The organism is Streptomyces sp. NPDC028928 (assembly GCF_055564915.1).
Genome location: NZ_JBVHVI010000003.1, coordinates 144,378 through 255,685, shown reverse-complemented (window position 1 = coordinate 255,685; position 111,308 = coordinate 144,378). Strand labels below are relative to the sequence as shown.

The 111,308-nt window shown below is 72.3% G+C and carries 101 protein-coding genes and 2 pseudogenes (2 of these 103 cut by a window edge); 44 read left to right on the top strand and 59 right to left on the bottom strand.

Going from position 1 to position 111,308, the window contains the following annotated elements; translation table 11 throughout:
* Together ACZ4U1_RS10240 and ACZ4U1_RS10235 are read right to left on the bottom strand one after the other, a co-directional pair.
* Positions 1 to 186, bottom strand: the 5' portion of a protein-coding gene (locus tag ACZ4U1_RS10240; RefSeq protein WP_467901855.1) for a Zn-ribbon domain-containing OB-fold protein. The gene continues 273 nt to the left of window position 1, outside the view; only the first 186 of its 459 coding nucleotides appear in the window; it begins with the start codon at positions 184 to 186; the stop codon falls past the left edge of the window.
* Positions 186 to 635, bottom strand: a complete 450-nt coding sequence (locus ACZ4U1_RS10235; protein WP_467901853.1) for a DoxX family protein — start codon at positions 633 to 635, stop codon at positions 186 to 188. Before ACZ4U1_RS10235 ends, ACZ4U1_RS10240 begins: the two co-directional genes overlap by 1 nt.
* A gap of 190 nt (positions 636 to 825) precedes the next feature.
* Between ACZ4U1_RS10235 and ACZ4U1_RS10230 the strand changes: the two genes are divergently transcribed.
* The 5 genes from ACZ4U1_RS10230 (at position 826) to ACZ4U1_RS10210 (ending at position 7,522) form a co-directional block, all read left to right on the top strand.
* On the top strand, positions 826 to 2,433 hold the full coding sequence (locus tag ACZ4U1_RS10230; RefSeq protein WP_467901851.1) for a subtype B tannase: 1,608 nt from the start codon (positions 826 to 828) through the stop codon (positions 2,431 to 2,433).
* Positions 2,434 to 2,559: 126 nt separating this feature from the next.
* Positions 2,560 to 3,753 carry a flavin-containing monooxygenase gene (locus ACZ4U1_RS10225; protein ID WP_467901849.1) on the top strand — a complete coding sequence of 398 codons (1,194 nt, stop codon included), beginning with the start codon at positions 2,560 to 2,562 and terminating at the stop codon, positions 3,751 to 3,753.
* A 151-nt stretch (positions 3,754 to 3,904) separates the two neighbouring features.
* Complete coding sequence (locus tag ACZ4U1_RS10220) at positions 3,905 to 6,124, top strand: acetate--CoA ligase family protein (protein WP_467901847.1); 2,220 nt, start codon at positions 3,905 to 3,907, stop codon at positions 6,122 to 6,124.
* Positions 6,115 to 6,906 carry an enoyl-CoA hydratase/isomerase family protein gene (locus ACZ4U1_RS10215; protein ID WP_467901845.1) on the top strand — a complete coding sequence of 264 codons (792 nt, stop codon included), beginning with the start codon at positions 6,115 to 6,117 and terminating at the stop codon, positions 6,904 to 6,906. The genes ACZ4U1_RS10220 and ACZ4U1_RS10215 overlap by 10 nt, the downstream gene beginning before the upstream one ends.
* 19 nt (positions 6,907 to 6,925) lie before the next feature.
* Positions 6,926 to 7,522 carry a flavin reductase family protein gene (locus tag ACZ4U1_RS10210; RefSeq protein WP_467901843.1) on the top strand — a complete coding sequence of 199 codons (597 nt, stop codon included), beginning with the start codon at positions 6,926 to 6,928 and terminating at the stop codon, positions 7,520 to 7,522.
* A 45-nt stretch (positions 7,523 to 7,567) separates the two neighbouring features.
* Here ACZ4U1_RS10210 and ACZ4U1_RS10205 read toward each other — a convergent pair whose 3' ends face one another.
* Positions 7,568 to 8,875, bottom strand: coding sequence for an MFS transporter (locus ACZ4U1_RS10205; RefSeq protein ID WP_467901841.1), 1,308 nt, complete (start codon positions 8,873 to 8,875; stop codon positions 7,568 to 7,570).
* Between the two features lie 71 nt (positions 8,876 to 8,946).
* Here ACZ4U1_RS10205 and ACZ4U1_RS10200 point away from each other — a divergent pair, with 71 nt between their 5' ends.
* A complete protein-coding gene (locus tag ACZ4U1_RS10200) occupies positions 8,947 to 9,972 on the top strand; it encodes a GlxA family transcriptional regulator (RefSeq protein WP_467901839.1) in 1,026 nt (341 codons plus the stop codon).
* Here ACZ4U1_RS10200 and ACZ4U1_RS10195 read toward each other — a convergent pair.
* The 4 genes from ACZ4U1_RS10195 to ACZ4U1_RS10180 form a co-directional block, all read right to left on the bottom strand.
* A complete protein-coding gene (locus ACZ4U1_RS10195) occupies positions 9,874 to 11,148 on the bottom strand; it encodes an MFS transporter (protein WP_467901837.1) in 1,275 nt (424 codons plus the stop codon). The two genes, ACZ4U1_RS10200 and ACZ4U1_RS10195, sit on opposite strands and share 99 nt — an antisense overlap.
* A gap of 102 nt (positions 11,149 to 11,250) precedes the next feature.
* A complete protein-coding gene (locus ACZ4U1_RS10190) occupies positions 11,251 to 12,306 on the bottom strand; it encodes a Zn-dependent alcohol dehydrogenase (protein WP_467901835.1) in 1,056 nt (351 codons plus the stop codon).
* A complete protein-coding gene (locus ACZ4U1_RS10185; protein WP_467901834.1) occupies positions 12,306 to 13,463 on the bottom strand; it encodes an acyl-CoA dehydrogenase family protein in 1,158 nt (385 codons plus the stop codon). The genes ACZ4U1_RS10190 and ACZ4U1_RS10185 overlap by 1 nt, the downstream gene beginning before the upstream one ends.
* A 94-nt stretch (positions 13,464 to 13,557) precedes the next feature.
* A complete protein-coding gene (locus ACZ4U1_RS10180; protein WP_467901832.1) occupies positions 13,558 to 14,469 on the bottom strand; it encodes an SDR family oxidoreductase in 912 nt (303 codons plus the stop codon).
* A gap of 99 nt (positions 14,470 to 14,568) precedes the next feature.
* Between ACZ4U1_RS10180 and ACZ4U1_RS10175 the strand changes: the two genes are divergently transcribed.
* Positions 14,569 to 15,495, top strand: coding sequence for a cyclase family protein (locus tag ACZ4U1_RS10175; RefSeq protein ID WP_467901830.1), 927 nt, complete (start codon positions 14,569 to 14,571; stop codon positions 15,493 to 15,495).
* A gap of 241 nt (positions 15,496 to 15,736) precedes the next feature.
* Here ACZ4U1_RS10175 and ACZ4U1_RS10170 read toward each other — a convergent pair whose 3' ends face one another.
* From ACZ4U1_RS10170 to ACZ4U1_RS10150, 5 genes are all read right to left on the bottom strand, one after another.
* Positions 15,737 to 16,210: an ATP-binding protein gene (locus tag ACZ4U1_RS10170; RefSeq protein WP_467902264.1), complete on the bottom strand. Its 474-nt coding sequence runs from the start codon at positions 16,208 to 16,210 to the stop codon at positions 15,737 to 15,739.
* An 18-nt stretch (positions 16,211 to 16,228) separates the two neighbouring features.
* Positions 16,229 to 16,366, bottom strand: coding sequence for a hypothetical protein (locus tag ACZ4U1_RS10165; RefSeq protein ID WP_467901829.1), 138 nt, complete (start codon positions 16,364 to 16,366; stop codon positions 16,229 to 16,231).
* 397 nt (positions 16,367 to 16,763) lie between these two features.
* Positions 16,764 to 17,666, bottom strand: coding sequence for an acyl-CoA dehydrogenase family protein (locus ACZ4U1_RS10160; RefSeq protein ID WP_467901827.1), 903 nt, complete (start codon positions 17,664 to 17,666; stop codon positions 16,764 to 16,766).
* A gap of 2 nt (positions 17,667 to 17,668) precedes the next feature.
* The gene (locus tag ACZ4U1_RS10155; protein ID WP_467901825.1) at positions 17,669 to 18,802 is read right to left on the bottom strand and encodes an acyl-CoA dehydrogenase family protein; all 1,134 of its coding nucleotides are present in this window, start codon (positions 18,800 to 18,802) and stop codon (positions 17,669 to 17,671) included.
* Positions 18,802 to 19,998, bottom strand: coding sequence for an amidohydrolase family protein (locus tag ACZ4U1_RS10150; RefSeq protein ID WP_467901823.1), 1,197 nt, complete (start codon positions 19,996 to 19,998; stop codon positions 18,802 to 18,804). Before ACZ4U1_RS10150 ends, ACZ4U1_RS10155 begins: the two co-directional genes overlap by 1 nt.
* Positions 19,999 to 20,068: 70 nt before the next feature.
* Between ACZ4U1_RS10150 and ACZ4U1_RS10145 the strand changes: the two genes are divergently transcribed.
* On the top strand, positions 20,069 to 21,616 hold the full coding sequence (locus ACZ4U1_RS10145) for a class I adenylate-forming enzyme family protein (protein ID WP_467901822.1): 1,548 nt from the start codon (positions 20,069 to 20,071) through the stop codon (positions 21,614 to 21,616).
* A 298-nt stretch (positions 21,617 to 21,914) separates the two neighbouring features.
* Here the strand turns inward: ACZ4U1_RS10145 and ACZ4U1_RS10140 are convergent, their stop codons facing one another.
* Both ACZ4U1_RS10140 and ACZ4U1_RS10135 read right to left on the bottom strand, forming a co-directional pair.
* Positions 21,915 to 22,292: a hypothetical protein gene (locus tag ACZ4U1_RS10140; protein WP_467901820.1), complete on the bottom strand. Its 378-nt coding sequence runs from the start codon at positions 22,290 to 22,292 to the stop codon at positions 21,915 to 21,917.
* A gap of 26 nt (positions 22,293 to 22,318) precedes the next feature.
* Positions 22,319 to 22,714, bottom strand: coding sequence for a copper chaperone PCu(A)C (locus tag ACZ4U1_RS10135; RefSeq protein WP_467901818.1), 396 nt, complete (start codon positions 22,712 to 22,714; stop codon positions 22,319 to 22,321).
* Between the two features lie 333 nt (positions 22,715 to 23,047).
* Between ACZ4U1_RS10135 and ACZ4U1_RS10130 the strand changes: the two genes are divergently transcribed.
* From ACZ4U1_RS10130 to ACZ4U1_RS10115, 4 genes and pseudogenes are all read left to right on the top strand, one after another.
* Positions 23,048 to 24,277, top strand: coding sequence for a helix-turn-helix domain-containing protein (locus ACZ4U1_RS10130; protein ID WP_467901816.1), 1,230 nt, complete (start codon positions 23,048 to 23,050; stop codon positions 24,275 to 24,277).
* Between the two features lie 55 nt (positions 24,278 to 24,332).
* Positions 24,333 to 24,773 carry a hypothetical protein gene (locus tag ACZ4U1_RS10125; RefSeq protein WP_467901814.1) on the top strand — a complete coding sequence of 147 codons (441 nt, stop codon included), beginning with the start codon at positions 24,333 to 24,335 and terminating at the stop codon, positions 24,771 to 24,773.
* Positions 24,774 to 25,380: 607 nt separating this feature from the next.
* Positions 25,381 to 26,493, top strand: a pseudogene (locus tag ACZ4U1_RS10120) (adenosylhomocysteinase); the annotation flags it as partial.
* 20 nt (positions 26,494 to 26,513) lie between these two features.
* Entirely contained in the window at positions 26,514 to 27,065 is a 552-nt protein-coding gene (locus ACZ4U1_RS10115; protein ID WP_467901812.1) for an NUDIX hydrolase, read from the top strand.
* A gap of 775 nt (positions 27,066 to 27,840) precedes the next feature.
* Here the strand turns inward: ACZ4U1_RS10115 and ACZ4U1_RS10110 are convergent.
* From ACZ4U1_RS10110 to ACZ4U1_RS10095, 4 genes are all read right to left on the bottom strand, one after another.
* Entirely contained in the window at positions 27,841 to 29,304 is a 1,464-nt protein-coding gene (locus tag ACZ4U1_RS10110; protein ID WP_467901810.1) for a hypothetical protein, read from the bottom strand.
* A 168-nt stretch (positions 29,305 to 29,472) separates the two neighbouring features.
* Positions 29,473 to 30,627: a Kelch repeat-containing protein gene (locus ACZ4U1_RS10105; RefSeq protein WP_467901808.1), complete on the bottom strand. Its 1,155-nt coding sequence runs from the start codon at positions 30,625 to 30,627 to the stop codon at positions 29,473 to 29,475.
* A 285-nt stretch (positions 30,628 to 30,912) separates the two neighbouring features.
* Positions 30,913 to 32,124, bottom strand: coding sequence for a zf-HC2 domain-containing protein (locus tag ACZ4U1_RS10100; RefSeq protein WP_467902262.1), 1,212 nt, complete (start codon positions 32,122 to 32,124; stop codon positions 30,913 to 30,915).
* Positions 32,125 to 32,255: 131 nt separating this feature from the next.
* The gene (locus ACZ4U1_RS10095) at positions 32,256 to 32,813 is read right to left on the bottom strand and encodes a sigma-70 family RNA polymerase sigma factor (protein ID WP_467901806.1); all 558 of its coding nucleotides are present in this window, start codon (positions 32,811 to 32,813) and stop codon (positions 32,256 to 32,258) included.
* A 341-nt stretch (positions 32,814 to 33,154) separates the two neighbouring features.
* Here ACZ4U1_RS10095 and ACZ4U1_RS10090 point away from each other — a divergent pair, with 341 nt between their 5' ends.
* Both ACZ4U1_RS10090 and ACZ4U1_RS10085 read left to right on the top strand, forming a co-directional pair.
* On the top strand, positions 33,155 to 33,529 hold the full coding sequence (locus ACZ4U1_RS10090) for an STAS domain-containing protein (protein ID WP_467901804.1): 375 nt from the start codon (positions 33,155 to 33,157) through the stop codon (positions 33,527 to 33,529).
* 149 nt (positions 33,530 to 33,678) lie between these two features.
* Positions 33,679 to 34,191, top strand: coding sequence for an EF-hand domain-containing protein (locus tag ACZ4U1_RS10085; protein ID WP_467901802.1), 513 nt, complete (start codon positions 33,679 to 33,681; stop codon positions 34,189 to 34,191).
* A 27-nt stretch (positions 34,192 to 34,218) separates the two neighbouring features.
* Here the strand turns inward: ACZ4U1_RS10085 and purU are convergent, their stop codons facing one another.
* On the bottom strand, positions 34,219 to 35,103 hold the full coding sequence (gene purU, locus ACZ4U1_RS10080; RefSeq protein ID WP_467901800.1) for a formyltetrahydrofolate deformylase: 885 nt from the start codon (positions 35,101 to 35,103) through the stop codon (positions 34,219 to 34,221).
* Positions 35,104 to 35,150: 47 nt separating this feature from the next.
* The gene (locus tag ACZ4U1_RS10075) at positions 35,151 to 35,651 is read right to left on the bottom strand and encodes an SCO4402 family protein (RefSeq protein ID WP_467901799.1); all 501 of its coding nucleotides are present in this window, start codon (positions 35,649 to 35,651) and stop codon (positions 35,151 to 35,153) included.
* Positions 35,652 to 35,768: 117 nt separating this feature from the next.
* Here ACZ4U1_RS10075 and ACZ4U1_RS10070 point away from each other — a divergent pair, with 117 nt between their 5' ends.
* Entirely contained in the window at positions 35,769 to 37,094 is a 1,326-nt protein-coding gene (locus ACZ4U1_RS10070) for an ABC transporter substrate-binding protein (RefSeq protein WP_467901797.1), read from the top strand.
* A gap of 10 nt (positions 37,095 to 37,104) precedes the next feature.
* On the opposite strand, the gene ACZ4U1_RS10065 is transcribed toward ACZ4U1_RS10070, so the two are convergent.
* Positions 37,105 to 38,706: a hypothetical protein gene (locus ACZ4U1_RS10065; protein ID WP_467901796.1), complete on the bottom strand. Its 1,602-nt coding sequence runs from the start codon at positions 38,704 to 38,706 to the stop codon at positions 37,105 to 37,107.
* Positions 38,707 to 38,918: 212 nt separating this feature from the next.
* Positions 38,919 to 40,304: a transcriptional regulator gene (locus ACZ4U1_RS10060; protein ID WP_467901794.1), complete on the bottom strand. Its 1,386-nt coding sequence runs from the start codon at positions 40,302 to 40,304 to the stop codon at positions 38,919 to 38,921.
* 284 nt (positions 40,305 to 40,588) lie between these two features.
* Between ACZ4U1_RS10060 and ACZ4U1_RS10055 the strand changes: the two genes are divergently transcribed.
* On the top strand, positions 40,589 to 41,254 hold the full coding sequence (locus ACZ4U1_RS10055; RefSeq protein ID WP_467901792.1) for a bifunctional DNA primase/polymerase: 666 nt from the start codon (positions 40,589 to 40,591) through the stop codon (positions 41,252 to 41,254).
* Between the two features lie 191 nt (positions 41,255 to 41,445).
* On the opposite strand, the gene ACZ4U1_RS10050 is transcribed toward ACZ4U1_RS10055, so the two are convergent.
* On the bottom strand, positions 41,446 to 42,306 hold the full coding sequence (locus ACZ4U1_RS10050; RefSeq protein ID WP_467901791.1) for an alpha/beta fold hydrolase: 861 nt from the start codon (positions 42,304 to 42,306) through the stop codon (positions 41,446 to 41,448).
* A gap of 304 nt (positions 42,307 to 42,610) precedes the next feature.
* Positions 42,611 to 43,303 carry a metal-dependent transcriptional regulator gene (locus ACZ4U1_RS10045; protein ID WP_059250541.1) on the bottom strand — a complete coding sequence of 231 codons (693 nt, stop codon included), beginning with the start codon at positions 43,301 to 43,303 and terminating at the stop codon, positions 42,611 to 42,613.
* Positions 43,304 to 43,505: 202 nt separating this feature from the next.
* On the opposite strand from ACZ4U1_RS10045, the gene ACZ4U1_RS10040 reads away from it, so the two are divergent.
* Positions 43,506 to 44,261 (top strand): SIS domain-containing protein, encoded by a 756-nt coding sequence (locus tag ACZ4U1_RS10040; protein ID WP_467901789.1) that lies wholly within the window; start codon positions 43,506 to 43,508, stop codon positions 44,259 to 44,261.
* A gap of 31 nt (positions 44,262 to 44,292) precedes the next feature.
* On the opposite strand, the gene ACZ4U1_RS10035 is transcribed toward ACZ4U1_RS10040, so the two are convergent.
* Both ACZ4U1_RS10035 and pdxH read right to left on the bottom strand, forming a co-directional pair.
* On the bottom strand, positions 44,293 to 45,690 hold the full coding sequence (locus tag ACZ4U1_RS10035) for a PAS domain-containing protein (protein ID WP_467901787.1): 1,398 nt from the start codon (positions 45,688 to 45,690) through the stop codon (positions 44,293 to 44,295).
* 408 nt (positions 45,691 to 46,098) lie between these two features.
* The gene (pdxH, locus tag ACZ4U1_RS10030) at positions 46,099 to 46,785 is read right to left on the bottom strand and encodes a pyridoxamine 5'-phosphate oxidase (RefSeq protein WP_467901785.1); all 687 of its coding nucleotides are present in this window, start codon (positions 46,783 to 46,785) and stop codon (positions 46,099 to 46,101) included.
* Positions 46,786 to 46,961: 176 nt separating this feature from the next.
* Here pdxH and ACZ4U1_RS10025 point away from each other — a divergent pair, with 176 nt between their 5' ends.
* Complete coding sequence (locus tag ACZ4U1_RS10025) at positions 46,962 to 48,062, top strand: citrate synthase 2 (protein WP_467901783.1); 1,101 nt, start codon at positions 46,962 to 46,964, stop codon at positions 48,060 to 48,062.
* Positions 48,063 to 48,111: 49 nt separating this feature from the next.
* On the opposite strand, the gene ACZ4U1_RS10020 is transcribed toward ACZ4U1_RS10025, so the two are convergent.
* The 9 genes from ACZ4U1_RS10020 to ACZ4U1_RS09980 form a co-directional block, all read right to left on the bottom strand.
* A complete protein-coding gene (locus tag ACZ4U1_RS10020; RefSeq protein WP_467901781.1) occupies positions 48,112 to 49,146 on the bottom strand; it encodes an isopenicillin N synthase family dioxygenase in 1,035 nt (344 codons plus the stop codon).
* 241 nt (positions 49,147 to 49,387) lie between these two features.
* Positions 49,388 to 49,993, bottom strand: a complete 606-nt coding sequence (locus tag ACZ4U1_RS10015; protein WP_467901779.1) for a TetR/AcrR family transcriptional regulator — start codon at positions 49,991 to 49,993, stop codon at positions 49,388 to 49,390.
* Positions 49,981 to 50,718 carry an enoyl-CoA hydratase family protein gene (locus tag ACZ4U1_RS10010; RefSeq protein ID WP_467901777.1) on the bottom strand — a complete coding sequence of 246 codons (738 nt, stop codon included), beginning with the start codon at positions 50,716 to 50,718 and terminating at the stop codon, positions 49,981 to 49,983. Before ACZ4U1_RS10010 ends, ACZ4U1_RS10015 begins: the two co-directional genes overlap by 13 nt.
* Positions 50,715 to 52,283 (bottom strand): 4-coumarate--CoA ligase family protein, encoded by a 1,569-nt coding sequence (locus ACZ4U1_RS10005; RefSeq protein ID WP_467901776.1) that lies wholly within the window; start codon positions 52,281 to 52,283, stop codon positions 50,715 to 50,717. Before ACZ4U1_RS10005 ends, ACZ4U1_RS10010 begins: the two co-directional genes overlap by 4 nt.
* A 23-nt stretch (positions 52,284 to 52,306) precedes the next feature.
* On the bottom strand, positions 52,307 to 53,467 hold the full coding sequence (locus tag ACZ4U1_RS10000; RefSeq protein WP_467901774.1) for an acyl-CoA dehydrogenase family protein: 1,161 nt from the start codon (positions 53,465 to 53,467) through the stop codon (positions 52,307 to 52,309).
* Between the two features lie 7 nt (positions 53,468 to 53,474).
* Positions 53,475 to 55,331: an acetyl/propionyl/methylcrotonyl-CoA carboxylase subunit alpha gene (locus ACZ4U1_RS09995; RefSeq protein WP_467901773.1), complete on the bottom strand. Its 1,857-nt coding sequence runs from the start codon at positions 55,329 to 55,331 to the stop codon at positions 53,475 to 53,477.
* Positions 55,332 to 55,339: 8 nt separating this feature from the next.
* Entirely contained in the window at positions 55,340 to 56,938 is a 1,599-nt protein-coding gene (locus ACZ4U1_RS09990; RefSeq protein ID WP_467901771.1) for an acyl-CoA carboxylase subunit beta, read from the bottom strand.
* Complete coding sequence (locus tag ACZ4U1_RS09985) at positions 56,935 to 58,653, bottom strand: acyclic terpene utilization AtuA family protein (protein ID WP_467901769.1); 1,719 nt, start codon at positions 58,651 to 58,653, stop codon at positions 56,935 to 56,937. Before ACZ4U1_RS09985 ends, ACZ4U1_RS09990 begins: the two co-directional genes overlap by 4 nt.
* On the bottom strand, positions 58,650 to 59,456 hold the full coding sequence (locus ACZ4U1_RS09980; RefSeq protein ID WP_467901767.1) for a TIGR03084 family metal-binding protein: 807 nt from the start codon (positions 59,454 to 59,456) through the stop codon (positions 58,650 to 58,652). The genes ACZ4U1_RS09985 and ACZ4U1_RS09980 overlap by 4 nt, the downstream gene beginning before the upstream one ends.
* 680 nt (positions 59,457 to 60,136) lie before the next feature.
* Between ACZ4U1_RS09980 and ACZ4U1_RS09975 the strand changes: the two genes are divergently transcribed.
* From ACZ4U1_RS09975 to ACZ4U1_RS09960, 4 genes are all read left to right on the top strand, one after another.
* Positions 60,137 to 60,601 (top strand): hypothetical protein, encoded by a 465-nt coding sequence (locus ACZ4U1_RS09975; RefSeq protein WP_467901765.1) that lies wholly within the window; start codon positions 60,137 to 60,139, stop codon positions 60,599 to 60,601.
* 13 nt (positions 60,602 to 60,614) lie between these two features.
* On the top strand, positions 60,615 to 61,274 hold the full coding sequence (locus ACZ4U1_RS09970; protein WP_467901763.1) for a hypothetical protein: 660 nt from the start codon (positions 60,615 to 60,617) through the stop codon (positions 61,272 to 61,274).
* A gap of 52 nt (positions 61,275 to 61,326) precedes the next feature.
* Complete coding sequence (locus ACZ4U1_RS09965; protein WP_467901762.1) at positions 61,327 to 61,941, top strand: hypothetical protein; 615 nt, start codon at positions 61,327 to 61,329, stop codon at positions 61,939 to 61,941.
* A gap of 197 nt (positions 61,942 to 62,138) precedes the next feature.
* Entirely contained in the window at positions 62,139 to 62,498 is a 360-nt protein-coding gene (locus ACZ4U1_RS09960; protein ID WP_467901760.1) for a hypothetical protein, read from the top strand.
* 22 nt (positions 62,499 to 62,520) lie between these two features.
* Here the strand turns inward: ACZ4U1_RS09960 and ACZ4U1_RS09955 are convergent, their stop codons facing one another.
* From ACZ4U1_RS09955 to ACZ4U1_RS09940, 4 genes are all read right to left on the bottom strand, one after another.
* Positions 62,521 to 63,498, bottom strand: coding sequence for an EamA family transporter (locus ACZ4U1_RS09955; protein ID WP_467901759.1), 978 nt, complete (start codon positions 63,496 to 63,498; stop codon positions 62,521 to 62,523).
* Between the two features lie 87 nt (positions 63,499 to 63,585).
* Positions 63,586 to 65,583 carry an ABC transporter ATP-binding protein gene (locus ACZ4U1_RS09950; RefSeq protein ID WP_467901757.1) on the bottom strand — a complete coding sequence of 666 codons (1,998 nt, stop codon included), beginning with the start codon at positions 65,581 to 65,583 and terminating at the stop codon, positions 63,586 to 63,588.
* An 86-nt stretch (positions 65,584 to 65,669) separates the two neighbouring features.
* Positions 65,670 to 65,801, bottom strand: a complete 132-nt coding sequence (locus ACZ4U1_RS09945) for a hypothetical protein (protein WP_467901755.1) — start codon at positions 65,799 to 65,801, stop codon at positions 65,670 to 65,672.
* A 198-nt stretch (positions 65,802 to 65,999) separates the two neighbouring features.
* Positions 66,000 to 68,861 (bottom strand): FAD-binding and (Fe-S)-binding domain-containing protein, encoded by a 2,862-nt coding sequence (locus tag ACZ4U1_RS09940; protein ID WP_467901753.1) that lies wholly within the window; start codon positions 68,859 to 68,861, stop codon positions 66,000 to 66,002.
* A gap of 155 nt (positions 68,862 to 69,016) precedes the next feature.
* On the opposite strand from ACZ4U1_RS09940, the gene serC reads away from it, so the two are divergent.
* Positions 69,017 to 70,135: a phosphoserine transaminase gene (gene serC / locus ACZ4U1_RS09935; protein WP_467901751.1), complete on the top strand. Its 1,119-nt coding sequence runs from the start codon at positions 69,017 to 69,019 to the stop codon at positions 70,133 to 70,135.
* Between the two features lie 80 nt (positions 70,136 to 70,215).
* Here serC and ACZ4U1_RS09930 read toward each other — a convergent pair whose 3' ends face one another.
* Together ACZ4U1_RS09930 and ACZ4U1_RS09925 are read right to left on the bottom strand one after the other, a co-directional pair.
* Complete coding sequence (locus ACZ4U1_RS09930) at positions 70,216 to 71,778, bottom strand: alpha/beta fold hydrolase (protein ID WP_467901749.1); 1,563 nt, start codon at positions 71,776 to 71,778, stop codon at positions 70,216 to 70,218.
* A gap of 165 nt (positions 71,779 to 71,943) precedes the next feature.
* Positions 71,944 to 72,936, bottom strand: coding sequence for a WD40 repeat domain-containing protein (locus ACZ4U1_RS09925; protein WP_467901747.1), 993 nt, complete (start codon positions 72,934 to 72,936; stop codon positions 71,944 to 71,946).
* Positions 72,937 to 73,080: 144 nt separating this feature from the next.
* Between ACZ4U1_RS09925 and ACZ4U1_RS09920 the strand changes: the two genes are divergently transcribed.
* Both ACZ4U1_RS09920 and ACZ4U1_RS09915 read left to right on the top strand, forming a co-directional pair.
* Positions 73,081 to 73,764 carry a GDSL-type esterase/lipase family protein gene (locus tag ACZ4U1_RS09920; RefSeq protein WP_467901745.1) on the top strand — a complete coding sequence of 228 codons (684 nt, stop codon included), beginning with the start codon at positions 73,081 to 73,083 and terminating at the stop codon, positions 73,762 to 73,764.
* 87 nt (positions 73,765 to 73,851) lie between these two features.
* On the top strand, positions 73,852 to 74,445 hold the full coding sequence (locus tag ACZ4U1_RS09915; RefSeq protein ID WP_467901744.1) for a Uma2 family endonuclease: 594 nt from the start codon (positions 73,852 to 73,854) through the stop codon (positions 74,443 to 74,445).
* On the opposite strand, the gene ACZ4U1_RS09910 is transcribed toward ACZ4U1_RS09915, so the two are convergent.
* The gene (locus tag ACZ4U1_RS09910; protein WP_467901742.1) at positions 74,370 to 75,551 is read right to left on the bottom strand and encodes a hypothetical protein; all 1,182 of its coding nucleotides are present in this window, start codon (positions 75,549 to 75,551) and stop codon (positions 74,370 to 74,372) included. The genes ACZ4U1_RS09915 and ACZ4U1_RS09910 overlap by 76 nt on opposite strands.
* 123 nt (positions 75,552 to 75,674) lie before the next feature.
* Between ACZ4U1_RS09910 and ACZ4U1_RS09905 the strand changes: the two genes are divergently transcribed.
* Positions 75,675 to 76,670 (top strand): aldo/keto reductase, encoded by a 996-nt coding sequence (locus tag ACZ4U1_RS09905; protein WP_467901740.1) that lies wholly within the window; start codon positions 75,675 to 75,677, stop codon positions 76,668 to 76,670.
* Positions 76,671 to 76,849: 179 nt separating this feature from the next.
* On the opposite strand, the gene thpR is transcribed toward ACZ4U1_RS09905, so the two are convergent.
* Positions 76,850 to 77,422, bottom strand: a complete 573-nt coding sequence (thpR, locus tag ACZ4U1_RS09900) for an RNA 2',3'-cyclic phosphodiesterase (protein ID WP_467901738.1) — start codon at positions 77,420 to 77,422, stop codon at positions 76,850 to 76,852.
* A gap of 53 nt (positions 77,423 to 77,475) precedes the next feature.
* On the opposite strand from thpR, the gene ACZ4U1_RS09895 reads away from it, so the two are divergent.
* Complete coding sequence (locus tag ACZ4U1_RS09895; protein ID WP_467901736.1) at positions 77,476 to 78,000, top strand: GNAT family N-acetyltransferase; 525 nt, start codon at positions 77,476 to 77,478, stop codon at positions 77,998 to 78,000.
* A 140-nt stretch (positions 78,001 to 78,140) separates the two neighbouring features.
* Here the strand turns inward: ACZ4U1_RS09895 and ACZ4U1_RS09890 are convergent, their stop codons facing one another.
* Together ACZ4U1_RS09890 and ACZ4U1_RS09885 are read right to left on the bottom strand one after the other, a co-directional pair.
* A complete protein-coding gene (locus ACZ4U1_RS09890; protein WP_467901734.1) occupies positions 78,141 to 79,412 on the bottom strand; it encodes an MFS transporter in 1,272 nt (423 codons plus the stop codon).
* Positions 79,413 to 79,514: 102 nt separating this feature from the next.
* Positions 79,515 to 79,952, bottom strand: a complete 438-nt coding sequence (locus ACZ4U1_RS09885) for a MarR family winged helix-turn-helix transcriptional regulator (protein ID WP_365709003.1) — start codon at positions 79,950 to 79,952, stop codon at positions 79,515 to 79,517.
* Between the two features lie 155 nt (positions 79,953 to 80,107).
* On the opposite strand from ACZ4U1_RS09885, the gene ACZ4U1_RS09880 reads away from it, so the two are divergent.
* Complete coding sequence (locus ACZ4U1_RS09880; RefSeq protein ID WP_189294974.1) at positions 80,108 to 80,290, top strand: ribbon-helix-helix protein, CopG family; 183 nt, start codon at positions 80,108 to 80,110, stop codon at positions 80,288 to 80,290.
* A gap of 16 nt (positions 80,291 to 80,306) precedes the next feature.
* Here the strand turns inward: ACZ4U1_RS09880 and ACZ4U1_RS09875 are convergent, their stop codons facing one another.
* Positions 80,307 to 81,758 (bottom strand): NCS2 family permease, encoded by a 1,452-nt coding sequence (locus tag ACZ4U1_RS09875; protein WP_467901731.1) that lies wholly within the window; start codon positions 81,756 to 81,758, stop codon positions 80,307 to 80,309.
* A 150-nt stretch (positions 81,759 to 81,908) separates the two neighbouring features.
* Between ACZ4U1_RS09875 and ACZ4U1_RS09870 the strand changes: the two genes are divergently transcribed.
* Together ACZ4U1_RS09870 and ACZ4U1_RS09865 are read left to right on the top strand one after the other, a co-directional pair.
* Positions 81,909 to 82,175, top strand: coding sequence for a DUF2530 domain-containing protein (locus ACZ4U1_RS09870; protein ID WP_467901730.1), 267 nt, complete (start codon positions 81,909 to 81,911; stop codon positions 82,173 to 82,175).
* A gap of 50 nt (positions 82,176 to 82,225) precedes the next feature.
* Positions 82,226 to 84,592, top strand: coding sequence for an HAD-IC family P-type ATPase (locus ACZ4U1_RS09865; RefSeq protein ID WP_467901728.1), 2,367 nt, complete (start codon positions 82,226 to 82,228; stop codon positions 84,590 to 84,592).
* A gap of 28 nt (positions 84,593 to 84,620) precedes the next feature.
* Here the strand turns inward: ACZ4U1_RS09865 and ACZ4U1_RS09860 are convergent, their stop codons facing one another.
* The 7 genes from ACZ4U1_RS09860 to ACZ4U1_RS09830 form a co-directional block, all read right to left on the bottom strand.
* Positions 84,621 to 85,454 (bottom strand): hypothetical protein, encoded by an 834-nt coding sequence (locus ACZ4U1_RS09860; protein ID WP_467901726.1) that lies wholly within the window; start codon positions 85,452 to 85,454, stop codon positions 84,621 to 84,623.
* Between the two features lie 150 nt (positions 85,455 to 85,604).
* The gene (locus tag ACZ4U1_RS09855) at positions 85,605 to 86,444 is read right to left on the bottom strand and encodes a hypothetical protein (protein WP_467901724.1); all 840 of its coding nucleotides are present in this window, start codon (positions 86,442 to 86,444) and stop codon (positions 85,605 to 85,607) included.
* 89 nt (positions 86,445 to 86,533) lie between these two features.
* Positions 86,534 to 87,421, bottom strand: a complete 888-nt coding sequence (locus tag ACZ4U1_RS09850) for a hypothetical protein (RefSeq protein WP_467901722.1) — start codon at positions 87,419 to 87,421, stop codon at positions 86,534 to 86,536.
* Positions 87,422 to 87,461: 40 nt separating this feature from the next.
* On the bottom strand, positions 87,462 to 88,220 hold the full coding sequence (locus tag ACZ4U1_RS09845; protein ID WP_467901720.1) for a calcium-binding protein: 759 nt from the start codon (positions 88,218 to 88,220) through the stop codon (positions 87,462 to 87,464).
* 109 nt (positions 88,221 to 88,329) lie between these two features.
* Complete coding sequence (locus ACZ4U1_RS09840; RefSeq protein ID WP_467901718.1) at positions 88,330 to 91,458, bottom strand: sacsin N-terminal ATP-binding-like domain-containing protein; 3,129 nt, start codon at positions 91,456 to 91,458, stop codon at positions 88,330 to 88,332.
* A 56-nt stretch (positions 91,459 to 91,514) separates the two neighbouring features.
* Entirely contained in the window at positions 91,515 to 91,754 is a 240-nt protein-coding gene (locus ACZ4U1_RS09835) for a DUF397 domain-containing protein (RefSeq protein ID WP_467901716.1), read from the bottom strand.
* On the bottom strand, positions 91,751 to 92,596 hold the full coding sequence (locus ACZ4U1_RS09830) for a helix-turn-helix domain-containing protein (protein ID WP_467901714.1): 846 nt from the start codon (positions 92,594 to 92,596) through the stop codon (positions 91,751 to 91,753). The genes ACZ4U1_RS09835 and ACZ4U1_RS09830 overlap by 4 nt, the downstream gene beginning before the upstream one ends.
* Between ACZ4U1_RS09830 and ACZ4U1_RS09825 the strand changes: the two are divergent.
* A pseudogene (locus ACZ4U1_RS09825) lies at positions 92,484 to 93,053 on the top strand (ATP-binding protein); the annotation flags it as partial. The gene ACZ4U1_RS09830 and the pseudogene ACZ4U1_RS09825 sit on opposite strands and share 113 nt — an antisense overlap.
* Before the next feature lie 92 nt (positions 93,054 to 93,145).
* Here the strand turns inward: ACZ4U1_RS09825 and ACZ4U1_RS09820 are convergent.
* Positions 93,146 to 94,072, bottom strand: coding sequence for a DUF3027 domain-containing protein (locus tag ACZ4U1_RS09820; RefSeq protein ID WP_467901712.1), 927 nt, complete (start codon positions 94,070 to 94,072; stop codon positions 93,146 to 93,148).
* Positions 94,073 to 94,345: 273 nt separating this feature from the next.
* On the opposite strand from ACZ4U1_RS09820, the gene ACZ4U1_RS09815 reads away from it, so the two are divergent.
* From ACZ4U1_RS09815 to ACZ4U1_RS09800, 4 genes are all read left to right on the top strand, one after another.
* Entirely contained in the window at positions 94,346 to 95,746 is a 1,401-nt protein-coding gene (locus ACZ4U1_RS09815) for an MFS transporter (RefSeq protein WP_467901710.1), read from the top strand.
* Positions 95,747 to 95,846: 100 nt separating this feature from the next.
* Positions 95,847 to 96,326, top strand: a complete 480-nt coding sequence (locus ACZ4U1_RS09810; RefSeq protein ID WP_467901708.1) for a DUF2771 domain-containing protein — start codon at positions 95,847 to 95,849, stop codon at positions 96,324 to 96,326.
* Positions 96,327 to 96,337: 11 nt separating this feature from the next.
* Positions 96,338 to 97,045 carry a futalosine hydrolase gene (locus ACZ4U1_RS09805; RefSeq protein ID WP_467902260.1) on the top strand — a complete coding sequence of 236 codons (708 nt, stop codon included), beginning with the start codon at positions 96,338 to 96,340 and terminating at the stop codon, positions 97,043 to 97,045.
* Positions 97,035 to 97,883, top strand: coding sequence for a 1,4-dihydroxy-6-naphthoate synthase (locus tag ACZ4U1_RS09800; protein WP_467901706.1), 849 nt, complete (start codon positions 97,035 to 97,037; stop codon positions 97,881 to 97,883). Before ACZ4U1_RS09805 ends, ACZ4U1_RS09800 begins: the two co-directional genes overlap by 11 nt.
* Positions 97,884 to 97,919: 36 nt before the next feature.
* Here the strand turns inward: ACZ4U1_RS09800 and ACZ4U1_RS09795 are convergent, their stop codons facing one another.
* Positions 97,920 to 98,303, bottom strand: coding sequence for a cold-shock protein (locus ACZ4U1_RS09795; protein ID WP_467901705.1), 384 nt, complete (start codon positions 98,301 to 98,303; stop codon positions 97,920 to 97,922).
* Between the two features lie 175 nt (positions 98,304 to 98,478).
* On the opposite strand from ACZ4U1_RS09795, the gene ACZ4U1_RS09790 reads away from it, so the two are divergent.
* Positions 98,479 to 98,742, top strand: coding sequence for a hypothetical protein (locus ACZ4U1_RS09790; RefSeq protein WP_467901703.1), 264 nt, complete (start codon positions 98,479 to 98,481; stop codon positions 98,740 to 98,742).
* On the opposite strand, the gene ACZ4U1_RS09785 is transcribed toward ACZ4U1_RS09790, so the two are convergent.
* Both ACZ4U1_RS09785 and ACZ4U1_RS09780 read right to left on the bottom strand, forming a co-directional pair.
* Positions 98,706 to 99,344 (bottom strand): HAD family hydrolase, encoded by a 639-nt coding sequence (locus tag ACZ4U1_RS09785; protein WP_467901701.1) that lies wholly within the window; start codon positions 99,342 to 99,344, stop codon positions 98,706 to 98,708. The genes ACZ4U1_RS09790 and ACZ4U1_RS09785 overlap by 37 nt on opposite strands.
* An 80-nt stretch (positions 99,345 to 99,424) precedes the next feature.
* On the bottom strand, positions 99,425 to 100,426 hold the full coding sequence (locus ACZ4U1_RS09780; protein WP_467901700.1) for a hypothetical protein: 1,002 nt from the start codon (positions 100,424 to 100,426) through the stop codon (positions 99,425 to 99,427).
* Positions 100,427 to 100,527: 101 nt separating this feature from the next.
* On the opposite strand from ACZ4U1_RS09780, the gene ACZ4U1_RS09775 reads away from it, so the two are divergent.
* A complete protein-coding gene (locus ACZ4U1_RS09775) occupies positions 100,528 to 103,077 on the top strand; it encodes a helicase-associated domain-containing protein (RefSeq protein WP_467901698.1) in 2,550 nt (849 codons plus the stop codon).
* Positions 103,078 to 103,175: 98 nt separating this feature from the next.
* Complete coding sequence (locus tag ACZ4U1_RS09770) at positions 103,176 to 104,822, top strand: DNA repair helicase XPB (protein WP_467901697.1); 1,647 nt, start codon at positions 103,176 to 103,178, stop codon at positions 104,820 to 104,822.
* Here the strand turns inward: ACZ4U1_RS09770 and ACZ4U1_RS09765 are convergent.
* Positions 104,819 to 105,148: an SH3 domain-containing protein gene (locus ACZ4U1_RS09765; protein WP_467901695.1), complete on the bottom strand. Its 330-nt coding sequence runs from the start codon at positions 105,146 to 105,148 to the stop codon at positions 104,819 to 104,821. The genes ACZ4U1_RS09770 and ACZ4U1_RS09765 overlap by 4 nt on opposite strands.
* Complete coding sequence (locus ACZ4U1_RS09760) at positions 105,112 to 106,281, bottom strand: glycosyltransferase 87 family protein (RefSeq protein WP_467901693.1); 1,170 nt, start codon at positions 106,279 to 106,281, stop codon at positions 105,112 to 105,114. Before ACZ4U1_RS09760 ends, ACZ4U1_RS09765 begins: the two co-directional genes overlap by 37 nt.
* 300 nt (positions 106,282 to 106,581) lie before the next feature.
* On the opposite strand from ACZ4U1_RS09760, the gene ACZ4U1_RS09755 reads away from it, so the two are divergent.
* From ACZ4U1_RS09755 to ACZ4U1_RS09730, 6 genes are all read left to right on the top strand, one after another.
* Complete coding sequence (locus ACZ4U1_RS09755) at positions 106,582 to 106,692, top strand: keywimysin-related RiPP (RefSeq protein ID WP_358921535.1); 111 nt, start codon at positions 106,582 to 106,584, stop codon at positions 106,690 to 106,692.
* A gap of 35 nt (positions 106,693 to 106,727) precedes the next feature.
* Complete coding sequence (locus ACZ4U1_RS09750; RefSeq protein ID WP_467901690.1) at positions 106,728 to 108,581, top strand: lasso peptide isopeptide bond-forming cyclase; 1,854 nt, start codon at positions 106,728 to 106,730, stop codon at positions 108,579 to 108,581.
* Between the two features lie 24 nt (positions 108,582 to 108,605).
* Positions 108,606 to 108,860, top strand: a complete 255-nt coding sequence (locus tag ACZ4U1_RS09745) for a lasso peptide biosynthesis PqqD family chaperone (RefSeq protein WP_467901688.1) — start codon at positions 108,606 to 108,608, stop codon at positions 108,858 to 108,860.
* Positions 108,857 to 109,282, top strand: coding sequence for a lasso peptide biosynthesis B2 protein (locus ACZ4U1_RS09740; RefSeq protein ID WP_467901686.1), 426 nt, complete (start codon positions 108,857 to 108,859; stop codon positions 109,280 to 109,282). The genes ACZ4U1_RS09745 and ACZ4U1_RS09740 overlap by 4 nt, the downstream gene beginning before the upstream one ends.
* Positions 109,279 to 111,087 (top strand): ABC transporter ATP-binding protein, encoded by a 1,809-nt coding sequence (locus ACZ4U1_RS09735; protein WP_467901684.1) that lies wholly within the window; start codon positions 109,279 to 109,281, stop codon positions 111,085 to 111,087. The genes ACZ4U1_RS09740 and ACZ4U1_RS09735 overlap by 4 nt, the downstream gene beginning before the upstream one ends.
* Positions 111,088 to 111,201: 114 nt before the next feature.
* On the top strand, positions 111,202 to 111,308 hold the 5' end (the start) of the coding sequence (locus ACZ4U1_RS09730; RefSeq protein ID WP_467901682.1) for a HelD family protein. The gene runs 1,948 nt beyond the window's last position; 107 of the gene's 2,055 nt are visible here — the first part of the coding sequence; it begins with the start codon at positions 111,202 to 111,204; the stop codon falls past the right edge of the window.

Here is a 111,308-nt window from a genome sequence, read left to right as displayed (position 1 = left end):
CCAGGTGACCTGCTCGCTCCAGCAGTGCGGGCAGAACTCGCGGGGGTAGTGGTGGGCCCGGTCGCAGGCCCCGCAGCGGCGGATCAGCAGGCGGCCCCCGGCGGCCGCCTCCCAGTAGGGGCGGGTGAGGGCGTCGGTCTCCGGGAGGTCGTGGCGCGGGCCGCCCGTCACGTCGTTGCCGCCCATCAGAACCACCCCAGCGCCGCGTCCAGCGACCAGGTCTGCCAGGACATGCCGAAGAACCCGACCAGGGAGATCAGGGCCATCATCGAGTTCTGGCCCTGCTCCGCCCAGTCCTGGATCATGAGGACGAAGTAGAGGGCGTTGAGGAGCAGGCCGCCGATCAGGGCGACCGGGGTCAGGAAGCCGGCGATCAGGCCGAGGCCCAGGGAGAGCTCGGCGTAGGCGACCACGTACGCCATCAGCTTCGGGTGGGGTTTCACCACCGTGTCGAAGCCCGCCCGGACCGGGGTCCACCGGTGCTTCGCCGCGACGTCCGCCGCCCAGGCGATGCCGCTGCCCCGCTCGAACCAGGCCTTCTTGTCCTTGTGCCGCCAGCTCTCCAGCCACCACAGGCCCAGTCCGATCCGCAGCACCGCCAGCCATTCCGCGCCGTCGAGCCCTATCGCGTCCATGGATCTGACGGTACGTCAGTTCGCACGGGAAGCCCACCCTGTGAGCCCGCCGTGAATCGGCCCTGAATCGCCCACAAATTGTTGACGATTTTGTTGGCGTCACCTTACGTTCGCAGACGCAAGGTCAGGAGAAGGCAGGACGAGAGGCAGTAGGGTGAAGCACAGGGCAGTAAGGCGCAGGACCGTCGTCATGGGCATCGGGGCCACCGCCGGTGTCGCGGCCGTGGGGGGCATCGCCCTGACCGCGCGGGCGTCGAGCGACTCCGGCTCCGCGTCGTCCTCCGACGCGCTGGTGTTCGACCCGGACGCGTACACCACACTCACGACGACGGTCACGGACACCGAGGGCACCAAGCACGCGGTGACCTACCGCTTCTGGAAGGCGATCACCTACGTCGCCGACCCGGTCGACACGCGGTACCAGTGCCTGAACGTCAGCGTCCCGGTCGAGATCGACGGCACCGCCGTGGACGCCTCCGACGCGCCGATCCTGTTCGCGAACTCCGTCGGCGGCTACATGCCGTCCTCGGTGGCCGACGCGACCGGGATCGGCGGCGGGGGCATGGGCGGCGGCATGCCCGGTGGCGGCATGCCCGGCGGCGGCACGCCCAGCGGTACGCCCTCCGCCGGCGCTTCGGCCTCCGCCCCGGGCGCCAATGGCAACACCAACGGCACCGGCGGCGCGCTCAGCACCAACCAGCTGCTGGCCCTGGCCGCCGGGTACGTCGTGGTCGAGCCGGGGGCCCGGGGCCGTACGCTCAAGAACTCCGACGGCGAGTACTACGGCGTCGCGCCCGCCGCGATCGTCGACCTGAAGGCCGCCGTGCGGTACGTGCGGTCCAACAAGGGCCGCATCCCCGGCGACACCGACCGGATCGTCTCCGCGGGCACCAGCGCGGGCGGTGCCCTGTCCGCGCTGCTCGGCGCCTCCGGGGACAGCCCCCTGTACGAGAAGTACCTGGAGGAGCTGGGCGCGGCCGACGCCTCCGACGCGATCTTCGCCACCGGCGCCTGGTGCCCGATCACCGACCTGGAGCACGCCGACGCCGCCTACGAGTGGAACTGGGGCACCAACGTCACCCAGTCCACCGGCAAGACCGTCGACCAGACCGTCTCCAGGCAGCTGCGGGCGCAGTTCGCCGAGTACCAGGCCTCCCTGCGCCTCAAGGGCCTGAACGGCTTCGGCCCGCTCACCGCCCGCAGCTACGACGAGTACCTGCTCCGGCAGTACCTGGAGCCGTCGGCGACCCGGTACCTCGCCGCGCTGTCGGACGCGGACCGCACGGCGTACCTGGCCGCGAACACCTTCCTCACCTGGGACGGCAAGAAGGCCACGTTCTCCTGGGAAGACTTCCTCAGCCACGTCGGCGCCCGCAAGAAGACGGCGCCGGCCTTCGACGCCTTCGACCTGTCGACCGGCGAGAACAACGAGTTCGGCAAGGGCACGACCCTGGCCCGGCACTTCACCGCGTACGGCCTGAAGAACGACACCACCGGGGTCACCTCCAAGCGCCTGGACAGTGACATCCCCGAGCTGCTGCGGCTGATGAACCCGATGTACCACCTGGTGGAGAAGGCCAACCCGCACCGCTCGAAGCACTGGTGGATCCGGCTCGGCACCAAGGACTCCGACACCTCGCTGACGGTGTCCGCGAACCTCGCCGCCGCCGCGGCGGGCCTCGGCGACGACGTCGACCACCTCTACTACTGGGACCAGGGCCACGGCGCCAACACCGACCCCGGCGACTTCATCACCTGGATCGCCAAGGTCACCGGGTACCGCGCCGAGAAGCGGTAGCGGGAACACCCTCCCGGCCGGTTCTTCACGGCCGGGACACCCTTCCCGTACACCCGTGATCAATCCGCAACCAATTCCGGTCTTGACCGAGACCCATCAACCGGGTGTGTGATTACGCTCCCGCTCATGGCCGTCTCCCGTCCCTCGCCCGCCCGCCTCACGCCGACCCCCGCCGACCGACCGGTCTACGTGATAGGCGCCGGCCCGGGCGGTCTCGCCGCCGCGTACGCGCTGCGGGCGCGGGGCGTACGGGCCGTGGTCCTGGAGAAGTCCGACCGGGTGGGCGCCTCCTGGCGGCGGCACTACGACCGGCTGCACCTGCACACCACCCGGCGGCTGTCCGCACTGCCCGGCCTCGCCATGCCCCGCGGGTTCGGCCGCTGGGTGTCCCGGGACAACGTGGTGCGCTACCTGGAGAAGTACGCCGAGCACCACGAGCTGGAGATCGTCACCGGGGTGGAGGTGCACCGCGTCGAGCGGTCCGCGGACGGCACCGGGTGGCTGCTGCACGCCTCCGGCGGCCGGGAGCTGACCGGCAGCGCGGTGGTCGTCGCCACCGGCTTCAACCACACCCCGAGGCTGCCCGACTGGCCGGGCCGGGAGGAGTACGGCGGTGAGCTGCTGCACGCCGGCGGCTACCGCAACGCCGAACCGTACCGGGGCCGGGACGTGCTCGTCGTCGGGATCGGCAACACGGGCGCGGAGATCGCCGTGGACCTGGTGGAGGGCGGGGCCGCGCGGGTACGGCTGGCGGTGCGCACACCGCCGCACATCCTGCGCCGCTCCACCCTCGGCTGGGCCGCCCAGTACACGGGCGTGCTGGTCCGGCGGCTGCCGGTGCGGCTCGTGGACCGGCTCGCCGGGCCGGTGGGGCGGCTCAGCACCCCGGACCTGTCCGCGCACGGGCTGCCGCGCCCGGACACCGGCCTGTACAGCAGGGTGAGGCAGGGCGCGATCCCGGTGCAGGACGTCGGTCTGATCGACGCCGTGCGCAAGGGCACGGTGGAGATCGTGGCCGCCGTGGAGGCGTTCGAGGACGGCGAGGTGGTCCTCGCCGACGGCAGCCGGATCTCGCCCGACGCGGTGATCGCGGCGACCGGCTACGAGCGCGCGCTGGAGGGGCTCGTCGGGCATCTCGGGGTGCTGGACGAGCGCGGCCGGCCGGTGGCACACGGCGGCCGTACGTCCGCAGAGGCGCCCGGCCTGTACTTCACCGGGTTCACCAATCCGATCAGCGGGATGCTCCGGGAGCTGGCGATCGACGCGGGAAGGATCGCGAAGGCGGTCGCGAAGGGGCTCGAGCGGTCGCCCGCAGGCTGAAGCAGTCGCCCGGAGGCCGGAGCAGGCCCCCGGGACCGAAGTAGGCGCGCGGTAACTTTGCCGTTCCGACCCATTCCTGACACTCCGTCAGTTCAGTAACCTGACAGAGCGTCAGTTGCTGGTGGCTGTCTCAGAGGAGGCGGGCGGAACGATGCTCGGATCGACCCACGGCACCCTCACCACCGACTCCCGCCGGGCCCGGGTCATCGCCTGCGGCGAGGAACGGCCCGGCCCCGCCGTCCACGACCAGGTGGCGGACCTCGACGTCAGCGGGCGCCCGCTGTACGCGGACGTACCGGACCTGACCCGGTTCTTCCGGCCGGAGTCGGTCGCTGTGATCGGCGCCTCGGACGCCGAGGGGCGGCCGAACACCGGGATCACCCGGCAGCTGCTGGACTGGGCCGGACGCGTGGGCGCGCGGGTGCACCCGGTGCACCCGACCCGGCCCTCGGTCTTCGGCCTGCCCTGTGCGGCCTCCGTCGCCGAGCTGCCCGGACCGGTCGACCTGGCCGTGCTGCTGGTGGCCGACCCCCTCCCGCTGATCGCCGAACTCTCCGAGGCGAAGGTGAAGTTCGCGGTGGCGTTCGCCTCGGGGTTCGCGGAGACCGGGGAGGCGGGCGCCGAGGCGCAGGAGCGGCTGGCCGAGGCCGTACGGCGCTCGGGGCTCAGGCTGCTCGGCCCGAACACCAACCTCAACGCCTTCGAACGGTTCCGGGAGGACCTCACCGGTCCGGCCATCGCGCTGATCACCCAGTCCGGGCACCAGGGCCGGCCCGTCTTCGCCCTGCAGGAACTCGGCATCCGGCTCTCGCACTGGGCGCCCACCGGCAACGAGGCCGACCTGGAGACCGCCGACTTCCTGTCCTGGTTCGCCGAGCAGCCCGAGGTCGGCGCGATCGCCGCCTACGTCGAAGGGCTCAAGGACGGCCGTGCCTTCCTGCTGGCCGCCGACCGCGCCGCCCGCCGCCGGGTGCCGGTGGTCGCCGTGAAGGTGGGCCGGACCGAGGCCGGTGCCCGGACGGCCGCCTCGCACACCGGCAAGCTCACCGGCGCCGACGACGTGGTGGACGCGGCCATGCGGCAGTACGGCGTGATCCGCGTCGACGCCCTGGACCAGCTCCAGGACACGGCGGCGCTGCTGGCGCGCGCGAAGCCCCCGCAGGCGCAGGGGGTGGTCGTCTACTCCATCTCGGGCGGCACGGGCGCGCACGTCGCCGACCTGGCCGCCGGGGCGGGGCTGCGGCTGCCGGGGCTGTCACCGGAGAAGCAGGCCGAGCTGCACCAGTGGATACCGGAGTACCTGAGCGTGGCCAACCCGGTGGACAACGGCGGCCACCCGGTCGGCGACGAGCGCGGCCGGAAGATCATCGACGCGCTTCTCGCCGACCCCGCGGTCGGTGTCCTGATCTGCCCGGTGACCGGCCCCTTCCCGCCGCTCAGCGACAAGCTCGTCCGCGATCTGGTGGACGCCGCCGAGGAGACGGACAAGCTGGTGTGCGTGGTGTGGGGTTCACCGGCCGGCACCGAGCCGGCGTACCGGGAGGTGCTGCTCGGCTCCTCCCGCGTGGCCACCTTCCGCACGGTCGGCAACTGCCTGGCCGCCGTCCGCGCCTGGCTGGACCACCACCGCTTCGTGGCCGACTACCGCTCCCCCTTCGACGCGGCCCCGCGCACCCCCTCCCCGTCCTTCCGCAAGGCGGAGGCCCTGATGCGGCCCGGCCGGCAGCTCAGCGAGCACGCGGCCAAGCAGCTGCTGCGGGCGTACGGCATCCGGGTGCCGCGCGAGCAGCTGGTGACCAGCGCGGCGGCGGCCGTACGGGCGGCCGGGCAGGTCGGCTACCCGGTGGTGATGAAGGCGTCCGGCGCGCAGATCGCCCACAAGACGGAGCTGGGGCTCGTGAAGATCGGCCTGACCTCGGCGAGCCAGGTCCGCGACGCGTACCGCGAACTGAACGACATCGCCCGCTACGAGGGCGTGGCGCTGGACGGCGTCCTGGTGTGCCAGATGGTCGAGCAGGGCGTGGAGATGATGGTCGGCGTCACCCACGACGAGCTGTTCGGGCCGACGGTGACGGTCGGGCTCGGCGGGATCCTGGTGGAGGTGCTGCACGACGCGGCGGTCCGCGTCCCGCCCTTCGGGGAGGACCAGGCACGCGCCATGCTCGGCGAACTCCGGGGCCGGGCCCTGCTGTCCGGCGTCCGGGGCCGCCCGCCGGCCGACGCGGACGCGCTGGTGGAGGTCGTCCTGCGGGTCCAGCGGATGGCCCTGGAACTGGGCGGGCGGATCGCCGAGCTGGACATCAACCCGCTGATGGTGCTGCCCCGGGGGCAGGGCGCGGTGGCGCTGGACGCGCTGGTGGTGTGCCGGTGACGGACATCCGGCACGAGATCCGCGACCAGGTGTCGTACGTGACCCTGGACCGTCCCGAGTCCCTGAACGCGCTGACCCCGGCCATGCGCGACCACCTCGTCGACCTGCTGGCGCGGGCCTCCGCGGACCCCCAGGTCCGGGTGGTGCTCCTCACCGGCACCGGTCGGGGCTTCTGCGCGGGAGCGGACCTGCGGGGCGGAGCCGCTTCCGGGGACCGGGTCCCGGGCGACGTGGCCCGGATGCTGCGCCTGGGCGCGCAACGCCTGATCTCCGCCGTGCTGGACTGCGAGAAACCGGTGCTGGCCGCGGTGAACGGCACGGCGGCCGGTCTCGGCGCGCACCTGGCCTTCGCCTGCGACCTGGTGCTGGCCGCCGAATCCGCCCGTTTCCTCGAGGTGTTCGTCCGCCGCGGCCTGGTCCCGGACGCGGGCGGGGCGTACCTCCTGCCCCGCCTCGTCGGCCTCCAGCGGGCCAAGGAGCTGCTGTTCCTCGGCGACCCGCTCCCCGCACCGCAGGCGCAGCGCCTGGGTCTGGTCAACCGGGTCGTGCCGGACGGGGAGCTGGCCGGGACGTCCCGCGACTGGGCGGCCCGCCTGGCCTCCGGCCCGACCCGCGCCCTCGCCCTGACCAAGCACCTGCTGAACACCTCCCTCGACACCGACCGCGCCGCCGCCTTCGCCGCGGAGGCCTGGGCCCAGGAGATCAACATGACCACCGAGGACGCCCGGGAGGGCCTGCGGGCGTTCGCGGAACGCAGGGAACCGGAGTTCCGGGGCCGATGACGGGGAGGATGAGACCGTGATGGGACACGCGGGAGCGGCGGCCGCCGCCGTTCGGTATCTGGGGCCCAGGACCGTGGAGCCGCTGCCACGGCCGGAGTTGCGGTGTGTCCGGGAGGACGAGCCGGCGCCGGTGGGGCAGGCGGAGTTCCGGCGGGTGCTGGGGAGCTTCGCGACCGGCGTCACGGTGATCACCGCGCCGGCCGCCGACGGAGAGCCCGGTCCCGCCGGGTTCGCCTGCCAGTCCTTCTCCTCCCTGTCCCTCGAACCGCTCCTCGTCTGCTTCATGGTGGGCCGTACGTCCACGACCTGGCCGCGCATCGCCCGCGCCGGCGTCTTCTGCGTCAACGTGCTCGGCGCCGGCCAGGACGAGCTGTGCCGGGGCTTCGCGGTGAGCGGCGGGGACAAGTTCGCGGGGGTCGCGTACGACCCCGCGCCGGTCTCCGGGTCACCGCGGCTCGCCGGTACCGCCGCCTGGATCGACTGCACCGTCCACGCCGTGCACACCGGGGGCGACCACCTCATCGTCGTGGGACGGGTGGACGCCCTCGGGGCGGACGGGGAGCAGGAGCCGCTGCTCTTCCACCGGGGGCGGTTCGTGCGGCTCGGCGGCGGGTGAGCCGGCCGGCCAGCGGCGATCCGCTCACCGGGTGCGGCGCCCGGCTCAGGATACGGCGGGCGCGAGGGCGGCCGGCCCGGTCCGCCGGATGACCAGGGACATCAGGGCCGCCGCCGCGCACAGCGTGCCGGAGGCGTACCAGACGACGTCGTAGGAGCCGAAGACGTCGCGGGCGACCCCGCCGAGGTAGGCGACGAGGGCCGCGCCGACCTGGTGGGAGGCGAGCACCCAGCCGAAGACGATGGCGCTGTCCTCGCCGAACTGCTCGCGGCACAGGGCCAGCGTGGGCGGGACGGTGGCCACCCAGTCCAGGCCGTAGAAGACGATGAAGAAGAGCATCGGCGGGTGCACGGCGGGTCCCAGCAGCATCGGCAGGAAGAGCAGGGACAGGCCGCGCAGGGCGTAGTAGACAGCGAGCAGGCGGCGCGGTTCGAAGCGGTCGGTGAACCAGCCGGAGGCGATCGTGCCGACGACGTCGAACACGCCGATCACCGCGAGCAGCGAGGCCGCCGTCGTCACGGGCATGCCGTGGTCGTGCTCGGCGGGCACGAAGTGGGTCTGGACCAGGCCGCTGGTGGACGCACCGCAGATCGCGAAGGTGCCGGCGAGCAGCCAGAAGGTGCCGGTGCGCACGGAGGTGGACAGCACGGCGAGGGTGCGGCGGGCGGCGCCGGTGACCGGGGGCGGCTTGGGCACGAACTCCTGCGCCCCGTACGGCGCCACGCCCACGTCGGCCGGGTGGTCGCGCAGGAGCAGCCAGACGAAGGGGACCACGGCGAACGCGGACAGGGCGACCGTGACCGCGGCGGGCCGCCAGTGGTGGTGCTCCACGATCCACGACAGCAGCGGCAGGAAGACCAGCTGGCCGGAGGCGGAGGCCGCGGTGAGGATGCCGCTGACCAGGCCGCGCCGCTCGGTGAACCAGCGGTTGGTGACCGTGGCGGCGAAGGCCAGCGCCATCGAACCGGTGCCGAGCCCCACCAGCAGGCCCCAGCACAGCAGCAGCTGCCAGGCCGCCGTCATCCACACGGTCAGGCCGGAGCCGACCGCGATCACGGTGAGCGCGACGGCGACCACCCGGCGGATACCGAAGCGGTCCATCAGCGCGGCGGCGAACGGCGCGGTGAGGCCGTACAGCGCGAGGTTGACGGAGACGGCCGCGCCGATCGTGCCGCGCGACCAGCCGAACTCCTGGTGCAGCGGGTCGATGAGCAGGCCGGGCAGGGAGCGGAAGGCCGCCGCGCCGGTGATCGTGACGAACGTGACGGCGGCGACGAACCAGGCGCGGTGCACGCGGTGGCGCCGGGCGGGCGGGGCCTGGACGGGGGCGGCGGCTGGGCTTGTCTGAGTCACGTCACCCAGCCTCCGATGCGCATGCCCGCGCATCGAGTGGCCCGGCGGACAGCCTTCGCTACGATCGGGCCATGACGACCACAGGGGGATTCCGGCCGCACCGGGTCGCCGTCCTCGCCCTGGACGGCCTGCTTCCCTTCGAACTGGGCATCCCGCACCGGATCTTCGGCCGCCCGCGGGACGCCCGAGGCAGGCACCTGTACGAGGTCCTGACCTGCTCGGTCCGGCCGCCCGGCCCGGTCGAGACGGACGCCGACTTCGCCGTGCACGTCGCCCACGGACCCGAGCTGCTGGCCACGGCCGACACGGTGATCGTCCCGGCGTCGTACGAGCGCGGCCCGCTCTACGACGAGGGCCGGCTCCCCGACGAGCTGGCCGCCGCCCTCGCCCACATCCGCCCCGGCACCCGGCTCGCCTCCATCTGCACCGGCGTCTACGTCCTCGCCGCCGCCGGCTGCCTCGACGGCCGCGCCGCGACCACGCACTGGGCCGACGCCGAGCGCTTCCAACGGATGTTCCCGCAGGTCAGGGTGGACCCGGACGTGCTGTTCATCGACGACGGGGACGTGCTGACCTCGGCCGGCGTGGCCGCCGGGATCGACCTGTGCCTGCACATGGTCCGCCGCGACTTCGGCACCGCCGTCGCCAACGACGTGGCCCGCCGCACGGTCGTCCCGCCCCACCGCGACGGCGGCCAGGCCCAGTACATCCACCGCCCGGTCCCCGACCCCCAGCTGGCCACGACGACCGCGGCCCGCGCCTGGGCGCTGGGCCGGCTGCACGAGCCGATCCAGCTGCGGGACCTGGCCGAGCAGGAGGCGATGTCGGTGCGCACCTTCACCCGCCGCTTCCGCGAGGAGGTCGGCGTCAGCCCCGGCCAGTGGCTCACCCAGCAGCGCGTGGAGCGCGCCCGGCACCTGCTGGAGTCCACCGATCTGTCGATGGACCAGGTGGCCCGGGAGTCCGGCTTCGGCACGGCCCAGTCGATGCGCCAGCACCTACAGGCGGCACTCGGGGTCACGCCCACCGCCTACCGGCGCACCTTCCGCACCGGCGGCGGAACCGAGCGGAACGGAGGCGTCGGCACCCTGCGCTGACCGGCCGGCGCGTATCTCGCCCCACCAGCCGACCGACGTCAGCAGCAGGGTCAGGGCCACCCCGGCGAGGACCGCCGTCGAGGGCGTGGCGAGCGGCAGCAGGGCACCGGCGAGGGAGCCGGTGGCCGCGTAACCGGCGCCGACGGCGGCGTACATGACCGAGTAGCCCGCGGCCAGCGCGCCCGGCGGCAGCACCTCGCGCAGGGACAGGTTGCGGGTGAGCATCGCGCCGGACTGGAGCAGCCCGGCCAGGGCCAGCGCCGCCGCGATGCCCGGCGCGCCGGGTATCAGGGCGACCGCGGCCACCGCGGCCGACATCCCCGCCATCAGGACCGCGCTGCGGGTGCTGAGCCGCCCCGGCCAGGACCGCAGGCCGTACAGGAAGGCGCCGGCGGCGGAGGACACCGACATCACGGTGAGCAGCGGGCCCGCCCAGCCCACGGCGATGCCGCGCTGTTCGAGCAGGGCGGGCAGGACGAGTTCGGCGAGGGCCAGCAGGGACAGGCTCGCCGCGCCCGTGACGTACACCGGCCAGGCGCGGGCCAGCACGCGCGGCCGCGACGCGCCCTTCCCGTCCCGCCCGCCGCGTTCGTCTTGTTCGTCCGCCGCCCAGCCGGCCGGCAGGAACCACAGGCCCGCCACGGACGCCGCCATCAGGGCGGCTTCGAGCAGCAGCGGGAACCGGGGGCCGATGCCGAGGGCCAGGCCGGTGACGGTGGCCGGGGAGATGGCCCAGACACCGAACGTCAGCACCGACTCCACGGACAGCGCCTGGGCCGCCGCGTGCCCGGGGACCAGGGAGGTGAGCAGCGCGCGCAGCCCGCCGGGCGCCGCGGCGGGACCGGCCCCGGCGAGGAAGGCGAACGCGGCGAGTATCGCGGCGGGCGCGCCCGGGAACGCGCCCAGGCCCGCGAAACCGGCGGCGCCCGCGACGAGTCCGGCGGCCAGGTGCGGCCGGGCCCGCCGGGGGTTCAGCCGCATGCCGAGCACGGGGGCGCCGAGGATCTCGCCGATGACGTAGGCGGCGGCCAGGGCCGCGCCCAGGGAGTAGCCGCCGGGGCGCTCGCGGACCAGGAAGACCAGGGCCAGCGGGGCCATGGCCACTGGCATTCGGGCGCCGACGGCCACCAGGGCCCAGGTCAGGACCCGCCGGGAAACGACATCGCGGTAGCTCATGCCTCGACGGTAGGGGCCGGCACCGACAGACGGCTCCCCGATTTCCCGAGCCTGTGGATAACTTCGCGCCCACCCCGACTGACGGGGCGTCAGGAGGCTGGCTCAGAAGGTGAGCACCGCCCGCGCCACCCGGCCCGCCTCCGCCTCGGCCCGCGCCTTCTCGAAGTCCTCCACCGGGAACACCGCGGTCACCAACTCGTCCAGCAGAAGGCGCCCTCGGCGGTACAGCTCGGCGTACAGGGTGATGTCCCGCTGGGGGCGCGAGGAGCCGTAGCGGCAGCCGAGGATCGACTTGTCCAGGTAGAGGGAGGAGACCAGGAAGGAGGCCTCGGCCGTGGCCGGGGGCACACCGAGCAGGACCGCCTGGCCGCGCCGGTCGAGCAGGTCCACGGCCTGGCGGATCAGCTCCACCCGGCCCACGCACTCGAAGACATGGTCCGCGCCCGTCGGCAGCAGGTCCCGCACTCCTTCCGCCGACGTCAGGAAGTCGGTCGCGCCGAACCGCCGGGCCACCGCCTCCTTGGCCGGGTCGGCGTCCACGGCCACGACGGTGAGGGCGCCCGCGAGCCGCGCGCCCTGGAGGACGTTCAGCCCGATCCCGCCCGTGCCGATGACGACCACGCTGTCCCCGCGGTCCACCCGCGCCCGGTTCAGCACCGCGCCGACCCCGGTGAGCACCCCGCACCCGATCAGCGCGGCCGACGTCAGCGGAATGTCCTTCGGGATCCGCACCGCCTGCACGGCCTTGACGACCGTACGTTCCGCGAAGGCCGAGTTGGCGGCGAACTGGTACACCGGGGCCGCGCCCGCGCCCCGCGTGAACGGCTTCGCCGGGCGCCCGATCGCCTGCCGGCACATCGTCGGCCGCCCCCGGTCGCACTCCGCGCAGGTACCGCAGTTGGCGAGGGTGGACAGGGCCACGTGGTCACCGGGCGCGACATGGGTGACCCCCGCGCCCACCGCCTCCACGACCCCGGCGCCCTCATGGCCGAGCACCACCGGTGCCGGGAACGGGATGGTGCCGTCCACCACCGACAGATCGCTGTGGCACAGTCCGGCCGCCGCGATGGCGACCAGCACCTCGCCCGGCCCCGGCTCCCGCACCGCCAGGTCGTCCACGACCCGGACCCGCGTGCCGTCGAACACCACACCGCGCATCACACGGCCCCCTTCGGCTCACCCGGCAGACCGAGCACGCGCTCGGCGATGATCGTGCGCTGGATCTGGTCCGAGCCGCCGTAGAGGGTGTCGGCCCGGGAGAACAGGAACAGGTGCTGGGCCGCGTCGAGCGGGTACGGCGACGCCGGCGACCAGTCCGCGGGCCCCACGGCCGCCGCCGCGCCCCGGACCGCGACGGCCAGCTCGCCCAGCCGCTGGTGCCAGTTCGCCCACAGCAGCTTGGCCACGCTGGGGGCGCCCGGACCGGCGGGGCCGGTGGAGTTGCCGAGGGTGCGCAGCGCGTTCCAGCGCATCACACGCAGCTCGGCCCACTGCCTGACGAGCCGGGCGCGCAGCACCGGGTCGTGTACGGCTCCGGTGTCCACGGCGGCCTGGACGACCTCCGCCAGTTCCCGGGCGAAGCCGATCTGCTGGGCTAGGGTGGAGACCCCGCGCTCGAATCCGAGCAGGCTCATCGCCACCCGCCAGCCGCGCCCCTCTCCCCCGACGACGTGCTCCACGCACGCGCGTGCACCGTCGAAGAAGACCTCGTTGAAGTCGCTCGTGCCGGTCAGCTGCCGGATGGGCCGGACCTCGATCCGGCCGGGCTGGTCCATCGGTACGAGCAGGAAGCTCAGCCCGTGGTGCCGGCGCGCCTCCGGGTCGGTCCGGGCCAGGACGAAGCACCAGTCGGCCTCGTGGGCGAGCGAGGTCCAGATCTTCTGCCCCGTGATCCGGTAGTACGCCCCCTCCCGCACCGCCACCGTCCGCACTCCGGCGAGATCGGACCCCGCGCCGGGTTCGCTGTACCCCTGGCACCACAGCTCCTCCCCGGCCGCGACGGGCGGCAGGAACCGCCTCTTCTGCATGTCGTCGCCGTGGGCGAGGAGGGTCGGAGCGAGCAGGTTCTCCCCGATGTGCCCGGAGCGCGGAGGCGCCCCCGACCGGGCGTACTCCTCGGCCCAGACGACCTGCTGGGTGAGGGTGGCGGTCCGGTTGCCGTATCCCGGCTCCGGCCAACCGAGCCCGATCCAGCCGGCGGCGCCGAGGGTGCGCTCCCATGTCCGTCTGTCCGGCGAGGCGTCGGCGTGCTCGGCCAACCACGCGCGGACCTCTGCACGGAACGCCTCGTCCTCGGCGGGGAACCCGAATTCCACACCGGCCTCCTCTCAGCCCCCCGAAGGGGCGCGGGGAACTGCGCGAACAACCACGACGCACCGGCAGTCGCCTGACCACAACACCCCCGGCTCCTCAGGCGTTCGGCCGGGAAGAACCCCGTGCCGCCTCCTCCATCCGCGCCACCTCGGAGAGCATCGGCATCGGATCCACCCCCACCGACCCCGGCAGAAACGCGGCGATGGTCTCCGGCGTCCACCCGCCGGAGGCGTACGCGGCGCGCAGTTCCCTCGGCTGGGCCCACACCGCGATCTTCGGTCCGGCGACCGTGTACACCTGCCCGGTGATGCCCTGCTCGGCGGCCCGGTCGGAGAGCAGGTACACCACCAGCGCGGCCACGTCCTCCGGCTCGCCGATCTCCGCCAGCCGGACGGGCACGTTGGCCGACATCCGGGTGCGCGCCACCGGCGCCACGGCGTTCGCGGTGACCCCGTACTTGTGCAGGCCGAGCGCGGCGCTCCGGACGAGGGAGATGATCCCGCCCTTGGCGGCGCTGTAGTTGGCCTGGGAGACGGAGCCCTGGTGGTTGCCGCTGGTGAAGCCGATCAGCGTGCCCGACCGCTGCCCGCGCATCACCGCGGAGGCCGCCCGGAACACGGTGAACGTGCCCTTCAGGTGGGTGGCGAGGACCGGGTCCCACTCCTCCTCGGTCATGTTGAACAGCATCCGCTCCCGCAGGATGCCCGCCACGCACACGGCCCCGTCGATCCGGCCGTAGGTCTGCACCGCCGTGTCCACGAGCCGCTGCCCGCCCGTCATGGTGGAGATGTCGTCGGCGACCGCGACGGCCTCGCCGCCCGCCGCCTCGATCTCCTTGACGACGGACTCGGCGACCTCGCTGGTGGGCGAGGCGCCGTCCACCGCCACGCCGTAGTCGTTGACGACGACCTTCGCGCCCTCGGCCGCCGCCGCCAGCGCCACCGCGCGCCCGATGCCGCGCCCGGCACCCGTCACGGCGACGACCCTGCCTGCCAAGAAGTTCCCCACAGCCGGCCCCTTCCCGCAGTTTCTGACGGTCCGTTAGATTTACGGCAACGCCAGAGTGGCCCGCCCACGGCGCGGGCACAAGCCCCGGGGAGGCACCGGATGGCACTGCCGGAGGAGTTCCACGAGATCGCCGAGCGGGTGAACAACTGGGGCCGCTGGGGCGCCGACGACGAGATCGGCACCCTGAACCTGATCACGGACGAGGTCGTACGGCAGGCCGCGCGCGAGGTGCGCACCGGCCGCCGTGTCCCGCTCGCCCTCCCCCTCCGGCAGGACGGCGTGCAGACGGGGATGATCCCGGGCCGGATCGATCCGCTGCACGCGATGGTGCAGATCAACCAGGAGCTGTTCGGGCCGGGCACGGTGGCGTGCAGCGACGACGTGGTGACCATGGGCCTCCAGGCCGGCACCCACTGGGACGCGCTGACCCATGTCTCGCACTCGGGGAGGCTCTACAACGGCCGGCCGGCGCACACCGTCACCGCGCACGGCGGCGCCGAGTTCAGCGGCATCGACAAGGTCCCCCACCTCGTCTCGCGCGGGGTGCTGCTGGACGTGGCCCGCGCGCGGGGCGTGGACCGGCTGGCGGGCGGGCACGCGGTGACGCCGGAGGACCTCGAGGCCGCCGAGGAGTTCGCCGGTACGCGCGTGCGTGCCGGTGACATCGTGCTCGTGCGCACCGGGCAGGCGCAGGTCCTCCTGGCCGGGGACAAGCACGGGTACGGCCATCCGTCGCCGGGGCTCTCGGTGCGCTGCCCGCAGTGGTTCCACGCGCGCGATGTGGCGGCGGTCGCGAACGACACGCTCACTTTTGAGATCTTTCCGCCCGAGATCGAGAATCTGTGGCTGCCGGTGCACGCGCTGCATCTGGTGGAGATGGGGATGCTGCAGGGCCAGAACTGGAATCTCGAAAAGTTGTCCACAGCCTGTGGAGAAACGGGACGGTACACGTTCCTGCTGTCGGCGATGCCCGAGCCGTTCACGGGCGCGACGGGGACACCGGTGGCACCGGTGGCGGTCCTCTGAAAAGACAGGTGGGCGGCGCGCCTCCCCCCACCGTCACACGCACGCGCCGCCCCCGGGGCGACCCGCCTTCGACGAGGACGGCCGGGAACCGGGCCCTCGCCGTCCCCTCGCGGCGAATCGTCGCCCCCCAGCCTGATCAGCCGCCCAGGGGACGTCAACGCCGGTGCGTGGCCGTGTTGCGACACCCTGATCGCGTTACCCGCGCACGGTTGCACCCCCGGCGCACCGGCGCTCCGGGCGGCTACACCGCTTCGAAGGCGAGATCCTCGTACGCGGACAGTCCGCCCCCGTACGCCGTCGCTGCGCTCTCCCGGGGTTGTGAACAGCGGTCCAGCTCACACCAGATGCTCTTGCCGGCCCCCTCGGGGCTCCAGCCCCAGCGGTCGGCGAGACAGTCCACGAGGGCGAGACCCCGGCCGCCGGTGGCGTCGCTGCCGACGCAGCGGGGGACGGGGGCGCGGGAGCTGCCGTCCGCCACCTCCACCCGCACCGTCGCCGACGCCCGGTTCTCTTCCGCCGGGGCCGGCAGACAGAGCCGCAGCACGGCCGGCCGCCCGGTGTGCACCACGGCGTTGGTCACCAGCTCGGAGACGAGCAGGATCAGGGTCTCGGCCAGCGGCTCGTCGGCCGTTATCCCCGATCCGGCGAGCCGCGAACGCGCCCACCGCCTGGCCCGGCCCACCTCAGCGGGGTCGGGCCGGATCTCCAGCTGCACTTGAAGCACCTGCACCGCTCACACCATCCGAACCGGCGGACACATGACCCCGTGCCGGTCGCGCGCCACGGCGTCAGCCGCGGCGGCGATCACGGCGAGGGCCACGATCGTAGCCATTTTCTGCATGGCCAGAACAACGGCCAGAGCAAGGGTCACGGAATGTGACTCCCTTGCGAGACAGCATGGTTGACGTACAGTCACCCCAACAAGCGCTTCGGGCATATTCCCGCGCGAAGGAGTACGCGTAGGGCATACTGTGCGACGCTCGTGCCGGGGAGTCGAACAGGCGGGGCTGACAGCCCAGTCCGCCCAGCGAGCGGCGCTGCGCACCGCGCGGCCCGGCACCGCCCCAGGGGCACCGCCGGCACGGCTCGTACGCGCAGCCACTCGCATCCCACACAAGGTACCCGAGCGATCGCCCGACTCCGGGCCGTGACGAGTCCCGCGCAGGACACAACCCGGTATCAACGCTCCGTGATGTCGGTTCGCCACGATCCGCGACATCGTGGGCCATGGCTTTCCGGGTACGACGGCCCGGGTCGCCCCCGGCGGCTCAGCCCGCGAGCGCGGCGGCGAGCAGTTCGGCACCGTGTGCGCTCCCCCCGGCGCGCCGGGCCCGCACCCAGGCCCGTTTGAGGTGCAGATGCACGTCCGCCTCCCAGGTGAACCCCATCCCGCCGTGCACCTGGAGGCAGTCGCGGGCCCCCCGCACGGCGGCCTCGTCGGCGAGCAGCCGGGCGGCGGCGATGTCGGCGGGGTCGGCCGTGACGGCGGCGGCGTAGACGGCGGCGCGCGCGGTCTCGGCCCGCACCAGCAGGTCGGCACAGAGATGCTGAACGGCCTGGAAGGCCCCGATCGGCCGCCCGAACTGCTCGCGCCGCCGGGCGTGTTCCACGGCCAGCTCGCACACCCGTCCAGCCGTGCCCAGCTGTTCGGCGGCGGTGAGGAGCACGGCGACGGGATCCGGGGGCCCGGCGAGGGGATCCGGGGGCCCGGCGGCGGATCCCGAAGACCCGGCCACCCGGTGCAGCGGCGTGAGCGGGTCCACCGACCGCAGCGCCACGGCGCCGGACGCGTCCCCCCGTACGACGTCCGCCGCGTCCAGCCACTCCACCAGCTCCCCGTCGGCGGCCGCCACGACCGTCTCCCCGCTCGCCGCGCCGGGCACGGTGCCGGCCGCGAGGTGGGTCGCGAGCAGCGGCCCGGGCAGCAGGGCCCGCCCCGCCTCCTCGAAGGCCAGCACCGCCTCGGGCAGCCCCAGCCCGACCCCGCCGTCCGCCTCGGGCAGCCGCAGGGCGAAGAACCCCGCCTCCGCGAGGGTCCGCCACAGCGCCCGGTCGAGCCGGCCCGGGGCGTCGACGGCCGCGCGCAGCGCCTCCCGCCCGAAGCGGCGCTCCAGCAGCGCCCGCACCCCCGCCCGCAAAGCGGCCTGGTCATCGGTGAGTTGGAAGCGCACGGTCACCTCCCCCTGGGCAGGCCGAGGATCCGCTCGGCCACGATGGTCCGCTGGATCTGCGAGGTCCCGGCCGCGATCGTGTACGACAGCGAGGACAGCCGGTCCAGCACCCAGGGGCGGTCCAGGTCGAGGCAGTCCGGCCCGAGAACCTCGGCGGCGGCGTCGTACAGCTCCTGCCGGGCGTGCGAGTAGCGGAGCTTGAACACCGAGCCGCCGACGCCCGGCACCCCGCCGCTCGCCTCGGCCTCGCTCACGTTCCACTGGGTGAGCCGCCACAGCGCCCGGAACTCCGCGTCGAGCCGGCCCAGCCGCCGGCGCAGCTCCGGCTCGTCCCAGCGCCCGTTCTCCCGCGCCGTACGCGCCAGTTCACCCAGCACCCGGCGGCAGGCGACGACCTCGCCGACGAAGGCGGTGCCGCGCTCGAAGGAGAGGGTGACCAGGGTGACGCGCCAGCCGTCGTTCTCCTCCCCCACCCGGTTGGCGACCGGCACCCGCACCTCGTCCAGGAACACCTCGGCGAACTCCGCCGACCCGGCGAGCGTGCGCAGCGGCCGTACGGTGACGCCCTCGGCGTCCATCGGCATCGCCAGCCAGGTGATGCCCCGGTGCCGGGGCGCGGCGGGGTCGGTGCGGACCAGCAGCTCGCACCAGTCGGCGACTTCGGCGTGCGAGGTCCAGATCTTGGACCCGGTCACCACGTAGTGGTCGCCGTCCCTCCACGCGCGTGTGCGCAGCGACGCGAGGTCGGAGCCGGCGTCCGGTTCGCTGAACCCCTGGCACCACACCTGCTCGCCGCGCAGGATCGGCGGCAGCCAGCGCGCCCGCTGCTCGGGCGTCCCCTCGGCGGCGATGGTCGGCCCGGCGTGCAGCAGCCCGACGAAGCCGGCGCCCACGTAGGGCGCGCCGGCCTTCTCGGTCTCCTCCAGGAAGATCAGCCGGATGGTCGGGGAGGCGTCCCAGTGCACGTCGGCGTACCCGGCGTCGTACAGCATCCGCTGCCAGCCGAGGTCGTAGGCGCGGCGGCCGGGCCAGTCGTCCGGGGACGGCTTGTCCGGCAGGGCGGGCAGCACCTTGCCGAGCCACTCCCGCAGCCGGGCCCGGAACTCCTCCTCTTCCGGGGTGTACGACAGGTCCATCAGCGGTCGAAGTCCAGGTCGAGCATGCGAATGGCGTTCCCGCGCATCAGCTTGTACACGGTCTCCTCGTCCAGCCCCTTCACATGGTCGAGGGCGACCTCCTTGGTGTGCGGGAAGGTCGAGTCGACGTGCGGGTAGTCGGTCTCGAAGGTGGCGTTGTCGCGGCCGACCACGTCCAGCGAGGCGACGCCGTGCTTGTCGCGGAAGAAGCAGCAGTAGATCTGCCGGTAGTAGTACGTCGACGGCGGCTCGGGGACCAGGTCCCGGACCCCGCCCCAGGCGCGGTGCTCCTCCCACACGTCGTCGGCGCGTTCCAGGGCGTACGGGATCCAGCCCATCTGGCCTTCCGAGTAGGCGAGTTTGAGCCGTGGGAAGCGGACCAGGACCCCGCTGAAGAGGTAGTCCATCATCGAGGCCATGGCGTTGTTGAAGCTGAGCGAGGCCTGGACGGCCGGGGGTGCGTCCGGGGAGGCGGCGGGCATCTGGGAGCTGCTGCCGATGTGCATGTTGACGACCGTGCCGGTCTCCTGGCAGACGGCGAAGAACGGGTCCCAGTAGCCGGAGTGGATGGAGGGCAGCCCGAGGTAGGTGGGGATCTCGGAGAAGGTGACGGCCCGCACCCCGCGCGCGGCGTTCCGCCGGATCTCGGCGACGGCCAGCTCCACGTCCCACAGCGGGACCAGGCACAGGGGGATCAGCCGGCCGCCGCTGTCCCCGCACCACTCCTCGACCATCCAGTCGTTGTAGGCGCGCACGCAGGCGAGGGCGACCTCCTTGTCGTGGGCCTCGGCGAAGGTCTGCCCGCAGAAGCGGGGGAAGGTCGGGAAGCAGAGAGAGGCCTCCACGTGATTGAGGTCCATGTCCGCGAGGCGCGCCTTCGGGTCCCAGCACCCGCGCCGCATCTGCTCCCGGGTGATCCCCTCCAGGGTCATCTCGTCCCGGTCGAAGCCGACGGCGGCGATGTTCCGTTTGTACGGGAACTTCAGGTCCTCGTAGATCCACCAGTCGGTCGGCTGTCCTTCCGGATCCATGGTGATCTGGTACTTCCCGCCGACGTAGGCCAGCTCCCCGATCCCGGCGGTCAGCGGCTGGGGCCCGCGGTCCCGGTACCTGGCCGGCAGCCAGGTCTCGAAGAGGTGGGCGGGCTCGATCACGTGGTCGTCGACGCTGATGATGCGGGGCAGTTCGGTCGCCATGGGTCCCCTCCGCCGTACGGTGCTCGCCTGCTCGACTGGACACTGCTGATCTGATGGTCCGTCAGATAGCATGGCAGCTGACGAGTCGTCAGCCAAGCTGGGGGCACCCGTGAACGAGACCCCGCACACCCTGAGTTCCGCCCGCACACTGTGGGAACTGGTCACCCGCCGCGCCGCCCTCACCCCCGACCGCCCGGTTCTCCTCCAGGGGGACCGGACGCTCACCTTCGCCGGCCTGCGCGCCCGCTCCGAACGCGTCGCGGCCGGCCTGTACGGCATGGGCGTACGCCCCGGCACGGTGGTCGCCTGGCAGCTGCCCACCCGCATCGAGACGGCCCTGCTGTCCTTCGCCCTGGCGCGCCTGGGCGCCGTACAGTCCCCGGTGATCCCCTTCTACCGGGACCGCGAGGTCGGCTTCGCGCTGCGCGAGTCGAAGGCGGAGTTCTTCGCCGTACCGGGCGTCTGGCGCGGCCACGACCACACCAAGATGGCGCACCGCCTCGGCGCCAGGGGCGTCTTCGAGGCGTACGACACCCTCCCCGACGGCGACCCGTCCATCCTCCCCCCTCCCCCCGCCGAGGGCACCTCGGTCCGCTGGATCTACTGGACCTCGGGCACCACCTCCGACCCCAAGGGCGTCCTGCACACCGACCGCTCCCTGATCGCGGGCGGCTCCTGCCTGGCCCACGCGCTGAAGCTGTCGCCGACCGACATCGGCTCCATGGCCTTCCCGTACGCCCACATAGCCGGCCCCGACTACACGGTGATGCTGCTCCTGTACGGCTTCCCGGCGGTGATGTTCGAGCACTTCGCGCTGCCGGACGCATTGGCGGAGTACCGGCGGCACGGGGTGACGGTGGCCGGCGGCTCCACGGCCTTCTACTCCATGTTCCTCGCCGAGCAGCGCAAACACCCGACCGAGAAGGTGATCCCGACCCTACGGCTCCTGGCGGGCGGCGGCGCCCCCAAGCCGCCCGAGCTGTACCACTGCGTGGTCCGCGAGATGGGCGTCCAGCTCACCCACGGCTACGGCATGACCGAGGTCCCGATGATCACCATGGGCGACCCGGAGGACACCCCCGAGAACCTGGCGACGACCGAGGGCCGCCCCCCGGCCGCCATGGAGATCCGCATCGTGGACGGCGAGATACGCCTGCGCGGCGAGGCCGTCTGCCAGGGCTACCTGGACCCCGCCCAGACCGCCGCGGCCTTCGACCCCGACGGCTTCCTCCGCACCGGCGACCTGGGACGCCTGACGGACTCGGGCCACCTGGTCCTCACCGGCCGCCTCAAGGACGTGATCATCCGCAAGGGCGAGAACATCTCCGCCAAGGAGATCGAGGACCTCCTCGCCGCACACCCGGCGGTCGCCGACGCGGCCGTGATCGGCCTCCCGGACCCAGAACGCGGGGAACTGGTCTGCGCGGTGGTCGAACAGCCGGCCGGCGCCGCCCGGTTGACCCTGCCGGAGACCGTGTCCTTCCTCCGCTCGAGGGGGCTGTCCGTGCACAAGCTGCCGGAACGGCTGGAGGTGGTGGAGGCGCTCCCGCGCAACGACACCTTGCGGAAGGTGCTGAAGTACAGGCTGCGGGAGCGGTTTTCGAGACCGTTGTCTTAGGCCGCTCGGGCAACCCACCTCCGCCCCGGCCCACCAGGGGCGGAGCGGGTACAGCGTACCGGGAGCAGGCGACGGGTGAGGGCTGTGGTCCACACAGGGTCCACTGGCTCCGCTCCGGCCGGCACCACTGCGCTCGTCAGCCCGTGGCCCGAGGCTCACACCGGTATCGCGAAAGCCTACTACTGTGCGGAGTCGCGAACGGGTGGCTGCTTCCCTTCGTCCAGGGTCGAGCAGGCGCCTTACGGCATGAAGCAGCCCCTGACCGATTGACGTGGCCAGGGGCCGTGCAGTCGCGCTGCTACTTCTCGATGGTGATGTCGGCGAAGGCGATGGCGAAGGCATCAGGTTCGTCGTCTTCGTCGAGGTGGTAGCTCGCGCTAGCCCAGGCGTCGGTGAGGCGGATGCGGCGGGACTTGGGGTCGGCGGGATCGCCTGCGATGAGGACGACGTCCTGGTGGGTGTCCGTGTTTTCAACCTCTTCAGCCCAGGCCGTGGTGGCCGGGTGGCGGTCGTCGCCACGAGTGAGGACTACGTCGCCCCACAGGGGGACCGGGGCGTGGGCGTCGGAGGACAGGAAGGCGTCGATGTCGAGCGCGGTGCCGACGATGGTGAGCTTGGTGACGGAGTCGAGTGCTTCGGCCTGGTTGTCGCCGAGGACGAGGTGGTATGTGGTCATTCCGGGGTCTCCTGGTGGCACGCGGGTCAGTACAGCTCAGGGGAAGTGCGGACGGGCATCCTGATTTTGAAGACGGTCCCGTTGTCCAGGTAGAAGATGACTCGGGCGTTATCACCAGGAGTGATCAGGTGGGTCGGCTTCTCGAACATGATGTGGTAGAAGCCCGGTGTCAGTGCGAGGCTGCCCTCGGCGGGCAGGGCGAGCTTGTCGACCTTGACCATCTTCGAGGATTCGGAGTCGGTCACGGTCTGGTAGATCGTGCAGTGCTGGTAGTCAGGGCTCTTTACCTTGGTGATCTCGATACGCTTTTGCGAGGAGTTCTCCAAGGTGATGTAGCCCGCGGCAGGCAGCGCGTTCGGTAGCCAGCGGACCCAGACGGAGTTCGCCCTGGCCGTGACATCGGTGGAGACTGGCGTCTTCATTGAGGTCGCTTCCCTTTCTGAGGTGGTCGCCGCCCGGGGCAACTCGGCAGCCCCGCACACCAAGCACACTGTGGGTGATCGTAGAATTACGCAAGGTAGCGACGTGGGAGATCAGCAGATCCGGTGACGCAGTGCCGTGCGGCTGCCGTAACCGCGGGATCACCATCAGGAAGTAGCCCAGCAACAGAGCTGGAACTGCGACCCGACTGCGGGTAGCACTCCACAGGCGGCACGCTGCCTCGGTACCGTCAGGGGGAGAAGCCCCGACGGATGGAGCACGATGCCTCGCCGCCTGTTTGACCGTCGGCGCCTCACCTACAGGGGGGCGCGCTGATGCTGGAAGAAGCCGAAGAGATCGGCGACCGCGTACGCCGCGCCCGGCTCCGCCTCGGCAAGACTCAGGCCGACCTCGCTGCCGCCCTGGGCAAGACGCAGGGCTGGGTGTCCAAGATGGAACGCGGACTCATCGAACTGGATCGCGTCGGCCTGCTCAACCTGATCGCCTCGGAGCTGCACGTACACCCGAACGACTTGATCGGACGGCCGTACAACAGCTCTCCGGCCGAGAATCAGTGGCAGGTCTCTGCCGCAGCGATCATGCGGGAACTGCGCCGCTATGACCTTGCTCCCGTCTTCGACGGGACACCCCGGCCCGCTCGTCATCTGTGGCAGGAAACCACTCGGCTGCACCGCCTCCGCGATGCTGCGGCCAACACGGCCATCATGGAGGTACTCCCCGACCTCTTCCGTGAGACGCGCGCCCTGGCCGAAGTCGCCACGGGCCATGAGCGGGAAGAGGCGTACGCGATCTACGCGGTGTGCTGTAAGTTCGCTCACACGTCCGCGCACGCCCTGGGGCACCCCGAGCTGGTCGCCATGGCATGTGAAAGGGCCACTTGGTCCGCGCGGCTGTCGGGCGACCCGGTCATGCCTGCCGTCGCCGACTGGATGCGCGTGTGGGACATGTGGGCCACGGCGGACTGGGATGACGCCATTGCCCTGTCTGACCGAGCGCTCCGCAGTGTGCAGCAGGAATACGACCGTGGTGAGCCGCTGGCCGTGCGGGTGTGGGGATCCCTGCAACTGCGCGCTGCTGTCTCGGCTGCGCGGAGCGGTCGCAAGGCCGAAGCGAAGGATCGGATCAAGCACGCGCGGGCTGCCGCCAAGCGAATGGGGGAGACCGCCGGCCCTCCGGTCTACGACCGCCACAGCCTCACCTTCTCGCCGGGCAACGTGCAGATCCACGCCATTAGCGTCGCCCTGGAGATGCATGAGCAACGCGAGGCGCTGTCGATAAACCGGCGCACGAGCAAGGAACTGATCGAGTCGCTTCCCAACTCCCGTCAGGGGCACCACCACATGGACCTGGCGCGGGCCTGGCTGTGGGACGGAAACCGCGACAAGGCGCTGAAGGAACTGGAGAAGGCGGAGCGCATCGCCCCCCAGCTCGTACGCAATCACCCCATCGCCCGGTCAACCCTGCGCAGCATCGTGTACGCCGAACGGGCGAGCACCCGCGAGAAGCTGCGTCGCATGTCAGACCGCTTCCACCTCGACGGGTGAGGGTCGTATTCCTGCGGTTCATATTGGGCCCCGGAGATATTCCTAGCTTCGGGGCATGGCCGAACGAACCTCGAAGCAACCGCCCGCGCGGGGTGCCGAGTTAAGCGCTGGCACCCCGTTTCATCCCCGCCTTGGCGACCTCGCCCTCGACCTCGCCAAGGCGGGACGGATTGGGGTGGTCGTTGCCCTCCCCAGCGACACCTCGGCGTCGTACCAACTTCGCCCGCCCGGCGGCGGTGAGGACTGGCGAGCTCGGTCCGACGGAACCACCCTGCGCCCCGTGCCGGTCCCGGTCACGCACGTGACGCCCATCCGGCGAGATGCCATCTATGACCACCGCGCTCAGCAAGCGGCTCTGCCGGTCACCGTCCACTACGAGGATGGCGAAGTCTGCGAGACCGTACTCGTCCTCACCCCGGCACAAGTCGAGCTGTACTGCATCCAGTTCGGGCAGATCATCGAGGCGCGAAAAACGGCACGGGAGCCCGCGCGGTGAGCCCGGCCGTGCTGACGCTCCCGCCGCCGGCCTCTTTGTGCGGCGCTACGCGGCCTCCCATCGCCTTCCGCTGTGAAGCCACCGCCCATGACCTCAGCGGCTCCCGCGAGATCCTTCTCGCCACCTACCGCGGCCGTTCGGCCCGCCTCGCCGCACGCTGGCTGCGTGCTGAGGCTTGCCACCTCGCTCAGTTGTTGTCTCCGAACCCTGGAGCCACATCCCTGCGGAACGCTCCTCTCGTTTACGCCGGTCCGAACGTCGCGCGGCCTGACGCTGAGCTGCGCGCGTGGGCGGGAAACGAGCACGCGTACGAACACGCCCTGCGGGCCCTCGCCGCTGGTCGAGCCTTCGTGTTCACCGTGACCGACTACGACGCTCGGTACTCCCTCCGGGTGTATCCGTTGCCCACTCGGCGGCAGGCACCCCCGCAAGCTCCCGTCCCCGCCCGGTGCCCACCCCGCTCCCCGGCAGGGGCGGGCCGCCACCGCAGACGTCGCGGACGGCGCGTCACCCGATGACCCCCGCCCCCGCGTCTCCCATCTCCCCGGCGCGGGGGCGGGTCCAGCACCTGTCCTGAGCCTTACCGCCCAACCAAGGGAAGTGAGCAATGGAGCAGTTCGAGCGTGCACGTCTCGACTCGTACTTCGCGCGTATCGCCGAGACCTTCGCCCCGGAGGAGAGGCCGTCCGCCTTCCTGATCACGCATCTGCTGCCCGAGCGACCCGCCTTCGTGCGGGCCGTGGGCATCGGCACGAACCTGCGGGCCGTGCTGCCCAAGCCCAAGTCCATCGACCTCACCGCCCGCCGCGAGATCGAGAAGACGACGCAGTGCGACGCCCTCACGCGGGAGCTGTTCGAGGACCCCGCCGGCGCGGTCGATTACGTCGAGTCGCGGGCCGGGGGTGAACCCGTCGTACTGCTGGACGTCGGCGGGTACTTCGCGCCCACCCTCGACGCCCTGTGCGAGCGGTTCTCGGGCCGCGTCCTGGGCGTCGTCGAGGACACGGAGAACGGGCACAAGCGGTACGCGAGCGCCGAGAAGCTGCCCTGTCCGGTCGTCTCGGTCGCCCGCTCCCCGCTGAAGGACCCCGAAGACTTCCTCGTCGGTCAGTCGGTCGTCTTCTCGACCGAGGCCCTGATGCGCAGCCGGGGAGACATCCTGCACGGTCGCACGGCCCTCGTGATCGGGTTCGGCAAGCTCGGTTCCAGCATCGCCCGACTGCTGCACGCCAAGGCCGTCCAGGTCACCGTGTACGACCTCGACCCCGTCCGCCGCACACAGGCGCTCTCGCAGGGTTTCACCGTCGCCAGGGACCGCGACGCCGCCTTGCACGGTGCCGGGCTGATCCTGTGCGCTACCGGTGCGGTCTCGCTGAGGGGCGAAGACTTCTCGGCGCTGCGGAACGGTGCCTACGTCGCCACCGTCACCAGCAGCGAAGACGAACTCGACCTGGCGGGCCTCCCCAACGTGTACCAGCGCACTCCGAACGGCGAGCACATCACCCGCTACCAGACCACCGGGCACTACTTCTACCTGCTCAACGGTGGCAACGCCGTCAACTTCCTGCACGGCGCCAGCGTGGGCCCGTTCATCTACCTCGTTCAGGCGGAGATCCTCGCGGGCGTCCGGAAACTGGCCCGTGGCGACCTCGGGCCCGGTATGCACGAGGTCGATGCCGCCGAACGCGCTGCGATCGCCGGAACGTGGCTGAACTACTTCACCGCTAGGAGAAGCGCCCCATGCCGATCACCGCACAGCACGTGCGCGACACCGTCGCCGCCTACCTCGTTGACCACCCGGAGGAGAAGGACGCCCTTTCGACCGTGGGTGAGGTCGTGGAACAGGCCGGCGATTCGGTCGCCTCCCGCAAGGAATTCCGCGGACACGTCACCGCTGGCGCCGCCCTCGTCCGCCCCGACGGCCGCGTCCTCACCATCGAGCACCGGGCCCTGCGCAAGTGGTTGCTGCCCGGCGGGCACGTTGAGGACAGCGACACGACGCTTCGGGAGGCTGCTCTGCGGGAGCTGGCCGAGGAAACCGGCATCAGCAGTGACCAGGTCGAACCGGCCAGCGACACCCCCCTCCACATCGACGTTCACTCGATCCCGGCGAACGACCGCAAGGGCGAGCCGGAGCACGTTCACTTCGACTTCCGGTTCCTGTTCCGGACCACCGCCGACGCCGTCGAACTGCAAGCGGAAGAGGTCACGAACTACTCCTGGCAGTTCGCCGACATGCTGACCGCCGAGCCTCTGCGCTCCCGCGTTATGGCAGCCGCAAACCGCCCATAGCGGCCCCTAGCAAGCCAGCCGTACAGTCCCTCGATACCCCCGACAGGGCGGTACGGCTCCCCCGGCGCCCGCTGCTCGCTACCCGTGCCGCAAAGCAGCGGGCTCCCACAACAAGAGACCGGACCACCCTTCAGCCTGGACAGCAATCCGGGGTGGTCCGGTCCTGGAAGCCCTGGTCAGGACCCCGGTGCCGATGGTACCGGGGTGATCGGCGTGCCCGAACGCGGGTGCGGCTGCAACCCCCTTGCCTCGACGTGAAGTTAGAAAGGGTCACTGTTGCAGCTCGGATGAAAGCGGCCGCAGATGCGTGCTCCACGACCTACATGACGGGCTTCGGCGCGATCGTAGGACTCATCGGCGGCAAGGTGGCGTAGACCTCCTCTGGGGGCCGCACGAACGAGCCGCTGCCCGACGAGAAGGTGAGCGTCCCCCTCCCTCCGTAGGCGACCCACGACTGAGACTGACGACGTTCAATCGAGAGTTCCGGGCCGCAGCAGTCAGTTGCTCTCAGGAGTTTTAGCGTGTCAAACGGAGGACTGTGCTGACGCCGACGGGTGGTCCACGCCTGGTCCACACACAGTGATCCACAAAGCGACAGGGCCGGATCGAAGTGAGACAGGCCCCCATACGACAAGGTGCCCCTCACCGAGGGGCACCCTTTCTGACCTGCACGTCTCTGACCTGCGGAGGCGGTGGGATTCGAACCCACGGTGACGCTCTCACGTCACTACGGTTTTCGAGACCGTTGCCTTGAGCCCGCTCGGGCGCTGCGCCGTCACGGGGAAGGCGTCACCACACCGCTTGCGTCGACGGTGAAGCGACCGTTCGTCGCGCCGTTGAAGGTGCCGTTCTTGATCCACTCGATCACCGCCGCCTGAACCGTGGCACGGGGGCCGGCCCAGGGGCGGCCGGGGCGACCGCCGTAAGGCGTCCCCGACCGCGGAGTGCAGCGCGGTCCGGAGCATCCCTCCCACAGAATCGCGTGGCTGGCGCACTGCACCTGGACCTGCACCTTGTTCGCCGTGCCGAGGCTGTTGTACAGCGCCCGCGCGTCGGCCGGTGTCGCGAGCGGTGTCCTGTCCTCGAGGCCGTTGACGACCAGTGAGGGTGTGGTCTGCTGCCGCGCGACGGTGGCGTTCCAGCCGTAGCTGGAGAAGGTCGGCGCGCGGCTGACGCCGGTCGGGTGATCGCGGTCCCCTCCCCAGGTGCTGCCGAGGCGGTCTTCCTCCATCAGCTGCTTCCACAACTGCCGTCGGCTGCTGGGGACGACGTGGCCGGTGCAGGCAGCGTCCCGTTCGGGGGCCATCGCCCAGGTCGCGTCGCTGTCCTGCCGGGTGGAGAGGTTCGTGGGGAAGGACGTGAAGCCCGTCGCCGGTGTCACTTCCTCGGTGGGCGTGCCGAAGATCGATTCCGCGTACACGGCTCGGTTGACCTTGGCGATGACGGCGGCGCTGCCGGGAAGCACCGGGTTGGCCGCGTACAGGGTCCGGCCGACGTGCTGTCCGCCGAGCGAGTAGCCGACCAGTGTGACCTTGCCGTCCGTGGGCTTGGCCCGCGCGATCGCGTCGTCGATGACCTGACGGATGTCGCGTACCCACAGGTCGATGCGCCCGAAGCGGTAGTTGCTGGAGTGCGCGCGCCGCTGCCCGTCGAGCGGATTGTCCAGCAGCAGTGTTCCCTGCTGGTCGAGGCGGAAGAAGGGGAGGTGACTGCGGTCGCACCCCTCGGGGTAGGGGCAGGAGCCGTCGGGGAGGTAGGGCCTGAGGCTCGCGTTGCCGGGATCGTCGAGTCCGTGGCGGAATCGCGTCGAACGGGCGTAGCCGAGCAGGCTGGGGGCGAAGGTGTCGATTCCCGCCCGGGCGAGGGTCCGCTGCATGCTGAGCGTCCCCCCTCCGGGGGCGGCGTGTCGCAGGTCGAACACCGGCGTGCCGGGGAGGTTGCGGCCGTGGACCAGCACCGCGGCCCTGCGGAGAACACCCCGGCACTTGCCGTGGGCGTACACCGGCCGGACCCGGTGCACTTGGATTCTCGCCGGGCGGCCGTCGAACTGCGGGTCGGGCATCAGGCCGGGCGGCACGGTGAAATGCAGGAAGTAGTCCTGGACGCGGCTGCCGGTCGGTGCCGTGTCGCAGTGCGAGGCGGCGGACTCGACGCTGTCGGCGGCCACCGCGCCACTGGAACCGAAGGCCCCTGTGATCAGCCCGAGGGACAGCACGAGCAGCCATCGCTTCCGGGTCACCGATCGGCCGCGCCGCCCGGCGGGGGAGGTTCCGGCCGCCGTCGGGCCGCGCCCGGGCAGCGACCACTTCCCTCGCCGGGGACACTCCTCGGGCACGGGTTCACGTCGTTCCAGACTGTGACGCATGGCATCTCCTGTGGGCTGCTGCATGGGGGACTTCCGGCGTTCTCAGCGTTCGCGATCGATGGCGAACGCCTCTGCCGTGGCCACGACATCGGTTCCGTCGAAGCCGCCGACGGCGTACACGCAGTCCCTGTTCAGCTCCTTGCCGCCGTGGGGGCAGGGTGCCGTCGCGGCCGCCGGGTCCTGGCGGGCGGTCGGCAGCGGGGGCAGTGCCGCCCAGCTGTCGGTGGCGGGACGGTACGCCTCGACCGTGTCCAGGACGTCGGTTTCGGTCGCGCCTCCGACGGCGTACACGCAGGTGTCCCCGGTGTCTCCGTAGGCGCTCTTGGTGCGGTCGGAACACGGGGCCGCCGTCGCCGCCAGGAAGCCGCGGGCGGTCGGCAGCGGGCGCACCGGCACCCACCTGTTCGTGGTGGGGCTGTACGCCTCCACCGTGTCCAGGATGGCCGAGCCGTCAAAGCCGCCGACGGCGTACACGCAGGTGCCCCGCAGCCCCGACACGCCCTTGGGGCAAGGCGCCGCAGCCCCGGCCAGGAAGGCGCGGGCGGTCGGCAGCGGGGGCAGGGTCACCCACCTGTTCGTGGCGGGGCTGTACGCCTCCACCGTGTCCAGGAAGGCGGAGCCGTCGAAGCCGCCGACGGCGTACACGCAGGTGCCCCGCAGCCCCGACACGCCCTTGGGGCAAGGCGCCGTCGCCGCCGCCAAGCCCCGGCGGGCGGTCGGCAGTGCGGGCAGGGCCGCCCACCTGTTGGTGGCGGGGCTGTACGCCTCCACCGTGTTCAGGTTGCCGGTCTGGTTACGGCCGCCGACGGCGTAGACGCAGGTGCCTCGCAGGCCCGGTACGCCCTTGGGGCAAGGCGCCGCCGTCCCCGCCAACCGGTCGCGGGCGGTCGGCAGCGGGGGCAGGGTCACCCACCGGTCGGTCGCCGGACGGTACGCCTGCGCCGCGTTCAGGGCGCCGGAGAAGTCACCCCCGCCGATGGCGTAGACGCAGGTGCCTCCCTTCCCGCTGGGGCAGGGGGCCGCCACTCCGGCCGGGGAAGCACTGGCGGTCGGCATCGGGGGAAGCGTCAGCCATTCGCCCTGGGCGGTCGCGGCGGTGGGCAGGGCGAGCAGGGGCACCAGTGCGGCGACGGCAAGCCACCACGAGCGCCGGCGCAGCGGCGTCCGGCTGCCCGGCACCGATGCGGGAACCGGCACCGTGCGGGTGCTGCGGCGGCCTGGCAGCAGGATCCTTCTGAGTCTTCTCAGCTGACCGGACGGGTGACTGCGCCCCATCGGACACCTCTTTCAGACATGCCGCAGCCGCCGCCGCGACCGGAATCGGAGCTTTGCGGCTATTGGTACACGACCGTTGACGAGGCGGCGGTCGTCCGACACCGCGCACACGACTGAACTTGTGCTTCACACCGCCGGGTGCGGGTCCCGGGTGAGGCGGTGGGGTGTGGCCCGGTCAGGCAACCGGGCGCCGGGTGTCGTCTGTGTTCACATCCGGCTCAGCGAAGCCACCGCGAACAGGACGTCGCTGATCGCCTGGCGGTCGCCGTTCTGGCCCACCGCCGCGTCCTGCGGTGACACGTGGCCTGCGGCCAGGTGGCAGAACTCCACCCCGTCCAGGGCCACATGGGCCACCTCGAACTCCGCGGAGCCCACCGCCGCCGGTGAGTCCAGCGGGATCAGCCACTCGCCGCCGGCCGCGCCCTCGATCTCCAGGCGCAGACTGCGGCCGGGCGCGCCGGCCGGGACCAGGTGCGGGGCCTGGTGCCCCGGCGCGGACAGGCCCGCGCGGCGGCGCTCGGCGAGCACCGTCGGCAGCAGGCGGGCCGCGAGGGTGATCATCCGGTTGAGGTGGCGCGGCGCCGGCGGCTTGTACGGGTAGTCCACCGCCTCCGCGATGTCCTCGGCGTGCACCCAGCACTCGAAGGCGCGGTCCAGCATCGCGTCGTGCAGCGGCAGAGCGAAGTCGCCGTACGACACCTCCAGACCGCCCGTGTGGCTGCCGGTGAAGGACACCGTCCGCACCAGGCTGTGGCTCTGCTCCCGCCACGGCCCCCGCACGGACCGCGTCGGCGGGAAGTGCGAGGCCCGCCAGAACGCCTCCGTACGGCCGGCCGGGCCCGCGGCACCCGGCTCCGCCGCCCCGGCGACCCCGGCCAGCGGGTCCTCCAGGCCCAGCGCGGCGGCGATCAGGCCGTCCACGGACAGCAGGTGTGCGATCACCCCGGCGACCGTCGTGCGACGGCTGGTCTGCGTGTCCTGCTCGAACCAGCGCAGCCGTACCGGCGCGTGCCACTCGGCGTCGCCGAAGTCCTGGAGCAGCGCGTCCAGCCGCGCGGTCTCGGCGTCGTACGGCGCCGCCCAGTCGGGCACCGGGATGCGCGGCGGCCGGCGGGTCAGGCAGCTCTCCAGGACGCGGGTGCGCAGCCCGGGGTCCAGGTCCAGGCTCTCCGGCTGGTGCAGCAGGCCGACCGCCTCGCGCAGCCGGCGGGCCTCGTCGGCGCACGAGCCGCAGCCGCCCAGGTGTTCCTCCACGGCCGCCGTCTCCGCCGCCGAGCAGGCGGCCAGCGCCCAGGCGCCGAGCAGCGACTTCAGGACGTCGTGCGACAGGTCGAGCGGCACGGGTGCGAGGTCCCCCAGGTCGGCGAGGTCGGGCAGCGGAAGCCCGCTGTCCTCCACGGAGGTGCGGGGCGTGGGTATGCGCGGGGCGGGTGCGGGACGGCGATGACCGGCGTGTGCGTCGCGCCGGCCGTGTCCCTCGCGTTTGTCGCGTTCCTCGCGCTCGTGGTGTTCGTCGTGCCCGTCATGTTCCTCGGACCAGCCCGCCCCGGTCACACCGCACCCCGGTATCCCGGCGGGGTGCCGGTGTCGTGGGCGGTGGAGAGGAGTTGGAGGCCGAGGCGGAGCCGGCGGCGGGCCTCGTCCTCGGTGACGCCGAGGTCGGCCGCGGTCTGGCGGTAGTCGAGGCGCTGGACGTAGGCCCGGTCCAGGGCGGCGCGCAGCGGGGCCGGCATGGAGTGGACGATGTAGTCCGCGCGGGCGGCGACGGAGGCGCGGCGGACGGTGCTCTCCAGTTCCTCGCGCCGCGGCTGCTCCCGCTCCTCCCGGTCCCGCAGCCGCTGCACGGCGACCCGGTGGGTGACGGCGGCGACCCAGGAGCGCAGCGGGCCCTGCCGGGGGTCGTAGCTCTCGGGGTGTTCCCAGACGTGGGCGAAGACCTCGCGGGTGACGGCGTCGGCGGCCTGTTCGTCGGCGAGGACGCGGTGGGCGAGGCTGTGCACGAGGGAGGCGAAGCGGTCGTACATCTCGCCGAGGGCGGCCGCCTCACCGCGTGCGAGCCGCTGCTGCATCTTGCGGTCCCAGCGGGGCGGTACGTCCTTCCTGGCCATGCGGTCCCCTCCCCTCACCGTGTCCGGCCCGTCCAGCCTGTCGGTCCTGCCCTCTCGAATGTAGTCGGCACGTCTGACAACGCACGCCCCTTTGGGGCAATGTGCGCCCCCCGCGGCGCCGCAGGTGATAGTGCCCTCTTCACACAACCTTCACACAGGACGCGTACACCTCTGATCGAACAGGATCGATAGTGACCGAAACAAGCCCCTTGTCGATCACCCGCCGTTTGCCGCGCCACGTTTCAGGGAACGGCCGCTGGGCAGCCGCGCGGAAAGAAACGTAGGAACTGCTTCCGTTTCCGGGCGGTTCCGCGAGATCCGGCGAGCGGAGGGGCAAGGCCGTGGCATTCAACGTGACCGGCGTCGAACGGGGTGAGTGGGCCGTGCTCCGGGTGTCCGGGGAACTGGACCTGATGACCTCGCCGGTACTGCGCCAGCGGGTGCACGACATCGTCGCCGAGGGGCACCACAGCCTCGTCGTGGACCTCTCCGACGTGTTCTTCTGCGACTCCAGCGGGGTCGGCGTCCTCGTCGCCGCCCGCCGGCTGATCCGCTCCTGTCAGGGCAGGCTGCGGCTGATCCTGCCCGACCGGGGCGCCGACGACGGTTCGCACGTCAACCGCGTCCTCGGCGCGCTCGGCGTCCGCCGCCTCTTCGACGTCCGCCCCGACGTCGAGTCCGCCACCGCCGACGACGCGGGCCCCCTGTCCGCCTGAGCACCTTTCCCGGCCCGCCGCCACGGAGTTGTCGCGGAATTCCCCCGGTCTTGGCACAACCGCCGCTTTGCCGCCACCTTCCCGCCGCCCGCGACGTACGCTCCCACCCGGATCAACCCCCACGTCAACGGAAGGCGGCCCGAACAGACATGGCCAGCACCGAGTACGAGCGCAGGATCGCCGCCCGGTTCGCCACCTTCGACCAGGACGGCAACGGCTCCATCGACCGTGAGGACTTCAGCGCGGCGGCCAAGGCGCTGCTCACCGAGTTCGGCGTGGCCGCCCGCTCCGACAAGGGTCAGGCGCTGTACGCGGGCGCGGAGGCGTTCTGGCAGGGCATGGCCGGCATCGCGGACCGGGACGGCGACCAGCGCATCACCCGCGAGGAGTTCGTCACCGGCGCGGTCAAGCGGCTGCGCGACAACCCCGACCGCTTCGCCGAGATCGCCCGCCCCTTCCTGCACGCGGCCCTGGCGGTGGCCTGCACCGGCACAGACGGCAAGGTCGGCGTCGCCGACACCGCGCGGGTGCTGCGCGTCCTGCACGTACCGGCGGAACAGGCCGAGGCGATCGCCGCCGCCCTCGACACCGACGGCGACGGAACGATCGGCGAGCCGGACATCGTCCCCGCCTTCGCCCGCTACTTCACGGTGCCCGAGTAACGGGGCGCGCGTAGGCGCCCCGCCTCCTCAGGCGAACACCACCGTCCGTCGGCCGTTGAGCAGAATGCGCCGTTCCGCGTGCCACTTCACGGCCCGCGCCAGCGCCTGGCACTCCACGTCGCGCCCGATGGCCACGAGCTGGTCCGGCGTCACGCCGTGGCCGACCCGCTCGACCTCCTGCTCGATGATCGGGCCCTCGTCGAGGTCCGCGGTGACGTAGTGCGCGGTCGCGCCGATCAGCTTCACGCCCCGGGCGTGCGCCTGGTGGTACGGCTTCGCGCCCTTGAAGCTCGGCAGGAAGGAGTGGTGGATGTTGATGATCCGGCCGCTGAGCTGCTTGCACAGGTCGTCCGAGAGCACCTGCATGTAGCGGGCGAGGACGACCAGCTCGACCTTCTCCTCGCGCACCAGCTCCAGCAGCTTCGCCTCGGCCTCCGGCTTGTTCTCCTTCGTCACCGGGATGTGGTGGAAGGGGATGTTGTAGGAGCCCACCAGCTCCTCGAAGTCGGTGTGATTGGACACCACAGCCGCGATCTCCACCGGCAGCGCGCCGGTCCGCGCCCGGAACAGCAGGTCGTTCAGGCAGTGCCCGAACTTGCTGACCATCAGCACGATGCGCATCTTCTCGTCGGCCCGGTGGATCTGCCAGTCCATGTGGAAGGTGTCACCGATCGCCGCGAAGCTCGCCCGCAGCTTGTCCACCGTCACCGGCGCCTCGGCCGAGAAGTGGACGCGCATGAAGAACAGTCCCGTGTCGTGGTCGCCGAACTGCTGGCTGTCCTCGATGTTGCAGCCGGTCATGAACAGATAGCTGGACACGGCGTGCACGATGCCCTGCTTGTCCGGGCAGGAGAGCGTGAGGACGTACTGGTCGGCCGGTGCGGCGGCGGGAGAGGCGGACTGCTCAGTCATGCACTACAGGGTCCCACACCGGCTCCCCTGCACGGGGCCGACGTCCGCTACGCGGACCGCGTCAGGATCCGCAGCACTTCCAGGCTCTTCGGCGGCGCGTCCGGGTCCTCCCCGTCGCTCGCCGACATCCGCACGTGCGCGTCCCGCGCCGCCCGCACCGCGTCCGGCCAGCCCGGGTGGTCCAGGTAGGCGGAGACCGGCGCGTCCGGGCCGACCTGGTGCATGATCCGCAGCACCCGCAGCACGGCGGTGTCGACGAGCGCCGCCTCCTGCGAGTCCCGGAATATGGTGCCGACGTATTTCTCGGCCGACCAGTTGTCCAGCCAGGTGTCCTCCACCAGCCGGTACACCGCGTCCGTGACGTCGCCGTAGCCGTCCACACCGGCCAGCCAGACGTCCCGCTGGAACACCGGGTCGGAGAGCATGTGCAGCGCCGAGCGCACGTTGCTGCGCCACCGCCACCACGGCATGTTGTTCAGGGGCATGCCGCCCATGGTGGAGGAGCGACGGCCGCGACGGGAAGAGTTCTCCGAACCTTGCACGGTCATCGATCGTACGTTCCTCGTCCCACGGGCCTCACCGGCCCCTCCAATTCACCTCCACGTCACCTTTCGTTGACCGAGGGTCACTCCCGGGTTAGCGCTGTGAGGGAATCGTGCGGGGACATGACCGGCAGGCGACGCACCCGCAGCACCTTCCTCCCCGCCCTTCCCCGCCCCGTCAGAGCCACCGCCCTCGCCACGGGCGCCGTGGCCCTCTGTGCGTCGCTCACCGCCGCATGCGGGGTCATCCCCGGTGCCACGGGGGGCTCCGGGGATGACCCGGTCAAGGTGATGACCTGGGCCCCGCAGGACACCGACGCGACCAACAAACCGGGCATGCCCGCGATGGCCCGCGCCTACGCGAAGTGGGTCAACGCCCACGGCGGCATCAACGGCCACCGGCTGGAGGTGCTGACCTGCAACGACCACAACGACGGCGTGGGCGCCGCCCGGTGCGCCCGGCGCGCGGCGGACGAGAACGTGGTCGCGGTCGTCGGCTCCTACAGCCAGTTCGGCGACTCCTACCTCGCCCCGCTGGAAGGCGCCGGCATCCCCTACATCGGCGGCTACGGCGTCACCAACGACGAGTTCACCGGCGCGATGTCCTACCCGGTCAACGGCGGCCAGCCCGCCCTCCTCGCCGGCCTCGGCAAGGCCCTCGCCGACAGCTGCGGCAACGTCGCCCTGGTCCGCCCCGACAGCATCGCCGGCGACCAGCTGCCCGCGATGCTCGACTCCGGCCTGAAGGCGGGCGGGCACGCGGACGCCGGTGACCAGCTCGCCGCCGACGACGCCACCGAGTACGCCGGCCAGTCCGAGCAGGCGCTGCGCTACGCCACCAAGGACGTGACGAAGAAGGGCTGTGTGGTGCCCGCGCTCGGAGACCGCACGGACACCTTCATGGACTCCTTCCGGCGAGCCCGCCAGAACTTCCCGGACGTGCGCACGGCGACCGTGCTCGGCAGCGTCGACCAGACCGTGATCAACGCCACGGGCGGGGCGTCGGGGCCGTACGAGGGGGCGTACATCACCGGCTGGTACCCGGTCGCCTCCGACCCGCGCTGGGACCCGATGAAGAAGGTGATCAACGAGGAGGCCTTCGGCGACAACCGCATCGACCCCGAGGACGCCGGTGTGCAGACCACGTGGATCGCCTACACCGTGCTCCGGGCCGTCCTGGAGAGGATCGGCGACGGCGAGGTGAGCGCCGACACCGTGCGCCGCACCCTCAACGACGGCCTGCGGGTCTCCACCGGCGGCCTCACCCCGACCCTGCACTGGCCCTACGAGGGCAAGCTCGCCGCGGTCGGGTTCCCGCGGCTGGTCAACGCCGACGTCACCCTCCAGGTGGTGCGGGACGGCAAGCTGGTCGCCGCCCGCAAGGGCATCGGCGGCACCAACGGGATCGCCGACATGACCTCGACGCTGGAGAACGCGGACGTGACCTGACGGGCGGCCGTCACAGCTGGGTGGGCTGGCGCTGGGTCAGGCCGTACTTCTGCGCGATCGTGTTCCACAGCGCCGCCGCCCTCGTCTTCTGCGCGCTGGCGGTGCCGCTCTCCCGGTTGCCTGCCTGGGTCTCCCCGGTGGTGCGGGCGTGCCCCTTGCGGCAGACCTTGCGGCTCTTGGCCTGGTCGGCCCAGGCCGCGTAGTGGTTGTCGGCCGCGGCGGACGCCTGCCAGGCCTTGGTCAGCGCGTCCCTCAGCTGGCCCTGGGCGTGCAGCTTGTCCGTGGACAGCTTGCCCAGCCGGGTGACCAGCTGGTTGCGCTGACTGGCCGCGTCCCGCAGGTCGGCGGCGGCCTGGTCGAGGTTGTCGCACTGCTTGACGTCGGCCACCGCCTGGATCACCGAGGAGCGGCTGCTGCCGCTGTCCGCGAGCAGCTTGTCCAGCTCGACCGCCTGCTGCCGGGCCGGGTCGACGGTGGGCGAGGCGGAGTCCTGGGTGGCCGGGGACGCGGCGGCGACCGTCTTGTCGTCACCGCCCTTGTCCTTGTCGCCCCCGGCGCTGAGCAGCGCGCCGGCGCCGACGCCGAGCACGGCGATGCCCACGCCGATCGCGGCGATCAGCGGCACCCGCGACCGGCCCCGGCGCCGCCCGCCGTCGTCGTACGGCTCGTCGTCGTACGCCCCGCCGTCGTACGACGGCTGCGCCGGGCGGTACGGCGACGCACCCGCGCCGGGGTGGGCGTCCGGCTGCTGGACGCGCGGGAGCTGCTGGGTGGACCCTGCCGGGCCGTCACCGCCCGCGGGGCCGCCGCGGAAGAGGCTGTCGAACTCGGCGGGCGGCTGCCGGTCCGCGCCCTGCCCCTGGGCCTGGGCGGTGTAGGGCGGTATGTACTGGGTGGCCTCCGCGTCGGAGGACGCGGGCGCCGCCTGCCGGGGCACCTGGCCCAGGTACCGGGTCTCCTCGCCGGCCGACTCCGGCGGCAGCGCGCCGGGCGCGACGGGCGGGATGTACTGGGTGGCCGCCTCGTCGACGGAGCCGGGGCCCGCGGGGACCGGCGGGATGTACTGGGTGGCGCCGTCGGCCGGCGCGGCCTGCACCGGCGGCAGGTACTGGGTCGCGCCGTCCGCCGTCGGGGGCAGCGGGGCGGCCTGGTACGGCTGCTGGGGCTGCGGCGCCTGGTGCTGCTGGTAGGCGTCGGGGGCGCCGTACGCGGGCTGCTGCTGAGCCGGGCCGTAGCCGCCGGCACCGGGAGCGGATTGGCCGCCGTACGGGGCGCCGGGGCCGCCGTAGGCCGGTGCCTGGCCGCCGTACGACGGGGCCGGGGCGCCCTCCGGGGGCAGCGGGCCCGGGTTCGCGGCGGACGGGGGCTGCGGGGAGCCGGTCCACTGCGGGGGCTCCGACGGGGCCCAGCCCTGGCCCTGCTGGTGGGCCTGCTGGGACGCCTGCCGACCGGGGCCCCAGGAACCGTCCCAGGCCTGGCCGCCGGCCGGGCCGGCGGGGGCGGGCGTCGCGGTCATGCCCGGCAGCAGGGGCTCGCCTCCGTCGGAGGGCAGCACGATGCCTTCGCGCGCGGGCCGCGCCGAGGGCTCCTCGCCCTGTCCACTCTGCGTCACCGGGACTCCTACTAATGGGGGACCTTGTGAATCGTCGGCTCACGCTACCGGGTCCCCCGAGCCGCGTGCTACGCAGCTCAGGACGCGACCTCCTTCTCTGCGACTTCCCTGTGACGGCGGTAACACCAACGGCCCGCAATGCGCCGTCCATGGCACCCGGCGCACCCCCGGGTGCCGTTTCCCTCCCGTTCACGCCCCCGCGGGGCCGGTGTTCACGCGGCCTGCTGTAAATCGAGGCGCGCGCCGAACTCCCGTACCACCGCCTCGTCACGGAAGGGCTCCAGGCGCTGCTGGAGGTCCTCCAGGTACTCGGCGCCGCGGTTGGAGCGGAGCGTCTCCAGCAGCTCCACCGCCTTCATGCCGGTGGTGCAGGCCTGCTCGACCTCGCGCTGCTGCACCTGGGCCGTGGCGAGCAGGACGTAGCCGATGGCGCGCCGGCGGGCCCGGGACTCGGGGTGCCCGGCCAGCGACTGCTCGGCGTACCGCGCCGCCTGCTCGGGCTGTCCGAGGTCGCGGTGGCAGTGCGCCAACTCGTCGGCGAGATAGGCCTCGTCGAAGTGTCTGATCCACACCGGGTCGTCCCCGGCGGCACCGTCCGCGCGTTCCATGGCGTCGACCGCCCGCCCGCCGGCCGCCTGCGCGGTGCGCGCGTCGCCGAGCAGGGCGTGTCCGCGCGCCTCGGCGGCGTGGAACATCGCCTCCGCGCGCGGGGTCACATGCCCGCGCGCCCCCTCCTGCGCCGCCCGCGCCAACTGGGCGATCTCGCGCGGGTTTCCGAGCTGCGCGGCGAGATGGCTCATGGACGCGGCGAGGACGTAACCGCCGTACCCGCGGTCCCCGGCGGCCTGCGCGAGACGCAGCGACTGGATGTAGTACCGCTGCGCGAGGCCCGGCTGGCCGGTGTCGACGGCCATGTACCCGGCCAGCTCGGTCAGCCGGGCGACGGCGGCGAAGAGTTCCCGGCCGACCGCCTCCCGGTACGAGCCCGCGAGCAGCCCGGAGACGACGCTGTTGAGGTAGTGCACGACGACCGGGCGGACATGCCCGCTGCCGTACTGGTGGTCGAGGTCCACCAGCGCCTGGGTCATGGACCGTACGGCGGCCACGTCGGCCTGCCCCACGCGCGGGCCGGCCTGCCGGGCCACCTGGGCGTCCGGCGCCGAGATCAGCCAGTCGCGGCTGGGCTCGACCAGCGCGGAGGCGGCGACGGAGGAGCCGGACAGGAAGTCCCGGCGTCCCACGTCGCTGCGCCACAGCTCGCAGACCTGCTCGATGGCCCCCAGTACCGTCGGCGAGAACTGGAGACCGACCCCCGAGGCGAGGTTCTTGCCGTTGGCCATGCCGATCTCGTCGATCGTGACCGTACGGCCGAGCTTGCGCCCGAGCGCCTCGGCGATGATCGCCGGGGCCCGGCCCCGCGGCTGCTGGCCGCGCAGCCAGCGGGCCACGGACGTCTTGTCGTAGCGCAGGTCGAGCCCGTGCTCCGCGCCGCACATGTTGACCCGCCGGGCCAGCCCGGCGTTCGAGCACCCCGCTTCCTGGATGAGTGCCTGCAGCCGTTCGTTCGGCTGCCTCGCCACGAGAGGCCTTGCGGCCATGTGCTACCCCCTGCGTTGCGATCCCCTGGAGCCTGTTGCGATCCTCCGGAGCACGAAGTTCCGGCCGGGAAGATCACTGCCCAGCTGACATACCGTCAATGCGTGACATGTGCGGTTTGCCGGGGTAAAGACGGTTGCCCCCCTCCCTGGCTACCCACCTCACGCCCCGTCTCCTCCCACGCGCCCCCGGACGTGCACCCATGCGCCCCGGCTGCGGAATCGATGCTCCTCCCCCGCGCGCGGTACGGCCGTAACTCCAGGTGGGTGCGGGAGTTGAGTGGAACGTGGAAGAGACGATCGCGGGCGCCCAGGACAGTCAGATTGCCGGTCACATTCCGCAGCAGCGCGGGGAATCGCTGCTGGAGACCGCCGTACGGTACGCCGAGGAGCGGCACTGGGACGTGTTCCCGGGCACCTGGCTGGAAGCCGTCGACGGGATGCAGCGCTGCTCGTGCGGTGACGCCTCCTGCCCTGCGCCGGGTGCGCACCCCACGCGCCCCGACTGGGCGACCCAGGCGACCGGCAGCGCGACCGTCGCGCGCCGGATGTGGCAGAAGCAGCCGACGGCGTCGATCCTGCTGCCGACCGGGCGGACCTTCGACACGCTGTCCGTTCCGGAGAGCGCGGGCTTCCTGGCGCTCGCCCGGATGGAGCGGATGGAGCTGACGCTCGGGCCGGTCACGCTGACGCCGGACCGGCGCATGCACTTCTTCGTGCTGCCCGGGGCGTCCGCGAAGGTGCCGGAGCTGGTGCGCAAGCTCGGCTGGTCGCTGGCGTCGCTGGACCTGGTGGCGCAGGGCGAGGGCGCGTACGTGGCTGCGCCGCCCACGCGGTTCGGGTCGCGGGGGGCCGTGCAGTGGGCCCGCCGGCCGACACCCGCGAACCGGTGGCTGCCGGACGCGGAGGAGTTGATCTCACCGCTGGCCTATGCGTGCGGGAGGGATCGGTAGCCGGTTCGCCCACTCGTCTGCGGGGTTCCGGTCACTTGGCGGCTACCGGTTCCGTCGTGGCTGGTCGCGCAGTTCCCCGCGCCCCTCAAGGCGTTGCACTGTGCCGACTCAAGGGGCGCGGGGAACTGCGCGAGGAACCCACCACACACCCGCACCCGCCAACGAAGCGCACCCGGCAGACGCGTAGGCACTCAATCCCCGAGCAAGCCGTCAAGGAACGGCGAGACGGCACCCCGCCAGGCCACCGGCAGGTCGAAGTGGGCGAGGTGGTCGGCGTCCGGAATCTCCGCGTACTCCCCCCGCGGCAGCACCCGCACCATCTCCTGGGCCTCCGCCCGCCCCAGCTCGCCGTCCACGCCGCGCACCACCAGCGTCGGGCACCGCACCTGGGCCAGTTCCTCCCAGTGGGCGTCGTAGACCCAGGTCTCACGGGACCTGAGCATGTGCTGGGGGTCGAAGACGGGACGCCAGCCGTCCTCGCACTCGTGCATCACCTCGGCGTAGAACGCGCCGCGCGCGGGGCTGGGCCGCTCCACCCAGGGGTCGTCCTCGCCGAACCACTTGCGGACGTCGGCGAGGCTGGCGAAGGGGACGGGCCAGGACGTGAACCAGTCGGCCCACTCGCGCTGCGAGGCGGCGCCGAGCGCGGAGGCCCGCATGTCGCAGATGATCAGACCGCGCACCAGGTCGGGGCGCTTGGCGGCGAGCTGCCAGGCGGTCAGCGCGCCCATGGCGTGGCCGATGAGGACGGCGGGGGCGAGGCCGAGCTGCTCCACGGCGGCCTCGGCGTCCTCGACATAGGCCTCGCGGGTGTAGGCGGCCGGCGGGGGTTTGTCGCTCTGGCCATGGCCGCGCTGGTCGAGCGCCACGGCGCGGTGGCGCCCGGCGAGCCAGCGGGCGGTGGACGCCCAGTGGGAGGCGCGGCCCATCAGGCCGTGGAGTAACAACACCCCCGGAGCGCTCGGCTCCGCCTCCGGTTTCGGAGGGTCGGCGAACTCCCAGGCGGCCAGGCGCAGCCCGCCCGCTCCCGTCACATCGATACGCCGTGCCATCGGCCTGGCACCCCCCAGTGCTCCGCCTGCCTCGTCGTCCAGCTCGTGTCGCCCAGCTCGTGTCGTCCAGCCGTTTCAGGCTATCGAATACCTATTCGAAAATGATGTCTCCGCGGACAACACCCCTCATTTGAGTGACACCCCTCAAGGAATGATCGCCGTGCCCCAGGGGATCTTTCTGGCAGGAGGCGGACCGCTCGGGGAAAAACGGTCCGAGGGGGATGACCCTGAGAGCTCGGGGCTCCGGGTCAGCACAGGGGAGGACAGGCCCCGGCGCCACACGGTGCCGGGGCCCTCTCCTTGATCAGCGCTTGGCGACGAACACGTGGGAGGCGATGTCCGCCTCCAGCTCGGCCGCCTCGCCACCGCTGCCCACCAGCACGCCGCCGGGCGACTCCGTCACGCTCACCACCGACCCGGGCTGCACACCCGCCCGCCGCAGCGTGTACATCAGCTGCGCGTCCGTCTGGATCGGCTCGCCGATACGGCGGACGACGACCGTCTTGCCGTCCGTGCCCGGGTCCAGGTCGGCCAGCGACACCATGCTCTCGTCCAGGAACGGGTCCGCCCCGTCCTTCTCGCCCAGCTCCTCCAGGCCCGGGATGGGGTTGCCGTACGGCGACTCGGTCGGGTGCCGCAGCAGCTCCAGCACGCGGCGCTCGACGGCCTCGCTCATCACGTGCTCCCAGCGGCACGCCTCCGCGTGCACCTGCTCCCACTCCAGCCCGATCACATCCACGAGCAGGCACTCGGCCAGGCGGTGCTTGCGCATCACGCGCGTCGCCAGCCGGCGGCCCTCGTCGGTCAGCTCCAGGTGCCGGTCGCTGGCCACGGAGACCAGGCCGTCGCGCTCCATCCGCGCCACCGTCTGGCTCACCGTCGGCCCGCTCTGGTCCAGCCGCTCCGCGATGCGGGCGCGCATGGGGACGACGCCTTCCTCTTCGAGTTCGAGGATGGTGCGGAGATACATCTCCGTGGTGTCGATCAGTCCGGACATACGTGCCCCTCGATTACCTCTGCCGGCAGCCGGCCGCTTGCGCAGGCCCTGGCATCAATTCTGCCGGATCCCACTGACAAGCGGGCGGCGGCGGGAAAACGGACGCACCCGGCCGCCCGCAGCCGGGTCCCTGCCGTATTGACACCGAGATGGTCCAGACCGCACGGTGATCCGCGACACAGACGCTGCGAAGGGGCACCGCATGAGCGACGGCACGCCTGCCGACCTGTTCTTCGACGCCGCCAACGGCCTGCTGCACCGGGTCCGTGACGAGGAGGCCGGGGCGATCGCCGCGGCCGGCACCCTGCTCGCCGACACCGTCGCGGCCGGCGGCCGCCTGTTCGCCTTCGGCGCCGGGCACTCCTCGCTGGCCGCCCAGGACGTCGTCTACCGCGCGGGCGGCCTCGCGCTGATGAACCTGCTCGCCGTACCCGGCGTCGTCGGCGTCGACGTCACCCCCGCCACCCTCGGCTCCGCCCTCGAACGCGTCGACGGCCTCGCGAGCGCCGTCCTGGACACCTCCCCGCTCCGCGCCGGCGACGCCCTCGTGATCATCTCGCTCTCCGGGCGCAACGCCCTGCCCGTCGAGATGGCCCTGAGCGCCCGCGCCCTCGGCGTGAAGGTCATCGGCGTCACCTCGGTGGCGTACGCCTCGCAGACGACGTCCCGGCACAGCTCTGGCACCTTCCTCAAGGACCACTGCGACATCGTCCTCGACTCGAAGATCGCCGTCGGCGACGCGGAACTCGCCCTCGACACCATCCCGGCGCCCTTCGCCCCCGCCTCCACCGTCGTCACCACCGCCCTGATGCAGGCCGTCATGGCGACCACCGCCGCCACCCTCGCCGACCGCGGCATCGAACCCCCGCTGCTGCGCTCCGGGAACGTCGACGGCGGCCACGAGTGGAACGGCCGGGTGATGGCGGAGTACGGCGACCGGATCTTCTACCGCCACTGACAGCACCCCGTCGGCAGCGGCCCCGCCGCGGCTACTCCCCCGGCCGGCCCCGCACCGCCTCCGCCAGGTCCAGCGCCGCCGCGATCCGTACGGCGACGTCCTCCGCGTAGGCGGCGTCGGACCGCTCGAAGCGGCTGCGGCCGGCACCGCGCAGGAAGGTCACCACGCCCAGCGTCCGTCCCCGGCTGCGCAGCACCGCGCACAGCGCGTGCACCGCGTCGCCGGGCCACTGCCGCTCCAGCGCCCACTCCCGCGCCCGCTCGGCCGGAACCGGCCCGGCGTCCGCGCGCACGGTCCCGGCCCGCTCCACGCACCGCAGCGCCGGATGCCCGTCCGGGTAGCGCACGGGCAGCCCGGCCGCGCCCGTGAGCAGGCTCGGACCCGGCGCCCCGGCGGGCGTCGCGGCGAGCCGCACCAGCCGGACGGAGGGGTCTTCTCCCTCCGCGCGCGGGACACCCGCCACCCGGTCGACGAGGGCGTGGTCGGCGAAGCCGGCGAGGGCGAAGTCCAGATGGACGATGGCCGCCTCCACCGGGTCCTCGCACTCGGCCGCCGCCCGGGCCGCACGGTGCAGCTGATTCGTCCGGAACCGCAGCAGGGACGCCTCCTGCTCACCCTGCTTGGCCTCGGTGACGTCCTCGAACAGCCACCCCACCCCGAGCGGCACCGGCTCCTCCGCGAGCGGCGAGGCCAGCCGCACGAAGCCGCTGCGCCAGCAGCGCCGCTTCTCGCCCTCCTGAGTGCGCACGGTCACCCACATCTCGGCGGGCGCGGGCGGCGCGCCCTCGGCGAGGACATGGGTGAGCGCGGCCTCCAGCTCCTCCACGCCCTGCGCGAGCAGCTCGCCCAGCGGACGCCCCAGCACGGACGTACGGCCCACCCCCAGCGTCCGCGCCGCGTGCGCGTTCACCACGGCGGGCCGCAGATCGGCGTCGACCAGGACGACTCCCCAGGACGCGTCCTCGAACAGCGCCTCGCTCAGCGCGATCGACCGCTCCAGGTCGATCTGCGCGTGGACCTCGCTGAACGCGCAGTACACCCCCGCGGGCTTCCCGTCGGGCCCGCGCACGGCGGCCGACTGCGTCCGTACGAGCACCCGCCCGCCGTCCTTGGTGACGAGCGCGAACTCGTGCACCTGGCGCCCCGGCGCGTGCATCGCCGACATCAGCCGGGCCTGCACCTCCTCGGCGTCGGCGCTGCGCACCGCCCACCCGGCGAACCCGTGCCGCCCGACGGCCTCCGCGGCCGTCCAGCCGAGGATCCGCTCGGCCTCCCGGTTCCAGTGGGTCACGACCCCGTCGGCGTCGAAGGCGCACAGCGCCGCGTCCATGCCGTCCAGCAGCGCGGCGAGCAGATCGGACCCGCCGGGCTCGCCGGGCTCGTCCGGCCCCAGCTCGTCAGTGGTCCCACTCCGCCGTGAAGCACTCACCTGGACCCCCTGGAAACCGCGTCCGCGCACACACGGCGCTCGGTTCGCTCACTGGCCTTCATTCAACTGGAACGTGACTCAGCACACATCCTGTTCCCGCAAGATTCCAGAGATCAATGCCGCGAGCCGTCCGGTGAAAAAACAGTTGAGCCCGTCACGACGGCTTCTTAGGGTGTGGGGTACACGAGAAGGGAGGTGGTTCGGCAGATGTATGAGAACCGGACGCGTGAGGTGGCTGCGGGCTAGCGGCCCGTCACCACGCCCATGTGCGGTGCCGGACCAGCGCGCGACGGATGCGTGCAGCCGGCCCAATCCCAAGCAGTCACCCGACCCGCGGGCTGCCGGTACGTCCGGCCGGCTCCTCCTCGGAGGAACCCAGCCCGCGGGTCGTCTGCGTTTCCGGGCCCGTCAGGGGCTGAGGCGTTCGACCTTCCAGCTGCCGTCCGGCTGGGCGACGTAGCGCAGGCGGTCATGGAGGCGGTTCTCGCGGCCCTGCCAGAACTCGATCGTCTCGGGGGCGATGCGGAAGCCGCCCCAGTGCGGCGGGACCGGGACCTGTTCGTCCTCGGGGTAGCGGGCCGCGAGTTCGGCGTAGGCCGTGTCCAGTTCGGTGCGCGAGGCGATCACCCTGGACTGGGCGCTGGCCCAGGCGCCCAGCTGGGAGCCGTGCGGGCGGGTGCGGAAGTAGGCGGCGGTCTCGTCGCGGCCGGTGCGCCGGGCGGTGCCGGTGACGATGACCTGGCGGGCCAGCGGGTGCCAGGGGAAGAGCAGCGAGACGTGCGGGTTCTCGGCCAGGTCGCGGCCCTTGCGGGAGTCGTAGTTGGTGAAGAAGACGAAGCCGTCGGTGTCGTACTGCTTCATCAGCACCGTGCGTGAGCTGGGCCGGCCCTTCGCGTCCGCCGTGGAGACGACCATCGCGTTGGGTTCGTAGAGCGTGCCGTGCAGGGCCGCGCGGGCGGCATCCTCGAACCAGCGGGTGAACTGGTCCATCGGATGGGTGGCGAGGTCCTCTTCGGCGAGGCCGTCGGCCCGGTACTGCTTGCGCATGGCGGCGGGATCGAGGACGGGATCCAGGAGCGGGTCGCGGTCGGTCACGCGGTCATCTTGCCGTATCGAACGGGTATGGCACTCAGTGTCGTATGGTCTCCCCAACCATGGCACCGGGGGTTATCGTGCTGGTCCCTTTGCGGTTGGGTTGACCACGGGTGACCACCGGCAGATCGGGGCATCACCGGGGTGACCGCCGCCCACACATCACGAGGAGCCGCCTGATGTCCGATTTCGTACCCGGGCTCGAAGGAGTCGTCGCGTTCGAGACGGAGATCGCCGAACCGGACAAGGAGGGCGGCGCCCTGCGCTACCGGGGCGTCGACATCGAGGACCTGGTCGGGCACGTCTCGTTCGGGAACGTGTGGGGGCTGCTGGTCGACGGCGCCTTCAACCCCGGCCTGCCGCCCGCCGAGCCGTTCCCGATCCCCGTCCACTCCGGTGACATCCGCGTGGACGTCCAGTCGGCGCTCGCCATGCTCGCCCCCGTCTGGGGACTGCGTCCCCTGCTCGACATCGACGAGCGGCAGGCCCGGGAGGACCTGGCGCGGGCCGCCGTCATGGCCCTGTCGTACGTCGCCCAGTCCGCGCGCGGGCAGGGACTGCCGATGGTGCCGCAGCGGGAGATCGACAAGGCCGCCTCGGTGGTCGAGCGGTTCATGATCCGGTGGCGTGGCGAGCCGGACCCCAAGCACGTCGCGGCCGTCGACGCGTACTGGACCTCCGCCGCCGAGCACGGCATGAACGCCTCCACCTTCACGGCGCGGGTCATCGCCTCCACCGGTGCGGATGTCGCCGCGGCGCTGTCCGGCGCGGTGGGCGCGATGTCCGGTCCGCTGCACGGCGGTGCGCCGTCGCGGGTGCTCGGGATGATCGAGGAGATCGAGCGCACGGGGGACGCGGAGGCCTACGTCCGGCAGGCGCTGGACCGCGGTGAGCGGCTGATGGGCTTCGGGCACCGGGTGTACCGGGCCGAGGACCCGCGGGCGCGGGTGCTGCGCCGTACGGCACGGGAGCTGGGCGCGCCGCGGTTCGAGGTCGCCGAGGCGTTGGAGAAGGCCGCGCTGGAGGAGCTGCACAACCGCCGGCCGGACCGGGTGCTGGCCACCAACGTGGAGTTCTGGGCGGCGATCGTGCTCGACTTCGCCGAGGTGCCGGCCCACATGTTCACGTCGATGTTCACGTGTGCCCGGACCGCTGGGTGGTCGGCGCACATTCTGGAGCAGAAGCGGACGGGGCGGCTGGTGCGGCCTTCCGCCCGGTATGTGGGGCCGGGGCCGCGGCGGCCCCAGGACATCGAGGGGTACGGGGAGGCCGCCCACTAGAGGGGGCGGTGCGGGGCCGCAGGCCGGTACGGCCCCGCACCCCTGCCGGTCACGCGGGCGTCAGAAGGTTCCCGTGGTGCCGCTCCGCCACCAGCGGGTGGGCCCTCAGCTTGCCCTTCAGTTCGTTGTAGCCGTACTCCGCGTACAGCGGGTTCGTCGGGTCCGTCGTGATGCCGGGGGCCTTCGACGCGTGCGGGAAGGGCAGGGGGGCCACCTTCGCGTCCAGGCGGGGGTTGTAGAAGAACGGGACCGAGAAGCGCTCGGTGGCGCCGGGCGGGCTGACCACGCGGTGGTTCGTGGCCAGCAGGTAGCCGTTGGTGGCCACCTCCAGGAGTTCGCCGAGGTTGACGACGAACGCGCCCTCGATGGGCGGGACGTCGTGGAAGCGGCCGTCCTCGCGCTGGACCTGGAGGCCGCCGACCGTGTCCTGCAGGAGCAGGGTGAGGAAGCCGTAGTCCTTGTGGGCGCCGACGCCCTGGTCGGTGCCGTCGTCCGCGCTGCCGGGGTAGCGGACCAGCTTGAGGTGCGGGTGGGCGTGGGGGCCGAAGATCGGGTCGTAGAAGTCGGCCGGGGCGCCGATCGCGGTCAGCAGTTCGCGCAGGAGGCGGTGGGCGACCGCGCTGAGCTTGTCGATCCAGGCGAGGGCGGCGGTGCGGAGTTCGGGGAGGGCGGCCGGCCACTGGTTGGGGCCCTGGAGCCACCAGTACGGGGGTTCGCCGGGACCGGGGATCCGGGCAGGGCGTTCGGCGCCTATGTCGAGCTGGTCGCGCCAGTCGCGGGCGCCGGCGGTGCGCTCGTCGCCGGTGCGTGTGTAGCCGCGGAAGTGCGGGGAGCCGACGTTGTCCAGGGCGAGCCGGTCGGCCTCGGGGAGGGCGAAGAAGGCGCGCATCGCGGTGAGCAGCGCGTCGGTCTCGGCCCGGGTCACTCCGTGCCCGACGAGCTGGAAGAAGCCGACGTCGTGGGCGGCGCTGTGCAGCTGGGCGTGGAGCAGGGAGCGGGCCTGGGGGCCGCGGTCGGCGGCCGACAGGTCGATGATCGGGAGCTGGTCGTACGACGGGGTCGCCGTCGCGGTGTGCGTCGTCATGGGTGCGTCCACAGGGGTGTGTGGGCCACGGGCAGGCCGCCGGGGGTAGGGGGCGGCGCCCAGGATGCCGTAAGACGGGGAAGAAGAAAGGGGCTGGATCAGGCCGAAAGCCGACAGCCCATGCTCGTGACGCGCACGTAGTCCACGTGGCGGCGGCGAACGAGCATCGGAAGCATGCGCCAAGGGTAACGCGCCCCGGCGGTGACTCCCCGGCCGAGCGGGCGCCCCGGCTGCGGCTCCCTCAGCCCAGTGCGTCCTCCAGCAGGGTGGCCCACTGGGCGACGACCCGTTCACGGCGGGTGGTGTCGTCGGTGAGGAGGTTGGCGAGGCCCAGACCGCGGGCCATGTCGAGGAGGCCCTGGACGGTTTCGCGGACGCCGGGGCGGGACTCGTCGGCATCGAGGAGGTCGACGGCGATGCGGTGGGTCTCGCGGCCGACGCGGGCCTCCAGCTCGGTCACGCGCGGTCGCAGCTGTTCCTCGTCGGAGGCGGCGACCCACAGGTGGAGGGCGGCGCGGAAGAGGGGGCCGGTGTAGAGGTCGACCAGGGCGGACACCACGGCCCGGCGGTCGGCGGGGCCGTCGGGGAAGAGGGCGCGCAGCGCCAGGGAGCGTTCCTCGGAGACGTACTCGACCGCGGCGGTGAAGAGGTCTTCGCGGGTCGGGAAGTGGTGCTGGGCGGCGCCCCGGGAGACGCCGGCGCGTTCGGCGACGACGGCGACCGTGGAGCCCGCCCAGCCGTGTTCGGCGAGGCAGGCCACGGCGGCTTCCAGGAGCCGCTGCCGGGTGGCCCGGCTGCGGTCCTGCTTGGGAACGCGCTCGCGCTCGGTCGTACTCACACCACCCATGCCGCATCACGTCTTTCCAGGAAGGCCGTCATCCCCTCCCGGGCCTGGGGGGAGGCGAACAGCCGGGCCGAGAGCGCGGTCAGCCCGGCCGCGTCCCGGTCGAATGTCTCCAGCACCCTAGCCGTGAGCAGCCGTTTCGTCTCGGTCAGGGCCTGGGGGGAGGAACGGCGCAGGCCGTCCAGGATGGGTGCGAGGGCTTCGTCCACGTCGTCCGCCGTGGCCGTCAGCAGGCCGAGGCGTACGGCCTCGGCCGGGGCGAAGCGTTCGCCGGTGAGGTAGTAGCGGGCCAGGGCGCGGGGGTCGGTGCGCGGGATGACCGGGAGGGAGATCACGGCGGGGGCGACTCCGATGCGGACCTCGGTGAAGGCGAAGGTGGCTCCGGTGCCGGCTACGGCGATGTCGCAGGCGGCGAGCAGGCCGAGGCCGCCGGCGCGGACGTGGCCGGTGACGCGGGCGACGACCGGCTTGGGCAGCTCCGTGATCTGCCGGAGCAGGGCCACCAGGGCGTCGGGGGCGGGCGGGTCGCGCAGGTCGGCGCCGGCGCAGAAGGTCGTACCGGTGTGGGTGAGGACCACCGCCCGTACGTCCGGGTCCTTGCCGGAGGCGGTGAGGGCCTCGGCGAGTTCCGTGACGAGGGCCGCCGACAGGGCGTTGCGGGTTTCGGTGGCGTCCAGGCCGAGGGTTTCCACGGCACGCGCGCGCGTGCGGGTGACGAGGCCGGTCATGTGTGCTCCCTGAGCTGTCGGCGCAGGATCTTGCCGGAGGCGGCGCGGGGGACGGTGTCGATGAAGGTGATCCGGCGGACGCGTTTGTAGGGGGCGACGCGTTCGGCGACGTACAGCAGGACGTCGTTCTCGGTGAGGCCGTCGGCGGTGGGGGCGCGGACGACGAAGGCGTGCGGGATCTCGTTGCCGTCGTCGTTGTACGCGCCGATGACGGCGGCGTCGGCGATGCCGGGGTGGGTGAGCAGGAGGGCCTCCAGTTCCGCCGGGGCCACCTGGAAGCCCTTGTACTTGATCAGTTCCTTCACCCGGTCGACGATGAACAGCCAGCCGCCGGGGTCGACGTGTCCGACGTCCCCGGTGTGCAGCCAGCCGTCGGTGTCGATCATGGCGGCGGTGGCGTCGGGGCGGCCGAGGTAGCCCTTCATCACCTGGGGGCCGCGGATGAGGATCTCGCCGGACTCGCCGGTGCCGAGGTCCTTGCCGGGGTCGTCCAGGGAGACGATCCGCATCTCGGTGCCGGCGATGAGCCGGCCGACCGTGCCGGCGGGGGCCTCGCGCAGCCGGTCGAGGGGGACGACGTGGGTGCCCGGGGACAGTTCCGTCATGCCGTAGGCCTGGCCGATCGGGGGCAGGCCGAGACGTTCGGCGCAGGCGAGGGCGAGCCGGGCGTCCAGCGGGGCGGCGGCGCTGATCACGTACTTCAGGGAGGAGAGGTCGTAGCGGCTGACGGCCGGGTGTTTGGCGAGGGCGAGGACGATCGGCGGGGCGACGTACAGGCCGGTGATGCGGTGGGTCTCGATCGCGGCGAGGAAGGTCTCCAGCTCGAAGCGCGGCAGGACGACGACCGTGGCGCCGCTGCGCAGGGGCGCGTTCATCAGGGCGGTGAGGCCGTAGATGTGGAAGAACGGCAGGACGGCGAGGATGCGGTCGCCGGGGCCGGCGGGGACGGCGGGCTCCAGCTGGGCGAGGTTGGTGGCGATCTGCCGGTGGGTGAGCATGACGCCCTTGGGGGTGCCGGTGGTGCCGGAGGAGTACGGCAGTGCGGCGATGTCCTCGGCCGGGTCGATGGCGATGTCGGGTTCGGGGGCGGTGGTGGCGAGCAGGTCGATCAGCGAGCGGTGCCCGGGTGCGCCGTCGCAGACCAGGATCTCGCGTACGCCGCCCGCGATCTCGGCGGCCCGGCGGGCGGTCTCCAGCAGCGGGGAGACGGTGACGATCCAGCGGGCCCCGCTGTCCTGGAGCTGCTTCGCGAACTCCTCGGCGGTGGCGAGCGGGTGCACGGTGGTGACGGCGGCACCCGCGCGCGTGGCCGCGTAGAAGGCGGTCGGGAAGGCGATCGTGTTGGGGCTGTGCAGGGCGAGGACGTCGCCCTTGCGGACGCCGGCGTCGGCGAGGGCGGCGGCCAGGCGCCGGTGGAACCGGTCCACCTGCTCGTACGTGAGGGTGGTGCCGTCCGTGCCGTCGATGAGGGCGGGCTGGTCGCCGAAGGCGGCGGCCCGGCCCAGGACGGCTTCGTGGATGGGGAGTTCTACGGGCGGAACGTCTGCGTACTCGCTGCGGAACACGGTTCCTCCTCGCACGGGGCCGCTCAGTACGACTTGGGCAGGCCCAGGGTCTGGTGGGAGACGTAGTTGAGAATCATCTCCCGGCTCACCGGGGCGATACGAGCCACGCGCGCGGCCGTTATCAACGAGGCGAGCCCGAACTCCCGGGTGAGTCCGTTGCCGCCGAGGGTGTGCACGGCCTGGTCGACGGCCTTCACGCAGGCCTCCCCTGCCGCGTACTTGGCCATGTTGGCGGCCTCGCCCGCGCCGATGTCGTCGCCCGAGTCGTAGAGCAGGGCCGCCTTCTGCATCATCAGCCGGGCCAGCTCCAGGTCGATGTGGGCCTGCGCCAGGGGGTGGGCGATGGCCTGGTGGGCGCCGATGGGGGCCTTCCAGACCGTGCGGTCGCGGGCGTACTCGATCGCCTTGGCGAGCGCGTGGCGGCCCATGCCGATCGCGAACGCGGCCGTCATGATCCGCTCGGGGTTGAGTCCGGCGAAGAGCTGGAGGAGCCCCGCGTCCTCGTCGCCGACGAGCGCGTCGGCGGGCAGTCGGACGTCGTCCAGGACCAGCTCGAACTGCTTCTCCGCCGCGTTGAGCTCCATGTCGATGGGGTGTTTGTGGAAGCCCTCGGCGTCCGTCGGGACGATGAACAGGCAGGGTTTCAGGGTGCCGGTGCGCGCGTCCTCGGTGCGGCCGACGATCAGGACGGCGTCGGCGATGTCGACACCGGAGATGAACACCTTGCGGCCGGTCAGCAGCCAGTCGGCGCCGTCCCGCCGGGCGGTGGTGGTGATGCGGTGGCTGTTGGAGCCGGCGTCGGGTTCGGTGATGCCGAAGGCCATGAGGCGGGTGCCGTCGGCGATTCCGGGCAGCCACTGCCGTTTCTGCTCCTCGGTGCCGAAGCGGGAGATCACCGTGCCGCAGATGGCCGGGGAGACGACCAGCATGAGCAGGGGTGAGCCCGCGGCTCCCAGCTCTTCGAGCACGATGGAGAGGTCGGCTATGCCTCCCCCGCCGCCTCCGTACTCCTCCGGGAGGTTGACGCCGAGGTAGCCGAGTTTGCCCGCCTCGGACCAGAGTTCGGCGGGGGGCTTGCCTTCGGCGACGGTGCGGGTGACGTAGTCGCGGCCGTAGCGCCTGCCGAGGGCGGCTACCGCGGATCGTAGGGCCTTGTGCTCTTCGGATTCGATGACGGCGGTCATGGGGCTCCTAGGAAGAGGTTTCCTGCACTACTGCCAGCACCGTGCCCGGCTCCACCTGCTGGCCGGGCTTGGCGTGCAAGGCGGTGAGGGTTCCGGTGGCCGGCGCCGCGATCCGGTGCTGCATCTTCATCGCCTCCACCCATATGAGGCCCTGACCGGCCCGGACCGTTGCCCCTTCCGCCAGCCCCTCGGCGAGGCGTACGACCGTGCCCGGCATCGGGGCCACCAGGGACCCCGGCGCGAGCTGGGCCGTCGGGTCGGGGAAGCGGGGCAGGGCGGTGAGGCGGGTGGCGCCGACGTGGACCTGGTCGCCGTAGCGGGCCACCTCGAACCTGCGTCGGACGCCGTCCGCTTCGAGCACGACGAGACGGGCGTCGGCGTGGACGACCCGCACCCCGTCCGCCGCGAGCCCGTCCCTGGTGTACCGGTACCGGACCTCGTGCTCCGCTCCGCCCATCGCGTACCGCTTCACCTGCGGCTGTGAGGGAACGTTGCGCCAGCCCCCGAAGCGGGAGCGGCCGTGGGCGTCGGCGAGGGCGGCGGCCAGCGGGGCGAGGGGGTCGCCCGTCCCGGAGGAGGTCAGTTCGCCGAGGTGGCGGTCGTAGAAGCCGGTGTCCATGCGGGCGGCCGTGAACTCCGGGTGCCGCAGGGAGCGCACCAGCAGGTCCCGGTTGGTGACCGGGCCGTGGACGGCGGCGGACTCCAGCGCGCCGGCGAGCCTTCGGACGGCCTCCGCGCGCGTGGGGGCGTGGGCGACGACCTTGGCGAGCATCGGGTCGTAGTGGACGCCGATGGGGTCGCCGTCGGTGTAGCCGGTGTCCAGGCGGACGCCGGCCGGTACGGCGAGGCGGTGCAGGGTGCCGGTCTGCGGGGCCCAGTCACGGGCGGGGTCCTCGGCGTAGAGGCGGGCCTCGATCGCGTGGCCACGCGCGCGTGGGGGCTCCTTGTCGAGGGCGTGGCCCTCGGCGATCCGGATCTGTTCGGCGACCAGGTCGAGACCGAAGACCGCCTCGGTGACGGGGTGTTCGACCTGGAGGCGGGTGTTCATCTCCAGGAAGTGGGCGCGGCCGTCGGCGACCAGGAACTCGACCGTGCCTGCGCCGGTGTAGGAGACGGCGCGGGCGGCGCGTACGGCCAGCGTGCGCAGCTCTTCGGTGAGCCCCTTGGTGAGTCCGGGCGCCGGTGCCTCCTCGATCACCTTCTGGTGGCGGCGCTGGAGGGAGCAGTCGCGGGTGCCGAGGGGCCAGACGGTGCCGTGGGTGTCGGCGAGGATCTGCACCTCGACATGGCGGCCGTGTTCGAGGTACGGCTCCACGAACACCTCGCCGTCGCCGAAGGCGCTCGCGGCCTCGGCGCGGGCGCTCTCCAGCGCGGCCGGCAGCTCGTCCAGGCGGCGCACGATCCGCATTCCGCGCCCTCCGCCGCCCGCGGCCGCCTTCACCAGGACGGGCAGGTCGGCGTCGCCGACCTCGGCCGGGTCGAGCGGGGCGAGGCCCATGAGCCGCTTGGCGCGGGTCTTGGACGCCATGGCCTCGATGGCCTGCGGGGGCGGGCCGATCCAGACCAGGCCGGCGTCGAGGACGGCGCGGGCGAAGTCGGGGTTCTCGGACAGGAAGCCGTACCCGGGGTGCACGGCGTCGGCGCCGGAGGCCAGGGCCGCCTTCACGATCAGGTCGCCGCGCAGGTAGGTGTCGGCGGGCGCCGCGCCCGGCAGTCGTACCGCTGTGTCGGCCACGCGCGCGTGGAGCGCGTTCTCGTCGGCGTCCGAGTGCACGGCGACCGTGCGGATGCCGAGGTCCGAGCAGGTGCGGAAGATACGGCAGGCGATCTCGCCCCGGTTGGCGACGAGCACTCTGGAAATCACGTGATCCCTCACATCCGGAAGACGCCGAAGCCGCCGCGCGCGCCCTCGTAGGGCGCGGTGTGCAGGGCGGAGAGGCACAGGCCGAGGACGGTGCGGGTGTCGCGCGGGTCGATGACGCCGTCGTCGTACAGCCGCCCGGACAGGAACATGGGCAGCGACTCGGACTCGATCTGCTGCTCCACCATGGCGCGCAGGGCGGCGTCCGCGTCCTCGTCGTACGGCCGGCCCTTCGCCGCCGCCGACTGCCGGGCGACGATGGAGAGCACGCCGGCGAGCTGCTGCGGGCCCATGACGGCGGACTTGGCGCTGGGCCAGGCGAACAGGAACCGGGGGTCGTAGGCCCGGCCGCACATGCCGTAGTGCCCGGCGCCGTACGACGCCCCCATGAGGACCGACAGGTGCGGGACCTTCGAATTGGAGACGGCGTTGATCATCATCGCGCCGTGCTTGATGATCCCGCCCTGCTCGTACTCCCTGCCGACCATGTAGCCGGTGGTGTTGTGCAGGAAGAGCAGCGGGATGTCGCGCTGGTTGGCGAGCTGGATGAACTGGGCGGCCTTCTGCGACTCGGCGCTGAACAGGACCCCCTGGGCGTTGGCCAGGATGCCAACGGGGTAGCCGTGCAGGGCCGCCCAGCCGGTGACCAGGCTGGTGCCGTACAGCGGCTTGAACTCGTCGAAGTCGGAGCCGTCCACGATGCGGGCGATGACCTCGCGCGGGTCGAACGGGATCTTCAGGTCGCCCGGGACGATGCCCAGCAGCTCCTCCGGGTCGTACTTCGGCGGCTCGGCCGGGCCGGGGTCCGGGTACGCCTTGCGGTGGCCCAGGCGGGCCACGACCCGGCGGGCCTGGCGCAGGGCGTCCGGCTCGTCCAGGGCGAAGTAGTCGGCGAGGCCGGACACGCGCGCGTGCATCTCGGCGCCGCCCAGCGACTCGTCGTCGCTCTCCTCGCCGGTGGCCATCTTCACCAGCGGCGGCCCGCCGAGGAACACCTTCGCCCGCTCCTTGACCATGATCACGTGGTCGGACATGCCGGGGATGTAGGCGCCGCCGGCGGTGGAGTTGCCGAAGACGACGGCGATGGTCGGGATGCCGGCGGCGGAGAGCCTCGTCAGGTCGCGGAAGATCGCCCCGCCCGGGATGAAGATCTCCTTCTGGGACGGCAGGTCGGCGCCTCCCGACTCGACCAGGCTGATGCAGGGCAGCCGGTTGGCGAGGGCGATGTCGTTCGCGCGCAGGGCCTTCTTCAGGCTCCAGGGGTTGCTGGCGCCGCCGCGTACGGTCGGGTCGTTCGCGGTGATCAGGCACTCCACGCCCTCGACCACGCCGATGCCGGTGACGAGGGAGGCGCCGACGGGGTAGTCGCTGCCCCAGGCGGCCAGCGGGGACAGCTCCAGGAACGGGGTGTCGGGGTCCAGCAGCAGTTCGATGCGCTCGCGGGCGAGCAGCTTGCCGCGTTCGCGGTGCCGCCGGACGTATTTCTCGCCGCCGCCCGCGAGCGCCTTGGCGTGTTCGGCCTCCAGCTCGGCGAGCTTGGCGAGCATGGCCTCGCGGTGGGCCCGGTGGTCGGGGGCGGTGGGGTCGACCGCGGTCTGCAGAACCGTCACAGCAGGGTCTCCGGGATGTCCAGGTGGCGGGAGCGCAGCCATTCGCCGAGGGCCTTGGCCTGCGGGTCGAAGCGGGCCTGCGCGGCGACGCCGGCGCCGAGGATGCCCTCCACGACGAAGTTGAGGGCGCGCAGGTTCGGGAGGAGGTGCCGGGTCACCGGCAGGTCGCGGGTCTCGGGCAGCAACTGCCGGAACCTCTCGACGGTGAGGGTGTGCGCGAGCCACCGCCAGGCGTCGTCCGTCCGCGCCCACACCCCCACGTTGGCGTTCCCGCCCTTGTCCCCGCTGCGCGCCCCGGCGACCAGGCCGAGGGGCGCCCGCCGGGCCGGGCCGGGCGGAAGAGGCTCGGGGAGAGGGTCGGGAAGCGGCTCGGGGAGGACCTCCTGGAGGGCCTCCTGCGGAGGCGGTACGGCGTCCAGGGGCCGTGTCTCCTGGGGCGGCGGCACGGGGATACGGCGTCCGTCATGGAGGACGGCCACATGGTTCACGGCCCCATGGGGCACGTACACATCCTCAAACACCCCATAGGGAGCGCCCTTTCCGGGTGGGGAGAGCACATGGAAGCCCGGGTAGCTGGAGAGGGCCAGTTCCACGGCCGCCCCGCTCAGCGCGCGCCCCACGACCTGCTGGTCCGGGTCGCGCACGACGAGCCGCAGCAGCGCGCTGGCCGTCTCCTCGGTGTCGGCGTCGGCCCGGTCGGTCCGCACCAGGTCCCACCGCACCTCCTGCGGCGGCGACTCGGCGAGCACACCGGCGAGCTGCTCGCGCACCAGGGCCGCCTTGGCCTCGATGTCGAGTCCGGTGAGCACGAAGACGACCTCGTTGCGGAAGCCGCCGAGCCGGTTGATCCCGGTCTTGAGCGTGGGCGGCGGCGCCTCCCCGCGCACCCCCTCGATCCGCACCCGGTCCGGCCCGTCCTGGCTCAGCCGTACGGTGTCCAGCCGGGCGGTGACATCGGGTCCGGCGTACCGGGCGCCGCCGGTCTCGTACAGCAGCTGGGCGGTGACCGTGCCCACGTCCACGAAGCCGCCGGTGCCGGGGTGCTTGGTGATCACGCTGGTGCCGTCGGCGTGGATCTCGGCGAGCGGGAAGCCGGGACGGCGTACGTCCCCCTCGCCGAAGAACGCGTAGTTCCCGCCGGTCGCCTGGGTCCCGCACTCCAGCACATGCCCGGCGACGACGGCACCGGCGAGCCGGTCGTGGTCCGCCGGACTCCACCCGAAGTGGGCGGCGGCGGGCCCGGTGACGAGCGCCGCGTCGGTCACCCGGCCGGTGACCACCACGTCGGCGCCGGCCCGCAGGCACGCGGCGATGCCGAAGCCGCCGAGGTAGGCGTGGGCGGCGAGGGCGCCGGGGTGGGCGGCGGTGAGATCGTCCCCCTCGACCCGAGCGACCCGCACCGGTATCCCGAGCCGGTCCGCCAACCCGCGTATGCGGTCGGCCAGTCCGGCGGGGTTGAGGCCGCCCGCGTTGGTGACGATCCGCACCCCGCGCTCGTGGGCGAGGCCGAGGCAGTCCTCCAGCTGGCGCAGGAAGGTGCGGGCGTATCCGGCGGACGGGTCCTTCAGCCGGTCGCGGGCGAGGATGAGCATGGTGAGTTCGGCGAGGTAGTCGCCGGTGAGGACGTCCACCTCGCCACCGGTGAGCATTTCGCGCAGGGCGTCTGCGCGGTCGCCGTAGAAGCCGGAGAAGTTGCCGATGCGCAGGGGTGTCACCGGCCGGCCTCCGTCCCGGTCTCCTTCGGTGGGCGCCCGGTGCCGGGCGGGCCCGCGAAGGCCTGGGCGATGTCGAGCCAGCGGTCGGCGTCCGGGCCCACGGCCGTCAGGGCGAGGTCGCGGCGGTGGGCGCGCTGGGTGACCAGGAGGCAGAAGTCGAGGGCGGGGCCGGTGACGCGCTGGGCGGCGTGCGCGTCGCCGTAGGCCCACACCTGGCCCGAGGGCGCGGTCAGTTCGACGCGGAACTCGTCGGCCGGCGGGGTGAGTCCGTGCACACCGAAGGCGAAGTCGCGGGTCCGCACCCCCAGCCGGGCCACATGCCGGAGCCGGTCGGTGGGTGCGCGCACCACACCCAGGGTGTCGGCGACGTCCAGCGCGTGGGCCCAGGTCTCCATAAGTCGCGCCGTGGCCATAGAGGCGGCGGACATGGGCGGGCCGTACCAGGGGAACCGGGCGCCGGCCGGGGCGGCGCGCAGGGCCTGGTCGAGGGCGGTACGCCCGGTGCGCCAGGCCGCCAGCAGCTCGGCGGGCGGGAGTACGGCGCCCTCCTCCGCGCCCTCGTCCACGAACGAGTCGGGGGCCGCGAGCGCCTTCTCCACCAGCGCCCGGAAGGCGTCGGGGTCGGTGACGGCGAGCAGTGCCGAGCGGTCGGTCCAGGCGAGGTGCGCGATCTGGTGAGCGACGGTCCAGCCGGGCGCGGGGGTGGGCAGGGCCCACTGCTCAGGGCTCAACTCGGCCACCATCAGCTCGAGTTCACCGCTCTCGGCACGCAGGTCGTCGATGACGGGCGTCGGGTCGGCCATGGGGGGAGCATGGCAGTGGGGCCAGAAACAATCAAGCATGCTTGCATGAATTTGTGGGACGGAGCAGCGAGCAGGGGGCGGTCACGCCGCTTGCACGGGCAGGTACGCGGTAGCGGTCGAGGACGCGGCGGGCGTTGGTGGTGCCGAAGCTCCCTCAGCGCAGCAGGCGGTCCGGGAAGAGCCGGGTGGCGGTGGTGACGTAGGCGTCGATGAACGCCTCGTCGTGGTTTTCGCGGTCTCGCGCGGATGACGGTTGCCGAGGCCGAGGATGCCCTAACCCTCCGCGGCCAGAATCAGATCGGCAGCACCGGCACTGAGGCTGCTGGCGCGCAGGGAGAGCTCGATGTCGCCGAGGGCGTCCACAGAGAGGTGGACGGCGCGCGGCGGCGGTACTCCGTGCTGTAGTGACGGACGGCGTTGCCCGCGTTGGTATGTAGACGATGGGCGGCGTCTCTTCGATGTGGTGGCGCGAGCCATGGAACAGCACCTCGTTGCGGCAGTGCAGGATGATCAGATTGACGCTGCCGGACGGCTGAAAGGAGCCCGCGTGGCCGACGTGCATCGAACGTTTGGCGTGCGGAGCCCTGGCTGGTACTGAACATTCGGGAAGCCCGAGGCTTTGGGAGTACGTAAACTGCCCTCCAAGATCGCTTAGTCGATCACACGGGGGTGATGACGTAATGGCTTGGGACGAATGGGAACGGTTGAAGGCCCGGGCTGTTCAAGGCGATGCGGCGCATCTTGTGCTGAACAGCGCAGCCGAGACCGCGGGCACCGCGGACCTCGTCATCCATCAGGACGACCTCGGTGTCGTCGGCCACGAAGCTTTTCAGCTCCATGCTCGGCTCCGTGATCAAGTCGACATCGCCGGAGCCGGAGCAGACGCCCACGGCGCCGGTACGACAATGCAGGCCGCTGCCACGCTGAAGAGTCACCATTTCGCCATGGGATCGGAGCTGGAAACGACGGTCTCCGTCTGGACCTCCCAGGTCAAGACGGTCCTGCAGGCACTCGCTCACATATCGAATCACCTGGACTACTCGAAGAAGTTACATGCGCGCGACGACGAGACAATCGGCGCCGTGCTCCACAGCCGGGATGGATCGGCTGTCCCCGTGTCTGTCCTGAACAGCTACTTCGAGTGACGGAGGCGCCGGCATGAACTACCGCGATCTGCTCGACGTGGATCTCGGCAAGCTCGCCGCTGCCGTGGTCACATGGGAGCAGGCGGTCAAACGCCTTGAGACGCTGTCGAGAGACAGCCGCGAAGGGCTGAAGGCAAAGGCCGACAGGGCCCGTTGGGCCGGAATAAATGCCGCTGTGACCCGCGAGTTCGTGGACAAGACGGTCAAAGAATGCGCTGACCTGCACCGTGAGGCCAAGAGCATCTGGAGCATCTTGGACGACGCCCACCAAGAGCTGGTCGGCCTGCAACGCAGGGCAAAGATCCTTGAAACGGATGCCCGGGATAACGGCTACCTGATCGTGCCCGCCGAGAACGGCTCGGTACAGGTAATGCCAGGCATGTGCACCGTCGATGGGAAAGAGGCGGGAGAGAAGGCCAGAGAGCTGATGCAGTGGTACGCCGACACCCTTACCGATCTCGTGCGTCACGCTGCGGAGATCGACGCAGCGGTCGTGCGAGCACTCGGACGCAGCCACGGCAACGATCCCTACAACGCGGGCCACGCCGTTTACACCTCCCTGGACGAGGACATGCTGCCGCGGCTCCGGAAGCTAGCGGAGCTCGGCGATCAAGCCAGCCCTCAGCAGAGGGCAGAGCTGCGACGGTCCCGACGATGGCTCCGGCCCGTATGACATCGAGGACCCCACCGCCCACGACTACTGGATCCTGACCCAGGCCAAGGTCATGGCGAACGGTGGTGACTTCATGGGCCATACCGACGCCGCCCGCAACATGGACCACTACCTCCGAGGGCTGGGAACGCCTCTCGACCTGGACGTGGACAGGATGATGCAAGACGATTCGACACTGCGTAGGGCGGCCGAGAAGTCGATCCGGGATCACGAGGGGGAATGGCGGCAGAAGGCCCTGGACGCCTATCGGGAGTCCGGTGGCAAGCCTGTGACGATTCCGGTGGAGACTCCCGGAGTCGGATACACGCACACGGACCGGAACTGGTATCTGGCCGTGGGTAGCGCCGGAACGAACACCACCGGCGCTGTCACCGTCGCACCCGGAGCGGACGGCAAACCCAAGATCAGTCTCGACTACCAGGTCAACGTCTGGGACCGCTACAACTGGGACCCCGGAAAGGCCACCCAGATCGGACCGACGACCGTGACCGACGCGGACATGGCGCGTCTGCACAGAACAGGTCTGGCCAAGGAGTACGACATGAGAGGCAGTGGGACGGTGCGGCACTACGACCTGGGAACGGGCTCGGGGGTCCTGCCTGCCCCCGCCGACCCCGGGCGGGACGGGACGCGTACGGACATCGGGCGCAACGGAGATGCCCGGTGAGGCGTCCGTTGTCTCGTGCCGCCAGGTTCTCGCGCACGCGTGCGGCGCTTCTCGGTGTCCTCAGCGGTGCGCTTGTCTGTTCGCTGGCGGCCTGTTCGGCAACCGGTCATAGATCATCGGTGCGCGGCGGGACGGAAGGCGGGCGGCGAGTTCCGTACTGGGTCGAGGGAACCACCCCTGCTCAGGTCGCCCAACGCATGAACTTGACGATTCCGGCGCAGGCCACTGATCTCAGGGCTGCCCATCAGAGGGGGTTCCAGGACGACGGGCTGCTGCTCGCCTTCGTGCTGCCCACAGCGGACCTCAAGAAGTTCGTCCGAGAACTCGGCCCGGACAGCCCGCTGTCGCACCGAGCGCGACCGCTTGCCTCGGCGGACAAGGGGAAGCCGCCCGTCACCCCCTTCGCCCACATCGGGCTGAAGGAGCCTGAGGCGCTCGCCGATGTCACGGAAGGACCGGTGTGCCTTCCCTGCCAGGGGGACCTCGACTGGCTGAACGTCGCTGTCCATCCCGTCGACGCGCAACGCAGCCGGGTGTACCTCAGCGGCGCCGACTGATCCGACGACCCGCTTTGCGCCGTCAGGCCTGCGATGCCTGTAGGCGGGCCTTGTTGCGGCCCACCTGGGTGCGGACCGCGCCGATGCTTGCCGCGATGACCAGGGTGATCGCGGCGGCCTCGGTGACGGACAGGGACTGGCCGAGGATGAGGAAGCCCGCCGTGGCCGCGATGGCGGGTTCGAGGCTCATGAGGATGGCGAAGGTGGAGGCCGGCAGGCGGCGCAGGGCCAGGAGTTCGAGGGTGTAGGGCAGGACCGAGGAGAGCAGGGCCACCGCCGAGCCCAGGGCGATGGTGGTGGGGTTCAGGAGCCGGGTGCCGGCCTCGGCGATACCGATGGGGAGGAAGAGGAGGGCCGCCACGGCCATGGCGAGGGCGAGGCCGTCGGCCTGGGGGAAGCGGCGGCCCGTACGGGCGCTGAAGACTATGTAGGCCGCCCACATGGCTCCGGCCCCCAAGGCGAAGGCGACCCCCGTGGGGTCCAGGTTGCTGAAGCCTCCGCCGCCGAGCAGGAAGACGCCGGCGAGGGCCAGGCCGGCCCAGAGCGCGTTGATCGCGCGGCGGGAGGCCAGGACGGAGAGGGTCAGCGGGCCGAGGACTTCGAGGGTGACCGCCGGGCCCAGCGGGATGCGGGCGACCGCCTCGTAGAACAGGCCGTTCATCGCGCCCATGGTGATACCGAAGACGATCACCGTGCCCCAGTCGGTGCGCGAGTGACCGCGCAGCCGGGGCCGGCAGACCAGGAGGAGGACGACCGCCGCCGCGAGGAGCCGCAGGGTCACGACGCCCAGCGCGCCGGCCCGGGGCATCAGGGTGACCGCCAGCGCGCCGCCGAACTGCACCGAGATGCCACCGGCCAGCACCAGCCCGACCGGGCCGAGCGAACCGAACGAGCCGAGACGGCGCCTTCCCGCGGCGGAGGGGGTGGTGGCCTGGGACGGCGAGGTCGTGCTGGGTGCGGCGGTCACGGGCGGTCCTGGTGCTTGATCGGGTTCGTTCATCGCGATGTACTACCAAGTCCAGGGTAATGGACTTGGACAGGCGCGTGAACCCTTTTTGGGACTGTCCCGGATGCTGGATCCCCCGGCTCAGCCGCTGGGCCAGACCTCCTCGTCGCGGAACAGGGGACGACCGTCCGGCAGGGCCGAGGGCACGCCGTCTCCGTAGCCGTACCCGTTTCCATGCCCGTCCCCGTACCCAGGGCCGTATCCGTGCCCGTGCCCGTACTCGTACGCCGGTACGGGCGCCGGAGCCGGTGCCGGTGGCTGTGGCTCCTCCCACAGCGGCATGCGCAGCTCCCCGGTGTCCAGCACCGCGTTGTTCTGGGAGCGGTGCAGCCGGGCGTAGGCACCGCCCCGGGCGAGGAGTTCGTCGTGGCGGCCGGTCTCCACGATGCGGCCGCGGTCCACCACGATGATGCGGTCGGCGTCGGGGGCGAGGTTGAGGTCGTGCGTGATCATGATCGTCGTACGGCCCGTCATCAGGCGGCGCAGCGGCTTGACGACGCGGCGGGCGGCCATCGCGTCCAGGCCTGTGGTCGGTTCGTCCAGGACCAGGACGGGCGCGTCGCGCAGGATGGCGCGGGCGATGGCCAGGCGCTGGAGCTGTCCTCCGGAGAGACGGGCCGAGTGGGGGTCGACCTTGGTGTCGTAGCCGTCGGGGAGCCGGACGATGAAGTCGTGGGCGTCGGCCGCCTTGGCCGCCTCCACGATCGCCTGCTCGCTGGCGCCGGGCCGGCCGCAGGCAATGTTGGCGCGCACCGTGTCGTGCAGCACCAGGGTTTCCTGCGGGAGCAGGGTGACGTACTCGCGCAGCCGGGCCAGCGGGAAGTCGCGCAGGGGTACGCCGTCCAGGAGGACGTCTCCGGAGTCCGGGTCGTAGAAGCGCAGCAGCAGCTTGGACACCGTGGACTTGCCGGCGCCGCTCGGGCCGGTGATGATCACCAGTTCGCCGGGGCGGACGGCGAAGGAGAGGCCTTCGAGGGCGGTCCGGTCGGTGCCGGGGTAGCGGAAGGAGACGTCCCGGACCTCGACCGTGCCGTCCGGCCGGCCCACGTCGGCGCCGCGCCGGGGGTCTGTGACGGAGGGGCGCACGTCCAGGATCTCGATGAGCCGCTCGGCGCCCGCGGTGGCCGCGGTGACCGTGAGGCCGAGCTGGGCGAGGCCGCGGACGGGCGGGTAGAGGTAGCCGAGGAAGGCGGCGAAGGCGAGGAGCTGGCCGAGGGTCATCCGGCCGGTGGAGATCTCCCAGGCGCCGATGCCGATCACGGCGAGCACGCAGACCGTCTCGATGACCTGGACCAGCTGCTCGTACGCCTCGTTCAGGCGGGTGGAGCGGACGGAGGCGCGGAACCAGGCGTTCGCCTCCTCGTGCAGCCGGCGGCGCTCGGCGTCCCGGCGGTCGTAGGCCTGGGTGAGCACGATGTTGCCGAGGGACTCCTCCACCACGGAGGTGATCGCGCCGTCGGCCACCCGGCCCGCGCGGGAGACGTCCTTGATGGATCCGGAGAAGCGGCGGGCGGCCAGCCAGAACAGGGGGGCGAGGACGAAGGTGGCGGCGGCCAGGTCCCAGCGCAGCCAGAAGGCGGCGACGGCGTAGAAGAGGGCGGAGAAGGCCGCCGAGGCGGCGCCGACGAGACCGGACACGACCATCGTCTCGATCGCCTCGACGTCGCTGGTCAGCCGGGAGAGCAGATCACCCTGCCGGTGGCGCTGGAAGAAGTGCGGGGGCAGCTGCTGGACGTGGTCGAAGACGTGCTCGCGCAGCCGCATCACGAAGCGCTCGGTGGCCCACGCGGCCAGGGAGTTGCCCGCGTACGCGACGAGCGCGCCGACCACCGCGATGCCCAGCCACTTCACGGCCGGGCTCCAGAACGCGGCCAGTGATCCCTTCTGCAGGGCGTGGTCGGTCAGCTCGCTGAACAGCAGGATGGCCTCGGTCTCGGCGAGCGCGGCGAGCACCGTGCACAGCCAGACGACGAGCAGCCACTTCCTGAGCCCCTTGGTCAGCGGCCAGAAACGGCGGAATGCCGTGCGGGCGGGAATGGTAGGTGCTTCGTACTCGTATTCTTCACCTTCGCCAGCCATCAGAAAACCTTTCCGAATCACCTTCCCAAAGGAAGAGGAAAAGGGGTCGACGGTGCACCATCGACCCCTTTCAGTTCAGCGCCGGATCACTTGTCCTGGCCGGGCAGCGGCTTGGGCAGCGGCTTGTGCGCGCGCTTCTTCGGCTTCGGCTTCGGCGGCGGGGGGAGCTGCTTCGACTTGGGCTTGGGGGGCAGCGGGGCAAGCTTCTTGAAGCTCATTTCCGTCTCCTTTTGTCGCACTGTTCTTGTGTGCTGAATTCCGTCTCCGGAACCCGACATCGAAGAACCTACACGCCGTCCAGGGGTCCGGAACCGCGAAATCGGCAAGGGTGTGCTGTGAATTCCTTTGCGGTTCCTGAGAGACCGGATCGAAAGCGACTCGAAGCTGAGAGTTCTCTTGTGAAGCTGGGTGCGGCCTTAGGGCAGCGCCTCCGCCAGGACCTCCGCCAGGTGCCGGCCCCGGACCCCGGCGAGCTGTTCCAGCTGGGTGCGGCAGGAGTAGCCGTCGGCCAGGATCACCGTGCCCGGGGGTGCTTGCCGGACCGAGGGCAGGAGCTGTTCCTCGGCGCAGGCCCGGGAGACCTCGAAGTGGCCTTTCTCGAAGCCGAAGTTGCCGGCCAGGCCGCAGCAGCCTCCGCTCAGCTCGCCGGTGAGGCCGGCGGCGGCGCGCAGGCGGCGGTCGGGGGTGTCGCCGAGCACCGCGTGCTGGTGGCAGTGGGTCTGGCCGGCCACCGGGCGGTCGACGGCGGGCGGGGTCCAGTGCGGGGCGTGCCGCTCCAGGGTTTCGGCGAAGGTGAGGACCGCGGCGGACAGCTGGGCGGCCCGCGGGTCGTCGGGCAGGAGTTCCGGGAGGTCGCCGCGGAGGGCGGCGGCGCAGCTCGGCTCCAGGACGACGACCGGGACCCGGGCCCGCAGCACCGGTTCCATCAGGTCCAGGGTGCGGCGCAGGACCTTGCGGGCGCGGTCCAGCTGGCCGGTGGAGATGTAGGTGAGTCCGCAGCACACCCGGGCCCGGCGGGCGGTGAGCAGCGCGGTCGCCGCTCTTGTCCGGCCGTCGGCGATCGCTCCGCGGCCCGGCAGCCGCGTGGGCGGGAGCGCCACCCGCAGCCCGGCGGCCTCCAGCACGCGCACGGCGGCCTGTCCGACGGACGGTGACAGGTGCTCGGTGAAGGTGTCGGGCCAGAGGACGACCAGGTTCCCCGTGGCCTGAGTCGGCCTTCGCCTCCGCCACCACCCGCTGAACGTCTGCGTCGCCAGTCGCGGGATCTCCCGTTCCGGGGCCAGCCCGCCCAGCCGTTTGCCGAGGCGCGCCGGCAGGCCGAGCGAGGCCAGCGCGTTCAGGACCGGTGCCATGCGAGTGCGGGCCGTCCAGCGGAGCCACTCCGGGAGGCGGCCCAGGGTGTGGTGGGCGGCGGGGCGGCGGCGGCCGGCGTAGTGGTGGTGCAGGAACTCCGCCTTGTAAGTGGCCATGTCCACGCCGACCGGGCAGTCCGAGCGGCAGCCCTTGCAGGACAGGCAGAGGTCGAGGGCGTCACGGACCTCCGTGGACCGCCAGCCGTCGGTGATCACCTCGCCCGCGAGCATCTCGTGCAGCAGCCGGGCCCTGCCGCGCGTGGAGTGCTCCTCCTCGCCGGTGGCCCGGTAGGAGGGGCACATCACGGCGGGGCCGGCCGCCGTGGTCGTACGGCACTTGGCGACGCCGACGCAGCGGCGGACGGCCGCGGCGAAGTCTCCGCCGTCGGCCGGGTAGCCGAAGGTCACGTCGACCGGGCGGCTCGGCAGGACGGAGAAGCGGAGGTTCGCGTCGAGCGGGGCCGGGCGGACCAGCATGCCGGGGTTGAGCAGGTCGTCGGGGTCCCAGACGGCCTTGGCCCGCTCGAACAGCCGTACCGTCTGCGCGCCGTACATCCGGGGGAGGAGTTCCGCGCGGGCCTGGCCGTCGCCGTGTTCTCCGGACAGGGAGCCGCCGTGGGCCACCACCAGGTCGGCCAGCTCCTCGGAGAAGCGGCGGAAGCGGCCGGTGCCGGCCTCGGTGAGCAGGTCGAAGTCGATGCGGACGTGGATGCAGCCGTCGCCGAAGTGGCCGTACGGCGTGCCGCGCAGTCCGTGGGCCGACAGCAGGGACCGGAAGTCGCGCAGGTAGGCGCCGAGCCGGGCGGGCGGCACCGCGCAGTCCTCCCAGCCGGGCCAGGCCTCCGTGCCGTCCGGCATCCGGGTGGCCGTGCCGGCCGCGTCCTCGCGGATGCGCCACAGGGCCCGCTGGGCCGCCGGGTCGGTGACGACCAGCGCGTCCACGACGTCGGCGGCGCGCACGGTCTCCTCGGCACGCGCGCGGGCCTCGGCGGCCGTCTCCCCGCCGGTCTCCACGAACAGCCAGGCGCCGCCCCCGGGCAGTCCCGACCCGGCAGGCACCAGGTCGGCGGCCATGCCCTCCACCGTGAGCGGCCGCAGCGGCAGCAGGCCGGCGGCGGCTTCGGCGGCGGCGCTCTCGTCGGCGTACGCCAGCACGGCCAGGGCACGCGCGCGCGGCGCCTCGACCAGGCCGACCACGGCCTCGGTGAGGATGCCGAGGGTGCCCTCGGAGCCGCAGAAGGAGCGGGCGACGTCGGCGCCCTTCTCGGGCAGCAGCGCGTCCAGCGCGTACCCGGAGATGCGGCGGGGCAGGTCGGGGAAGCCCGTGCGGAGCCGGGCCAGTTCGCTCTCGGCCAGCTCGCGCAGCCCGGCCGGGGCGCCCGCCCACCCCGGGCCGAGCCGGAGCCGCTGCCCGCGCGCGGTGACGACGGACAGCTCCCGCACGCTGTCCGCGGTCGTGCCCCAGGCGACCGAGTGGGAGCCGCACGCGTTGTTGCCGATCATGCCGCCGAGGGTGCACCTGCTGTGCGTGGACGGATCCGGGCCGAACCTCAGTCCGTGCGGGGCGGCGGCCTCCTGGAGCCGGTCCAGGACGAGCCCCGGCTGGACGACGGCCGTCCTGCTGCCCGGGTCCAGCTCCAGCAGGCCGGTCATGTGCCGGGTGAAGTCCAGCACCACGCCGGTGCCGGTCGCCTGCCCGGCGATCGACGTGCCGCCGCCGCGCGCCACCACCGGCACCCCGCGCGTCCGGCACACCTCCAGCACGGCGGCCACGTCGTCGGCGTCTCTGGGGGCCACGACGCCCAGTGGGACGCGCCGGTAGTTGGACGCGTCCATGGTGACCAGCGACCGGCTGGTGGCGTCGAAGCCGACGTCGCCCCGCACGGCGCCGCGCAGCTCCGCTTCGAGAACCGAGTGATCCGTCATGCGTCCAGGATGCATCCGATCACGGACAGTCACCGAGACGTGTCCACAACCCCGCTCCGATCGTCGTACAACCTCACAAGTCCACGTCCCGTGATCTCGTCTCATCGAACGGACACGTCTCCACCTGGCGGAACACCACCGGCTAACCTCGTGCCGTGGCCGACATCCAGATTCCCGCAGACATCAAGCCCGCCGACGGACGCTTCGGCGCGGGCCCCTCCAAGGTGCGCACCGAGGCGCTGGACGCCCTCGCCGCCACCGGTACCTCCCTGCTGGGCACCTCCCACCGGCAGGCGCCGGTGAAGAACCTGGTCGGCAAGGTCCGCGAGGGCATCTCCGAGCTGTTCTCCCTCCCCGAGGGCTACGAGGTCGTCCTCGGCAACGGCGGCTCCACCGCGTTCTGGGACATCGCCACCCACGGCCTGATCGAGAACAAGTCGCAGCACCTCAGCTTCGGCGAGTTCTCCTCCAAGTTCGCCAAGGCCGCCAAGCTCGCCCCCTGGCTGGCCGAGCCCACCGTCATCTCGGCCGACCCCGGCACCCACCCGGAGGCGCGGGCCGAGGCGGGCGTCGACGTCTACGCCTTCACCCACAACGAGACCTCGACGGGCGTCGCGATGCCCATCAAGCGTGTCGAAGGCGCGGACTCCGGTTCGCTCGTGCTGGTGGACGCGACCAGTGGCGCCGGCGGCCTCCCGGTCGACATCGCCGAGACCGACGTCTACTACTTCGCCCCGCAGAAGTCCTTCGCCTCCGACGGCGGCCTGTGGATCGGCGTCTTCTCCCCGGCCGCGATCGAGCGCGCCGAGCGGATCCACGCCTCCGGCCGCCACGTCCCGGAGTTCTTCTCGCTCCCCACGGCGATCGACAACTCCCGCAAGAACCAGACGTACAACACCCCGGCGCTCGCCACCCTCTTCCTGCTCAACGAGCAGTTGGAGTGGCTCAACGGCCAGGGCGGCCTCGCCTGGTCCACGGCCCGCACCAAGGACTCCTCGACCCGCCTGTACACCTGGGCGGAGGAGTCCAAGTACGCCACCCCGTTCGTCTCGGACCCGGCCAAGCGCTCGCAGGTCATCGGCACGATCGACTTCTCCGACGAGATCGACGCCGCCGCCGTCGCCAAGGTGCTGCGCGCCAACGGCATCGTGGACACCGAGCCGTACCGCAAGCTCGGCCGCAACCAGCTGCGCATCGCGATGTTCCCGGCGATCGACCCGGCGGACGTCGAGGCGCTGACGAAGTGCGTGGACTACGTCATCGAGAAGCTCTGACTTTCCGAGTACGACGAAGCTCTGACTTTCCGAGTACGACGACGAAGGGCGCCCGGTGCATGCCGGGCGCCCTTCGTGTGTCACTGCACGAACGGTGGCTTCACGCCCAGGCCCTGCCTGTGGGACGGCTTGCAGGTGACGTCCCCTGCCGGCAGCTTTCCGGTGCTCAGGTAGGCGTTGACGGTGCGGTCGGCGCAGGAGCGCGGGTCGCCGCCGTAGACGCCGTGGCCCTCGCCGCCCTTGACGTACACCATGCGCGAGCCCTTCAGGGCGCGGTGCATGCCGAGGCCGCTGACCAGGGGCGTCTGGGAGTCCCACTGGTTCTGGACGGTCAGCAGAGGGACCTTGTTGTCGACCGTGGTGACGGGCTCGGCCGGCTTGTCCCAGAACGCGCAGGGCGTGATGTTGGAGCCGAAGTCGCCGTAGAGCGGGTACTTGGCCTTGTCCCGGATGGCGTCGCGCTGGTACTGCTCCGGGTCGTGCGGCCAGGCCGCGGTGTCACCGCAGAGCACCGACCAGAAGGAGGCGCTGCCATTGTCGGCCGGAGGCTGCGCGGCTCCGGACCTGGCCAGGGTGGAAGTCCAGCGGGGCTGCTGCTGGGCGCCGGGCGGCAGCAGGGAGTGGCGGGACGAGCCGTGGCCCGCCGCCGCCTTCTTGAACTCGACCACCGCCTGGGCCGCGTACTGGGGCGTGAAGAACGCGGGACGCAGGATGGCACGGATGTCGTCGCCGGTGAACTTGGCTCCACCGTCGTCGATGGGGGAGCGGTCGGCGCGGGCGACCAGGTTCCAGAACGTCTTGCGCACCTCGGCCGGGGTGTTGCCGAGCTTGTACGTGCGGTGGTGCTGCGCGGTCCACTTCGTCCAGCGGGTGAACGCCGGCTCGGTGCCCGATGCCCAGACCTGGATCATGCCGCGCCAGATCCGGGCCGGGTCGACGGCGCTGTCCAGCACGAAGCGGTCGGTGCGCTCGGGGAACATCTGCGCGTAGACGGCGCCGAGGTACGTGCCGTAGGAGTACCCCAGGTAGGAGAGCTTCTTCTCGCCCAGAACCGCACGGATGACGTCCATGTCGCGGGCGGTGTTGCGGGTGGTGATGTACGGGAGCTTGTCGCCGCTCCTGGTACGGCACTTGTCGGCGACGGTCCGGGCCCACTTGACGTCGCGGCTGAACGTCTCCGCCTTGTAGGGGTGCTCGATGTTCTGTTCCGCTCCCGTGAGGCCGCAGGTGACCGGGGTGCTGCGGCCGACACCGCGCGGGTCGAAGCCGATGAGGTCGTAACTCTCGCGGACCTTCTCGGGCAGCGCGTCCTTCATCATGGCGGGCATGTCCAGGCCCTCGCCGCCGGGACCGCCGGGGTTGAAGAGGAGCACGCCGTGCCGCTTGCCGGGGACGCTGGTCTTCAGCCGGGAGACGGCCAGCTTGATGGTCTTGCCGCCGGGGCGGCCGTAGTCGAGCGGGACCTTGATCGTGGCGCACTGGAACGCGGCGGGCTGCGACGCGTCGCATCTGTGCCACGCGGGCTTCTGGGCCTCGAACCTCCCCAGCGGTTCCGCCGCGGAGGCCTGCGCCGGGGCGAGGGCGGGGACCAGGGTTGCCGTGACCCCGACGGCGAGCATGGGCGCCAGGCGTCCTATCCGCACGATGGACGTTCCTTTCCGTCAACTTAGAGGACGGGAACACCCTTTCGTGTCCGGTGAGCGAACGGATCCATCTGCGGGGCGGTCCTGCTCCGCCTCCGGGAGTACACAGAAATGGACGTACGGAGGAGAACCCGAACGGGCATTTTTCCCTCCGCGCCCGGCAGTTCAGCCCCGACGCAGCCGCCGCAGGCCGAACAGCGCCGCCACGCCGACCGCGACGATCACGGCGCCCACCTTGAGGCTCCCGCCGCCCCCCTGGTCCGCCGATCCGCCGGAACTCCCGCTCGCCGACGGCGACTTCGCTGCGGGCCGGTCCGGGGCGTCGACCGCCTGGACGGCACTGTCGGCGCCCTCGCTGCCGTACATCAGCTTGGTGCCGTCGGCGGAGTACGACACCGACTCCCCCTGCCCCTGGAGCGGCACGTCCAGGCGCCCCTTGCGCTTGATACGGCCGCCGTTCCAGTCGTAGGCGATGCCGCCGAAGTAGCCGCGTACGGCGAGGTGCCGGCCGTCCGGGGAGAACGCGGCGTCGGTGGCCCACAGGTCGACGGCCGCGACCGGCTTGAAGACGTTGGCGCCGGAGGTGGAGAGGGTGGCCGGGCCCTCGTACAGGTGCCCGCCGTCCTCCTTCTTGTCGATGAGGTAGACGCGCCCGGTCTCGGGGTGGACGACCAGCGACTCGGCGTCGCGCGGTCCGTCGGAGTACTTCACCACGTACTGCGTGGCCGTGACCGTCTGGTCGGTGAGCTTCTTCGGCTCGGGCAGCCGGTAGATCCACACGTACGGCCACCTGCCGCCGAAGTTGTCGCCGATGTCACCGACGTAGATCTCGTTGTGCGGCCCGACGGAGACGGCCTCGACGTCCCGCGGGGAGCCGATGCCGCGCAGGGTGATCCGGGCGACGGTCCTGCCGGTGGCGCTGTCCACGGCGTAGAGGTACGGCCCGTCGTCGCTGTCGTTGTGCGTCCAGTAGACGCCGGGGTGCTGCCGGGAGGCGGCGAGCCCGCTGGACTCGGTGATCCGCGGGTCCTTGATGGTGAAGCCCTGGTCCCCCGCCCCCTCGGTGGTTCCCCCGGCGGTTCCGTCGGCGGCGGAGGCGGGCAGCGCGCAGGCGCCGGCGAGCAGCACCCCGGCGAGAACAGCGAAGGATCGACGCATGAGCCAAGCCTGCCATTCCCGCCGGGGGTTCACCGGACATGGCCGTCTGCTTCGCTTGACCTGGCCGCCGGGGCCGCCGGGACGTGGTCCGCCTCACAGCCACCACCAGCCCCACGTGCCACCGCGATCCTTCATCATGAGCGGATGCTGAGGTTCATGCCCGTGGGCGACTCCATGACGATCGGGAGCGCGGGCGAACACACATGGCGTTACCGGCTGTGGCAGCACCTGTGCGCCTCGTACGGCGGCCCGTTCACCTTCGTCGGCCCGCGCGAGACGCTGTACGACAAGCAGACCGACGCCCCGACGTCCCTCGCCTACGCCGAACCCGGCTTCCCGCGCGCCCACCTCGCGGGCTGGGGCGAGGGCTGGCTGCACATGGCCCCGCTGATCGGCGACGCGGTGCGCGCCCACCGCCCGGACGTCCTGCTGGTCTCCCTGGGCCTGATCGACCTCGGCTTCTACACCAACGCCGAGCAGACGGCGGAGAACGTACGGGCCTTCGTCACCGCCGCCCGGGAGGCCGGCCCGCGCATCCGGATGGTGCTGCTGCCGGTGATACCCAACATCCGGGCCGCGGCGGACGCGCCGTTCGCCGAGCAGGTCGACCGGTTCAACGTGCTGCTCGCCAAGACGGTCGCCGACCTGGACGAGCCCCGCTCCCCGCTGCTGCTGGCCTCGCCGCCCGAGTCGTACGACATCCGCACCGACACCTACGACGGCACGCATCCCAACGCGCGCGGGGAGCACCGGATCGCGGGAGCGTTCGCGGGGGCGATGTGGGAGGCGTGGGGGGTCGGACAGGCGTACTCGGCGGGAACAAGCTGACGAAATCCGGCGTCTCCTCGTCGTAGTGCCTATCGTTGTACTGCGCGGCTGCACCCGCGGTTGGGGCGGCCGGGGAGGAGCGCCACGATGACCGTCCTGGAAGACAGGATTGAGATCAAGATGGCCGACGCCAACACCAGGCGCTTGGACGAGTGGTTCGAGCGGCTTGAGCGGATGCCCGTCCCCGAGGGATACAAGGTCGAGGTCGTGGGGGGCAGTGTCTTCATGACGCCGCAGCGGGACATCCACTGGCAAACCATTCGCCGGATTCTCTGGGCGCTTGACGATCGGTTCGGAAGGCATGCGCTGGCGCTGTCGGACGTCCGCATCGACTTCCCCGGCCCCCTGAACGGCTTCTGCCCCGATGTAGCCAAACTCCGAGAAGGGGCGACGAAGGACGACGAGGGGCGTTGGCGCCACGAAGACGTCGAGTTCGTCGCCGAGGTCATCTCGAAGGGGACGGCTCACAACGACTACGGGCCCAAGAAGACCGCATACGCCCGCGCCGAGGTCCCCGTGTATCTCATCGCCGACCCCTACCAGGGCAAGTGCCATGTGTACACCGAACCCAAGAAGGGGGAGTACACCAGTGAACTGCGCGTCCGTTACGGGACCGATGTCGACCTGACCACCAGCCCCCTCCGCCTCACCATCAGCACCGACGACTTCCCCCGCGACTGACCCCGCTCCCAGACGTACAACGCCTCCCCCGAGTCGGCCGGCGTCACCCACCTGCCGTCGCCCAGCGCGGCCATGGGCGGCCGGATGCCGACCGGTGCCGGGTAGCCGACCTCCACCGGCGTGCGCGCACCCGCCGTGTCGAGGAGCCAGTGCCGGCCCCGCCCCCACTCCTCGTCGGCCTCGGCCGTCGAGCAGATCAGGGTCGTCTCGTCCAGGAAGCCGCCCGCCCAGTCCCAGTAGGGAAACGCCTCGTCGTTGTCCGGCTCGGCCTCGGGATGCCGGGGGACGACCGTCTCGGCGTCCCACTCCAGACCCTCCAGCACCGAGCCGCCGGGGCCCCGGACCGCCAGCTTGTCCTGGTCGTGGGTCACGGTCATCAGCCGCTCGCCGGACGGGCTCAGGCCCATCAGGGTCAGGTCACCGCCGACGTACGTGACGGACAGCTCCTTGCCGTCCCAGCGGCCCCAGCGCAGCGGCGCCCCGTCCTGGCCCTCCCCGATGCTCAGCCCCATCTGCCCCGGATCCGCCGGATGCGGGAGGTGGAAGCTGCCCGCCGCCGCGGCCCGGGCGTCGGCGCGCGCGAGGACCCGCCCGTCCGCCGCGTCCAGCAGCACCCACTCGTCCACCACGTCCGGGTCCGGCTCCCCCACCGCCAACGGCCCGCGGACGTGCGCCCAGACGTACGCCCCGTCCACGGAGAACCCGGCCGAACCGCCCTCCGGGTGACGGTGGTCGGCGCGGTCGCCGTACTCCTCGTACGACTGGTGCGGCTCGCGGCAGGCGCCGTACCAGCAGCCGTGCCGGACCTCCCAGCGCGTCACTCCGGACGGCTCCACCGCCCGCACCGCGTGCACGCCCGCGAACACCGCCAGGCTCGCGTCCGGCGCCACCGCCCAGGTCCCGCGCCGGCGCGGCCACGGCGCGGGCACGCGCACCCGGTCCCCCGCGGGCGCGAAGGCGTCGTCCAGCGGCTGGACCACGAGCGCGTCGTCGCCGCGCTGGACCAGCAGACGGCGGCCCGGCAGACCGAGCAGCTCGGGGACGTCCGCCTCGGCGGAGGGCAGCGGCGCGGGGACGACGGCACAGAGCCGGGCGGGGACGGACACGGGACTCTCCAGGAGTGGTGCGGTTCCCCGGCACCGTACGGCACACCTGGGGACACCACCTCAACCGCCTTGCTCCAAGGAGCACTTGCCTAGAGCGCACTCCAAGCCGTTGGCTAGTGGACCATGGAGTACACGCAGCTCGGACGCACGGGACTCAAGGTCAGCCGACTCGTCCTCGGGACGATGAACTTCGGTCCGCAGACCGACGAAGCCGACAGCCACGCGATCATGGACGCGGCGCTGGACGCGGGCATCAACTTCTTCGACACCGCCAACGTGTACGGCTGGGGCGAGAACAAGGGCCGCACCGAGACCATCATCGGCAACTGGTTCGCCAAGGGCGGCGGGCGGCGCGAGAAGACCGTCATCGCCACCAAGGTCTACGGCAACATGGCCGCCGACACCGACAACGCCTGGCCCAACCACGACAAGCTCTCCGCGGTGAACATCCGCCGCGCGGTGGACGCCAGCCTGAAGCGGCTGCAGACCGACTACATCGACCTCTACCAGTTCCACCACATCGACCGGAACACCCCGTTCGAGGAGATCTGGCAGGCGATCGACGTCCTCGTCCAGCAGGGCAAGATCCTCTACGCCGGCTCCAGCAACTTCCCCGGCTACAAGATCGCCCAGGCCAACGAGATCGCCGCCCGCCGCGGCGGCACCATCGGCCTGGTCAGCGAGCAGTGCCTGTACAACCTCGCCGAGCGCCGCGCCGAGATGGAGGTCATCCCGGCCGCGCAGGAGTACGGCCTCGGTGTCATCCCGTGGTCGCCGCTGCACGGCGGTCTACTCGGCGGGATCATCAAGAAGGAGGTCCAGGGCGGCCGGCGCGCCTCCGGCCGGGCCGCCGACACCCTCAAGGACCCGGCTGCCCGCGCGCAGATCCAGGCCTACGAGGACCTGCTCGACAAGCACGGCCTGGAGCCCGGCGAGGTGGCCCTGGCCTGGCTGCTCACCCGCCCCGGCGTGACCGGCCCCATCGTCGGCCCGCGCACCGCCGGACAGCTGGAGTCGGCCCTCAGGGCCCTGCGGCTGGAGCTGGGCGAGGACCTGCTGAGCAGCCTGGACGAGATCTTCCCGGGCCCGGGGCCGTCCCCGGAGGCCTTCGCCTGGTAAGCGCCCCGCAGGGGCGCGGGGAACTGCGCGACCGGCCACGACGCGCCCGCAGTCGAAGGACGGCCGCAGTTCCCCGGCATGCCTACCGCATGGCCGACGACAAGGCCACCACGACGAACATCAGCACAAGCACACCGGCCATGATCCGGTTCCGGGTTTTCGGGTCCACACCGTCGAGCCTAACCGCCCCCGCCCAGCGGCCACCGCTCGACCACCTCGTACCGCGGCTGCTCCCCCGGCACCCCGGACGTCGGCAGAGTGCTCCGCACCAGCGCCAGGTCGTCCACGGTCCAGGTGCCGCCGGCGAACTCCGCGAGGCCCGCCACGTACGGCCGTACGTCCACGGCCTCCCGGCTGCGGGCCAGCGTCAGATGGGCCTTGTACCGCCGGTGCTCCCCCATCGGCACCCCGGCCTTCCGCGCCGCCGCCTCCGCCCGGTCGGCCAGCAGCCGCAGCGCCTCCAGGTCCCCGCGGGCGCCCGCCCACACCGCGCGGCCCCGGCCGAACTGGCCGCCGCCCGCGAGGGCGAGGGAGAAGGGGGCCGAGCGGTGGGCCGCACGGGCCAGGCGGTCCGACAGGCCGGGTACGACGTCGTCGGCGACCTCGCCGTAGAACGCCAGGGTGAAGTGCCAGCCGGGGCGGGCGGTCCAGCGCAGCCGGCCGGCGCCCGGCAGCTGCCGCAGCCGGGACACCTCCGCGGCGAGTTCGTCGACGATGTCCTCGGGGGGAATCACGGCGGCGAAGAGTCTCATGGACCTCACGATCCCACCCCACGGCCCCGGACTCCGGGCGGCATGATGGGCCCATGGCGATCACCATTCGAGAAGGCGGCCCCGACGACCTGCCCGCGATACTCGGCATGCTCGACAGCAGCGTGGAGTGGCTGGTCTCACAGGGCCGCACCGTGCAGTGGGGCACCGAGCCCCTGTCGCGGCGCGAGAGGACGGTGGCGGCGGTCGCGGGCGCCATGGACGCGGGGACCACGTACATCGCCGAGGTGGACGGCGTACCGGCCGCCACCCTCACCCTCACCGACGGGCCCGGCTCCTACCTGTCCCACCTGCCGCCGCCCGGCGAGCCCGAGCGGTACATCCACTGGCTCGCCTCCGACCGCCGCTTCAAGGGGCTGGGCGCGGGCAGCGCCCTGCTCGCGCACGCCGCCGAGGTGACCCGGCGGGCCGGTGTGGGGCTGCTGCGCGTGGACTGCTACGCGGGCGGCGACCGCAAGCTGGTCGCCTACTACGAGGCCAACGGCTTCACCCCCACGCACACCTACACCCACGGCCCGGACGACTGGCCGGGCCAGGTGCTGGCCCGGAGGGTCGGCTAGGGGGTCGTGCCCCGAAGGGGCGCGGGCTGTGCCGACATGCGGCTCCACCGCGTGGGCGCGAGCGAACCACCGCGGACCCGCACGCCGCGACGATCCGCACCCTTACGGCGCTGCCGCTCCGGCACCCCAGGCCGGCAGGCCTACGCGGCGGTCGCCAGCCGCTCCCGCTCGCGCGGTACGAAACGGACCCGCGGGTGGCCGTGGTGCCAGCCCACCGACACGCGCAGGCCGCCGATGCGGACGAGGGCCAGGCCGATCGCGGCGGCCGCGGCGGCCGACACGACACCGCCGGCCGCGAAGCCGAACCGGGCGCCGTAGGTGTCGGTGACCCAGCCGACCACGGGCGCGCCCAGCGGCGTACCGCCCATGAACACCATCATGAACAGGGCCATCACCCGGCCGCGCATGGCCGGGTCGGTGGCCATCTGCACGGCCGTGTTCGCGGTGACGTTGACCGTCAGGCCGAAGATCCCGATCGGGACCATGAGCAGCGCGAACAGCCAGTACGACGGCGCCGCCGCGGCGACGATCTCCAGCAGGCCGAAGGCCAGCGCGGCGGCGATCAGGACGCGCAGCCGGGCCGTGCCGCGCCGGGCGGCCAGCAGGGCGCCGACCAGGGAGCCGACGGCCATCAGCGTGTTGAAGAGGCTGTAGGCGCCGGCGCCGGCGTCGAAGACGTCGTCGGCGTAGGCGGACAGCCACACCGGGAAGTTGAAGCCGAAGGTGCCGATGAAACCGACCAGGACGATCGGCCAGATCAGCTCGGGCCGCTTGGCGACGTAGCTCAGGCCCTCGCGCAGCTGGCCCTTGCCGCGCGGCGCGCGCTCGACCACGTGCAGCTCCCGGGCGCGCATCAGCAGCAGGCCGGCGATGGGCGCGGCGAAGGACAGGCCGTTGGCGAGGAACGCCCAGCCGGTGCCCACGCCGGTGATCATGAGGCCGGCGACGGCGGGGCCGACCAGCCGGGCGGACTGGAAGTTCGCCGAGTTCAGGCTGACCGCGTTCTGCAGCTGGTCGGGGCCGACCATCTCGGAGACGAAGGACTGGCGGGCCGGGTTGTCGACCACGGTGGCGAGGCCGACGGCGAAGGCGGCGACGTAGACGTGCCAGACCTGGACATGGCCGGAGAGGGTCAGCGCGGCGAGCGCGAGTCCGGTCACGGCCATCGAGGACTGGGTGACCAGCAGGGTGGGCCGCTTGGGCAGGCGGTCCACGAGGACGCCGCCGTACAGCCCGAACAGCAGCATCGGCAGGAACTGCAGGGCCGTCGTGATGCCGACGGCCGCGGAGGAGCCGGTGAGGCTGAGGACCAGCCAGTCCTGGGCGATGCGCTGCATCCAGGTGCCGGTGTTGGAGACGACCTGGCCGGCGAAGAAGAGGCGGTAGTTCCTGATCCTCAGCGAGCTGAACATCGAGGACTTGCGGGAAACGGGGGTGGTAGGGGTGGTCGGTGCGGGGGCGGAAGGTATTCCGGGTCCCGTACTCAAAAGGGTTCGCCTCCTCCTTCAGTGCGCTTACAGGTGTGCGAGCTTCTCCAGCACGGGGGCGGCGGCGCGCAGGGTGGCCCACTCGTCCTCGTCGAGGCCCTCGACCAGGCCGGCCAGGAAGGCGTTCCGCTTGCGGCGGCTCTCTTCGAGCATGGCCTCGGCCTGTTCGGTCTGGGTGACGACCTTCTGGCGCCGGTCCTCGGGGTGCGGCTCCAGCCGGACCAGCCCCTTGGCTTCGAGCAGCGCGACGATGCGGGTCATCGACGGCGGCTGGACGTGCTCCTTGCGGGCGAGTTCGCCCGGGGTGGCGGAGCCGCAGCGGGCGAGGGTGCCGAGCACCGACATCTCGGTGGGGCTCAGCGACTCGTCCACCCGCTGGTGCTTGAGCCGACGGGACAGCCGCATCACGGCGGAGCGGAGAGCGTTCACGGCGGCAGCGTCGTCGCCATGGGTAAGGTCCGGCATGTTCTTTAGAGTAACTCATTACTCTGGCTAAAGACCACTCGGGCGCGTCCGGCATGCCCGTGACACCCGCCACTGAACCCTGCGATCACCCGTATGAGTGAGTCGGTTCCGGAAAGCGACGCATCGCGCGGCCTGATGTGGCGACCCTCGTAGGCATGGGGACCAGTGTGCTCAGCCTGCGGATAGACGGGGAGCTGCTCGAAAGGCTCCGGCACCACGCGGCGAAAAGAGGAATGAGCGTCCAGGACTATGTCGTCCGGACGCTCATTCGCGATGACTTCGACCAGCGGTTCCAGACCGCCGTCGAGGAGACGGAGAGGTTCTACGGGGTCACCTGACGGCTCCCGCCGGGGCTCAGGTCAGGCCCAGGGCCGGCATCAGGTAGTAGAAGGCGAAGACGGCCGAGACGGCGTACATCGCCACCGGGATCTCCCGGGCCCGCCCGGCGGCCAGGCGCAGCACCGTGAAGGTGATGAAGCCCATGCCGATGCCGTTGGTGATCGAGTACGTGAACGGCATCATCAGCATCGTCACGAAGGCCGGGATCGCGATGGTGTAGTCCGCCCAGTCGATCTCCTTGATGGAGTTCGACAGGATCAGGAAGCCGACCGCGACCAGCGCCGGGGTGGCCGCCTGGGACGGCACCATCGTGGCGATCGGGGTGAGGAACAGCGCCACGGCGAAGAGGCCGCCCGTGACGATGTTCGCGAGACCGGTCCGGGCGCCCTCGCCGACGCCGGCCGTGGACTCCACGAAGGCGGTGGTGGCCGAGGAGGAGCTGGCACCGCCCGCCGCGACCGCGAGGCCGTCGACGAAGAGGACCTTGTTGATGCCGGGCATGTAGCCCTCGGCGTCGGTCAGCTTGGCCTCGTCGCTGACGCCCATGATCGTGCCCATCGCGTCGAAGAAGCACGACAGCAGGACCGTGAAGACGAAGAGGATCCCGGTCAGCACGCCGACCTTGGAGAACCCGCCGAACAGGCTGACCTGGCCGACCAGGCCGAAGTCGGGGGTGGCGACCGGGTTGCCGGGCCACTTCGGAACCGTCAGGCCCCAGGAGGGGATCGTGGCGACCGCGTTGATGATCACCGCGAGGACGGTCATGCCGACGATGGAGATGAGGATCGCGCCCGGCACCTTGCGCACGATCAGCGCGAAGGTGAGCAGCGCGCCCAGGATGAAGACCAGCACCGGCCAGCCGGTGAGGTGACCGCCGGTGCCGAGCTGGACCGGGACGGTGGTCTGGGCGGCGTCCGGCATCCGGGTGACGAAGCCGGAGTCGACCAGGCCGATCAGCATGATGAACAGGCCGATACCGATCGAGATCGCCTTGCGCAGCCCGAACGGCACGGCGTTCATCACGCGCTCGCGCAGACCGGTGGCGACCAGCAGCATGACCACGATGCCCGCGAGGACGACCATGCCCATGGCGTCCGGCCAGGACATGCGCGGCGCGAGCTGGAGCGCGACGACCGAGTTCACGCCGAGGCCGGCGGCGAGCGCGATCGGCACGTTGCCGATGACACCCATCAGCAGCGTGGTGAACGCCGCCGTCAGCGCCGTCGCCGTCACCAGCTGGGCATTGTCCAGGTGGTGCCCGTACATGTCCTTCGCGCTGCTGAGGATGATCGGGTTCAGCACGATGATGTACGCCATCGCGAAGAAGGTGGCGAAACCGCCGCGGACCTCGCGGGCGATGGTGCTGCCGCGCTCGGAGATCTTGAAGAAGCGGTCGAGGGCGCCGAAGGCGGGCGCGCCACCCGGCTTCTCGGGGGTGGGGACCTTGGCGGGTGCCGAGGTGGACATGGAGGACCTCATCCCCAGCGGGGTTCCCCCGAGCCCCGTTGGAGTTTTCTACGATCAGAAGCGGTCAAAGACAAACGGTTTCAGTATGAACGTATGAGCGACAGATCGCTATCTCCGCGCGTAGACACCGGCGGCGCTTAAGCTGTGCGCATGGCTAAGTGGACCCCCAAGCACGAGGCGCCGGAGCCCCTGGAGGGGCCCGTGGTCGCCACGATCACCGGCGGCACCCTCGTGTGGTTCGTCCTCTTCCTGGTCCAGCTGCCCTTCTACGGCTGGTTCGAGGACCACGGGCACCTGTGGTGGCTGTGGACCTGCCTGGCCGGGGGCGGGCTGGGGCTGATCGGTGTCTGGTACGTCCGCAAGCGGGACGCGGCGATCAAGAGGGACGCGGCCCTGAAGTCGGCCGGGGCCGAGTAGCCGTCCTGTTCGGCAGGTGAACGGACAGATCCGCACGTACCGTCGATGGCATGAGCCATATGGACGTGGCCCTGCCGAAGAGCCCCGCGGCCGGGCTGACCGGTGCCGAGGTCGCCGACCGCGTCAGCCGCGGCCTCGTCAACGACGTGCCGGTGCGCAGCAGCCGGTCGCTCGGGGAGATCGTCCGGGCCAACGTCTTCACCCGGTTCAACGCGATCATCGGCGTGCTCTGGCTGATCATGCTGCTCGTCGCGCCGGTCCAGGACAGCCTCTTCGGCTTCGTCATCCTCGCCAACACCGGCATCGGCATCGTCCAGGAATGGCGGGCCAAACAGACCCTGGACTCGCTCGCGGTGATCGGGGAGGCCCGGCCGACGGTACGGCGGGACGGGGTGGCGACCGAGGTGGCCACCCACGAGATCGTGCTGGACGACCTGATCGAGATCGGGCCCGGCGACAAGATCGTGGTCGACGGGGTGTGCGCCGAGGCGGACGGGCTGGAGATCGACGAGTCGCTGCTCACCGGCGAGGCCGAGCCCGTCGTCAAACGCCCGGGCGACCCGGTGATGTCCGGCAGCTTCGTGGTCGCCGGCGGCGGTGCCTTCACCGCCACCAAGGTCGGCCGCGAGGCCTACGCCGCCCAGCTGGCCGAGGAGGCCTCCCGGTTCACGCTGGTCCACTCCGAGCTGCGCACCGGCATCTCCGTCATCCTCAAGTACGTCACCTGGATGATGGTCCCGGCGGCCGTCGGACTCGTGATCACCCAGCTCGTCGTCAAGAACGACGACGTGAAGGACGCCGTGGCCCGCACGGTCGGCGGTATCGTGCCGATGGTCCCCGAGGGGCTGGTGCTGCTCACCTCCGTCGCCTTCGCGATCGGCGTCATCCGGCTCGGCCGCAAGCAGTGCCTGGTGCAGGAGCTGCCGGCCATCGAGGGCCTGGCCCGCGTCGACACCGTCTGCCTGGACAAGACCGGCACCCTCACCGAGGGCGGCATGGACGTCACCGAGCTGCGGCTGCTGGACGGGGCCGACGAGTCGTACATCCACAAGGTCCTCGGCGCGCTCGGCGAGTCCGACCCGCGCCCCAACGCCTCCCTCCAGGCGATCATCGACGCCTACCCGGACAGCGACGACTGGCGCTGCGTCGAGTCGCTCCCCTTCTCCTCCGCCCGCAAGTACAGCGGGGCCGCGTTCAGCGAGGGTGACGGCGAGACCAGCACCTGGCTGCTGGGCGCCCCCGACGTCCTCCTCCACCCCGACGACCCGGCCCTGGCCGAGACCGAGCGGCTCAACGAGCGGGGGCTGCGCGTCCTGCTGCTGGCCCGCGCCCACCGCGACCTGGACGACACCGAGCCGGCCCGGGGCGCCCGCCCCACCGCCCTGGTCGTCCTGGAGCAGCGGCTGCGGCCCGACGCCTCCGACACCCTGCGCTACTTCGCCGAGCAGAACGTCCGCGCCAAGGTCGTCTCCGGGGACAACGCGGTGTCGGTCGGCGCGGTCGCCGCGAAGCTGGGCCTGGACGGTACGGTCGTGGACGCGCGGCGGCTGCCCGCCGACCGGCCGGCGATGGCGCGGGCCCTCGACGCGGGCACCGTCTTCGGGCGGGTCAGCCCGCAGCAGAAGCGGGACATGGTCGGCGCGCTCCAGTCGCACGGGCACACGGTCGCGATGACCGGGGACGGCGTGAACGACGTGCTGGCCCTGAAGGACGCCGACATCGGCGTCGCCATGGGCTCCGGTTCGGAGGCGACCCGTGCGGTGGCGCAGATCGTGCTGCTGGACAACAGCTTCGCGAGCCTGCCCTCGGTGGTCGGCGAGGGCCGCCGGGTGATCGGCAACATCACGCGGGTGGCGACGCTGTTCCTGGTGAAGACGGTCTACTCGGTCCTGCTCGCGGTGCTGGTGGTGTGCTGGCAGGTGGAGTACCCCTTCCTGCCCCGGCACCTGACCCTGCTGTCCACCCTTACCATCGGCGTCCCGGCCTTCTTCCTGGCCCTGGCGCCGAACAAGGAGCGGGCCAGACCCCACTTCGTGCGCCGGGTGATGCGGTACGCGGTCCCCGGCGGCGTGCTGGCCGGCGCGGCGACCTTCGTGACGTACCTGCTCGCCCGGCACCACTACTCCGGGCCCGGCGCCCTGGACGCGGAGACCAGCGCGGCCACCCTGACCCTGTTCCTGATCTCGATGTGGGTCCTGGCGATCATCGCCCGCCCCTACACCTGGTGGCGGGTGGCCCTGGTGGCCGCGATGGCCGTGGCCTTCCTGCTCGTCCTCGCGGTCCCGGCGCTCCAGGACTTCTTCGCGCTCAGGCTGGTCGGCCTGGAGCTGCCGTGGACGGCGGTCGGCGTGGCGGTGGCGGCGGCGGCCGCCCTGGAGTACCTGTGGAGGTGGGTCGGCCGCCGCTTCCCGGCCTGAGACGGCCTGATACGGCCTGGGACGGGTGTTACTGCACGTCGACGTAGTCACCCGTGGCGCTGACCGCCGGGGTGGTCGAGGTGCCCGCGAAGCTGAAGCGCCAGTAGCCGTCGTAGTTGGCGGTGGTGGTGGTCTTCAGGTTGCCGTACGAGTCCGTGTAGACGGTCTTGACGGTGGTGTACGTGGTTGTGCCCGCCTTCTTGAACTGGAGCTTGACCGGCTGGCCGGAGTACCCGTGGTACAGGTTGTCCTCCCAGTTGGCGCGGGTCAGCTTGCCCGTCACCGTGAGGGTCTTGCCCTTGCCGACCGGCTCGGGGCCGGCGTTGACCGTGAGCTTGGAGGCGCGCTGCACGAGGGTGCTGCCCAGGCCGCTCTGGTCCTTGTAGCCGATCTTGCTCATGTCGGCGGGGTTGTCCTGGTCCTGGCCGTTGAAGGCGACCGCCTCGGCGGCCACGCCCCACGAACCGGCCCAGGCGTTCATCAGGTCGCCGTCGGCCGGGTAGATGTCGACCGTGCCCTTGCAGGTGGCCGTCGTCGCCGAGGTGGCGGTGCAGGTGGCGGGGTTGTCGCCGTACAGCTCGGCGGTCGGGTCGTCGTACGAGCCCTTGTAGAGGAAGGCGTCGGTGTAGAAGTCCGCCTTGGTGATGTCCACGTCGGAGCCGTGCGTCAGCGTGTACGAGTAGCTCGCGCTCACCTTGCTGGTGGTGCCGACCTTGATCGCCTTGGCGATGGTGACGTTCGAGAAGCTGACGTTCAGCGTGTACGGCGTACCCGAGTCACCGGTGGCGTGCGCGGCCGGGACGGCGAGGGCGGAGAGGGCCAGGGCGCCGGAGACGGCGGCCACGGTGGCACGTATGCGCATGTGCGTTCCCCTGGAGGGAGAGGTGGATCGTGGAGTCGGTCGACTCACGCGGTCAGATCCACGAGGCATACGACGGGTTGTACGGCAAGCCGGTTTTCCGGCCACTTTTTTGCGAGCGCCTTACCCTGACCCCTCCGCCTGCCGCACGTCCTACTGCACGTCGACGTAGTCACCCGGGGTGGTGACCGCCGAGGTGATCCAGTTGCCGCCGTAGGTGAAGCGGTAGTAGCCGTCGTACGAGGCGCTGGTCGTCGCTTCCACACGGCCGCCGGTGACCGCGTTGGTCTGCGCCACCGTGGTGTAGGAGCTGGTGCCCTTCTTGCGGTACTGGAGCCGCACGTACCCGCTGGCGGAGAAGCCGTGGTACTTGCCGTCGTCCCAGCTGGCGCGGGAGAGCAGGCCGGTGACCGTGATGGTCCTGCCCTTCTTCACCGGCTCCGGGGAGGCGTTGGCGGTCAGCTTGGCGAGGCGCTGGAGCGCGGGGCTCTTGGCGATGTCCCGCTTCGCGACCCCGATGCGGCTCGGGTCCTGCGGGTCGTCCCGGTCCTGGCCGTTGTAGGCGACGGCGTGGATCCCGGTCCGCCAGACACCGGCGTCCTCGTTGCGCAGACCGGCCGGGTCGACCGTGAAAGTGGCCTTGCACGACGCGAGGGTCGCGGGGTCGGTTGCGGAGTCCGTGCAGGTCGCCTCGGCGGAAGCAAGGGTGTCGCTCCGCTCGTCGAGGGACAGGCCGCGGTACAGGTCGACACCGACGACGAAGTCGGAGGCGTGGATGTCGACGTCCGCGCCGTGCTTCAGCGTGAACGTGACGGCCACCGTCTTCGGGTTCTTCGTGCCGACGACGATGGTGCTCCCGCCGTTGATCTGGGTGTTGTAGAAGGTGGCGTCCAGAGCGTAAGGATCGCCCCCGGTGGCGTGGGCGGCCGGCATCGCGAGGATGCCGAGGGCCAGGGCGCCGGTCGCGGCGACCGCGGTGGCGCGCATGCGCATGGGTACCCCCGTGGGTTCAGGTGTGGCGAGGTGGACCCGGGGTCCGGACGATCGCCGGACCCCGGGGTGGAGAAGTGGTGCGAACGGGCTCAGCGCACGTCGATGAAGTCACCCGCGGCGCTGACCGCCGGGGTGGTCGTGGTGCCCGCGAAGGAGAAGCGGTAGTAGCCGTCGGCCGTGGCCTTGGTCGTCGTCTTCAGGGCGCCCGTGGAGTCCGTCTTGACGGTCTTCAGCGTGGTGTAGGTGCTGGAGCCCTTCTTGCGGAACTGGAGCTTCACGGACTGGCCGGTGTAGCCGTGGTACTTGTGGTCCTCCCAGTTGGCGCGGGAGAGCTTGCCCGTGACGGTGAGGGTCCCGCCCTTCTTCACCGGCTCCGGGGAGGCGTTGACCGTCAGCGTGGAGTTGCGCTGGACCAGGGTGGTGCCCAGGTCGAACTGGACGGCGGACTTCTCGTTCTCGAAGTCGATGGCGAGGGCCGCGCCGTGCCAGGTGCCGGCCTGGGAGTTGCGCAGCTTGGTCTCGGAGTCGGTCGCGCGCGGGTCGATGTCGATCGGGCCCTTGCAGGTGGCCGTCGTCGCCGAGGTGTCGACGCAGGTGGCCGGGTCCTGGCCGCCCTGGACGCCGTCCGGGTTCTCGGAGGAGCCGTGGTAGATGAGCGGGCCGGTCAGGACGTTGCTGTCGGTGACGTCCACGTCGGCGGCGTGGGTGACCTTGTAGGTGACCCAGGTGGTGACCTGGTTGGTGGTGCCGACCTTGATCGCCTTGGTGATCTTGAAGTCGGAGAAGGAGACCTTCAGGTCGCCGATCGGCGCGGAGGTGGCGGTGAACGCCGCCTTGCCCGAGGTGTGCTGCGCGACGGCCTTGAGGGCGTCGGCGCGGAAGGACGAGCCGCCGTCCGCCGCGTGCGCGGCCGGGAGGACGAGGGCGGAGAGGGCCAGGGCGCCGGAGACGGCGGCCACGGTGGCACGAAGACGCATGTGTTGTCCCTGAGTGGTGATGGTGCTGTGGATCGGCCGCTTACTTCACGTCGACGTAGTCACCGGTGGCGCTGACCGCCGCGGTGCTCGCGTTGCCCGCGAAGGAGAAGCGGTAGGAGCCGTCGGCCGTGGCGGTCGTGGTGGCCTTCAGGTTGCCCTTGGAGTCCGCCTTGACGGTTTTCAGCGTGGTGTAGGCGCTGGCGCCCTTCTTCTTGAACTGGAGCTTCACGGACTGCGAGCCGTAGCCGCCGTACTTCAGCGACTCCCAGTTGGCGCGGGTGAGGGCACCGGTGACGGTGAGGGTCTTGCCCTTCTTCACCGGCTCCGGGGTGGCGTTGGCGGTGAGCTTGGCGGCGCGCTGGAAGGAGAAGGAGCCGGCCTTGTCCTTCTGGACGAAGTCGTCGTCGTTGGCGTCGATCCAGGCGCCGACGTACCAGGTGCCCGCGTTGCTGTTGCTGAGGTAGTCGACCTTCGGGTCGATCTTCACCGACGCGGTGCAGGTGGACGTGGTGGAGTTGACGGCGACGCAGCTCGGCGTGCCGGTCATCTCCCAGCCGTAGCCGGGGCCCTTGAGGTCGAAGGCCTGGGCGCCCTTGATGCCCGAGTTGTCCGTCGCGGTCACGCTGACCTTGATGGTCACCGCGCTGGTGGTACCGATCTGCACCTTGTTGTCGCCGTCCACGACCACCTTGGTGATCTTCGTGTCGCCGTAACCGCCATCGGCCTGGGCGGCCGGGACGGCGAGAGCGGACAGGGCCAGAGCGCCGCCCACGACGGCGACAGAGGCACGGATGCGCATGTGATGTCCCCACGTTCAGATCTGTGGAGTCGGCTGACTCCACAGATGTGACGTGGGGACAATGTGAAAGGTTGTACGAGAAGTGGTAACTGTGTCGAGGGGCGGCCGGTCAGTCGAACCAGCGGTCCCGCGCCAACTCCTCCGTCCGGGACGGGTCCTCCAGCAGCGCCGCCACCTCGAACCGCCTGGGCCACTGCCCGGCGGCCCACGCCAGCCCGGCGGCCACCCCCTCCAGGGTCGCCGCGTGCAGCACGCCGTCGTCGGTCAGCCGCCAGTCGATCTCCACGCCGTCCACGACGAGTTCCTCGTGCTCGACGTACGTCCGAGGCGTGCGCGGCCCGAGCAGCACCCGCACCGCGTCCGGTACGTCGTGCTCGCTCCCCTCGGAGTGCACCTCGCCGGTGACGGACTCGCTCAGCCGCCGCACCTGGAACAGCTCGGCCAGCTCGGCGGCGCGCGCGGGCCGGACCGGCAGCAGCGGCACACCGGAGGTGAACGGCAGCAGGTCCGGCGAGTCGACCACGACGGCCGCCCCGGCGTCCACGACCTCCACCCGCCCGTCGACCACGGCCCGCAGCTCGTCCGGCAGGGTCACCTGCTCCGGATCCAGCTCCGCCAACGCGCTGTAGAGGCCGTGCAACTGGGCGGGCGTGACGGGCCGCTCCGGGTCGGCGAGCCGGTCCAGCAGCTCGGCGGCGCCGCCGGGCTCGTCCAGCAGCGCGCCGACGGAGGTGCGCACGCCGAGCGCCCGCAGCACCTGCTCGTCCTCGAACCCGGTGGCGTCGGCCTCCTCGTACAGCCCGCGCAGCAGCGGGTCCCCGCCGGCCGCGAGCAGACCGGCCGGGCGCCGCCCGTCCAGCACCGGGTGCCCGCGCAGCCACCACGCGGTGTACGGCCGTACGACCTCATGGGTGCCGTCCGGCAGCAGGATCCGCACGGGCTGGGTCAGGGCGTCCCGCAGCGGCGGCCGGGCCAGCAGGGCGAGCGCCTCGGGCCAGTGGTCGTCGTCCACCAGGTCCAGGTCGCGGACGGCGACGAGTTCGGTGGCGACGGGCGGCACCGGGCTGTCCGGGAACCGGTCGAGGATGTCCTCGCACCACACGTCCACGGCGTCCAGCAGCCCCGCGTCGTCCGGCTCGGCGTAATCGCCCTCGCGGGGCTCCAGCTCGTCCGGATCGAGGACGACGTCGGTGGCCCGGACGAGCGCGAAGTCGGCGAGCACCCCGCACGCGGCGAGCGGCTGCTCGCCCCACCTCTCCGCCAGCTCCGCGTCCACGGCGGCGAGTTCACCCTCACGGATCACCCGGGCGAAGGGGCTGCCGGGAAACACCAGCTCACCGGCGGGCGCCAGCTCCCCCTCCTCGTCGGGCAGCGCGAGCGCGCCCAGCCAGGGCTCGTCCCCTGGCTCCAGCCCGGCGTCCCGCACCAGACCCAGCACGGTGTCGGCCAGCTCCTCGGCGTCCGGCGCGTCCTCCTCCCACCCGAGACCCCCCTCCTCGTCGAGGGAGCCCGCCACGGCGGCCCGCACCTGCGGGGTGGTGAGCACCGCGCGGGGAGTCGCGGGCAGCGCGCCCAGCTTCTCCAGCAGCGGGTGCGCGGCATCGGCGTGGGCCACCTTCAGCCCGAGCCGCCCCAGCACGTCCGCGTCGATCCGGGCGGCGTCCGGCGCGGGCAGCAGCACCTGCCGGGGCCCGATGGTCGTCCGCCCGTCGGCAAGCGGCACCGGCAGCCCCGACAGCCTCTCCGGATCGACCCCGGCGAGGCTGTCGTACAGCCGCCACCACCACTCCGGCTCCTTCTCCAGCCCGGCGAGCCGGTCGATGGCGTCCGCGAGCGGCAGCCGGGCCACCCCGAGGGTGCGCAGCTCGACCCGCCGCTCCAGGCCGGCCGGGAGCAGGGTGGGCAGCACCTCGGCGAGCACCCGTACGGTGTCGGCCCCGGCGCCCTCCACGACCTCGGCGTCCCGGGGCCGCAGGGCCTCCGGCAGCTCGTCGTCGCCCTTGGCCTCGACGGCCGGCGGCAGGAAGGCGGTGCGCGGCAACCGCTCCAGCACGGCCTGCCGCAGGGCCCCGTCCAGTTCCCCCCGGCCCAGCGCCCCGGGCACGAGATCGATGACCCCCTCCCCCACCGGGCGCCACGCGCCGAGCAGTTCGGCGTAGGCGTCGGCCGCCCGCTGCACCAGGAAGTCGGTGAGGGGGCCGGGCGCCGCGTGCCGACGGGTGGTGTCGAGCGGGAACGAGGCGATGAGCAGGGCGGGCACGCCGAGCGGCTCGTCGCTGGGGGTGGGCGCGTGCACGACCGGGGAGGTACGGGGCCGGACCGGAGCGCCGTACGCGTCCACGGGCACGGCCCAGGTCACGGACCAGTGCGGACGCAGCCGCTCCTCGACCGGACGGTCCGCGAGGAGGTCCGGGGTGAGCGGCCCGTGCGCGGAGGCGGTGCGCCAGTTCGTGACGCCGTCACGGGAGTCGTCCACCACCGTGAAGGCACCGTCGGTACGCCGGGTCAGGGTGCGCGGCGCCTCCCCGTTGACCTCCACGACCACCTCCGCCAGCCCCGGCAGGGCGAGGAGCAGGGCGTCATCGATGCCGCCGAGGAGCCGCTCGGCGAGATCGGCGGCGGCGGCGTCCCGCAGAGGCAGGATCACGGCGGTGTCGTACGGCTCCGGGGCCGTGCCCTCGGCCGCGAAGGGCAGCCGCAGCAGGGGCACGTGACCGTCCCGGCGGCGCACCTCGTCCCCCAGCCCCGGGCTGTGCCGGGCGACGTCGGCGGCCAGCTCCCTCGACTCCGCGAGGGACCAGCGCACACCCCCGTGCCGGCCCACGATGGCCGGCTCGTCGGTCACCGCGAGTACGGCGGCGAAACCGACCCCGAACCGGCCGACGGCACCGTGCGTCGCCTCGGTGTCCCGCTTGGCGGAGGCCCGCAGCGTCGACAACGACTCGACACCGGCCGCGTCCAGCGGGGCCCCGGTGTTCGCCGCCACGAGCACGCCGTCCCGGAGGGTGAGCCGCAACCGCCCCGGCACGTGTGCCCGTGCGGCGGCGTCGGCGGCGTTCTGCGCCAGCTCGACCACGAGTCGGTCCCGGTAACCGCCGAGGACGAGATCCTCCTCGGCGTTGGCGTCCTCCCGGAACCGGGCGGGACTGGTCGCCCACGCATCGAGAACCCCACGCCGCAGCCGGGCGGTCCCGAACGGATCGGCACCCTCGGCCGCCGGCCGCACGAACTTGCTCACGTCCACTCTCCTCTTCCGCCTGTGGACGAAGGTACAGGGCGGAGGGGGGTGGGGTTTCAGCTCCGGGCTGCGTACGAGACGAACTGCGTCCAGGTGGAAGGGGCGACGGTGAGGAGGGGACCGTCGTTCTGCTTGGAGTCCCTGATGTGGATGGTGGCGGGGGTGGGGGCGACCTCTACGCAGGAGTCGCCGTCGGGACCACTGCTGTAGCTGCTCTTGAACCAGTCCAGGCCCACTTCGACGCAGGAGTCGCCTTCACTGCTGCTGCTGTAGCTGCTCTTGAACCAGCGGATCATGTTGCCCCCAGCAGTTTCTCGATGAAGGTCGTGGACTCACGGGGGGTGAGCGCCTGCGCCCGGAGGATGCCGTAGCGCAGCTCAAGGATACGGAGATGCCTCGGCTCCTCGACCGGTCGGCCGTTGACGACTGCGGGCGAGCGGCCCACTGCCGAGCCGTCCGCGAACTTCAGCACCTCGATGCCACCGGCGATACCGGCGTGTTCGCCGATGTCCATCGGCATCACCTGAACCTCCACGCCGCGCAACTGTGCCGCCGCGAGAAGGTGTTCCAGCTGGCGATGCAGCACATCCTTGCCTCCGAGCGGCCGTCGCAGCGTCCACTCCTCCAGGACGAAGCTGATCTCGGGCGCCGGGTCCCGCTCGAAGATGGACTTACGAGCCATCCGCGCCGACAGGTACCGCTCCACCTCTTCGCTGCTGTACGCGGGCCGCCGCATCAGCAACAGCGCTCGTGCGTACTCGGGTGTCTGCAACAGCCCGTGGATGTTGAGCGGATCGTAGAGCTGAATCTCGACGGCCTTGGCCTCTCTCTCCGCCAAAGCCCGAACCTTCTTCGGATACCGGACCTTCTCCACGTCCTCCTTCATCGCCGCCAGCAACCCACCCGCGTCCAAGACCTTGTCGGCCTTGTCGAGGTACTCCGGCCTCGGGATCCGCTTGCCGGACTCGATCTTGTAGACCATGTCCTCGCTGTAGCCGACGGTCCTGGCGAAATCCGCCGCGCGGATGCCCAGCGCCTCACGGCGGAGCTTCAGCTGGCGGCCCACCGTGGCGATGACGGCCACGCCCCACTCGTCATCCGGCTCGACCTCCCACCCCGGTTCCTCTTCCTCACTCACCAGAGCAGCCCCCTTCTCGACAAGCTCCGACACCACCCGTCGTGCGCCGGACAGTGACTCTACGCAACCGCTTCGTCACTGTTCACAGGTATCAGCTGCCGCCACTCTGAGTGATGTGAACCAGGAAATCTCCACCCACATCTCCACCCGCATCCCGAACTTCACGGTGCAGCTGTCCCCCACGCCACGTGGCGCCCGGCTCGCCCGGCTGCTCGCCACGGAGCAACTACGCTCCTGGGGGCTGCCGTTGGACCCGGCGGCGCTGATCGTGGCCGAGCTGGCGGCCAACGCGGCCAGCCACGGTCGAGTGGCCGGACGGGATTTCCGGCTGACGATGTACGCCGTCGGGGACACGCTCCGTATCGAGGTGACCGATACGCGCGGTGACCGGCTGCCGGAGCACCTCCGGCCCGCGCCCGACGCCGACGCCGGGCGGGGACTCGTCCTCGTGGACGCGCTCGCCCAGCGCTGGGGCACCGCTCCCGGGGCCTCGCCGAAGAAGACGGTGTGGGCCGAGGTGTGGGTCGGGTCGGAGGCCGTACCGGCGGTTCAGGAGTGGCCGAGTTCCGCCGTCTCGTCGTCGCCGGTCTCCGGGACGGAGCCGGAGTCGCGGGCCGGGCGGAGCGGGAAGGGGTCGACGCGGGTCTCGTCGATGACCGGGGCGGCGGGCTGCGGGGGCTTGGGCATGACCGCGGCCTCGGAGTGGCCTCCGCAGCCGTAGGAGAGGGAGACCACGCGGCCGTCCGCGGGGGAGAACTCGTTGGCGCAGACGCCGAAGGCCTGGCCGAGGGAGCCGCCGATGGGGGCGAGGAAGCCGCAGCTCATGCAGGTGGCGGGGGCCGCCTGGGCCATGGCCGTCTTCGGGCCGAAGGCCTCCTCCCAGCGGTCCGCCGCGATGTGCAGGCCGTAGCGGGACAGGACGCGCGCGCGGCGCATGCCGAGTTCCTCGGCTACGGACGCGATGGTGCCCCGGACCGGGGTCGTCGGCTGGACGGCGGGGGCGCCGGGCGTGACGTCGGCGTCCTCGGCCTCCGCCAGCTCCCGCATCTCCTCGGAGACGACCGAGTTCGGCGGCGGCTCCTCCTCGCCGGTGTAGCCGGGCTCCAGGCGCAGGTCGTCCTGGTCGGTGGGGAGGAGGTCGCCGGGGCCGAGGTCGCCGGGGCGCAGGCGCTCGCTCCAGGGCACCCACTCGGGGGCGAGGAGGGCGTCGGGGCCGGGCAGGAGGACGACCTCGTCCAGGGTGACGATCTTGGCGCGGGAGGCGCGGGCCACGGTGACCGCCCAGCGCCAGCCCCGGTAGCCCAGCTCCTTGCACTCGAAGAAGTGCGTAACCACGCGGTCGCCCTCCGACACCAGGCCGGCGTGCTCGCCGACCACGCCGGGCGCGGCGGCCTCCTCGGCGGCGGCGCGGGCGAGGTCGACGGCCTCGGCGCACAGGCGGTCGGGGGTGCGGCTTCGCGTGGTCGCTGCGCTCACAGGTATCGCTTCTCTCCTACGCCGTCTCGTCGAGTGCGGCTGCCTCCGGCGGTTTCGCCGACGGAGCGGACCTGGGGACCGCATCGACGTCTGCATCCGCGCGCCTGGGCGCACCTCTGCCATCCATTCTGCGTTATGGCTGAGATAGGCACGCTACACCGGACGGGATTCGTGGATATTCCCACCCGCCTCCTTACCCGCCCGTCCCCTCCCGCGCCTCGTCCGGCGCCACGCGCGCCGTATCCGCACTATCAGGCCGTCTCTCGGGGCACTATGAACGTCGTGACAGCCGCGGACAGGGCAAGTGGTCGGGGCGGCGGTTCGGGCCGGGTGGGTGGTGCCGTCCGCTCGGTCGGCCGTGCCCTGCACCTCCCGGTCACCGGCGCGGCCCGCGGCATCCGCAGGGCCACGCACGCGCACGGCGCGGGCGAGTCGGGGCTGGGCAAGCTGATCGAGCTGCACGCGGTGAACGGCGCCGGGGATGTCATGGTCACCGTGGCGCTCGCGTCCACGGTGTTCTTCTCGGTGCCGACGGACGAGGCGCGGGGGCGGGTCGCCCTCTACCTGGCCATCACCATGGCGCCCTTCACCGTCCTCGCGCCCGTCATCGGGCCCCTCCTCGACCGGCTGCCGCACGGGCGGCGGGCCGCGATGGCCGGGGCGATGCTGGCGCGGGCGCTGCTCGCGCTGGTCATCTCGGGGGCGGTGGCGAGCGGCAGCCTGGAGCTGTACCCGGCCGCGCTGGGGGTGCTGGTGGCGTCCAAGGCGTACGGCGTGGTGCGCAGTGCCGTCGTACCGCGGCTGCTGCCGCCGCGGTTCTCGCTCGTGAAGGCCAACTCCCGGGTGACGCTGGCGGGGCTGCTGGCCACGGGTGCCGCCGCCCCGGTGGGGGCGGGGCTGCACGCGCTCGGCGATCCGTGGCCGCTCTACGGCGCCTTCGTGATCTTCGCTGCCGGGACGTTTCTGTCGTTCTCCCTGCCGCCCAAGGTGGACTCGGCGAAGGGGGAGGACGTGGCGCTGCTCGCGGCGGACGAGCAGCATCTGCGCGGGCCGCACCGCAAACAGGTGAAGCGGCCGGGGCTGCGCACGGTCGGGCCCGCCGTCACCCACGCGCTCGGCGCCAACGCCGCCCTGCGCTGCCTGTCCGGCTTCCTGATCTTCTTCCTCGCCTTCCTGCTGCGCGAGCACCCGCTGACCGGGGAGAGCGCGGCGGTGTCGCTGGGGATCGTGGGGGTCGCGGCGGGGGCGGGCAACGCCCTCGGTACGGCGGTGGGGGCGTGGCTGCGGTCCCGGGCGCCCGAGATCATCATCGTGACCGTCGTGGCGGTGGTGCTGGGGACGGGGGTCGTCGCCGCCATATTCTTCGGCGCGTTCCTGGTGGCGTGTCTGGCGGCGGTCGCCGGGTTCGCGCAGGCGCTGGCCAAGCTGGCGCTGGACGCGCTGATCCAGCGGGACGTGCCGGAGCTGGTGCGCACCTCGGCGTTCGCCCGTTCGGAGACGTTGCTCCAGATGGCGTGGGTGTTCGGCGGCGCGGTCGGCATCGTGATGCCGCTCAACGGCACGGTGGGGCTGCTGGTCGGCGCCGCGTTCGTGGCCGTCGGCTGGCTGGGCACGCTGCGCGGACTGCTCGCCTCGGCCCGGCACGGCGGCCGGGCCCGGCCCCGGGTGGCGTGACGGCGGGTCCGGATCCAAGGTGGCATCGGCTGGCGTAACGAACCGGGCACGCCGTACCCCACGTGGGCGGGCGGCTCCGGGTGCCCGATAGCCTTCGGCCATGACCACGCTGCAATCCGTTGTGCGACGCCGCCGCGCCGTCGCCGTCGCCGGCGCCGTTTCCGCCGGACTGCTCGTCCTGTCCGCCTGCGAGAAGCCGACGCCCGTCGCGACGCTCACCGTCGGCCGGGACTCGGTCAACTCCGAGGCCCTCTGCTACAACGACGACAAGGCGCTGGACCAGGAATCGCTGGACAAGTGCATCAAGAAGGCCGGTGACGCCAAGTCGATCGAGGTCGGCCAGGACGAGACCGTCCGCATCGGCGTCGACCCGAAGATCGCGGACGCGGGCTGGATCGTGCTGGTCAACGGCCGCCAGTTCAGCGACACCAGCAAGGAGACGTACCGCACGATCCCGAGCAGCGCGTTCTTCAACGTCCAGTACGGCACGCAGGGCGAGACCAACACGCTCGCGATCCAGATGGGCGACAAGACGAAGAAGGGTCTGTGGACCTTCAAGCTGAAGAAGGCGAAGGACTGACCACGGCGTCCCTGCCGGTCCTCGTCGCCACCGCGGTCCCCGTCGAGCGGGACGCGGTGGCGCGGGCGTTGCCCGGGCCCACCGAGGACGTACGGCTGCCGGGCGGGTCCCTGCTCCGTACGGCCGCGGGCTTCGACCTGCTCGCCGCCGGGGTCGGCCCGGCGCTCGCCGCCGCCTCCGTCGCCGGCGCCCTCACCGCCGCCGCGCTGGCCGGCCGCCCCTACGGCCTGGTCGTCTCGGCCGGCATCGGCGGCGGCTTCCAGCCCGACGCCCCCCTCGGCTCGCTCGTCGTCGCCGACGCGATCACCGTCGCCGACCTGGGCGCCGAGACCGCCGACGGCTTCCTCCCGGTCACCGAACTCGGGTTCGGGACCGTCACCCATCACCCGCCGGAATCAGTCGTACGAGTCGTTTCCGAGGCCACCGGGGCCCGTACCGGCACGATCCTGACCGTCTCCACGGTCACCGGCACCGCCGCTCGCGCCGCCGCCCTGCGCGCCCGGCACACCGGCGCGCTCGCCGAGGGCATGGAGGGCTTCGGCGTGGCCGAGGCGGCCGCCGCACACGGTGTGCCCGTGCTGGAGATCCGCGCGGTCTCCAACCCCGTGGGGCCCCGCGACCGCGCCGCCTGGCGCATCGGTGACGCCCTCGCCGCCCTCACCGAGGGCTTCGGGAAGCTCGCGCCCGCATTGGAGAGTTGGAACGCACATGACCAGTGAGCCGCTTCGGATCGCGTACTCCCCCTGCCCCAACGACACCTTCGTCTTCGACGCCCTCGCCCACGGCCGCGTCCCCGGCGCCCCCGCGCTGGACGTGACCTTCGCCGACATCGACATCACCAACGGCATGGCCGAGCGCGGCGAGTTCGACGTGCTGAAGGTGTCGTACGCCGTTCTGCCGTACGTCCTCGGTGCGTACGCGCTGCTGCCGTGCGGCGGTGCGCTGGGGCGGGGCTGCGGGCCGCTGGTGCTCACGCGGGAGGCGGGGGTCGACCTGACGGGCCGTACGGTCGCGGTGCCGAGCGAGAAGTCGACCGCCTACCTGCTGTTCCGCCTGTGGGCGGCGGACACCCTGCCCGGCGGGGTCGGCGAGATCGTGGTCATGCCGTTCCACGAGATCATGCCGGCCGTGCGGGACGGCAAGGTGGACGCGGGCCTGGTCATCCACGAGGCCCGGTTCACCTACCAGAACTACGGGCTGCACAAGCTCGCCGACATGGGTGAGCACTGGGAGCGGACCACCGGGCTGCCGATCCCGCTGGGCGCGATCATCGCCAAGCGCTCCCTGGGCGCCGAGGCGCTGACCCGGCTCGCCGACTCCGTCCGCGCCTCGGTACGGGCCGCCTGGGACGACCCGGAGGCCTCCCGGCCCTACGTCATGGAACACGCCCAGGAGATGGACCCGGCCGTCGCCGACCAGCACATCGGGCTGTACGTCAACGAGTTCACCGCCGACCTCGGCGAGGACGGCTACGCCGCGGTCCGGGGCCTGCTCACACGCGCGGCGGCCGAGGGGCTCGTGCCGCCCCTCGGCCCGGGTGCGCTCGCGTTCCCCTGACGGATTCCTGGCTTCCGGATTCCGTCGGCGACGGGGTCAGACGTCCAGCTGGTCGGCGACCGCGCGGAGCAGGCCGGCGATCTTCTTGCCGGAGGCCTTGTCCGGGTAACGGCCCTTCTCCAGCATCGGAGTGATGTTCTCGAGAAGAGTCGTCAAATCCTGCACGATCGATGCCAGCTCGTCCGGCTTCTTGCGCTGGGCGGCGGCGACCGACGGCGTCGGGTCGAGCACGATCACCGAAAGCGCCTGGTCACCGCGCTGACCGGCGACCACCCCGAACTCCACGCGCTGTCCGGGCTTGAGCGAATCGACTCCGTCGGGGAGAACCGAGGAATGGACGAAGACGTCACCGCCGTCGTCGCGGGAGAGAAAGCCGAAGCCCTTCTCGCTGTTGAACCACTTGACCTTGCCGGTAGGCACGTCTGTCCTCGTCCTCGTACTCGTTGGGAAAACTACTTCGGAAACGGCTCTTGATAGCACTAGAGCGGGTCGACCACGACCCGCCGATACCAAGCGCTACCAAGGCTAATGGTCTTGGGGCGGGTGACAAGACGTCCCCCGGTTGTTCTCTCGCGCAGGGAACTACCCTGGTCCGGTGCGTGACAAAACCCAAACGAATTCCGCCGCGCCCGGTGACCGACTGATCCGCGCCGGTGCCGTCGTCTTCTTCCTCGGCGCCGTGGCCACCCTCGTCACGGTGGCCCCGTTGTTCCTCGGAACGAAGCCTTTTCCGACGTACATGTTCGGTCTGAGCATGCTCATGGCCGTCGGATTCCTGCTCGCCGGTGCCGGTGTCCTGCGGTCCGTCGCCGCCGGACGGCGTCAGGCGCGGAGGGCGGTCCCCGGCGCCTCGCGGTAACCGGTCAGCCACCGGGGGAAGTCGGCGAGGCCGGTCAGCACGACGTCCGCGCCGGCCTCCCGCAGCTCGTCCGCCGGGCACGGACCGGTCGCCACGGCGACCGAAAACGCACCCGCCGCACGGGCCCCGCGCACGTCTCCGACGTGATCGCCGACGTACACACCCGCGCCGTACTCGCGCAGCGCCGCCGCCTTCTGCTCGGCCCACAGGTCACCGACGACCACGTCCGGCTCGATGCCGAGGTGGGCCAGGTGCAGCTTGGCGTTCGGCTCGTACTTCGCCGTCACGACCATCGTCCGCCCGCCGGCCGCCCGCACCGCGTCGATCGCCTCCCGGGCGCCGGCCATCGCGGGCGTCGCGGCGATGGCTATGGACGGGTACATCTCCCGGTACAGATCGGCCATCGCCGGCACCTCGTCGGCCGGGAACCAGTGGATCAGCTCCTCCACGAGCGGCGGCCCGAGCCGGGTCACCGCCAGATCGGCGTCGATGAACGTCCCCGTCCGCTCGGCCAGGGCCACGTAGCAGGCGCGGATCCCCGGCCGGGAGTCGATGAGGGTCATGTCGAGGTCGAAGCCGACGGTGAGGGTCGTGGAGGCCATGGGGGACATTGTGCCGGGTGCCGCCGGCCAGCCGGCTGCAGTGCCGTCGACAGGCGCGGGCACGCCCCCGCGCACCGGCGCTATCCCTTCCGCTGCGAGCGCCACACCAGGTACACCGCCGAGGCCAACGCCGCGCCCCTGACCACCCACGGCCACGTCTCGCCCACCGCGTCGTTCATGTGGCCCCGGGCGATCGGTTCGCCCCAGCGGCCGTCGTTGCGGCCCCACAGCCACACCAGGCCGGCCGCGACCGCGGTACCCGGTAGCACCATCACCGCGCACTTGGTCTCCGCGGCCGTCAGCCGGCGGGAGCCGTAGGCGATGGCCCAGCCGAGGAGCAGGGCGAACCAGTTGCCGAGTACGGTGCCGGCGACCAGCGCGGCGGCGGCCAGCAGCAGGAGGGGGTTGGACCAGCCGGCGGCGGGGCCGGGGAGGAGCCGGCGGCGCGGGGCGGGTTCCGGTGCCGCCGCCGTGGGCGCCGGTGCCGGCTCGGCGGCCTTCTCGGCGGCCTTCTCGGCAGCCCCCTCGGCCTCCCCCGGCGGCCGTTTGAGCAGGTCCGGGATCTCCACGCCGCCGACGAAGCCCGGCACCGGGTCGGTGTCCGCCAGGGGGCCGGCGGTGTCCACGCGCCACCAGTCGGGCGGTGCCGTGCCGTCCCCGAGTTCGTGCGCCGGGGCGAGGTGCGGCGGGGCCGGTGTGTCGCTCGGGGCGGGCCGCTCGGGCTCGGCGGGGCGCGGGCGCGGTACGACCCGGCGCAGTCCCTTCGGCCGTTCCCGCTCCGCCGGCTCCGGCGCCCGCTCCCGGGAGGAGGGCTGCGCCGGTACGGCGGCGGGGGGCGGCTGCGGGACACCGCCGGTGCCGCCGGCCGCCGTGACCACCTCGTCCGGGCTGCCCAGGCGGTCCAGGATGCGGCGGACGGCGGCGGGCGAGTCCACCGTCGCCTGTGCCCGGTACCGGTCGATCTCGTTGCGCAGCTGCGACACGAGCCGCATCCGTGTGGCGGACGGCAGCTGCCGTTGCTGAGCGATGTCTCCGACGCGGCTCAGATACTCGTAGACGACCTGGTCGCTCTCGATCCCCACGACAAGCCCCTCCGGGGTGCGCCGACTTCAATCCCCGGTGAGGACCGTACCGCTTCTCGCGGGATGCCCTCGGCATATGGAATTCCGCTACCGTTGGCCGGATGAGCCCCGAGGCCCACTCAGCCCCTCGGTCCCTCGCGGAGGCGCTCCGCGCGCGGGACGACGCCTCCCTGGCCGCGCTGCTGCGCAGCCGCCCCGACCTCATCACCCCCGTCCCCACCGATCTCACCCAGCTCGCCACCCGCGCCGGTACGCGGGCCTCGGTGCTGCGCGCCCTGGAGCGGCTGGACCGGTTCGCGCTGCAGACGGCGGAGGCGCTGGCCGTGGCCCCGGACCCGGTGTCGTACGACACGCTGCTGGCGCTGATGGCCGGGGACGCCGGGGACGAGACGGTCGCCGGCGCGCTGCCGCGGGCCGTCGGCACCCTGCGCGAACAGGCGCTGGTGTGGGGCGCGGACGACCGGCTGCGGCTGGTGCGGACCGCCCGCGAGCTGCTCGCGCCGTCGCCGCAGCACCCGTCGCCGACCGGGCTCGGACCGACCGTGCAGGAGGCCACCTCGGGCATGTCGCCGGGGCGGATCCAGGAGATCGTGGCGGCGGCCGGGCTGCCGTCGACGCACGACTCGGTGTCGGCCGTGGCCGCGCTGACCGCGCTGTTCACCAACCGCGGGAAGATGACGAAGCTGCTCGCCGGGGCCCCGGACGCGGCCCGCGAGGTGCTGTCCCGGCTGGTGTGGGGGCCGCCGTACGGGCAGGTCACCGCGGATCCGGCGGCCCATCTGCGCTGGCTGCTGGACCGCGGTCTGCTGCTGCCGACCGCGCCCGGGACGGTCGTCCTGCCCCGCGAGGTCGCCCTGCACCTGCGCGAGGGCCGCGCGCACCGTACGCCCGAGCCGCTGCCGCCCGCCGTGGCACCGGCCGCGACCCACTCCCCCCAGGTGGTGGACGCCACCGCGGCCGGGCAGGCGTACACCGCGCTGGCCACCGTGGAGGAGCTGCTGAAGGACTGGGACGAGGGCGGGCCCGCGGTGCTGCGGGCGGGCGGGCTGAGCGTCCGGGACCTGAAGCGGACCGCGGTGGCACTGGACGTCTCGGAGCCGGTCGCCGCCTTCTGGGCCGAGCTGGCCTACGCGGCCGGCCTGATCGCCTCCGACGGCGAGGCCGACGAGCGGTACGCGGCCACGCCCGCCTACGACGAGTGGCTCGAGCAGCCCCCGGCCGAGCGCTGGGCACGGCTCGCCCAGGCGTGGCTGACGGCCACCCGCACGCCGGGGCTGGTCGGCGGGCGGGACACGAAGGACCGGACGCTGTCGGCGCTCGGTCCCGGCCTCGACCGGTCCGCCGCGCCGGAGGTACGGCACCGGGTGCTGTCCCTGCTGGCCGGACTGGACCGGGGCGCGGCCCCGGACACCGAGTCGGTGCTGGCCCGGCTGCGCTGGGAGCGCCCGCTGCGGGGCGCCCGGCCGGACGGCGGCGAGGACGACCTGCGCTCCCGGCTGGCCCGCTGGACCCTGTCGGAGGCGGAAGTGCTGGGCGTGACCGGCCGGGGCGCCCTGTCGTCCCACGGCCGCGCGCTGCTGGGGGCGCCGGCGGGGAAGGCCGACGGCACCGCCGCCGGTTCCGCCGAGCCCGCCGGTCCCGGCGACAAACTCCCGGTGCACCACCACCGCTCCCCCGCCCACCTCGCCCCCCTCTCCGCCGCCGAGCAGGCCGTCGCGACCGCCGCCGCGGCCCGGCTGCTGGCCCCGCTGCTGCCCGAGCCGCTGGACCACGTCCTGCTCCAGGCCGACCTGACCGCGGTCGCGCCCGGCCCGCTGCGACGCCCGCTCGCGGACATGCTGGGCGTGCTGGCGGACGTGGAGTCCAAGGGCGGCGCGACGGTGTACCGGTTCACCCCGGCCTCGGTCCGGCGCGCCCTGGACGCCGGGCGGACCGCCGCCGACCTGCACGCCTTCCTCGCCGAGCACTCCCGCACCCCGGTCCCGCAGCCGCTCGCCTACCTGATCGACGACGTGGCCCGCAAACACGGCCACCTGCGGGTCGGCGCGGCCTCGGCGTACGTCCGCTGCGACGACGACACCGTGCTGAACGAGATCCTCGCCGACAAGCGGGGCGCCGCCCTGCGCCTGCGCCGGCTCGCGCCGACCGTGCTGGCGGCGCAGACCGACCCGGCGACGCTGCTGGAGGGTCTGCGCGCGATGGGGTACGCGCCCGCCGCCGAGTCCGCCGAGGGCGACGTCCTGATCACCCGGGCGCACGCCCACCGCACCCCGCCGCGCACCGCGCCGGAGCCGGTACCGGAGGGACCGCCGCCGCCCGACGCCACGCTGCTCGCGGCGGCGATCCGCGCGATCCGGGCCGGTGACCTGGCCGCCACCGCCCCGCGCAAGCCCGTCGGCGAACCCCTGGCGGGCGGCGAGCTGCCGCGCACCTCCTCCGCCGAGACCCTGGCCACCATGCAGGCCGCCGTCCTGACCGGCGACTCGCTCTGGATCGGCTACGTCAACGCCGACGGCGCCGCCAGCCAACGCGTCATCGCCCCCATCCGCGTGGAGGGCGGCTTCGTCACGGCGTACGACCACACGTCCGACGAGGTACGGACCTACCCCCTGCACCGGATCACCGGGGTGGCCGAGCTGGCGGACGACTGAGGCCGTCCCCGGGACGCAGCCGATCTTGCAGCCCTTCAGGCACCCCCGCCCGATGAGGCACACTGGACGTTTGGCCGTGATGGAAGGGTGTGCCGCGCGTGAATGGTCCGCTGATCGTCCAGTCCGACAAGACCCTGCTCCTGGAAGTCGACCACGAGCGGGCCGATGACTGCCGTCGGGCCATCGCGCCCTTCGCCGAGCTGGAGCGGGCGCCCGAGCACATCCACACCTACCGGGTGACGCCGCTGGGGCTGTGGAACGCGCGTGCCGCCGGGCACGACGCCGAGCAGGTCGTGGACGCGCTGGTGCAGTACAGCCGGTATCCGGTGCCGCACGCGCTGCTCGTGGACATCGCCGAGACCATGGACCGCTACGGCCGCCTCACCCTGAGCAAGCACCCCGCGCACGGACTCGTCCTCACCACCACCGACCGGCCGGTGCTGGAGGAGGTGCTGAAGTCCAAGCGGATCGCCCCGCTGGTCGGCGCCCGGATCGATCCGGACACCGTGGCCGTGCACCCCTCCGAGCGCGGGCAGATCAAGCAGACGCTGCTGAAGCTGGGCTGGCCGGCCGAGGACCTCGCCGGATACGTCGACGGTGAGGCGCACCCGATCGAGCTGCTGGAGGACGGCTGGGCGCTGCGTCCGTACCAGAAGCAGGCCGTGGAGAACTTCTGGCACGGCGGCAGCGGGGTCGTGGTGCTGCCCTGCGGTGCCGGGAAGACGCTGGTCGGCGCCGGGTCCATGGCGCAGGCGAAGTCGACCACGCTGATCCTCGTCACCAACACCGTCTCCGCCCGGCAGTGGAAGCACGAGCTGGTGAAGCGGACCTCGCTGACCGAGGACGAGATCGGCGAGTACAGCGGCACGAAGAAGGAGATCCGGCCGGTCACCATCGCCACCTACCAGGTGCTGACGACCAAGCGGAAGGGCGTCTACCCGCACCTGGAGCTGTTCGACTCCCGGGACTGGGGCCTGATCGTCTACGACGAGGTGCACCTGCTGCCCGCGCCCGTCTTCAAGTTCACCGCCGACCTCCAGGCGCGGCGGCGGCTGGGGCTCACGGCCACCCTCGTGCGCGAGGACGGCCGTGAGTCGGACGTGTTCTCCCTCATCGGGCCCAAGCGCTTCGACGCCCCGTGGAAGGAGATCGAGGCGCAGGGCTACATCGCGCCCGCCGACTGCGTCGAGGTCCGGGTGAACCTCACCGACTCCGAGCGGCTGGCGTACGCCACCGCCGAGACGGAGGAGAAGTACCGCTTCTGCGCGACCACCGAGACCAAGCGGAAGGTCACCGAGGCGATCGTCCGCCGGTTCGCCGGGCAGCAGATCCTCGTCATCGGCCAGTACATCGACCAGCTGGACGAGCTGGGCGAGCATCTGAACGCCCCGGTGATCAAGGGCGAGACCTCCAACGCGCAGCGCGAGAAGCTCTTCGACGCGTTCCGCGAGGGCGAGATCAGCGTGCTGGTGGTGTCGAAGGTCGCCAACTTCTCCATCGACCTGCCGGAGGCCACGGTCGCCGTCCAGGTGTCCGGCACCTTCGGCTCCCGGCAGGAGGAGGCCCAGCGGCTCGGCCGGGTGCTGCGTCCCAAGGCCGACGGCCACCAGGCCCACTTCTACTCGGTCGTCGCCCGCGACACCATCGACCAGGACTTCGCCGCCCACCGGCAGCGCTTCCTGGCCGAGCAGGGGTACGCCTACCGGATCGTGGACGCGGACGAGATCCTCGCCGAGGGCCGTTAGAAGGCGTACTCGTCGACGTAGCCCTTGGTCTTGCCGTTCTTGCCGTAGTACCAGTAGGTGCCGCTCTTGTAGGCCCGGCAGTACACGCGGACCGTGTCGCCGGTGAAGAGGACCTTCTTCTTGCGGTAGTTCTCGCCGGGGCCGCTGCGCATGACGGTGTCGCCCCACCGCGTGATCTGGCGGGTCTCGTCCGCGATGTTCTTGCATCCGCGGGGGTTGGCGGCCGAGGCGCTGGGCGCGGCCATCAGCGTGGCGGTGAGGGCGAGGGCGGTGGCGGCGGTCAGCCCGCTCACCGCCTTGCGGAGCGGAAGCTTCGAGAAAGCCATGTCAGTGTCCCCGTTTGCTCGTTCGAAGGGGTCGGATTACGGCTGATCATGCTGTCACACGTGATCAGCAGCCCCAGTACCAGGAGGGGGTAAGGGGCCGCCAACGGCTGCTGCCACCACGGCAGTTCCAGGTCCAGGGCCCCTTCGTGCGGCACCAGCCACATCGTGCGGGCGGTGAAGACGAGGGCCGCCAGGGCCGCCGTACGGGGGTGCCCCTCCGCGAGCAGCACGGCGAGCAGCGGCACGCACCACACCCAGTGGTGGGTCCAGCTGACCGGGCAGACCAGCAGGGCCGTGAACGCGGTCAGCAGGACGCCGTGCGCGTCCCTGCGGGCGCGGGCCGCCAGCGCCAGCCCCGCCGCCGCGACCACCGCCGCCGGGAGCGCCCAGGCGAGGCCCGGCTCCGGGTCGCCGAGGACCCGCGCGACCAGCCCCCGCAGGGACTGGTTGTCCACGATCCACGCCTTGCCCACCCGGCCGGTGTCGTACAGCCGCCGGGTGAAGAAGTCCGCGCTCGCCGAGGGGAGCAGGACGGCACCGAGCGCGACCGTCCCCGCGAAGGCCGCCACCGCCGTCGCCGCCTCCCGTACCCGCCCCCGCAGCAGCAGGTACACCACGAACACCGCCGGGGTGAGCTTGACGCCGGCCGCGATCCCGAGGGCCAGCCCCCTGGCGCGGGCACCGGGCGGCCGGGTCAGGTCCGCCAGGACCAGGCAGGTCACGGCCAGGTTGATCTGGCCGAACAGGAGCGTCTGGAAGACCGGTTCCAGCCACAGGGCGAGGGCCGTCGCCGTGCACAGCGCGGCCGGCGGGAGGGGGCGGGAGGCCAGGCGGGCGGAGAGCGCGACCAGGGTGGCGAGCAGGAGCACGTTGCCCGCGAGGAAGACCGCCTTCAGGGCCGTGACCGGGATCCAGGCCAGGGGGACGAACAGGACGGCCGCGAAGGGCGGGTAGGTCGCCGGGAGCCGCCACTCGGTGACGGTGAAGCCGTACAGGTCGGTGCCGTGGGCCACGGCCGCGCCCTCGGCCCGGTAGACGAGGAGATCGGCCATGGGCGCGCCGCGCAGGGCGCACAGCGTGACGAACGAGGCGAGGGAGAGGGCGAGGAGGAGCAGGGCCGTCCGGTTCCGCACGGACGTGACCCTATGCGGTCATGACGCGTTTCGAGGCCGCCTCCAGGACGAGTCCGGGGTCGCTCTCCGAAGCACGGTCGCGGGCCGCACAACACCCGGCGGCGCCCCCACCGCACCCGGCCACGACCCCGTCCCGCACACCCCTTCCCTTCGTTCAACATTCGAACACAACGTCAGCATTACCTTTTTTCAGACAATACGACTGTTCTTCTCGCCCTTGCCGCACCGCCCCGGTTCCCGGCTCCCTGGTGTCAGCCGCCCTCGACGGGCGGACGACACCCCCGTGAAGGAGAACAGGTCATGAAGAAGGCGTACGAAGCACCGACCCTGGTCCGTCTGGGTTCGTTCCGGAAGAAGACCGGGCTCCTGCAGAGCTCCGGCAACGACCGGCTCATCCTGAGCAAGAACTGAACGGGCGGACTGGCGAAGGTCACTGACCCGACGTCATGACTGATCTGCACCAGAGTGCGGGGACGGGCCCCGGCACCGCGCAGTTCGCGGTCTTCACCGACCGCGCGGACGCGGCCGCCGTGGCCCGCTCCTTCGCCCGCCCCGGCACCCGAACCCTCGCACACGCCTCCGGCCGGCCGTGGCTCGTCGGCACCTGGGACGACCAGGAGATCGTCAGCGCACGGGCCGGCACCGCCGCCCTCGCCCTCGTCGGCTGCGCCCCGGTCGGGACCGCGGAACTGGAGCGGGTGGCCCGCTCCCTGCGCGACCTGGCCGCCCTGGACGCGTGGGCGCGCTCGCTGCCCGGCAGCTTCCACCTCGTCGCCGCCCTCGACGGGCGGATCCGGGTGCAGGGCACCGCCTCCGGACTCCGCCTCGTCTTCCACGCCGACCTCGACGGCACCCGGGTGGCCGCGTCCCGCGCCGACCTGCTGGCCGACGCCCTCGGCGCCGAGCCCGCGCCGCAGCAGCTGGCGGTGCGGTTGCTGTGGCCGGTCCCGCACCCCCTGTCCGACGAGCCGCTGTGGCCCGGCATCACGGCCGTGGCCCCGCACGACGCGCTGATCCTCCAGCCGGACGGACACGGCGTACGGCACAGCCGGTGGTGGTCGCCCCCGGAACCGGTCGTCCCGCTGCGCACCGCCGCTCCCCGGGTCCGGGAGGTCCTCGCCGAGGCGGTCGGCGCCCGCACCCGGCACGGCTCCACGGTGAGCTGCGACCTCTCCGGCGGCCTGGACTCCACCTCGGTCTGTTTCCTCGCCGACCGCTCACCGGCCCGGGTCATCGCCTCCACCTGGCCGGGACGCGACCCGGCCGACACCGACCTGGAGTGGGCCAAGCGGGCCGCCGACGCGCTGCCCGACGTCGAGCACGTCGTCTGGGACGCCGAGGAGTCCCCCCTCGTCTACACCGGACTGCTCGGCATCGACGACGTACTGGACGAACCCACCATCGGCGTCATGGACCGCGCCCGCGTCCTGCACCACCTGCCCGCCATGGCCGAGCGCGGCAGCCGGGTGCACCTCACGGGCATCGGCGGCGACCACGTGGCCTGGTGCTCCGAGGCGTACTACCACCGGCTGGCCCGGCGGCGCCCGCTGTTCGCCCTGCGCCAGCTGCGCGGCTTCAAGGCGCTGTGGCAGTGGCCGCTCCTGCCCATGCTGGGCGCCCTGGCGGACTCCCGGTCCTACGGCGCCTGGCTCGCGGACACCGAGCACCGGCTGCGCGACCCGCTGCCCCCGACGGTGACCACCGCCCTCGGCTGGGGCATGAGCCCCCGCCTGTTCGAGTGGGTGACCCCGGAGGCCGAACACCTGGCCCGGACCGCGCTGCGCACGGCCGCCCGGCAGGCACGCCCCCTGCACCCCGACCGGGGCATGCACGCCGACCTCCAGCAGATCCGCGACTGCACGCGCATCATCCGCCAGTGGGACCACATGGCCGCCCGCCAGGGGCTGCCCATGGCCTCGCCGTTCCTGGACGACCGGGTCATCGAGACCTGCCTCGCCGTCCGCCCCGCGGAACGCGTCTCCCCGTGGCGGTACAAGCCGCTGCTGACCGAGGCCATGCGCGGCATCGTGCCCGACCAGTGCCTGCGGCGGGCCAACAAGGCCGCCGCCTCCATGGACGCGGCCGACGGACTGCGCCGGCACCGCGGCGACCTCATGGCGCTGTGGGAGGACTCGCGGCTGGAGCGGCTCGGGCTGGTGGACGGCGACGTCCTGCGCCGCCTGGCGGAGCGGCCCGCCACCCGCCACCTGCGGGACGCCGTCCTCTATTCCACGATCGCCGCGGAGGTGTGGCTGCGCGCGCTCGACCGTACGCGGCGGAGTCCGCACGTGAACACGTGAAGCCGAACGAAAGGAAAGGCCCCCATGCCCCTGCGGTTCGCAGCCGACGTCAGCACCGCGAAGACCGACTACGGCACGGTTCTCCTCGACCAGCGCTCCGGTGCGTACTGGGAGCTGAACCCCACCGCGACCCTGGTCATCGACACGCTCATGGCGGGCGGCGACGAGGAGGCCGCCGCCGCCGCGATCACCGAGGCGTTCGACGTCACCGCCGAGCGGGCGCGGGCCGACGTCACCGCCCTGGTCGAGCAGCTGCGCGCCGGCGGGCTGGCCGTATGACCACGCCCAGCGCCCTGGAGCGGCCGACCGGTGTCCCGCTCGGCCGGCGGCTCGCCGCCCGCCTGGTCCTGCTGCCGGCCTTCGTCCTCGCCCTGCTGCCGCCGCACCGCATCCGCACCGTGCTGCGGCTGCTCCGCCGGGGCGCCGCCCCCGCCACCGCGGCCCAGGCCCGGCTGGCCCGGGACGCCGTCTGCGCGGTGAGCCTGCGCTGCGCGGGCCCCAAGGGCTGCCTGCCCCGGTCCCTCGGGGCCGCCCTGCTCTGCCGGCTGGGCGGCAGCTGGCCGACCTGGTGCGCGGGAGCGAGCGTCGTACCGCCCTTCACCGCCCACGCCTGGGTGGAGGCGGAGGGCCGCCCGGTGGGCGAGGACCTGCCCGACGGCTACTTCGCCCCGCTGCTCTCCGTCGGCCCGGCCGAACGGTGACGCCGAGCCCGGACGGCACCGACGGCACCGGCCGGTCCACGCGGGCCACGGTGCTCGCCGTCTGCCGCCTCACCGCCCGGCACCGCGGCGCGATGGCCCTGGCCACCGTGCTGGCCCTGGCCGCCGCCGCGCTGGGGCTCGCGCAGCCGCTGCTGGCCAGGCGCGCGGTGGAGGCCAGCGGCGGGCAGCAGCCGCTCTGGCCGCCGCTGCTGATGCTCACCGCCCTGTTCGCCGCCGAGGCGGCCACCGGCGCCGTCGGCCGCTTCCTGCTGGAGCGGACGGGCGAAGGTGTCGTACGGCAGCTGCGCCACGACCTGGTGGGGCGGCTGCTGCGCCTGGAGATGCGGGAGTACGACCGGCAGCGCGTCGGCGACCTGATCGCGCGCGTCACCGCCGACACCACGCTGCTGCGCGAGATGGTCGCCCAGGCGCTGGTGAACCTGATCACCGGGACCCTGGTCTCCGTCGGCGCGCTGGCCCTGATGGCCTGGCTCGACCCCCTGCTGCTCCTGCTCGTCGTGGCCACCGTGGGCACCGCGGCGGCCGTGGTCACCCTGCTGCTCCAGGGCATCCGCAGCGCCGCCGAACGCACCCAGGAATCCGTCGGCGCCCTCGCCGCCGACCTGGAGCGCGCCCTGGGTGCCCTGCCCCTCGTCCGGGTGTACCGGGCCGAGCGGCGGGAGGCGGCCCGGATCGGCACCCGGGTGGACGGGGCCTGTGCCGCCGGGGTGCGCACCGCGGGATTCGCCGCGGTCATGAGCAGCGCGGTCGAACTGGCCGTGCAGGGCTCGTTCCTCCTGGTCCTCGTCGTCGGCGGACTGCGCGTGCACGGCCCGGGCCGCTCCCTGGGCGACCTGGTCGCCTTCCTCCTGTACGCCTCCTACCTCGTCGTACCGCTGTCCTCGGTGTTCCAGGCGGTCGGCCTGATCCAGCGGGGCATGGGTGCCCACCTGCGGGTCACGCAGACCCTGGGACTGCCGGTGGAGCCGGGCGACCCGCCCGCCGGACCCGGATGCCCGCCGGCCGCCCCCGGCGTACCCGCCCTGGCACTGCACGACGTCCACTTCGCCTACCGGCCCGGCCGGCCGGTGCTGCGCGGAGTCACCTTCACCGTGCCGCAGCGGGGCCAGGTCGCCCTCGTCGGCCTCTCCGGTGCGGGGAAGAGCACGGTGTTCGCGCTGGTCTCCCGGTTCTACGAGCCCGATGCCGGACTCCTCCGCTTCCACGGGCGCCCCGCCGCGGAACTGGGCCGCGCCGCCTGCCGGGCGCGGCTCGCGATCGTGGACCAGAGCAACCATGTGGTGGCGGGCACCCTGCGCGACAACATCGCCTACAGCCGCCCGGACGCCACGGACGACGAGGTGCGCCGGGCCGTCCGGCTGGCCCGCCTGGAGCAGGTGGCCGAGCGGCTGCCCGGCGGGCTGCACGGCGCCGTCGGCGAGCACGGCGGCCTGCTGTCCGGGGGTGAACGGCAGCGGGTCGCCCTGGCCCGGGCCCTGCTCGCCCGTCCCGCACTGCTGCTGCTGGACGAACCCACCTCCCACCTCGACGCCCTCAACGAGGCCGCGCTCACGGCCGCGCTGCGGGACGTCGCCCGGGAGTGCGCGGTCCTCGTCATCGCCCACCGGCTGTCCACGGTCCAGCACGCCGACCGGATCGTCGTCCTGGACGAGGGCCGGGTCACGGCGCAGGGACGTCACGAGGACCTGCTCGTCACCAGTTCCGTGTACCGGCGGCTGGCGACGGCACAGATGCTGCGGCCGGCGGGCGCGGACGGCTCCGATAATTCGCTGGCCCGCCCCTGAGTGCCTCCTCTAAAATCTCCGCCCTTGCCCGCCTCCTCTCGGAGTGCCGCCGTCCGGCCGGAAACCGGACGGCATCGTCGTAGCCCACGCAGCAGGCCCACCGGAGGCACCCCCTTGTCCACGCCCGCCCACGACCCCCTCGACGGTCCCCTCACCCGGGAGCGCGCCCACCTCGCCGCGTCCCGTGCCGCCCTGCGCGCCATGCGGGAGGACGTGGAGGC

Excerpts from the sequence above, each read along its gene's own strand:
- ACZ4U1_RS10235 (WP_467901853.1), bottom strand. The coding sequence starts at position 635 with ATGGACGCGATAGGGCTCGACGGCGCGGAATGGCTGGCGGTGCTGCGG.
- ACZ4U1_RS10230 (WP_467901851.1), top strand. The coding sequence starts at position 826 with ATGGGCATCGGGGCCACCGCCGGTGTCGCGGCCGTGGGGGGCATCGCC.
- ACZ4U1_RS10225 (WP_467901849.1), top strand. The coding sequence starts at position 2,560 with ATGGCCGTCTCCCGTCCCTCGCCCGCCCGCCTCACGCCGACCCCCGCC.
- ACZ4U1_RS10220 (WP_467901847.1), top strand. The coding sequence starts at position 3,905 with ATGCTCGGATCGACCCACGGCACCCTCACCACCGACTCCCGCCGGGCC.
- ACZ4U1_RS10210 (WP_467901843.1), top strand. The coding sequence starts at position 6,926 with ATGGGACACGCGGGAGCGGCGGCCGCCGCCGTTCGGTATCTGGGGCCC.
- ACZ4U1_RS10200 (WP_467901839.1), top strand. The coding sequence starts at position 8,947 with ATGACGACCACAGGGGGATTCCGGCCGCACCGGGTCGCCGTCCTCGCC.
- ACZ4U1_RS10195 (WP_467901837.1), bottom strand. The coding sequence starts at position 11,148 with ATGAGCTACCGCGATGTCGTTTCCCGGCGGGTCCTGACCTGGGCCCTG.
- ACZ4U1_RS10190 (WP_467901835.1), bottom strand. The coding sequence starts at position 12,306 with ATGCGCGGTGTGGTGTTCGACGGCACGCGGGTCCGGGTCGTGGACGAC.
- ACZ4U1_RS10175 (WP_467901830.1), top strand. The coding sequence starts at position 14,569 with ATGGCACTGCCGGAGGAGTTCCACGAGATCGCCGAGCGGGTGAACAAC.
- ACZ4U1_RS10155 (WP_467901825.1), bottom strand. The coding sequence starts at position 18,802 with ATGGACCTGTCGTACACCCCGGAAGAGGAGGAGTTCCGGGCCCGGCTG.
- ACZ4U1_RS10150 (WP_467901823.1), bottom strand. The coding sequence starts at position 19,998 with ATGGCGACCGAACTGCCCCGCATCATCAGCGTCGACGACCACGTGATC.
- ACZ4U1_RS10145 (WP_467901822.1), top strand. The coding sequence starts at position 20,069 with ATGGCAGCTGACGAGTCGTCAGCCAAGCTGGGGGCACCCGTGAACGAG.
- ACZ4U1_RS10140 (WP_467901820.1), bottom strand. The coding sequence starts at position 22,292 with ATGACCACATACCACCTCGTCCTCGGCGACAACCAGGCCGAAGCACTC.
- ACZ4U1_RS10135 (WP_467901818.1), bottom strand. The coding sequence starts at position 22,714 with ATGAAGACGCCAGTCTCCACCGATGTCACGGCCAGGGCGAACTCCGTC.
- ACZ4U1_RS10130 (WP_467901816.1), top strand. The coding sequence starts at position 23,048 with ATGCTGGAAGAAGCCGAAGAGATCGGCGACCGCGTACGCCGCGCCCGG.
- ACZ4U1_RS10125 (WP_467901814.1), top strand. The coding sequence starts at position 24,333 with ATGGCCGAACGAACCTCGAAGCAACCGCCCGCGCGGGGTGCCGAGTTA.
- ACZ4U1_RS10115 (WP_467901812.1), top strand. The coding sequence starts at position 26,514 with ATGCCGATCACCGCACAGCACGTGCGCGACACCGTCGCCGCCTACCTC.
- ACZ4U1_RS10095 (WP_467901806.1), bottom strand. The coding sequence starts at position 32,813 with ATGGCCAGGAAGGACGTACCGCCCCGCTGGGACCGCAAGATGCAGCAG.
- ACZ4U1_RS10085 (WP_467901802.1), top strand. The coding sequence starts at position 33,679 with ATGGCCAGCACCGAGTACGAGCGCAGGATCGCCGCCCGGTTCGCCACC.
- purU (WP_467901800.1), bottom strand. The coding sequence starts at position 35,103 with ATGACTGAGCAGTCCGCCTCTCCCGCCGCCGCACCGGCCGACCAGTAC.
- ACZ4U1_RS10075 (WP_467901799.1), bottom strand. The coding sequence starts at position 35,651 with ATGACCGTGCAAGGTTCGGAGAACTCTTCCCGTCGCGGCCGTCGCTCC.
- ACZ4U1_RS10070 (WP_467901797.1), top strand. The coding sequence starts at position 35,769 with ATGACCGGCAGGCGACGCACCCGCAGCACCTTCCTCCCCGCCCTTCCC.
- ACZ4U1_RS10060 (WP_467901794.1), bottom strand. The coding sequence starts at position 40,304 with ATGGCCGCAAGGCCTCTCGTGGCGAGGCAGCCGAACGAACGGCTGCAG.
- ACZ4U1_RS10050 (WP_467901791.1), bottom strand. The coding sequence starts at position 42,306 with ATGGCACGGCGTATCGATGTGACGGGAGCGGGCGGGCTGCGCCTGGCC.
- ACZ4U1_RS10045 (WP_059250541.1), bottom strand. The coding sequence starts at position 43,303 with ATGTCCGGACTGATCGACACCACGGAGATGTATCTCCGCACCATCCTC.
- ACZ4U1_RS10040 (WP_467901789.1), top strand. The coding sequence starts at position 43,506 with ATGAGCGACGGCACGCCTGCCGACCTGTTCTTCGACGCCGCCAACGGC.
- ACZ4U1_RS10025 (WP_467901783.1), top strand. The coding sequence starts at position 46,962 with ATGTCCGATTTCGTACCCGGGCTCGAAGGAGTCGTCGCGTTCGAGACG.
- ACZ4U1_RS10020 (WP_467901781.1), bottom strand. The coding sequence starts at position 49,146 with ATGACGACGCACACCGCGACGGCGACCCCGTCGTACGACCAGCTCCCG.
- ACZ4U1_RS10015 (WP_467901779.1), bottom strand. The coding sequence starts at position 49,993 with ATGGGTGGTGTGAGTACGACCGAGCGCGAGCGCGTTCCCAAGCAGGAC.
- ACZ4U1_RS10010 (WP_467901777.1), bottom strand. The coding sequence starts at position 50,718 with ATGACCGGCCTCGTCACCCGCACGCGCGCGCGTGCCGTGGAAACCCTC.
- ACZ4U1_RS10000 (WP_467901774.1), bottom strand. The coding sequence starts at position 53,467 with ATGACCGCCGTCATCGAATCCGAAGAGCACAAGGCCCTACGATCCGCG.
- ACZ4U1_RS09980 (WP_467901767.1), bottom strand. The coding sequence starts at position 59,456 with ATGGCCGACCCGACGCCCGTCATCGACGACCTGCGTGCCGAGAGCGGT.
- ACZ4U1_RS09975 (WP_467901765.1), top strand. The coding sequence starts at position 60,137 with ATGGCTTGGGACGAATGGGAACGGTTGAAGGCCCGGGCTGTTCAAGGC.
- ACZ4U1_RS09970 (WP_467901763.1), top strand. The coding sequence starts at position 60,615 with ATGAACTACCGCGATCTGCTCGACGTGGATCTCGGCAAGCTCGCCGCT.
- ACZ4U1_RS09965 (WP_467901762.1), top strand. The coding sequence starts at position 61,327 with ATGGCGAACGGTGGTGACTTCATGGGCCATACCGACGCCGCCCGCAAC.
- ACZ4U1_RS09960 (WP_467901760.1), top strand. The coding sequence starts at position 62,139 with ATGAACTTGACGATTCCGGCGCAGGCCACTGATCTCAGGGCTGCCCAT.
- ACZ4U1_RS09955 (WP_467901759.1), bottom strand. The coding sequence starts at position 63,498 with ATGAACGAACCCGATCAAGCACCAGGACCGCCCGTGACCGCCGCACCC.
- ACZ4U1_RS09950 (WP_467901757.1), bottom strand. The coding sequence starts at position 65,583 with ATGGCTGGCGAAGGTGAAGAATACGAGTACGAAGCACCTACCATTCCC.
- ACZ4U1_RS09945 (WP_467901755.1), bottom strand. The coding sequence starts at position 65,801 with ATGAGCTTCAAGAAGCTTGCCCCGCTGCCCCCCAAGCCCAAGTCGAAG.
- ACZ4U1_RS09940 (WP_467901753.1), bottom strand. The coding sequence starts at position 68,861 with ATGACGGATCACTCGGTTCTCGAAGCGGAGCTGCGCGGCGCCGTGCGG.
- ACZ4U1_RS09925 (WP_467901747.1), bottom strand. The coding sequence starts at position 72,936 with ATGCGTCGATCCTTCGCTGTTCTCGCCGGGGTGCTGCTCGCCGGCGCC.
- ACZ4U1_RS09920 (WP_467901745.1), top strand. The coding sequence starts at position 73,081 with ATGCTGAGGTTCATGCCCGTGGGCGACTCCATGACGATCGGGAGCGCG.
- ACZ4U1_RS09915 (WP_467901744.1), top strand. The coding sequence starts at position 73,852 with ATGACCGTCCTGGAAGACAGGATTGAGATCAAGATGGCCGACGCCAAC.
- ACZ4U1_RS09905 (WP_467901740.1), top strand. The coding sequence starts at position 75,675 with ATGGAGTACACGCAGCTCGGACGCACGGGACTCAAGGTCAGCCGACTC.
- thpR (WP_467901738.1), bottom strand. The coding sequence starts at position 77,422 with ATGAGACTCTTCGCCGCCGTGATTCCCCCCGAGGACATCGTCGACGAA.
- ACZ4U1_RS09895 (WP_467901736.1), top strand. The coding sequence starts at position 77,476 with ATGGCGATCACCATTCGAGAAGGCGGCCCCGACGACCTGCCCGCGATA.
- ACZ4U1_RS09890 (WP_467901734.1), bottom strand. The coding sequence starts at position 79,412 with ATGTTCAGCTCGCTGAGGATCAGGAACTACCGCCTCTTCTTCGCCGGC.
- ACZ4U1_RS09885 (WP_365709003.1), bottom strand. The coding sequence starts at position 79,952 with ATGCCGGACCTTACCCATGGCGACGACGCTGCCGCCGTGAACGCTCTC.
- ACZ4U1_RS09880 (WP_189294974.1), top strand. The coding sequence starts at position 80,108 with ATGGGGACCAGTGTGCTCAGCCTGCGGATAGACGGGGAGCTGCTCGAA.
- ACZ4U1_RS09875 (WP_467901731.1), bottom strand. The coding sequence starts at position 81,758 with ATGTCCACCTCGGCACCCGCCAAGGTCCCCACCCCCGAGAAGCCGGGT.
- ACZ4U1_RS09870 (WP_467901730.1), top strand. The coding sequence starts at position 81,909 with ATGGCTAAGTGGACCCCCAAGCACGAGGCGCCGGAGCCCCTGGAGGGG.
- ACZ4U1_RS09865 (WP_467901728.1), top strand. The coding sequence starts at position 82,226 with ATGAGCCATATGGACGTGGCCCTGCCGAAGAGCCCCGCGGCCGGGCTG.
- ACZ4U1_RS09860 (WP_467901726.1), bottom strand. The coding sequence starts at position 85,454 with ATGCGCATACGTGCCACCGTGGCCGCCGTCTCCGGCGCCCTGGCCCTC.
- ACZ4U1_RS09855 (WP_467901724.1), bottom strand. The coding sequence starts at position 86,444 with ATGCGCATGCGCGCCACCGCGGTCGCCGCGACCGGCGCCCTGGCCCTC.
- ACZ4U1_RS09850 (WP_467901722.1), bottom strand. The coding sequence starts at position 87,421 with ATGCGTCTTCGTGCCACCGTGGCCGCCGTCTCCGGCGCCCTGGCCCTC.
- ACZ4U1_RS09845 (WP_467901720.1), bottom strand. The coding sequence starts at position 88,220 with ATGCGCATCCGTGCCTCTGTCGCCGTCGTGGGCGGCGCTCTGGCCCTG.
- ACZ4U1_RS09835 (WP_467901716.1), bottom strand. The coding sequence starts at position 91,754 with ATGATCCGCTGGTTCAAGAGCAGCTACAGCAGCAGCAGTGAAGGCGAC.
- ACZ4U1_RS09815 (WP_467901710.1), top strand. The coding sequence starts at position 94,346 with ATGAACGTCGTGACAGCCGCGGACAGGGCAAGTGGTCGGGGCGGCGGT.
- ACZ4U1_RS09810 (WP_467901708.1), top strand. The coding sequence starts at position 95,847 with ATGACCACGCTGCAATCCGTTGTGCGACGCCGCCGCGCCGTCGCCGTC.
- ACZ4U1_RS09800 (WP_467901706.1), top strand. The coding sequence starts at position 97,035 with ATGACCAGTGAGCCGCTTCGGATCGCGTACTCCCCCTGCCCCAACGAC.
- ACZ4U1_RS09785 (WP_467901701.1), bottom strand. The coding sequence starts at position 99,344 with ATGGCCTCCACGACCCTCACCGTCGGCTTCGACCTCGACATGACCCTC.
- ACZ4U1_RS09775 (WP_467901698.1), top strand. The coding sequence starts at position 100,528 with ATGAGCCCCGAGGCCCACTCAGCCCCTCGGTCCCTCGCGGAGGCGCTC.
- ACZ4U1_RS09765 (WP_467901695.1), bottom strand. The coding sequence starts at position 105,148 with ATGGCTTTCTCGAAGCTTCCGCTCCGCAAGGCGGTGAGCGGGCTGACC.
- ACZ4U1_RS09755 (WP_358921535.1), top strand. The coding sequence starts at position 106,582 with ATGAAGAAGGCGTACGAAGCACCGACCCTGGTCCGTCTGGGTTCGTTC.
- ACZ4U1_RS09750 (WP_467901690.1), top strand. The coding sequence starts at position 106,728 with ATGACTGATCTGCACCAGAGTGCGGGGACGGGCCCCGGCACCGCGCAG.
- ACZ4U1_RS09745 (WP_467901688.1), top strand. The coding sequence starts at position 108,606 with ATGCCCCTGCGGTTCGCAGCCGACGTCAGCACCGCGAAGACCGACTAC.
- ACZ4U1_RS09740 (WP_467901686.1), top strand. The coding sequence starts at position 108,857 with ATGACCACGCCCAGCGCCCTGGAGCGGCCGACCGGTGTCCCGCTCGGC.